97 protein-coding genes are annotated in these 88,299 nt (G+C 29.4%); 43 read left to right on the plus strand and 54 right to left on the minus strand.

Annotated elements, in window-relative coordinates; genetic code table 11:
- From BVC87_RS23805 to BVC87_RS15380, 12 genes are all read right to left on the minus strand, one after another.
- On the minus strand, window positions 1-208 hold a 208-nt coding region (locus BVC87_RS23805), incomplete at its 3' end, for a hypothetical protein (RefSeq protein ID WP_234974685.1).
- A gap of 101 nt (window positions 209-309) precedes the next feature.
- On the minus strand, window positions 310-900 hold the full coding sequence (locus BVC87_RS15350) for a hypothetical protein (RefSeq protein WP_143569796.1): 591 nt from the start codon (window positions 898-900) through the stop codon (window positions 310-312).
- Window positions 891-2,339: a hypothetical protein gene (locus tag BVC87_RS15355; protein ID WP_075343281.1), complete on the minus strand. Its 1,449-nt coding sequence runs from the start codon at window positions 2,337-2,339 to the stop codon at window positions 891-893. The genes BVC87_RS15350 and BVC87_RS15355 overlap by 10 nt, the downstream gene beginning before the upstream one ends.
- Window positions 2,340-2,942: 603 nt before the next feature.
- Window positions 2,943-3,116 carry a hypothetical protein gene (locus tag BVC87_RS23455; RefSeq protein WP_159439367.1) on the minus strand — a complete coding sequence of 58 codons (174 nt, stop codon included), beginning with the start codon at window positions 3,114-3,116 and terminating at the stop codon, window positions 2,943-2,945.
- A gap of 1 nt (window position 3,117) precedes the next feature.
- Window positions 3,118-3,630, minus strand: a complete 513-nt coding sequence (locus BVC87_RS15360; RefSeq protein ID WP_075343282.1) for a hypothetical protein — start codon at window positions 3,628-3,630, stop codon at window positions 3,118-3,120.
- A 4-nt stretch (window positions 3,631-3,634) separates the two neighbouring features.
- Window positions 3,635-5,212 carry an AAA family ATPase gene (locus BVC87_RS15365; protein ID WP_075343283.1) on the minus strand — a complete coding sequence of 526 codons (1,578 nt, stop codon included), beginning with the start codon at window positions 5,210-5,212 and terminating at the stop codon, window positions 3,635-3,637.
- A gap of 260 nt (window positions 5,213-5,472) precedes the next feature.
- A complete protein-coding gene (locus BVC87_RS15370) occupies window positions 5,473-6,984 on the minus strand; it encodes a hypothetical protein (protein ID WP_075343284.1) in 1,512 nt (503 codons plus the stop codon).
- 262 nt (window positions 6,985-7,246) lie between these two features.
- A complete protein-coding gene (locus tag BVC87_RS15375; protein ID WP_075343285.1) occupies window positions 7,247-7,726 on the minus strand; it encodes a hypothetical protein in 480 nt (159 codons plus the stop codon).
- A 166-nt stretch (window positions 7,727-7,892) separates the two neighbouring features.
- Entirely contained in the window at window positions 7,893-8,075 is a 183-nt protein-coding gene (locus BVC87_RS23240) for a hypothetical protein (protein ID WP_143569797.1), read from the minus strand.
- A gap of 35 nt (window positions 8,076-8,110) precedes the next feature.
- A complete protein-coding gene (locus BVC87_RS23460; RefSeq protein WP_159439368.1) occupies window positions 8,111-8,287 on the minus strand; it encodes a hypothetical protein in 177 nt (58 codons plus the stop codon).
- A 21-nt stretch (window positions 8,288-8,308) separates the two neighbouring features.
- Window positions 8,309-8,485: a hypothetical protein gene (locus BVC87_RS23465; protein ID WP_159439369.1), complete on the minus strand. Its 177-nt coding sequence runs from the start codon at window positions 8,483-8,485 to the stop codon at window positions 8,309-8,311.
- 140 nt (window positions 8,486-8,625) lie between these two features.
- Complete coding sequence (locus BVC87_RS15380; RefSeq protein WP_075343286.1) at window positions 8,626-8,826, minus strand: hypothetical protein; 201 nt, start codon at window positions 8,824-8,826, stop codon at window positions 8,626-8,628.
- Window positions 8,827-9,009: 183 nt separating this feature from the next.
- Here BVC87_RS15380 and BVC87_RS15385 point away from each other — a divergent pair, with 183 nt between their 5' ends.
- The 3 genes from BVC87_RS15385 (at window position 9,010) to BVC87_RS15395 (ending at window position 12,405) form a co-directional block, all read left to right on the plus strand.
- Window positions 9,010-10,836 carry a histidine kinase gene (locus BVC87_RS15385; protein ID WP_075343287.1) on the plus strand — a complete coding sequence of 609 codons (1,827 nt, stop codon included), beginning with the start codon at window positions 9,010-9,012 and terminating at the stop codon, window positions 10,834-10,836.
- A 2-nt stretch (window positions 10,837-10,838) separates the two neighbouring features.
- Window positions 10,839-11,579 carry a LytR/AlgR family response regulator transcription factor gene (locus BVC87_RS15390; protein ID WP_075343288.1) on the plus strand — a complete coding sequence of 247 codons (741 nt, stop codon included), beginning with the start codon at window positions 10,839-10,841 and terminating at the stop codon, window positions 11,577-11,579.
- Between the two features lie 94 nt (window positions 11,580-11,673).
- Entirely contained in the window at window positions 11,674-12,405 is a 732-nt protein-coding gene (locus BVC87_RS15395; RefSeq protein ID WP_143569798.1) for a hypothetical protein, read from the plus strand.
- Between the two features lie 267 nt (window positions 12,406-12,672).
- Here BVC87_RS15395 and BVC87_RS15400 read toward each other — a convergent pair whose 3' ends face one another.
- The 4 genes from BVC87_RS15400 to BVC87_RS15415 all read right to left on the minus strand — a co-directional run bounded on the left by BVC87_RS15400 (window position 12,673) and on the right by BVC87_RS15415 (window position 14,643).
- Complete coding sequence (locus BVC87_RS15400; RefSeq protein WP_075343290.1) at window positions 12,673-13,275, minus strand: methyltransferase domain-containing protein; 603 nt, start codon at window positions 13,273-13,275, stop codon at window positions 12,673-12,675.
- Window positions 13,276-13,297: 22 nt separating this feature from the next.
- Entirely contained in the window at window positions 13,298-13,618 is a 321-nt protein-coding gene (locus tag BVC87_RS15405) for an ankyrin repeat domain-containing protein (protein WP_075343291.1), read from the minus strand.
- Window positions 13,619-13,723: 105 nt separating this feature from the next.
- Window positions 13,724-13,924: a YgaP family membrane protein gene (locus BVC87_RS15410; protein WP_075343292.1), complete on the minus strand. Its 201-nt coding sequence runs from the start codon at window positions 13,922-13,924 to the stop codon at window positions 13,724-13,726.
- Between the two features lie 98 nt (window positions 13,925-14,022).
- A complete protein-coding gene (locus BVC87_RS15415; RefSeq protein ID WP_075343293.1) occupies window positions 14,023-14,643 on the minus strand; it encodes a Crp/Fnr family transcriptional regulator in 621 nt (206 codons plus the stop codon).
- Window positions 14,644-14,865: 222 nt separating this feature from the next.
- On the opposite strand from BVC87_RS15415, the gene BVC87_RS23470 reads away from it, so the two are divergent.
- Window positions 14,866-15,042 (plus strand): hypothetical protein, encoded by a 177-nt coding sequence (locus tag BVC87_RS23470; protein ID WP_159439370.1) that lies wholly within the window; start codon window positions 14,866-14,868, stop codon window positions 15,040-15,042.
- A gap of 3 nt (window positions 15,043-15,045) precedes the next feature.
- Here BVC87_RS23470 and BVC87_RS15420 read toward each other — a convergent pair whose 3' ends face one another.
- Window positions 15,046-16,038 (minus strand): alpha/beta hydrolase, encoded by a 993-nt coding sequence (locus BVC87_RS15420; RefSeq protein WP_083629523.1) that lies wholly within the window; start codon window positions 16,036-16,038, stop codon window positions 15,046-15,048.
- Window positions 16,039-16,207: 169 nt separating this feature from the next.
- Here BVC87_RS15420 and BVC87_RS15425 point away from each other — a divergent pair, with 169 nt between their 5' ends.
- Window positions 16,208-16,642: a tellurite resistance TerB family protein gene (locus BVC87_RS15425; RefSeq protein WP_075343294.1), complete on the plus strand. Its 435-nt coding sequence runs from the start codon at window positions 16,208-16,210 to the stop codon at window positions 16,640-16,642.
- A 64-nt stretch (window positions 16,643-16,706) separates the two neighbouring features.
- Window positions 16,707-17,330 carry a porin family protein gene (locus BVC87_RS15430; RefSeq protein WP_143569799.1) on the plus strand — a complete coding sequence of 208 codons (624 nt, stop codon included), beginning with the start codon at window positions 16,707-16,709 and terminating at the stop codon, window positions 17,328-17,330.
- 44 nt (window positions 17,331-17,374) lie between these two features.
- On the opposite strand, the gene BVC87_RS15435 is transcribed toward BVC87_RS15430, so the two are convergent.
- The 6 genes from BVC87_RS15435 to BVC87_RS15460 form a co-directional block, all read right to left on the minus strand.
- Window positions 17,375-18,124, minus strand: a complete 750-nt coding sequence (locus BVC87_RS15435; protein ID WP_159439371.1) for a DUF481 domain-containing protein — start codon at window positions 18,122-18,124, stop codon at window positions 17,375-17,377.
- Between the two features lie 19 nt (window positions 18,125-18,143).
- Window positions 18,144-18,671 carry a GNAT family N-acetyltransferase gene (locus BVC87_RS15440; RefSeq protein ID WP_075343297.1) on the minus strand — a complete coding sequence of 176 codons (528 nt, stop codon included), beginning with the start codon at window positions 18,669-18,671 and terminating at the stop codon, window positions 18,144-18,146.
- A 204-nt stretch (window positions 18,672-18,875) separates the two neighbouring features.
- Window positions 18,876-20,420, minus strand: a complete 1,545-nt coding sequence (gene gltX / locus BVC87_RS15445; RefSeq protein WP_075343298.1) for a glutamate--tRNA ligase — start codon at window positions 20,418-20,420, stop codon at window positions 18,876-18,878.
- Between the two features lie 117 nt (window positions 20,421-20,537).
- Entirely contained in the window at window positions 20,538-21,371 is an 834-nt protein-coding gene (locus BVC87_RS15450) for a hypothetical protein (protein WP_075343299.1), read from the minus strand.
- 110 nt (window positions 21,372-21,481) lie between these two features.
- Window positions 21,482-22,342: an alpha/beta hydrolase gene (locus BVC87_RS15455; protein ID WP_075343300.1), complete on the minus strand. Its 861-nt coding sequence runs from the start codon at window positions 22,340-22,342 to the stop codon at window positions 21,482-21,484.
- Between the two features lie 142 nt (window positions 22,343-22,484).
- The gene (locus BVC87_RS15460; RefSeq protein ID WP_075343301.1) at window positions 22,485-23,516 is read right to left on the minus strand and encodes a hypothetical protein; all 1,032 of its coding nucleotides are present in this window, start codon (window positions 23,514-23,516) and stop codon (window positions 22,485-22,487) included.
- Window positions 23,517-23,922: 406 nt separating this feature from the next.
- Here BVC87_RS15460 and BVC87_RS15465 point away from each other — a divergent pair, with 406 nt between their 5' ends.
- The 4 genes from BVC87_RS15465 to BVC87_RS15480 all read left to right on the plus strand — a co-directional run bounded on the left by BVC87_RS15465 (window position 23,923) and on the right by BVC87_RS15480 (window position 31,969).
- The gene (locus BVC87_RS15465; protein WP_075343302.1) at window positions 23,923-27,297 is read left to right on the plus strand and encodes a DUF4175 family protein; all 3,375 of its coding nucleotides are present in this window, start codon (window positions 23,923-23,925) and stop codon (window positions 27,295-27,297) included.
- 2 nt (window positions 27,298-27,299) lie between these two features.
- Entirely contained in the window at window positions 27,300-27,713 is a 414-nt protein-coding gene (gene ybeY / locus BVC87_RS15470; protein ID WP_075343303.1) for an rRNA maturation RNase YbeY, read from the plus strand.
- A 52-nt stretch (window positions 27,714-27,765) separates the two neighbouring features.
- Window positions 27,766-29,643 carry a tRNA uridine-5-carboxymethylaminomethyl(34) synthesis enzyme MnmG gene (mnmG, locus tag BVC87_RS15475; protein ID WP_075343304.1) on the plus strand — a complete coding sequence of 626 codons (1,878 nt, stop codon included), beginning with the start codon at window positions 27,766-27,768 and terminating at the stop codon, window positions 29,641-29,643.
- 1,474 nt (window positions 29,644-31,117) lie between these two features.
- Window positions 31,118-31,969: a class I SAM-dependent methyltransferase gene (locus BVC87_RS15480; protein WP_075343305.1), complete on the plus strand. Its 852-nt coding sequence runs from the start codon at window positions 31,118-31,120 to the stop codon at window positions 31,967-31,969.
- 141 nt (window positions 31,970-32,110) lie between these two features.
- Here the strand turns inward: BVC87_RS15480 and BVC87_RS15485 are convergent, their stop codons facing one another.
- Window positions 32,111-32,509 carry a DoxX family protein gene (locus tag BVC87_RS15485; RefSeq protein WP_075343306.1) on the minus strand — a complete coding sequence of 133 codons (399 nt, stop codon included), beginning with the start codon at window positions 32,507-32,509 and terminating at the stop codon, window positions 32,111-32,113.
- 115 nt (window positions 32,510-32,624) lie between these two features.
- On the opposite strand from BVC87_RS15485, the gene BVC87_RS15490 reads away from it, so the two are divergent.
- Window positions 32,625-33,554, plus strand: a complete 930-nt coding sequence (locus BVC87_RS15490; RefSeq protein WP_075343307.1) for an SPFH domain-containing protein — start codon at window positions 32,625-32,627, stop codon at window positions 33,552-33,554.
- Between the two features lie 72 nt (window positions 33,555-33,626).
- Here BVC87_RS15490 and tatA read toward each other — a convergent pair whose 3' ends face one another.
- The 3 genes from tatA to rnr all read right to left on the minus strand — a co-directional run bounded on the left by tatA (window position 33,627) and on the right by rnr (window position 36,788).
- Window positions 33,627-33,806, minus strand: a complete 180-nt coding sequence (tatA, locus tag BVC87_RS15495; protein ID WP_075343367.1) for a twin-arginine translocase TatA/TatE family subunit — start codon at window positions 33,804-33,806, stop codon at window positions 33,627-33,629.
- 36 nt (window positions 33,807-33,842) lie between these two features.
- A complete protein-coding gene (locus BVC87_RS15500; RefSeq protein WP_075343308.1) occupies window positions 33,843-34,520 on the minus strand; it encodes a head GIN domain-containing protein in 678 nt (225 codons plus the stop codon).
- A gap of 69 nt (window positions 34,521-34,589) precedes the next feature.
- Window positions 34,590-36,788, minus strand: a complete 2,199-nt coding sequence (gene rnr / locus BVC87_RS15505) for a ribonuclease R (protein ID WP_075343309.1) — start codon at window positions 36,786-36,788, stop codon at window positions 34,590-34,592.
- Between the two features lie 131 nt (window positions 36,789-36,919).
- On the opposite strand from rnr, the gene BVC87_RS23475 reads away from it, so the two are divergent.
- From BVC87_RS23475 to BVC87_RS15520, 4 genes are all read left to right on the plus strand, one after another.
- Window positions 36,920-37,084, plus strand: a complete 165-nt coding sequence (locus BVC87_RS23475; RefSeq protein ID WP_159439372.1) for a hypothetical protein — start codon at window positions 36,920-36,922, stop codon at window positions 37,082-37,084.
- An 862-nt stretch (window positions 37,085-37,946) separates the two neighbouring features.
- Window positions 37,947-38,378, plus strand: a complete 432-nt coding sequence (locus BVC87_RS15510) for an RpiB/LacA/LacB family sugar-phosphate isomerase (RefSeq protein ID WP_075343310.1) — start codon at window positions 37,947-37,949, stop codon at window positions 38,376-38,378.
- Window positions 38,379-38,392: 14 nt separating this feature from the next.
- Entirely contained in the window at window positions 38,393-38,833 is a 441-nt protein-coding gene (locus tag BVC87_RS15515; protein ID WP_075343311.1) for a GNAT family N-acetyltransferase, read from the plus strand.
- A 16-nt stretch (window positions 38,834-38,849) separates the two neighbouring features.
- Window positions 38,850-39,377: a hypothetical protein gene (locus BVC87_RS15520; protein WP_075343312.1), complete on the plus strand. Its 528-nt coding sequence runs from the start codon at window positions 38,850-38,852 to the stop codon at window positions 39,375-39,377.
- A 189-nt stretch (window positions 39,378-39,566) separates the two neighbouring features.
- Here BVC87_RS15520 and BVC87_RS15525 read toward each other — a convergent pair whose 3' ends face one another.
- The gene (locus BVC87_RS15525; protein WP_075343313.1) at window positions 39,567-40,148 is read right to left on the minus strand and encodes a pseudouridine synthase; all 582 of its coding nucleotides are present in this window, start codon (window positions 40,146-40,148) and stop codon (window positions 39,567-39,569) included.
- 68 nt (window positions 40,149-40,216) lie between these two features.
- Complete coding sequence (locus BVC87_RS15530; RefSeq protein ID WP_075343314.1) at window positions 40,217-41,107, minus strand: DUF2167 domain-containing protein; 891 nt, start codon at window positions 41,105-41,107, stop codon at window positions 40,217-40,219.
- A gap of 101 nt (window positions 41,108-41,208) precedes the next feature.
- Between BVC87_RS15530 and recA the strand changes: the two genes are divergently transcribed.
- From recA to BVC87_RS15545, 3 genes are all read left to right on the plus strand, one after another.
- The gene (recA, locus tag BVC87_RS15535; protein ID WP_075343315.1) at window positions 41,209-42,216 is read left to right on the plus strand and encodes a recombinase RecA; all 1,008 of its coding nucleotides are present in this window, start codon (window positions 41,209-41,211) and stop codon (window positions 42,214-42,216) included.
- Between the two features lie 169 nt (window positions 42,217-42,385).
- A complete protein-coding gene (locus BVC87_RS15540) occupies window positions 42,386-42,886 on the plus strand; it encodes a hypothetical protein (protein WP_075343316.1) in 501 nt (166 codons plus the stop codon).
- A gap of 134 nt (window positions 42,887-43,020) precedes the next feature.
- On the plus strand, window positions 43,021-43,563 hold the full coding sequence (locus tag BVC87_RS15545) for a GNAT family N-acetyltransferase (RefSeq protein WP_075343317.1): 543 nt from the start codon (window positions 43,021-43,023) through the stop codon (window positions 43,561-43,563).
- Window positions 43,564-43,570: 7 nt separating this feature from the next.
- Here the strand turns inward: BVC87_RS15545 and BVC87_RS15550 are convergent, their stop codons facing one another.
- Window positions 43,571-44,092 (minus strand): hypothetical protein, encoded by a 522-nt coding sequence (locus tag BVC87_RS15550; protein ID WP_075343318.1) that lies wholly within the window; start codon window positions 44,090-44,092, stop codon window positions 43,571-43,573.
- Window positions 44,092-45,273, minus strand: a complete 1,182-nt coding sequence (locus BVC87_RS15555) for a hypothetical protein (protein WP_075343319.1) — start codon at window positions 45,271-45,273, stop codon at window positions 44,092-44,094. Before BVC87_RS15555 ends, BVC87_RS15550 begins: the two co-directional genes overlap by 1 nt.
- 171 nt (window positions 45,274-45,444) lie before the next feature.
- Here BVC87_RS15555 and BVC87_RS15560 point away from each other — a divergent pair, with 171 nt between their 5' ends.
- Entirely contained in the window at window positions 45,445-45,858 is a 414-nt protein-coding gene (locus BVC87_RS15560) for a type IV pilin protein (RefSeq protein WP_075343320.1), read from the plus strand.
- Between the two features lie 369 nt (window positions 45,859-46,227).
- Here BVC87_RS15560 and BVC87_RS15565 read toward each other — a convergent pair whose 3' ends face one another.
- The 9 genes from BVC87_RS15565 to dut all read right to left on the minus strand — a co-directional run bounded on the left by BVC87_RS15565 (window position 46,228) and on the right by dut (window position 53,472).
- Window positions 46,228-47,355: a type II secretion system F family protein gene (locus tag BVC87_RS15565; protein ID WP_075343321.1), complete on the minus strand. Its 1,128-nt coding sequence runs from the start codon at window positions 47,353-47,355 to the stop codon at window positions 46,228-46,230.
- A 2-nt stretch (window positions 47,356-47,357) separates the two neighbouring features.
- Window positions 47,358-47,810, minus strand: a complete 453-nt coding sequence (locus BVC87_RS15570) for a PulJ/GspJ family protein (RefSeq protein WP_075343322.1) — start codon at window positions 47,808-47,810, stop codon at window positions 47,358-47,360.
- On the minus strand, window positions 47,797-48,138 hold the full coding sequence (locus tag BVC87_RS15575; protein WP_075343323.1) for a hypothetical protein: 342 nt from the start codon (window positions 48,136-48,138) through the stop codon (window positions 47,797-47,799). The genes BVC87_RS15570 and BVC87_RS15575 overlap by 14 nt, the downstream gene beginning before the upstream one ends.
- Window positions 48,126-49,367, minus strand: a complete 1,242-nt coding sequence (locus BVC87_RS15580; RefSeq protein ID WP_075343324.1) for a bactofilin family protein — start codon at window positions 49,365-49,367, stop codon at window positions 48,126-48,128. Before BVC87_RS15580 ends, BVC87_RS15575 begins: the two co-directional genes overlap by 13 nt.
- 5 nt (window positions 49,368-49,372) lie before the next feature.
- On the minus strand, window positions 49,373-49,822 hold the full coding sequence (locus BVC87_RS15585) for a hypothetical protein (RefSeq protein ID WP_075343325.1): 450 nt from the start codon (window positions 49,820-49,822) through the stop codon (window positions 49,373-49,375).
- A 4-nt stretch (window positions 49,823-49,826) separates the two neighbouring features.
- Entirely contained in the window at window positions 49,827-51,236 is a 1,410-nt protein-coding gene (locus BVC87_RS15590) for a GspE/PulE family protein (RefSeq protein WP_075343326.1), read from the minus strand.
- An 871-nt stretch (window positions 51,237-52,107) separates the two neighbouring features.
- A complete protein-coding gene (locus BVC87_RS15600) occupies window positions 52,108-52,422 on the minus strand; it encodes a type II toxin-antitoxin system RelE/ParE family toxin (protein WP_075343327.1) in 315 nt (104 codons plus the stop codon).
- Complete coding sequence (locus BVC87_RS15605) at window positions 52,422-52,715, minus strand: hypothetical protein (protein WP_143569801.1); 294 nt, start codon at window positions 52,713-52,715, stop codon at window positions 52,422-52,424. Before BVC87_RS15605 ends, BVC87_RS15600 begins: the two co-directional genes overlap by 1 nt.
- A gap of 325 nt (window positions 52,716-53,040) precedes the next feature.
- Window positions 53,041-53,472, minus strand: a complete 432-nt coding sequence (gene dut, locus BVC87_RS15610) for a dUTP diphosphatase (protein WP_075343329.1) — start codon at window positions 53,470-53,472, stop codon at window positions 53,041-53,043.
- 94 nt (window positions 53,473-53,566) lie between these two features.
- Between dut and BVC87_RS15615 the strand changes: the two genes are divergently transcribed.
- The 4 genes from BVC87_RS15615 (at window position 53,567) to BVC87_RS15630 (ending at window position 57,496) form a co-directional block, all read left to right on the plus strand.
- The gene (locus tag BVC87_RS15615) at window positions 53,567-54,562 is read left to right on the plus strand and encodes an NAD(P)H-dependent glycerol-3-phosphate dehydrogenase (protein ID WP_075343330.1); all 996 of its coding nucleotides are present in this window, start codon (window positions 53,567-53,569) and stop codon (window positions 54,560-54,562) included.
- Between the two features lie 185 nt (window positions 54,563-54,747).
- Complete coding sequence (locus BVC87_RS15620; RefSeq protein WP_075343331.1) at window positions 54,748-55,407, plus strand: hypothetical protein; 660 nt, start codon at window positions 54,748-54,750, stop codon at window positions 55,405-55,407.
- 6 nt (window positions 55,408-55,413) lie between these two features.
- A complete protein-coding gene (locus tag BVC87_RS15625) occupies window positions 55,414-56,688 on the plus strand; it encodes an MFS transporter (protein WP_075343332.1) in 1,275 nt (424 codons plus the stop codon).
- 163 nt (window positions 56,689-56,851) lie between these two features.
- The gene (locus BVC87_RS15630; RefSeq protein WP_075343333.1) at window positions 56,852-57,496 is read left to right on the plus strand and encodes a hypothetical protein; all 645 of its coding nucleotides are present in this window, start codon (window positions 56,852-56,854) and stop codon (window positions 57,494-57,496) included.
- A 31-nt stretch (window positions 57,497-57,527) separates the two neighbouring features.
- On the opposite strand, the gene BVC87_RS15635 is transcribed toward BVC87_RS15630, so the two are convergent.
- The 4 genes from BVC87_RS15635 to BVC87_RS15650 all read right to left on the minus strand — a co-directional run bounded on the left by BVC87_RS15635 (window position 57,528) and on the right by BVC87_RS15650 (window position 60,144).
- Window positions 57,528-57,980 carry a YHS domain-containing (seleno)protein gene (locus BVC87_RS15635; RefSeq protein WP_075343334.1) on the minus strand — a complete coding sequence of 151 codons (453 nt, stop codon included), beginning with the start codon at window positions 57,978-57,980 and terminating at the stop codon, window positions 57,528-57,530.
- Window positions 57,981-58,045: 65 nt separating this feature from the next.
- Window positions 58,046-58,492, minus strand: a complete 447-nt coding sequence (locus BVC87_RS15640; protein WP_075343335.1) for a YHS domain-containing (seleno)protein — start codon at window positions 58,490-58,492, stop codon at window positions 58,046-58,048.
- A gap of 158 nt (window positions 58,493-58,650) precedes the next feature.
- The gene (locus BVC87_RS15645) at window positions 58,651-59,049 is read right to left on the minus strand and encodes a hypothetical protein (protein ID WP_075343336.1); all 399 of its coding nucleotides are present in this window, start codon (window positions 59,047-59,049) and stop codon (window positions 58,651-58,653) included.
- 120 nt (window positions 59,050-59,169) lie between these two features.
- Window positions 59,170-60,144 carry a LuxE/PaaK family acyltransferase gene (locus tag BVC87_RS15650; RefSeq protein ID WP_075343337.1) on the minus strand — a complete coding sequence of 325 codons (975 nt, stop codon included), beginning with the start codon at window positions 60,142-60,144 and terminating at the stop codon, window positions 59,170-59,172.
- A gap of 84 nt (window positions 60,145-60,228) precedes the next feature.
- Between BVC87_RS15650 and BVC87_RS15655 the strand changes: the two genes are divergently transcribed.
- The 8 genes from BVC87_RS15655 to BVC87_RS15690 all read left to right on the plus strand — a co-directional run bounded on the left by BVC87_RS15655 (window position 60,229) and on the right by BVC87_RS15690 (window position 65,957).
- On the plus strand, window positions 60,229-61,461 hold the full coding sequence (locus BVC87_RS15655; RefSeq protein WP_075343338.1) for a serpin family protein: 1,233 nt from the start codon (window positions 60,229-60,231) through the stop codon (window positions 61,459-61,461).
- 11 nt (window positions 61,462-61,472) lie between these two features.
- On the plus strand, window positions 61,473-62,180 hold the full coding sequence (locus BVC87_RS15660; RefSeq protein ID WP_075343339.1) for a DUF6970 domain-containing protein: 708 nt from the start codon (window positions 61,473-61,475) through the stop codon (window positions 62,178-62,180).
- 9 nt (window positions 62,181-62,189) lie between these two features.
- Window positions 62,190-62,606 carry a hypothetical protein gene (locus BVC87_RS15665; RefSeq protein WP_075343340.1) on the plus strand — a complete coding sequence of 139 codons (417 nt, stop codon included), beginning with the start codon at window positions 62,190-62,192 and terminating at the stop codon, window positions 62,604-62,606.
- Between the two features lie 2 nt (window positions 62,607-62,608).
- Window positions 62,609-63,019 carry a hypothetical protein gene (locus tag BVC87_RS15670; protein ID WP_075343341.1) on the plus strand — a complete coding sequence of 137 codons (411 nt, stop codon included), beginning with the start codon at window positions 62,609-62,611 and terminating at the stop codon, window positions 63,017-63,019.
- Window positions 63,020-63,025: 6 nt separating this feature from the next.
- Window positions 63,026-63,406 carry a hypothetical protein gene (locus tag BVC87_RS15675; RefSeq protein ID WP_075343342.1) on the plus strand — a complete coding sequence of 127 codons (381 nt, stop codon included), beginning with the start codon at window positions 63,026-63,028 and terminating at the stop codon, window positions 63,404-63,406.
- A gap of 64 nt (window positions 63,407-63,470) precedes the next feature.
- The gene (locus tag BVC87_RS15680) at window positions 63,471-63,965 is read left to right on the plus strand and encodes an RNA polymerase sigma factor (protein WP_317041740.1); all 495 of its coding nucleotides are present in this window, start codon (window positions 63,471-63,473) and stop codon (window positions 63,963-63,965) included.
- A gap of 2 nt (window positions 63,966-63,967) precedes the next feature.
- Window positions 63,968-65,347, plus strand: coding sequence for a hypothetical protein (locus BVC87_RS15685; RefSeq protein WP_075343344.1), 1,380 nt, complete (start codon window positions 63,968-63,970; stop codon window positions 65,345-65,347).
- A 55-nt stretch (window positions 65,348-65,402) separates the two neighbouring features.
- Window positions 65,403-65,957 (plus strand): GNAT family N-acetyltransferase, encoded by a 555-nt coding sequence (locus tag BVC87_RS15690; protein ID WP_234974686.1) that lies wholly within the window; start codon window positions 65,403-65,405, stop codon window positions 65,955-65,957.
- A gap of 2 nt (window positions 65,958-65,959) precedes the next feature.
- Here the strand turns inward: BVC87_RS15690 and BVC87_RS15695 are convergent, their stop codons facing one another.
- Window positions 65,960-67,006 carry an isoaspartyl peptidase/L-asparaginase family protein gene (locus BVC87_RS15695; RefSeq protein ID WP_075343369.1) on the minus strand — a complete coding sequence of 349 codons (1,047 nt, stop codon included), beginning with the start codon at window positions 67,004-67,006 and terminating at the stop codon, window positions 65,960-65,962.
- A gap of 108 nt (window positions 67,007-67,114) precedes the next feature.
- On the opposite strand from BVC87_RS15695, the gene amaB reads away from it, so the two are divergent.
- The gene (gene amaB / locus BVC87_RS15700; RefSeq protein ID WP_075343346.1) at window positions 67,115-68,656 is read left to right on the plus strand and encodes an L-piperidine-6-carboxylate dehydrogenase; all 1,542 of its coding nucleotides are present in this window, start codon (window positions 67,115-67,117) and stop codon (window positions 68,654-68,656) included.
- 935 nt (window positions 68,657-69,591) lie between these two features.
- Window positions 69,592-70,158 carry an aminoacyl-tRNA hydrolase gene (gene pth / locus BVC87_RS15705; RefSeq protein ID WP_083629529.1) on the plus strand — a complete coding sequence of 189 codons (567 nt, stop codon included), beginning with the start codon at window positions 69,592-69,594 and terminating at the stop codon, window positions 70,156-70,158.
- A 121-nt stretch (window positions 70,159-70,279) separates the two neighbouring features.
- Here pth and BVC87_RS15710 read toward each other — a convergent pair whose 3' ends face one another.
- On the minus strand, window positions 70,280-71,125 hold the full coding sequence (locus tag BVC87_RS15710; protein ID WP_075343348.1) for a hypothetical protein: 846 nt from the start codon (window positions 71,123-71,125) through the stop codon (window positions 70,280-70,282).
- A gap of 65 nt (window positions 71,126-71,190) precedes the next feature.
- Complete coding sequence (locus BVC87_RS15715) at window positions 71,191-71,643, minus strand: 6-pyruvoyl trahydropterin synthase family protein (RefSeq protein ID WP_075343349.1); 453 nt, start codon at window positions 71,641-71,643, stop codon at window positions 71,191-71,193.
- Between the two features lie 293 nt (window positions 71,644-71,936).
- Between BVC87_RS15715 and BVC87_RS15720 the strand changes: the two genes are divergently transcribed.
- Both BVC87_RS15720 and BVC87_RS15725 read left to right on the plus strand, forming a co-directional pair.
- Window positions 71,937-72,809 carry an AraC family transcriptional regulator gene (locus tag BVC87_RS15720; RefSeq protein ID WP_075343350.1) on the plus strand — a complete coding sequence of 291 codons (873 nt, stop codon included), beginning with the start codon at window positions 71,937-71,939 and terminating at the stop codon, window positions 72,807-72,809.
- A gap of 68 nt (window positions 72,810-72,877) precedes the next feature.
- Window positions 72,878-73,750 carry a sterol desaturase family protein gene (locus BVC87_RS15725; protein ID WP_075343351.1) on the plus strand — a complete coding sequence of 291 codons (873 nt, stop codon included), beginning with the start codon at window positions 72,878-72,880 and terminating at the stop codon, window positions 73,748-73,750.
- Here the strand turns inward: BVC87_RS15725 and BVC87_RS15730 are convergent.
- Together BVC87_RS15730 and BVC87_RS15735 are read right to left on the minus strand one after the other, a co-directional pair.
- Window positions 73,747-74,199, minus strand: a complete 453-nt coding sequence (locus BVC87_RS15730; protein ID WP_075343352.1) for a GNAT family N-acetyltransferase — start codon at window positions 74,197-74,199, stop codon at window positions 73,747-73,749. The two genes, BVC87_RS15725 and BVC87_RS15730, sit on opposite strands and share 4 nt — an antisense overlap.
- Complete coding sequence (locus BVC87_RS15735) at window positions 74,196-74,966, minus strand: enoyl-CoA hydratase/isomerase family protein (RefSeq protein ID WP_075343353.1); 771 nt, start codon at window positions 74,964-74,966, stop codon at window positions 74,196-74,198. The genes BVC87_RS15730 and BVC87_RS15735 overlap by 4 nt, the downstream gene beginning before the upstream one ends.
- 45 nt (window positions 74,967-75,011) lie before the next feature.
- Here BVC87_RS15735 and BVC87_RS15740 point away from each other — a divergent pair, with 45 nt between their 5' ends.
- Together BVC87_RS15740 and BVC87_RS15745 are read left to right on the plus strand one after the other, a co-directional pair.
- Window positions 75,012-75,461, plus strand: coding sequence for a GNAT family N-acetyltransferase (locus tag BVC87_RS15740; RefSeq protein WP_075343354.1), 450 nt, complete (start codon window positions 75,012-75,014; stop codon window positions 75,459-75,461).
- Between the two features lie 193 nt (window positions 75,462-75,654).
- Window positions 75,655-77,331 carry an endonuclease/exonuclease/phosphatase family protein gene (locus BVC87_RS15745; protein ID WP_075343355.1) on the plus strand — a complete coding sequence of 559 codons (1,677 nt, stop codon included), beginning with the start codon at window positions 75,655-75,657 and terminating at the stop codon, window positions 77,329-77,331.
- Between the two features lie 54 nt (window positions 77,332-77,385).
- On the opposite strand, the gene BVC87_RS15750 is transcribed toward BVC87_RS15745, so the two are convergent.
- Window positions 77,386-78,720, minus strand: coding sequence for an MATE family efflux transporter (locus BVC87_RS15750; protein ID WP_075343356.1), 1,335 nt, complete (start codon window positions 78,718-78,720; stop codon window positions 77,386-77,388).
- A 58-nt stretch (window positions 78,721-78,778) separates the two neighbouring features.
- Here BVC87_RS15750 and BVC87_RS15755 point away from each other — a divergent pair, with 58 nt between their 5' ends.
- Window positions 78,779-79,255, plus strand: a complete 477-nt coding sequence (locus BVC87_RS15755) for a hypothetical protein (protein WP_075343357.1) — start codon at window positions 78,779-78,781, stop codon at window positions 79,253-79,255.
- On the opposite strand, the gene BVC87_RS15760 is transcribed toward BVC87_RS15755, so the two are convergent.
- A complete protein-coding gene (locus tag BVC87_RS15760; protein ID WP_075343358.1) occupies window positions 79,248-79,631 on the minus strand; it encodes a Fur family transcriptional regulator in 384 nt (127 codons plus the stop codon). The genes BVC87_RS15755 and BVC87_RS15760 overlap by 8 nt on opposite strands.
- 147 nt (window positions 79,632-79,778) lie before the next feature.
- Window positions 79,779-79,958, minus strand: a complete 180-nt coding sequence (locus BVC87_RS15765; RefSeq protein ID WP_075343359.1) for a hypothetical protein — start codon at window positions 79,956-79,958, stop codon at window positions 79,779-79,781.
- Window positions 79,959-80,144: 186 nt separating this feature from the next.
- On the opposite strand from BVC87_RS15765, the gene BVC87_RS15770 reads away from it, so the two are divergent.
- On the plus strand, window positions 80,145-80,549 hold the full coding sequence (locus BVC87_RS15770) for a MerC domain-containing protein (RefSeq protein WP_075343360.1): 405 nt from the start codon (window positions 80,145-80,147) through the stop codon (window positions 80,547-80,549).
- A gap of 135 nt (window positions 80,550-80,684) precedes the next feature.
- Here BVC87_RS15770 and BVC87_RS15775 read toward each other — a convergent pair whose 3' ends face one another.
- Window positions 80,685-83,036 carry a TonB-dependent receptor domain-containing protein gene (locus BVC87_RS15775; RefSeq protein ID WP_075343361.1) on the minus strand — a complete coding sequence of 784 codons (2,352 nt, stop codon included), beginning with the start codon at window positions 83,034-83,036 and terminating at the stop codon, window positions 80,685-80,687.
- Between the two features lie 216 nt (window positions 83,037-83,252).
- Here BVC87_RS15775 and BVC87_RS15780 point away from each other — a divergent pair, with 216 nt between their 5' ends.
- The gene (locus tag BVC87_RS15780; protein ID WP_083629527.1) at window positions 83,253-84,314 is read left to right on the plus strand and encodes a sensor histidine kinase; all 1,062 of its coding nucleotides are present in this window, start codon (window positions 83,253-83,255) and stop codon (window positions 84,312-84,314) included.
- Window positions 84,304-85,008 carry a LytR/AlgR family response regulator transcription factor gene (locus BVC87_RS15785; protein WP_075343362.1) on the plus strand — a complete coding sequence of 235 codons (705 nt, stop codon included), beginning with the start codon at window positions 84,304-84,306 and terminating at the stop codon, window positions 85,006-85,008. Before BVC87_RS15780 ends, BVC87_RS15785 begins: the two co-directional genes overlap by 11 nt.
- 77 nt (window positions 85,009-85,085) lie before the next feature.
- Here the strand turns inward: BVC87_RS15785 and BVC87_RS15790 are convergent, their stop codons facing one another.
- Window positions 85,086-86,378, minus strand: a complete 1,293-nt coding sequence (locus BVC87_RS15790; RefSeq protein ID WP_075343363.1) for an aminopeptidase P family protein — start codon at window positions 86,376-86,378, stop codon at window positions 85,086-85,088.
- A gap of 177 nt (window positions 86,379-86,555) precedes the next feature.
- On the opposite strand from BVC87_RS15790, the gene BVC87_RS15795 reads away from it, so the two are divergent.
- On the plus strand, window positions 86,556-87,647 hold the full coding sequence (locus tag BVC87_RS15795; protein WP_075343364.1) for a toxin-antitoxin system YwqK family antitoxin: 1,092 nt from the start codon (window positions 86,556-86,558) through the stop codon (window positions 87,645-87,647).
- A 37-nt stretch (window positions 87,648-87,684) separates the two neighbouring features.
- Window positions 87,685-88,029 (plus strand): hypothetical protein, encoded by a 345-nt coding sequence (locus BVC87_RS15800; protein ID WP_075343365.1) that lies wholly within the window; start codon window positions 87,685-87,687, stop codon window positions 88,027-88,029.
- Window positions 88,030-88,299: the final 270 nt, after the last annotated feature.

The following is an 88,299-nucleotide window of genomic DNA, read 5'->3' on the forward strand; positions in this document are numbered from 1 at the left end:
CATGATCTATTCTTTTTTTCGTCCTAAAAAACACCGATTTTACTACGTTTTTCAAATCAGTATTCACATGAAAATTTATAACCTCTTCTTTATAAAACAAGAAAATATTATCTTCTGATTTAGCTGAAAATGTTTTATTATGAGTACTTATCACTCCAATATTCTCCAAAAGAATTGGATTTTCAATTTCTCCAACTCTCTTGTCCAAATATTTTTCTGGGTTTATTAAATTTTTAATGACCATCAATATCAATAAAAAGTTACTATTTATAATTATATCTAAACAAGTTTAGCTTTGACAAGTATTTCTTATAAAGTAGGTGGAGGAGGTTTAGGAATTGGCACAGCTAAAACAATATATAATTCTAATTTAACCTCAACCTTTGAATTTAAATTATCAAAACTATCTACTATTCTCTGTAATCTATTTTCTAAGCCTTCTTTTTCTTTATATACAGAGGGTTCTATCATTAAAATAGCTTTTTCTGGTGAATCAGAAAAATTACCATCTTTTCCATTGTTGAGATAAAATTTTTCAAGTATTTCATCCAATTTTTCAAATCCAAAACTCTTGGTGTAGCCTGCAGAAATGGAATCTTTTGATATTCTTAGGATATTTTTACTTTTAATTAGTCCTAAACTTCTTGGAAACATAGCTACTTCTTTTCTATTAATCTTACTTTCCAAACTAAAGGAGTAGAGTGTATCATTTTCATTACTATAGTCAAACCTTTCATATCTTCTTATAATTTCTTCAGAAGACATATCATTCATTTGAATTGTCTGCTTATTCTTAAAAGTACCTTTAGAGGGATAAAATATTGTTTTTTTCTCATTTTTACATCCAAGTAGTAAAAATGCAATTAAGAAAGTTATTATTTGACTTTTCATTATTGACATAAATTATTATTAAAAGTACTATTTTTATTAACTTTAGTTCTCTTGTTTTCCAATGAATTAAGATCATTTTGAGATAACTTATGAAGCACTCCGCTTTTATCATAGTAACCTTCTTTAGCTTGGGCTTCTAAACCTTCCCAACCATACATTAAATAGTGATCCAAAGGATAAGAATACCCATCTAATTCTCTTAATGCTCTAGCTATTGGAATTACATATCTTTCTGCCATATATTGATGTTGTGCATTTGAAGTTGCTAAAGAATTGTCATTTTGAGCTTTATAATGAAAATATAATTGAAAAAGTCGACTTCTATCTTCTGGATCAATATTACCATTATGATTCTCATCGACATATTTATATATTTCTGCATGAATTCCTTCATGTAAAATTGTAGAGGCAAAATCTAAGTTTGTATTTCCTGTTCCTTGAAAATATATTGTAATATTGCCATTATTTAGATCGGAAGCGTTTGTACAAGCTTCATCTACAGAACTATTACATTTTCCATATTCAACTTTTAAGGTTAAGTTATAATCACCAGCATTCTCAAATTTTTTTATAGTAGTTTTAAAAAGCTTTAAAGATTTTAATTTATTATAAATACATAACGCTACACCAGTAAGGTTATTTGTAATCTTATCTTCTTTATCATCAGCATCAGTTTGCGCTTGAGTATGTTCATCAAAGTCTATAGATTCTAAACCTGAAGCATCACCAGGCCTACCTAAATCATCTAATGAAGATTCTCCATCTCTACTTTCCCATGTACATCTTGTCGTTACTGTGGTATGAGAATATTGACTACAATCTTCATAGGGATTGCTTACCGTACCTACACAAGTATACCAATCTGTGGTTACTGCTTCACATCCTGTATCATTATTTCTAGCAACTCTATTTTTATTTGAAGTGTTTTGCTCTGAACGTCCTTGGTTCATTTTGGTTTCAGAGATAAGAATACCTTCTGTTGAAAACACTCTAAACCAACCTGTATATTTCCCCCATCCTGTAGTTTGTGTGTTTTCATGTTCCCTTTTTTCAAACTCTAAAATATGGCTCAGAAACTTTCCTTCTGTATTTTTTCTTAGTACTAACTTTCTTAAAGTATGTTTTTCCTCTGTAGGAATATCAAATGTATAATAGGTTAGTTTTAAATTTTCATCATACTTGGTTAAAGCTCTAGAAAAATCTACACCATTCATTAAATTATAACCTTTAAATGAACGGTTTTTAGATGAGATTGTATACTTCTGTAATGTGACTTGTAAATCACTATTGTCTTTAAAAAAAACAACCGTAGGTTTATTTTTTGGTAATTGTACTTCTGAAACTAGGGTTTCATCTTCATTTGTATTACAATTCCAAAATGAGAATAGGAGTGTACAAACAAGGGCAATTTTTAAAAACTGAATACTTCTTTTCTTTTTGTTTTTCATTTTCTTGGTTTTATGTAGTTATTTCTAATTACTTTCTCGTGCAACAAATATATACGAACAACATGTAAAACTTATCGTTTATATTAATTTATGTTCCTAAAAATAAAGGCTTTTGGTGCAATTTTTTACCTTTTCATATTTCTAAATGTACTCAAATTTATCGTAACAGACACCATCTTTTGTATGTGGTATTTAAGAAGTTTGAAGATTACTAAAACATTTTCTTAGGTTATAAGAAAAATTATCTACGTAATTGTCAATTCATATTATTTAACTGATTTTCAAACACTTTTTTTAATACAATTTTCCAATTCTCTGGTATGTCATCATAACTATTCCATTCTTTAATTTGTAAAAATGCTTTATATGGTTTGTCTTTTGAAGGTGAGTTGTATCGCAGAACATCTTTGTGGGGCACGAAAAGCTTTTCCGCCCCAGCAGGGAAAGTCTAAAGTTTTGGGTGTCTTTCCGAAGCATTGGTTGAGTTTTAGTGAAAATAACAACAAAGGAATCTCTTTTTTGGACAAGTAAATTATTTTTTGCAATGCCTTGTTTTGTTGGGTATGGAAAGTATTTTACTCCATCGAGTTTTCATAAAATCTTTTATAAAAGACTAAAAATATAAGACGCTATTAAAGATGAGACAAACCCAACAATAAAACTGATAACAATGGTTTCTTGTCTAATTTTTTTAATACTTACATTACTAGAATTACTACTATTAGTTATGTTACTGTTATTATCAGCTATTTGAGAACCAGATATATTATTCTTCATTTTATTGATTTTTAGAGTTATTTACTGATGAGTTATTTTGAGCTATTATTGAATTTGAAATATTATTAATAACGGAATTACTGTTATTGATTTCTCTTAAAGCATTGTCCTTATCTAGAATGTTAATTTCTTCTTCTTCAAATATTATAATATCATTAATGCATTGATGTTCTTTAATATTTTGTTTTGAATAAACAATCATTTTTTTTTGACTAACTGTTTCTTTACATAATCTTAAATATTTTTCTTCATTACATGTAATTTCTTCTAATTCAATTTCTATATTTTCTAGCGAAGTAGGAGCATTATGAGCTAATAATTCTAACCAACAAGCTATAAAACTTGAATTATGATTATCTATTGAAGCATAATCTTCTAAAATTTTCCCATCATAATCAACAGCTATTTTGTTATCATTTTCCCTACTTGCAAATAGATTCAATAAATCTGAGAAATAAAACAATTCTTCTTTCTTAATCCTTTCTAATAATTCACAATAAACTGTATAGACCATAATTCTACCTTTGGTTTTTTAAAAATTCAGTTGTATCTTTCATTAATTCTCCACCGTAGAATTCATTAGGCCATTCGAAATAACCTTTTTCTTCAATTTTAAGAATTTCAACTTTCGCTCCATCACCTTTTAGTTGTGGATTAAATAAACATATAGCTACTTTTTCAGGATTAATCTTTCCTTCTGATATTCTTCTTCTTAATCTTTTTAATAAATATTCACTATGTGTTTCAATAATTAAACTTCTTTGTGCTGAAATACCGATTATATCAATAAATAAATCTGCCAAATCTGCTTGAATTTTAGGGTGAAGATGAATTTCAGGTTGTTCAACTATTGTTATAGAATCTCTCCTAGACAAAAAACCTTGTATTATTACTGGTAAAATTTGAGAAATACCAAATCCAACATCTGTTATATCCAAATCTAAATTATTTTGTTTAACTATAAGTTGATGAATTACCTCTCTAAATTCTTTTACATCTACTTCTATACCAAAAGCTGACAACCAAGAATTTACTTTTTTGGTCAATGCTTTGTTTTCTTTTAACACTTCTGCTATGGCATCTCCATCTAATGTATTGAGTGTTAGATTTAATTTTGCTTTGTCAAGCATATAATACCTTTTAGGATGAGCTCTTAATGGACTCACATAATTTATCTTTTTTTCCGAAAATTCATTTCTTAATTCTGCTTGAAACTTAGTTAAAATATGAGCTATTACATTTAGTTTTGCAGGTACATCTTCTTTATAAAAAAAGGATCTAAAACAATTGAAAATAGTACTATCTCCATCGAATATTCTTTTAATATCGTCGTTATTTGATTGAGAAAGTTGAAATATTTGAGAATCTAAACTGAACAAGTCTTCTTTTTTATAAAATCCGATTATTAATTTTTCTTTCTGCAAAATCTCGAAAGTATTTACAGTAAAATTATTATCATCCATTGATAATTTATAATTAATTTTAAAAGATTCTGTTTTAACAGACTTTCTTAGAGATTCTAAAAATTTATATATTTCAATAATTTCATTTTTATTGTTCCTAGATAGTTTATTAATTTTTATTGAATATCTGTTTTTTAAAAAGAACTCTATTTCATCAATTATTTTAGGTTTTGAAGATTCTTTTGAAAGTATGTTAATTATAGAATCTACTATACTAACAAAGTCTTTTTCATTATTTATTTCAAGATTATTCCTAATTTCTGAAAAGCCTCTTAAAGGAAGATAAAAAGGAATCTCCGAAAAAATCCTTTTAAATTCATCTAATATTTCCTCCCTGCAAAATTCTTTTAACGCTGAACTTCTAATTTCAAACGAAAAAGTAAGATCTTTTTCAGTATTCTTTTTTCTAAATAAATTTCGTGGATCTCCTAAATTTACATAGCCACCATAAAGTTTTAAAGCAGATTTATAAGACTTTAAATCTTCTTTACCCGTTTGCTGAAACATTAACAACGATTGTATTATAGAACTTTTTCCAACACTATTTGCTCCTAATAAAATTGTAATTGGTTTTATTGGGATTTCAACATTTTCAAATGCTTTATAATTAGATAATTCAATTTTTTTTAACATTTTAATTTTTATTTATAAATCTAATTACACCATAAGGCAAAACTTTATGGATATCCGGAAGATTGTTATACATTAGTTTATGAATAAGAAAAAGTGAAAGGAACAGGGAGACTGGTCTATTTCTTTATCTTTTTTCGAGATTTAAAGAAAGGAAAATCTTTCGTTTCATACAAAATATTGTTTGTTTTACAGGAAAAACACCCTTTTTTGGTCAATTTGCAGTGGGGAGTTTTTTAGTTTTCAGTAATCAATTTTTGCATTTACGGCAACTCAGGATCTTCACCATTCGTATTTTGCTCTTCTTGTTCTTGTTGGTTTTCTTCATTTGGTTGCTGTTCCTCTTCTCCTTGATCTTCACCTTCCTCTTGTTCTTCTTGTTTAGGTATTGCTGGTGCATTAGGATTAAATTCGCTTCCAAATTTACTTTTTGCCCAACTCCAAGCATCGTCGCTAAATACTGCGGCTACAAATGACACAAAGAACAATGCGTAGGCATTTAGATTTCCTGTATTTGTGGTTAAAACAGCTAAGCTTCCTTGAACCCCTAAAAACACTACGATGGCTGCTGTGAATCCTTTTATTAAAACTCCTGCTAAGTCATCTATCAAAACTCCTTTTTCTCCGTTGTTTTTCTCTCTAATAAAAGTCGAACCTCCTGCACCTAATAATCCAAAGCCTATTAAACCAATGATAATAACTAAAGGATATGATTCCACACTCAAAAGCCAACCTGTAAACAAGGTAAAAACGCCTAAATCAGAACCCAAAGTAGGTCTAGGAGGAATTTTAGTTTGTTTGTTTTTAGCATTTTTAGCTAGCTCAATGAGAGCACTTTGGAATGAAAAGAAATCACTGTTCATCCCTGAATTCATTACATCTGTAGTCAAAATATTGATAGCTGTTTCCTGCTTATTTAAATAACCTAATAGTATACTCCTATTTTCTAAATACCAACCCGAAAGTTCACTTTTATCTTTAAGCCTTAATTTTGCATTGATATTAGAATTATCGGTAATTTTCATTCTCGCAATGGCTCTGTCTTTCAGCTGTTCTAAGCCTCTAAAAGTGGAATTAATTTCTTTTTTAGAACTCAATAAATTATCATTAATTAATGATAGCTTTTCCTTTAGAACAGTATCTCTATCAAATAAATATTCCTTCTTTTCAATGAATTTTATGTATTCTGCCTTTAAAATGGAATCGTTTTTAGCGTATGTTTTTAATTCTTGTTCAAGATCGGTAGCTAGTTGAATATCATCTTCTGATTCGTAACTCACTACAGGAACGGCAATAATTGATGATATACTGAAATACAGGGCAAAAACTAGCACAAAAAACACAATCGCATTTTTTACAATCGCTTTATTTATTCCTGCTACTTGATTGTTTTCGTTTGCTCCAATTTCATTTAAATACTTAGCTATTTTAGAGGAAAGAATAGCCACAAATAGGAAAAAGCAAACAAAAGTTATGGAATTATACCATAGGTCGCCATTAAATATAGATCCGATGAGTTGGTCAGTTCTTGTTTGTCCATCAAAATTAATTGCAGCGTAAATTTCAAGGAAAAAATTACGGATGATGTTAATAACTCCTTTAAAACCTGACGGATAAAAGTATGAAGTGATTAAAAATCCAAAAATATAATACAACGGATTGACTGTGTTTTCCTTACTTACTTTTTTTACCAGTCTGAATATAATTACCAATAAAAAAATAAGTCCTAATAATCTAAGAATTAAACTACTTAGTATTAAAGTTTGATTTTCCATCTCGTTTTCTAGTATGTTTAGTTGATTCTTCTAAAAAGATTGATGTGCATCTTAGTATAAACAAGATGCTTGTAAGAAAAAGTGAAAGTAACAGGGGGACTGTTCTATTTCTTTGTCTTTTTTCTGCAACTAAAGAAAATGAATTCTTATGTTTTCTACAAAATAGATGCTGTTTTACAGGAAAAACACCCTTTTTTGTTCAGTATGCAGTGGGCTGTTATTTTTAGTTGGCGGTTAGAGGATTTCTTAAAATTCTGATATGCTAATTTTCAGTAGATCTTTCGTAGGAGAAACCACCATTTTTATTTTGATTCCATGTTTTAAATACAACACTTACACACACATTTTCTTCTTCTATATACATCACTAAATTTTTTCCTACTACATCTTTTGGTGATCCTACTGCTTTTCGGAATGTTGTAAATGAAAGATTTGGTATGTCAGAGATATTACCAACAGCCCATTTTGTTCCACGTGGACTTACTTCTTTTGAAGCTGCATCTTCTTGTTCAATATTAAAAATTTGACCTCCTGCTGTACTGCGTGTAATACTAACGCTTGGAGTAATATTATCCTGATTTTTAGGATCTGTTGGATTGGTACCCGACGCCTTTGTAAATGTAATGTTAGGACCACTCCATATTACAAAATTTTCTGAAATACTTGTGTTATTTGGCTCAACAACAGAACTAGTACAAGAGATTATACTTACAACAAAAAAAGAGAAGAGAAGATATTTCATGGCATATGATTTAGTGTATCTAAATTACTAAATTTTAGTCAATTCTATTTGATCAAATAGCTAAAAACAACTGCCTATGAATAGGTATGAAATTATAAAAAAGAATAGGTTTTAAAAGTAAAAAGCTGTCTTTCCAGACAGCTTTTTTTACTCATTTTATTAATCATTACACAATATGAGGTGTATCTGTAATACAACCTCTTCCGTTCCAAGCACATTGCGGGCTAGAAATACATTCATGTTCTGTTTTTCCTGGACAAGTATTGAAAAAGACACCAAATCCTCCTGATATAGATTGTTGTTGTTGTTTACTTAATGATTTTCCTAAGTTCATTATTGATTTTTTCATTATATCTAAATTTTAAATTTTGTTATTAATAGTTTTTAAGATGCACAAACTTGTGTACGACAAGCATCATAACAATCAAATAGCTTGAATTTATCTCCTGGTAATTCGTTGGCATTACAGTATTGAATACAAGGAAAAAGGCAATTTGGATCTACACCTGCGTAAATACTTTTTAGTTGTTCTTTATTTAAAAGAGTTCCTATTTTTTTCATCTTTTAATCGTTTAATGGTTATTATTTTTTGGGCGGCTCTTCTTCTCCACATGGAACACAAATCGGGTTTCCTGAAGCGGTATGTTGTCCTGAATAGCAATATCTTCTTCCATCACAAGTTCTTCCTCCGCTACCGTTAATTGACTTTTGTGCTTTTTTATCCAGCACTTTACCTAAGTTTTTTAAGTTTAAATTCATCTTTTAATATGTTTTTAGTAATAATTTATACTTCGAATGTAGTTTGTAAAGAGATCTCTTTTCTACAGAATTCATATTTGCGCAATAGCAATTCAAAAACGCAAAAAAAGGAGCTATTTTATAGCTCCTAAGTCTTCATATTATAATCCACAAGGATGTACATCTCCAAAAATTCCAGGAGCACAACTCCCATTATAACATAGATATCCATAAGAGCTATTGTGTTGATAATTACAACAGTCACTATTAGTTTTACATCGAAAGAATTTTCCTCCTCCATGTACTGCTTTTTGTGCTGCCTTATCCAAGGCTTTTCCTAAGTTTAAAATTGTTTTTTTCATATATAAATATTTTTAGTAGTGATGAATTTCACTACGATTTTGAAATCAATGTAAACCAAGAAAGTGCTCTCGAGTCAGTAAATTCAAATTCGTAAGGTATCGCTTCAGAAATGTTAGATATTTGGCTTATTTTTTGATACTTGACTTTTAAAAATTAGTAACTTTAGCATTATTTGTAACTTTATGAAAAAAGTTTTTGGGGGACTTTTATTACTTATCGCTATTATTTCTTGTAAAAAAGAACCACAAACTCTTGATATTCAACCTCCTGATTTTTTCTATAAAAAAACGAAACAAAACTTACCTAAAGACTCGACAGTTTTTTACCTCAACATTTTAAAAAAAATCCCTTACAAACAACTTTCTGATTCTCTACAGGCAGAATATGCTTTTACATCTTTTCGTTTTTATCTTGATTTACACGATTACGACTCGGCTATTGAGCGCTTAATCTTTGCTACTTCGTTTACTAAGGAAAAAATCAGAAATAGTAGAGAAGTTCTATATTTTAGAGCGTTAAAGGATATGTATCTTAGACGTAAAAATGACTATTTAAATGCTGCAGGGGTTAATGAAAAGATGAAGCAATTATTAGATAGTACCGATTATCGTAATAGAGCTTATGTACATAGTTTCAATCAACAAATACAAAGAGCTTTGGGTAAAACTGAAGAAGCCTTACTAGCTAATGAACAAAGTATTCGTTTATTTTTAAAAGCTAAGGATACTGCCAATTACCTCATATTTACTTTAGACCAAGCCGCCATTCTAACAGATATGTCTAAATATGCAGAAGCTCAAAAAGAACTGGATAAAGTTTTTCCTTATGAAAGTTTTCTAATTACTCGTACAAAATATCAATTATATGGTACTGAAGGTTTTATATATACCAATAAAAAACAATATCGAAAAGCTCTTAATTCTTATAAGAAAGCCTTGTTATATTCAAAACAACTAAACTCAACAATAGGTTTAGAACGATTGACAAATACGTATTTAAACATAGCAAATACGTATTTGAAGCTACATGACTACGAAAAATCAAAAACTTACATTGATTCGGTTTTTACTACAGGAATGCAATACATGAGTTTTACGGATCAACAAGAAGCACTAAGAGCCAAATTAGAAATTACATATAAACAACGTGAAGGTTTTGAAAAAGTAATTCCACAATTGGATTCTTTGTTTTCTTTTTTGCAAAAAAATAGTGATAAGAGAATTAACAACGAATTGCAAGTATTAAAAGAGGCTTTTGATAATGAGCGGAATTTACAAGAAGAAAAAAATAGGGCAGAAGTAAAGAGCTTAAAATTGCAACGCAACCAGTACTTTTTAATCGCTTTACTATTGATTTTGATTGTATTGGTAATTTTAGTCATCAACTTTTACAAGCAACGAAGGTTTAGTATGGAAAAACAAAACTTTCTACTACAGCAACGTCTATTACGATCACAAATGAATCCTCACTTTGTATTTAACAGTCTGAGTGTATTAAAACAAGGAGTAGAACAGAATAAAGAACAGTATACCAAATACATTGTAAAATTATCTAGATTATTGCGTACAGTTTTTGATAATTCTACCAAAGATAACGTACTGTTAGAAGATGAATTACAATCTTTAGAAGACTACATTGAACTCCAAAAATTTAGATTTCCTAATCGTTTCGATTATACAATAGAAAATACCATTACTACAGAAAACGAATTGTTTATTCCTCCTATGTTATTACAACCTTTTGTAGAAAATGCCATCATACATGGATTTGGTAAGTTACCTACGAAAGGAGTTTTACATATTTATCTTTCAAAACAAAAAAAGTGGATTACATACGTAGTGAAAGATAATGGTGTAGGGATGAAAAACACCCTACTAAAAAACAAATCATCAATGTATTTAATTGATCAATTTTTGTTTAAAATGACGGGAAAAAGAATAGCAATTACCAATACAGAAGATACAACAGGCACCCAAATAGAAATTAAAATTCCATATACAGAGCTATAACTATGTTACGAAGTTTACTTATTGAAGATGAACAACATGTAAGAGAAGAATTACAAAATTTAATAGCAAAAAACTTTACTAATAAACTATCTATTGTGGAAGAAGCTACTTCCGTAAAAGAAGGAATAAAAGCTATTTTAAAACACAACCCAGATTTAGTGTTTTTAGATGTGGATTTAGGAGATGGTTCTAGCTTTGAAATTTTAGATATGCTTCCTGAAATAAACTTCGATATTATTTTTGTTACCGGATACGATTCACATGCTATTAAGGCAATTAAACTAGGAGCTTTAGATTATTTATTAAAGCCTATTGATGAAGATGAATTGGTAGTAGCTATTAACAAAGCAATTCAACAACATAACAAAGAAAATATCAAAGAAAAGTTGGTAAATGTAGCCAGTAATTATTACAAAAATGGTTTACATAATAAAATAGTAGTGAAAACTTTAGAAGCGCAACATATCCTAAATTTTGAAGATATTATTTTTTGTAAATCTGAAGGTAATTACACTACTTTTCATTTAACTAATGAACAAGTTTTAGTTTCTAAACCTATGAAAAAGCTACAACCTTTACTGGATGAAAATATCTTTTTAAAGTGTCATCAATCTTTTTTGGTCAATACATCCTATGTAACTAAATATTTGAATGAAGGTTTTTTAGTGACTAAAAATGGAGATCAAATACCCGTTGCTACAAGAAGAAAGGAAGATGTTTTGAATTTATTGTTTAAATCCTAAGCAAATTTGAACTTATACCAAACGTATTTGAAGTCTTTTCATTTTTGATAAAATGTACAGTTACCTTTATTTTTAAACTAAAAATTATCATAGCATGAAGTATTTACGATTAGTAATTTTAAGCATGACTGTATTGATCATGTCATGTACAGAAGAAAAAGAAACTATACAAGTGTTAGAAACATTTGAAAAAGAAATAGTCAATAAAAAAGGCGTTAAAGGAGGTAATAAAATTCCGATAAATACTCCTTATTCGCGTGATCAGGAAGATAATATGATGTATATGACATCCTATTTAATTGGACTAACATTATTAGGTGATGAAAATGCTAGAGAATACTTTTACCAACAGGTATCTGGAAAAACATTTAAAATTAGTCTAAGAACTCTTTTAAGTGGAGGCAAAAACCCTTTTAAAACTGCTTTTAGAGGATATTATTATATCTATAATTGGAATACTGATTATGAATGGACTCCAACTCCTCCTGTATCTTCTGCAATACCAGATCCTTTAGAGAAAGATTATGGCGTATTACAAATAGGATATTCAACTTATTTGGATCTTATTTCAAATGATTATGATTGGCAAATAGACTTGCCTAATAAGGCGATTTTATTCAGTTATTTTAATTTTACTCAGTATCTTGATCATAAACAGTATATTATAAATTTATGGACAAAAGATAATAGCCTTTATGATGATGGATTAAAAATGTCTAATAACGATAAGTTCTTTATTCCAGATAATTTCGACTATGAACAAGAACTGGATACGATATTAATTTTAACATTACGTAATACTAGTACAAGTTTACAAGGGCAATGATTAGAATTGGTATAAGTATTGTAAATCTCGTTTAAGAATGAAAGTCTCACTTTGAGTAAAACTTATATTGTAAAAGAACGGAAATAAATATTAGATTTCAACTAGCGTTCTGTTGAGCTATAGAGAAGTAAAAATACTGTTCTCGATATAATTTTACCTCATTATCATTCCGTAAAATCACTCGAACTGACAGTAAAAATATATTCCGAATACGTACTACTTACTTATTATATCTTAATAACCGTCTTCTTTTTGAAGGCGGTTATTCTATTTTTTCACCTTAAAAATTCCGAAAAGTTCACTGCCTTGTCGTGGAGGAATGGAGTTATAACATTCTTCAAAAGTTTGAGTTTCAAAATAGGGAGAAAAGTAATCTAGGTATTCATTTTTATCACCTCCAAAAGGTCGTTTTTCTAGGTCTCCAGTCAACGGAATATCAAACCATAAACCCACTAATTTTCCATTAGGTTTTAATAACTCATGTATTTTTTTAGCATACGTTTTTCTGGTTTCAGGTAGTGGTGGAAACGAACAGAAAAATGTTTGTTCTATGATGAGATCGTATACTCCTTTAAACTCAAAAAAATCGGCTTCGTGTAATTGATTTTTCGGAAAATCAGGATTTCTTTCTGCAAAAGTAGTCAAAGGTTCATTTGCAATATCTAATACGTGAGTGTTGGTAAATCCGCTATTCAAAAGATATTCTGCTTCATAGGAATTTCCAGCTCCCGGAATCAATATCTTTATTGATTTGTTTGTCAATTGATCAATATAGTTTTGTAATGGAGGAGAAGGTGCTCCTAAATCCCATCCCGTTCTATTCTCTAAATAACGTTCACTCCAGTATTGTTTTGTATCCAAATTATTCAACTTTTGTAATTAAACTCTTTTTCTAATAAACACTTAATAAGTTTATTACTTCTTTATTTCCTTTTTGTATTGCTATTTGTACACATGTTTGTCCTGTTTCTAACTCCACCAAAAGAGGGTTTGCTCCTTTTGATAGCAAAAGTTTTATAATTTCTAAATGATTATACCGAATACTTTCTGCTAAAGGTAATGCCATAAACTCTGGATGTTGATAATTAGGATCTATATCTAATGTTAGATAATAATTCACCAATACTACATCATTATCTTGAATAGCTTTAAACATCGCCTTCCAATCACCTCCTGACATATTTATTGTTTGATTTAAATTTATTTCTGTCAATTTAAAAAATAAATCGCTAACAGAAAGTTGTTAACGATTCATAAATTGATTTAAAAAATGTAGTAGGTAAAAGGATAAATTGAGTTATATAACCCAATTATTATTTTATTTCGAATTGGTTTTGAATTTAAACGGTGCGTATAATGGACAAAAACTAACCAAACTTGTCAGTACAAATACACCTGCAAGCACTAATAATATAAGTCCTAAAGTTCCTGAAATTATATTCGTAAAGTATAAAACGGCTACAACAGCTGCTATTAATATTCTAACAATTCTGTCTGCACTTCCCATGTTTTTTTTCATGATGTAAAATTTTAAAATTGGTAGTTAGTACTACTTTCTGTTTTGTATACATCAAAAATAGTTGGAGAAAAAATGCTGTGCAGTGACTTTAGTCACCACTATAAAATTTCTATAGCATTACTGTGTTGTTTGAGTTTTCCTTCGTTTTCTAACTTTTTCATTACTCTACTAATGACTTCACGGGCAGTTCCCAATTCATTTGCAATTTGTCGGTGTGAAATTTTCAAAGGGTTTTTATTCGTTAACTCTACTTTTTCTTGTAGATAATCTAGCAATCGTTTGTCCATTTTATTAAACAATACATGATGAATGGTATCTAGTAATTCTACGTAACGTAAGTTGTATTGTTGAAAAAAGAGTGTATTTAAATCTGGATATTCTTTAATCCATTTACCAACTTTATCAATAGGAAGTAATAAAGCAGTGGTCTTTTCTTCAGTTTTTGCAAAAACTCTACTCGGTTCGTTTTTTAAACTTGCTGCAAAAGACATGATACAACTTTCGTTGGGTTTTATATAATAAATTAACAGTTCTCGTTCTTCATGTCGTGTACACACTTTTATTAATCCATCGAGTACTACAGGAATTACTTTTACAAATTGACCTTCTCTTAAAATTTCTACTTCTTTTGGAATTTCTTTCACAATAGCACTTTCCATAATTTTGGTTACTAAATCTGGATGTAAATGTGATAAGGAAGAAGCTATTTTAGATTCCATGGTGTTTTTTTGCGTCTTACGGCTAAAGGTATCGTTTTTATCTCATATAATAGTTTTAAAGCTGTTTTTTACTATGAAACTCCAAATGGTTTAGTCGTTAAAAAAACGCTCTTAAATAGGTATTTAAAAGCGTCAATTTTATTAGATATTTTTATTCATCTTTTTAGTCTTTATAAGAAAAACTAATACTTAAAATTTGGTCACATTTTCTATTTTTGATGAATGGATTTTATAAAATTATGTATTCTAATTTGTGTCGGACTCATTTTTTTACTCATAAAAATTATTGGAGGTTCAAATGGAGATGATCATGATCACTTCCAAGATGATTTTCATCATTTCGATTCAAACGACGATTCATTTAATCACGATTTTAGTGATTCCTTTGATGACGATTAAAATCTACTGTTTTTGTAATCCTTGTTCTTTAACCACAAAATCAAAACACAATTGTTCTAATCGAACTCCATTTACTTCAGCATTCCAAGCACCATGTCCTTTTCCTTCTAAGGGATAAAACTCATAACCTACATCCGTGCTTTTATAATTATCTCTTAATTTTTCTCCTTCAGAAAATAATACGGTAGGATCTTCAGTTCCATGCATTATTATAATTGGTGCATCTTTGGTATCAAAGCGTTGTTTATTGTAAACATTATTCAAAATTTCTACAGTTACTCCACTTCCCCAAAAATCAAGAATACTATGTACTTTGGTTGGCTGATCTAAATTAGTACTCGTTAATGTTGGATCTGTACTCACAGAAATTTCCTCAGTATAATCTTCAGGATCTGTAACTCCTAACATAGTTGCTGTTATTGCACCAGCAGAACCTCCTCCAACTGTAATATATTCTGTATTGATATTGTATTTGCTTGCATTAGCATACAACCAACGTACTGCAGCTTTAGCATCTCTACTTGCTGGATATAAAGCAAAAGCTTGCTGTTTTTGAGAAGGATCTAGATTGTTTTCAATATAAGTTGCCCAATCTTCAGGTACCGTTCCTAAATCTGCTTGCAGTCTATAATTGATTGAAAAAGCAACCCAACCTCTCGATGCAAAATAATTTGCCAAGTTTACGATTTGTGCCACTTCTTTAGAACCTGATATAAACCCTCCACCGTGAATTAATAAAATTGCTGGTCTATTTTTACTATCGTTATTGGGTACATAAGCATCTAATTTCAGTTGCTGCATAGTTGATGTAGTACTATTTATAGTTTGATGACTTAAACCTTCTGCATAAACAATATCTTGGGTTTTTAGAACTTGATAAGTAGCATTTGATGCTACTATAGGGATATCCTTATTTTCTTCTATGATTTCTTTGTCATTAGTGCTACATGACAAGAACAAAAATTGTATTACTATAAGTATTATTAAATTTTTCATGTTTGGGGTATTTTCTATTATGACTACAATTAGTAGTAAAGGTTTAATTTACAATATTTTATTAAGTCTCATAAAATAGATGATCTTTAGTAGTGACTTTTTCACTTTTTTTTAATCTAATACCATAGAAGAATCGTTACATTTATATTAAATACAAAAAATTAAAACTATGTCAATCTCAGATTTATACTCAAGCGGACAACACAAACAAGAAATAGGTCATTTTGCAAGTCTAGTAAAAATTGCAAAATCAGATGATATTATTACTGACGGTGAACAACAGTTGTTAGATAGAGCTGCAAGAAAACTACATATTAAAGAAACTGAATACAAAGAAATTTTAAAAAACCCTGATGCTTTTCCTCTTAATCCACCAATTGGTTACGATGAAAGTATTGAACGTTTATATCGTTTAACTAAAATGATTTTTGCTGATGGTAATGTGGATAAAAACCAAGTAATTTTATTACAAAAAGTGGCAATAGCATTAAGTATTCCTTTAGACAATGTTGAAAAGGTTTGTGATGAAGCTATTCATTTGGTAATGAATGATAATGATTTAGAGGACTTTACCGCTGCTGTTAAGAAAGTAAATTCTATATAAAACGCATACTAAAAGAAATTTTTAGTAGTTTTATACTCTATAACTTATCCCCAAAATTATGATTATGAAAAAAATTTTTTTCGTCATTACATTCCTATGTATTGCATACACTTTCGCACAAGGCGATTATGATCCTTCTAGAAAGTGGCAAATTGGAATTGGTGGCGGAATAACCAAATTTTCCGATGAAGATGCTGCTTTTATTGGTGATAGATGGTTGGTACAAATACCTCGTTTAAATTTAACTGTTCCTGTATATAAAAATATATCTATAGACGGAGCTTTATCATTTAATACTTTCGGTCTTGGTTTTATAGACAATTCCGCAAGTTATTTTTCTATGGATGGATCTGTTCGTTATAACTTCGATAATCTACATAAAGACATTTTACCATATGTTTTTGTAGGTGGAAGTTTAGTAGATTCTGATCGAAAAATGACACCAACGTTTAATTTAGGAGCTGGATTGACTTATTGGGTTTCTGATCAAATAGGTTTAAATGCACAATTGTATTACAAGCATTCTTTGGAGTCTTTTGAAAGTATGCGCTCTCATATGCAATATACTGCAAGTATCATTTATGCTTTTGATGCAGGATCTTTATTCTCCAAAAGAAAACGTTCTTTAGTTGGTGGTGCATGTTATCATAACCAATTTAAACGCTTCGTTAAAAAAAGCCGTAGATAAAAAATCAACTAGTGTTAACTCAAGTTTTCACTAGTTTTTTGTTTTTAGAAGGTATATACAATTCCATTAGTTAACCTGTACTGTTCTTTAGGAATATTCGCCGCAGGAAATTCATCAAATAAATACGTAAAAGTTGAAGAAAATCTAAGGTTCTTTACAATTTTAAAGGTAAACGTTGTTTGACTAGAAACTCTGAAATCTGCAAAAAAATCAAAACGTGGCTGGAAGTAGGTGGTGCTAACAACTGATATATTCTCTTTAGGAAATAAACTCATAGAAAAATACGAACTACTTCTCCAATCGTTATTGGTTCTAATAATATCTTCTACAATTTTTTCATTTTCATACATTACTAAACTTCCTAGGTATAATTTATACTCCTCAGATTTAGTCAATTTAAAACGTAAACCTGAACCTACTAGGCCTCTAAAACGAATTGCAGCTATTTCATCTTCTTGATGCTGAAAAAAGGCCTCTAAGGCTATTTTAGGATCAAACCTATAGTTGTACCTTAGGTGTTGTGAGTTTCTGCTTATAAGCTTCTGAGAATTAGCCTCACGGAAGTTTACGTTATTCATAAACAACCACAAATGCTTTCCTGTTTTGTATTGAACCCTAATTCGGTTTGATATTCCAAAAATTGTATTTCTATTTTTTATTAGGTGTAAATCCAATCGAGCAAAACCAGACCAACCTACAGTATCTGTTACTCTACGTATACTTTCAACATTTATAATTTGAGATTGTGAGAAAAAGGGGAATGAGAAAATAAAAAGTATAGTTAGTTTTTTCATTCCTATTGATTTTCTTTTACTAAGCTTCTTTTTTAATTTCAAAAATACGGTTGTATTCGTTTTCTTCATCTTTTAAATCTTCTACTAATTTAAAGTTATTTCTTTTCAATAGTTTCACCGAACTTTCATTATTATATTGAGTATAGGCTACTATTGCATCCAAAAGTAAAGTGTTAAATCCAAATTTGAGGATATTTTTCAAAGATTCATCCATAATTCCTTTTCTTTGAAATTCAGGACTTAAATCATATCCTACTTCAGCTTTCTTTTTATCTTCTGAAAAGTTCCATAAGCAAATACTTCCTATCATTTCATTTTTTCCTTTTTCAGTTATTACCCAATATAAAATGGAATTGTTATCTATAGCATTATTTGTTTTTGATATAAACTCTAGTGCTTTTTCTTTTGATGGTGCATTAGGTCTTTTTACAAACTTATTAACTTCCTTATCTGATCGTAAATAAGAAATCATTTCCCAATCTGTTTCTTTTAACTTTCTTAATACTAATCTTTCTGTTGTTATTTCAGTAAAATTATTCTGGTGCATTATATCTTTTTAGATAAAAATAAGAGATTAAAATAACTTGTTGTTTAATAAAACAAAAAGACTATCTAAAAATTAACATCATTACCGAAAACTTTAATTGTAAAGAATCTTTTACTTCTACTGCCTTAAACAATAGTGTGTAAATTCGGAATGACGACTTTTTAGATAGCCTCATTGATTATTTTATGCTAAATATCCTTGGTATTAACCTAGTTTAGTTATTGCATTTTGAATTCTTTTGATCGTACTTTCCTTACCAATCATAGTCATAATTTCAAATAAATCAGGACCAGCTAGTTTTCCTACTAAACTCAATCGTAACGGTTGCATTACTTTGCCAAAGCCAATTTCTTTAGAAGTAATCCAACCTTTTATTTCTGTTTGCGCATTTTCAATGGAAAAATCTTCAATTCCTTCAATTACAGTCACTAATTCTGTCATTAACTCACTTGTAGTTTCTTTCCATTGTTTTTTTGCTGCTTTAGGATCGTACTCCGTTGGCTCTTCAAAAAAGAAGTTAGATAAACCCCAAAAATCTTGAACAAATGAAGCACGTTCTTTAATTAAACCTACAATTTTTTGAACGTAATCTTTGTCTTCCACAGATTGCTTCGCTTCACTTGCAATGACATTCTCTTGTAAAATAGGTAAAAATAAATCCGTTAGTTCTTCATCTGATTTTTGCTGTACATACTGCTGATTAAACCATTTGGTTTTATCTGGACTAAACTTAGCGCCTGATTTACTTACTCTTGCTAAATCAAAAGCTTGAACCAATTCTTCTAAAGAGAATAATTCTTGCTCAGTTCCTGGATTCCAACCTAATAAAGCTAACATGTTTATAAAAGCATCAGCAAAATATCCATCTTCTCTGTATCCACGTGTAACATTACCTGTTTCTTCATTGGTATATTCTAATGGAAAAACCGGAAATCCTAATTTATCTCCATCACGCTTACCTAATTTTCCTTTACCTACTGGTTTTAAAATCAATGGTAAGTGTGCAAATTTTGGTGCTTGCCAATCAAAAGCTTTATATAACAAAGCATGTAGTGGGAGAGAAGGTAGCCATTCTTCTCCACGAATTACATGTGAAATTTCCATTAAATGGTCATCTACAATATTCGCTAAATGATATGTTGGCATTCCATCTGATTTGAATAATACCTTATCATCCAATGTATTGGTATCTATTTTAATAGTCCCTCTTATTTCATCTTCTAAAATCAATGTTTCATCTTGAGGTGTTTTAAAACGTACCACATATTTTTCTCCAGCTGCTATTTTTTGTTGCACTTCTTCCTCAGAAAGTACCAAAGAGTTTACTAGTCTTCCTTTTTCACGATTGTGCCAATTGTAAATAAAGGTCTTTCCATTAGCTTCGTGATCTTTTCTATGTGCATCTAATTGTTCTGCAGTATCAAAAGCATAATATGCCCAGCCTTTTGCTAACAATTCTTCAGCATATTGCTTGTATACATCTTTACGTTCTGATTGTCTGTATGGACCAAATTTTTCATTCTTTCCAGGGCCTTCATCAAAAGGAATATTACACCATTCTAAAGCATCTACTATATACTGTTCAGCATTAGCTACATAACGTGTTTGATCTGTATCTTCTATACGCAATACAAAGGTTCCATTATGTTTTTTAGCAAATAGGTAATTGAATAGTGCTGTTCTAACACCTCCCATGTGTAGTGGTCCTGTAGGACTTGGTGCAAAACGCACACGAACGTTTTCAGACATTTTTTACAGTTTAAAAAACGCAAAGATAGTTGTTAAACTAAAAGCATAAAAAATAAAATTGAGCATAAAAAAAGGGTTTCTTTCGAAACCCAATTCCCACTTGACTTAAAATTTAAATTATAATTTGTAATATAATCCTAATGTTAATGCTGGAGATTTTGCTACTCTACGTCCATCGAAAGCACCACCAAATCCAAAGTTAGCTCCAAAGTTATCATCAAACTCACCGATTAATTTTAAACCGAATGCCGCATAACTTTGATCGTTTACATACAGACCTGTTAAAGCGTTAGTTGGTGGAATTATTACATCTCCATTTGTAAATGAAGCTACACCATCTAAGAAACCTGCTAACCATAACCAGCTTATTGCTTTATATCCTACTTCACCTCCTAATTTAAAGTTAGAACTATAATCATTTGTTCTAATATCTACTCCTGTAAATGCTTGAATATACCAATCATTAAATCCTCTACCTACAGAAATTGTTGGTGTAAAAGTCCAAGCATCATATCCAGTTCTTAAACCAGATGGAGCATCAAATGTTCCTGAATTCGCTCCTATGGTTAACTGACCTGAAATCAGCCATTTTTTATTATAAAAGTTATGTCGTACTCCAAATTGTATATTACCTAGTGAAGTTAAAGATTCTTCCGCTGTTAAAGCTACTGGTGCACTTGCGTCTACTAAATCTTTTGAAGCTACAAACTTAAAAGGCAAATTAGCTATTAAAGTAGTTTTATCAGAAATTCCATATTCTGCATATAATTGTAGAGTATTATCATTCAATTCTCTTTCAGTTGTAAAATCTGGATTCCCAAATAATTCAGAATACGTAGGAATAGTTGTAAATGATAATTGTAAATACGTTTCTCCTTTTTTCTGTGTCCAAGGACTTTGAGAAAATGCAGTAACTGTAGTTAACAGTAATAAATAGGCTAATTTTTTCATTGTTTATCGATTAATTTTTGGATTTAGTATTATTCTGAATGTTTTCCTTACAAAAAATGCCCAGAAAATTATTTTCTGAGCAGATTTTAAATATTATAACATATAAAATTTTAGTGATGTTTTAGTAAAAACGTTCTCGTTTTCACCCATGTATCATAGATCAATAACGGCATGTTACTATAATCATGAGTGGCTTGAGAATATATAGTGTATTCATTTTCAACACCTAATTCATTTAATCTATCACGTAACTTTTCACCTTGATCTCTAGCTACAAGTTCATCCATACCTGCATGAAATTGAATAGTAGGAGGTGAGTCAGATTTTGCTTGGAACACAGGACTATTAGATTCAAAAAACTCTTTTGTTGGAGCAATTCCTGCTTGGCCAACAATTTGACCTAAAAAAGTAGTTGCATCATTTCCTGAAAGATCTGTAGGGCCAACTATACTTACTACTGCATTTACTTTTTTCTGCGTGTCTAAGGCATAACTCCATAACAATGATAATTGCCCTCCTGCACTTGATCCGATAAAGGCTAATTCATCAGAGATTTGATACTCACTTGCATTTGCTTTTAAATGCTCTACTACTGACGTAATATCGTCAGTTTGTGTTGGAAATGGAGATACAAATGGCGGTGCTAAGAATGTTGCTAAACGATAATTCATATTCACAACCGCATAATCATCTAGCTCACTGATAATTATATCTTTAATAAAATTCATATCTTCTTTACTTCCTTGTACCCAACTACCTCCATGGATTAAAATAATCACTTTTGTAGTTTCTGAACTTCTTCCTTTTGGTAAGTAAATATCATACACTTGTCTTTCTGCTGCACCATAAGATACTTCCAATCTAGATTCTGCTGCAATAGGTTCAACAACAACTTCCTTTTCATCAGAACAACTAATAAAAAGAACAGATATCATCATAAAAAATAAAAGGGATTTGTAATGCTTACTCATACGTATACTAATTTGTTACGCTAATATAAGCAATTTGAAAATAAGTTTTATTTAAGATAATTTTATGAGGTATCTGATTTACAAATAGTTAAACTATTTTTGAGGTAAATACATTTAAGTAATTAAAAATCAATTATTTATCTTATTTTTTAGACCAAATAGTATTCAAATAATCATCCGTTGGATAAGGAGGCATGTTAGAATTATTTTCGTTTAAATCTTGTTTTACTGTAAATTTTCCTTCTTTTGGAGTTAATAAATCAGAAGTATAATTTCTGTTTACCAATGTGTTTTCTACTTTATCCCAAATTTTCTTTGATATTTTATCATTCATAGCTATACCCCCTATAATTACTGAGTTTTTTGCAGTAAAATTTCCACCTGATCCATTCATTGCATTTGTGGTAGCTTCTGTGGAACCACCTGGTAAGTGTGGATATCTAGATAAAGATGTTGATCCTGCTACCAAGTACGAATTCTCTAAGGTTAATCCTGTAATTCCACCTGTTTGTAATGCTGTATTGTTAGATGCAAACATTGCTGTATCTCTTATTAAAATATCAAAAGGTTCTCCACCGCCTCCAACTTGAGCAAATTGCATGGTATCAGTGTGAGGTTTGTCTCCAGTAAAAGGATATTTGAAAAAATTAGGAGCAAAATAACAGCCATCTATCACTAGTTTTGTGATCACCCCACCAGCAGTGTATATATCTGATGTATCTCCGCTTTGCACTTTACTATCTGGCATAACAATTTCTACCAGTTCTGTATTTTCTGTAACTATGTCTGGTGAACCATAAAGAGCTGTCCATCCTGTTACTTTAGACCACGCCAATGCAGAATGACTGCAACCTTGTAAACTAACAGAATCAAAAATAAATCCAGTAATAGCAATCTTATAAAGATTTAAAAATCTAGCTCCGTTTTTAACTGTTACCGTTCCATAACCTTCTTGAGGCGCAATAGTTATTCTTTTCTTCCAATTTAAATTTCCTAAATTTTTTAATACCGATTTACTTCCTCCTCCAGCTCCATTTCCTTTTAATTCTCCTGGTTTTATCAAAATGATAATGCCTTCATTTACCATAGCATCAGTAACACTTTCTATTGTTTTTTTTATCTCATCCCAATTTGCATCAACATTAATTTTATTTGGAATTTTTTCATCATACATAAAAGGCGTTTGTACTCTATGTGGCCAATGTGTTCCATTAGCTCCAAATGAAGCTTCTCTTGTGATAATGTTAACTTGGTCATTAGAATCTTTTATAGTATTGTCATCTTCATTTCGGTCACTACAAGAGAAAAAAAGGAATACTAATGTGATAAAAAAAAAATTGTTTTTTCATGTTTAAATTGTTGGTTCTCAAATTTATTTTGGTAACTAATAAAATTTTAAATAGTAGCATTAGTCTTTCTAAATTTAATTCTTGTACCACTTCAAAATTCCACTGAATTCAGTGAAAATTAGAGCTTTTGACAACTTTATGTTACACTTAAAATTTGGCGAATTATTACAATTTTATCACTGTTATTCCAATTTTAAAATACTTAAATTTACAAGTTAACATTTTTAGATTATGAGTAATTTTAATCATATTGAAGAAAAACTTCAGCATTTTAGTAAAAAATATTACACTAATGAGCTAATTCGTGGTAGTATTTTATTCCTAACTCTTGGATTATTATACTTTTTATTTACTCTTTTTATTGAATATTTTCTTTGGTTAAAACCGAATGCTAGAACATTTTTATTCTGGTTATTTGTAGCAGTGGAATTATTTTTATTAGCTCGTTTTATTGTATTTCCGTTGTTTAAATTATTCGGATTACAAAAAGGAATTTCTAATGAAGATGCTTCTAAAATTATTGGTAATCATTTTCCAGAAGTAAAAGACAAATTACTCAACGTATTACAACTACAAAATGATGCTAATTCATCTGAGTTATTATTAGCTAGTATTACTCAAAAATCTAACGAATTACAGCCTGTTCCTTTTTCTAAGGCTATTAATTTTTCAGTAAATATTAAATACTTAAAATATTTATGTATTCCTCTTTTTATATGGTTGCTAACTTTTATAGTAGGTATTGGAGATAAGTTAAACCAAAGTTTTAATCGTGTGGTAAACCATAGTTTGGCATACAATCCACCTGCTCCTTTTTATTTTGAACTTACTGCAAAAAATTTAGAAGTCATTAAAGGAGATCCTATTACCGTTTATATACAAACTAAAGGAGAAGTTGTTCCAAATGAAGCTAAAATACATTTTAATAATGAATCGTATTATTTAGAAAATAATGGCACAGGACTTTTTTCATATACTTATGATGCTGTTAACGAACCTATTCAATTTTTCATTGAAGCAAACAGTATTAAGTCATCTGATTATCAAATTAATATTATTAACACACCAAGTATTAAAAATATTAGTATGAAAGTCATTTATCCTGGTTATGTAGGAAAGAAAAATGAGGAATTAAATAATGCTAGTAGCATCACTGTTCCACAAGGAACATCTGTAATTTGGAATGTATTAGCATCAGATACTGATAGTGTTACCTACAATCATGATAACTTAAAAACACCATTTACAAAAGTTTCACAAAAAGAATTTAGCTATAAAAAGAGAATTTTAAATGATACGGATTACATGATTAGTACTTCTAATGCTAAGCTTAAAAATTATGAACAATTAGGTTTTTCAATTAAGACCATAACTGATGAGTTTCCAAGTATAGAGGTAAAATCTAACATTGATAGTGTTTCTAGAGGTCCTGTTTTCTTTGCTGGGCAGATTTCTGATGATTATGGTTTTCAAAAATTAGAAATGGTCTACTATGATAGTAACAATCCTAATAATCAAAATTCAAAAATAATTCAAATTTCTAAAGAATCTGTACAAAGTTTCTTTTCTAAATTTCCTGATAACCTTGATTTAAAAGAGGGAATTGATTACGAACTATTTTTTCGTGTTTTTGATAATGATGTTATCAGTGGTTATAAAAAAGCGGTTAGTAAAAAGTTTTCTTATAGAAAGAAAACGGCTCAAGAATTAGATAAAGAGTTATTAAACGAACAACAAAACTATTTACAAAATCTTCAAAACTCACTCCAAAAACAACAGGATAGTAAACAAGAACTAGAGAAAGTTCAATTTGATCTTCAAAATAAGAAGAATATGAACTGGAACGATCAAAAAAAGATTGAAAGTTTAATTAAGCGTCAAGAACAGTATCAAAATATGATGAAAAGACAGACGCAAAAATTACAAGAGAATTTTTCTGAGAAAAAAGAGGAAAATGAAAGCCTTCAAAAGAAAAAGGAAAGCTTACAGAAAAGAATAGAAGAGTTAAAAAAGCTTGAAAAACAAAAGAAATTGTTAGACGAGCTGAAAAAAATGGCCGAAAAACTCAATAAAGAGGATCTTATTAAAAAATCAAAGCAACTTGCAGAACAAAATAAACAACAAGAAAAGAGTTTAGAGCGTGTTTTAGAATTAGCAAAACAGTATTATGTTGAGCAAAAAATGAATCAAATTGCTAAAAAATTAGACGAACTAGCAAAAAAACAAGAAGAATTAAGTAAAAAAGAGAATGAAAATGCAGATGCTAAGCAAAAAGAAGAAGCTTTAAAAGAACAAAAAGAAATTCAAAAAGAATTTGAAGAGCAGAAAAAAGAGCTAGATGCGCTAAAAAAAGAGAATCAGAAATTAAAAAGACCTATGGATTTACCTTCTATGGAAGAATTAAAGCAAAAAACAGATGAACAATTAAATAAGGCACAAGAGAATTTAGAAAATCAAAAAAGCCAACAGGCAAAAAAGAATCAGCAGAAAGCGGCTCAAAAAATGAAACAAATGAGCCAGAAAATGCAGAACTCAATGCAAATGATGAATAGCGAAATGGCTGAAGAAAACATGGAAGATTTACGAAGAATAGTTGAGAATTTAGTCACTTTTTCTTTTGATCAAGAAAGTTTGATGGATAAGTTTTCTGATATCAATTCATCACATCCAAATTTTGGAAAGAGTTTAAAAAAGCAATATCAACTAAAAACATATTTTGAACATATAGACGATAGTTTGTTTGTACTTTCTTTACGTGTACCTGATATTAGTTCAGATATCCAAAATCATTTAGCGAACGCGCATTATAATTTAGACGAATCATTAGAAAATTTTACTGAAAGTAGATTTAGAAATGGTATTTCTAACCAACGTTATGTAATGACATCTGCAAATGAATTAACACATATGTTAAGTAATACATTAGATGCAATGCAAAATCCTCAACCGGGAAGTGGAAGTGGACAAGGAAAAAGTGGACAATCTTTTAGTTTACCTGATATTATTCAAAAGCAAGAAAACCTTATGAATCAAATGAAAAAGGGAATGCAAAGCAAAGGGAATGATGGAAAACCTAAAAATGGAAAACAAGGTCAAAAACAAGATGGAAAAGATGGAAATAAAAGTGGTAAAGAAGGTGAACAAGGACAACAGGGAAAAGGAGGTAAAGGACAGAATGATGACTTGAATGGTGAACTCTATGAAATTTTCAAACAACAAAGTGAATTGAGACAACAATTAGAAGATGCCATTAAGGATGGAAAAGATGGAAATGGTCAAGGTAAAAAGGCTGTGAAAGAAATGGAGCAGCTGGAAAATGAAATTTTAGAAAAAGGTTTTAATCAAAGTACGATACAAAGAATGCAGCGATTAAATTATCAATTACTAAAATTAGATAAAGCAACTTTTGAACAAGGAAAAGAAAAAAAGAGAAAATCTAACACAAATCTGATTCAATACAATAAAAATAGAGCAAAAGAAATCGAATTTAAGAAACAGTTTTACAATCAAACTGAAATTTTAAATAGACAATCTTTACCTTTGCAGCAAGAGTATAAAAAGAAAGTTCAAGAATATTTTAATACTAAGACTAGCACAAAGAAATAATAATGATTGCATTTAATTATGAAACCCCATTTTCTTTATCAGACGAGCAAAAAACATCTGATTGGATTAAAGATTGTATTACTAAAGAAGAGTTTGAATTAGGAGAAATCAACTACATCTTTTGTGACGATGATTATCTTCATAAAATCAATGTAGAATTTTTACAACATGACACGTTAACGGATATCATTAGTTTTGATTACTCATTAGGTAAATTGGTAAATGGAGATATTTTTATATCTGTAGATAGAGTAAAAGAGAATGCACAAGAATTTAATGTTCCTATTGAAGAAGAACTACACAGAGTTATCATTCATGGTGTTTTGCATTATATGGGATACAAAGATAAAACCGATGATGAGAAACAAATGATGAGAGACAAAGAAAATACTTGTTTAAAAACCTTAAATTTGTAGTCCGTTCCACGTGGAACGGACTTTTTATTTATAGATAAAAATTACGTAAAACATGAGTTTATTTACAACAACATACGACGTTATTGTAGTAGGTGGAGGACATGCAGGAAGTGAAGCTGCAGCTGCTAGTGCTAATATGGGAGCAAAAACATTGTTGATTACAATGAACTTGCAAAATATTGCACAAATGAGTTGTAACCCTGCCATGGGTGGAATTGCTAAAGGACAAATAGTACGTGAGATTGATGCATTAGGTGGATATAGTGCTATTGTTACTGATAAAACTGCAATCCAATTTAAGATGTTGAATAAATCTAAGGGTCCAGCTATGTGGAGTCCTAGAGCACAATCAGACAGAATGCAGTTTGCAGAATGCTGGAGAAACATGCTAGAACAAACTGAAAATTTAGATTTTTATCAGGACTCTGTTAATGGTTTAATCTTCGATGGAAATATGATAGTAGGTGTAAAAACTAATTTAGGATTAGAAATAAAAGCAAAATCTGTTATTGTGACCGCTGGAACATTCTTAAATGGATTAATTCATATTGGTGAAAAAACATTTGGTGGTGGTAGAGCAGGAGAAGGAGCATCTACTGGAATCACTGAAGATTTAGTTGCTAAAGGATTTGAATCGGGGAGAATGAAAACTGGAACTCCTCCTAGAGTGGATGGAAGATCTTTAGATTATTCTAAAATGACGGAACAACCAGGTGATGATAATCCTGAAAAGTTCTCCTATTTACCAGTAACATCACCTTTACAAAAGCAGAGATCATGTTATTTAACCTATACAAATCAAACTACACATGATTTATTACGTGAAGGATTTGATAGGTCTCCAATGTTTAATGGTAGAATTAAATCAACTGGTCCACGTTATTGTCCTTCTGTTGAAGATAAAATAAACAGATTCGCAGATAAGGAAAGACACCAAATATTTGTTGAGCCAGAAGGATGGAATACAGTTGAAATATATGTAAATGGTTTCTCCACTTCATTACCAGAAGACATACAAGATAAAGCCATTCGATCAATTCCGGGATTTGAAAATGTAAAGTTTTTTAGATATGGATATGCTATAGAATACGATTACTTTCCACCTACTCAATTAAAGCATTCTTTAGAGACTAAACTTATAGAAAACCTATTCTTTGCTGGTCAGATTAATGGAACTACGGGTTATGAAGAAGCAGCTGCACAAGGATTAATGGCTGGTGTAAATGCGGCATTAAAAACACAAAACAAAGAACCTTTTATATTAAAAAGAAGTGAAGCTTATATAGGTGTTTTAATCGATGACTTGATTACAAAAGGGACAGAAGAACCATATAGAATGTTTACTTCTAGAGCAGAATATAGAACATTATTACGTCAAGATAATGCTGATTTACGATTAACTCCTAAGTCATTTAAACTTGGTTTGGCTTCTCAAGAACGAATGAATAGAGTAGAAGAAAAGCAACAAAAAACTGAAATCACTATTCAATTCTTAAAAGATTTAAGTGTTTCTAAAGAGGAAATAAACCCTATTTTAGAATTAAAAAATCTAGCTTCTATTAACCAATCAATGAAATTATATAAGATTGCAGCTAGGCCTCAATTAACGTTTAACGACTTATTGGTTATCGAAAAATTAAATGATTTCATATATCAGAACAACATCGATAAAGAAATCATTGAACAGGTAGAAATCCATTTAAAGTATTCAGGATATATAGAAAAAGAGAAGAACAATGCTGACAAGTTAAACAGATTAGAAAACGTTCCTATCCCTTCTAATTTCGATTATACTAAAGTAAAATCACTATCCTATGAAGCTCGTGAAAAACTCACTAAAATAAAACCCACAAGTATTTCTCAAGCAAGTAGAATAAGTGGTGTTTCTCCAAGTGATGTATCCGTCTTACTTGTATTTATGGGAAGATAAATTCTTCAAAAATCTAAAACGTTCCATGTGGAACGTTTTTTTTATTTTCTAATTTCAATAGATTTCTTTACAATAAAACAAGCTTGAATACATTAACTTCAAACTATAATATCTAAATAAATAGAGTTATTATAATCTTTAAAAACTCAATCTACTACATCACTCTTACTTAAAGATAAAGATATAACTTCAACCAATTTTATTAAGTTAAACATAAATAAATCCATATTCCAACTATTCCCGATGAGATTGATAACAATAACACATTAGCCTTGATATATTCTTCTTTCTAACTTTAATAAACTCAATCATCAGAAAATCATAAAAACAGAAAGAATTTATCATTTTATATATATTTAATATCTAAACTCATTAAATTAAATTTTTAAAAACAAATAAAATGGAGTAGAAGGAGTGCATCAAAAAACTAAAAATACTATTCAATTCTTAAAAGATTTTAGTCTTATTAAAGAGTAAATAAATCTTATTTCAGAATCAAAACTCAACTTTTTTTTTTCAAAAAATCTATAGAATTGTATCAATAAGAAACTAATCATTAAACAACAAGAAAACCATTTATAACATTCAGAAAATATAAAAGAACAACAAGAAACTAAACAGATTTAAAATATTAAAACACCTTCTAATTCTAATTGTATTAAGGCAAAATCCATATCTTATAAAACAAATAAAAAAATTCACTAAAATAAAAACTACAGGTGTTTTTTATTTACACCATAAATCAATCATACCTATAAAAAAAGTCATATTCTATATAATTACATTAAACTTGATTTAGCATATTTTTCTTTTAATTTGAATAAACTCAATCACCAGAGAAAACAATAGCAACTAACAAAATTTAATCATCAAATATCAAAAATTCACGATTAACAACCCATTACATAAAATCAATTCAACTTCTCAAAACAGGATAGAGTAGAAGGAAAAACAAACAGTACAATAAAATATTGATAGTTCAAAAACCTATAATTTTATAAACGTATAACACATATAAAAACAAACGTTCCATGTGGAACTTTTTCTTATTCAATAGGTCAATTATGCATTATAGAAAAGAAAATCTTATTTTCGATAGCTCCTCTAAATTTGATTCAGCACATCTTTTCTTTTGATTTAGATAAATTCAATCACCAGAAAAATCACTAATAACTAACAAAATTTCAGCATCAAACATTAAAGATTTACAATTAATAATTTATACATAGATTCACTTCAACTTATCAAAACAGGATAGAGTAAAAAAAGTGAAATAAAAATATTAGCAGTTTAAAAAACTCTAAATTTAAAAAACTCATAACACATAAAAATGCATAACGTTCCACATGGAACGTTATGCATTTTTTATTCAAATTACACTTTAAATAATATAAAATAATTAAATGTTCCTTGTGGAACATTTACTATTTTTACCGAAATCAAACAGAGAGTTCCACGTGAAACTTAAACGTAAATGAATTTAAAAAACAAAGAAAAAACTCTTCCTTACATATCAACAGAAGACTATTCTGTTAGCAGAGAAAATTTTGATCTAATACTTAATGAAGAACTAAATCTTCTATATACAAATCCGGTTCCTGAGCAATTAGAAAAATATTACGAGAGCGAAGAATACATATCACACACAGACAGAAGTGATGGCTTGATAAATAAATTATATCAAATTGCTAAGAAGTTTGCTCTAGGTAAAAAATTAAAACTCATCGATAATTTAAAAACAAAAACGAAAAAGATTTTAGATTTAGGTTGTGGTACAGGCGATTTTTTACAAGTATGCAAAAAAGATAATTGGGAAATAGTAGGAGTAGAGCCCAATGAAAAAGCTAGGCAAAAAGCAAAAGAAAAAGCTATAGTACCACATAGGTCATTACAAGAAATTAATAATAAAAAATTTAATGTAATAACACTATGGCATGTTTTAGAACATATACCTGATCTAAATCATACTCTTTCTAAAATAAATAGTTTATTAGAAAAAGATGGATATTTAATTATTGCTGTTCCAAACTACAGAAGTTATGATGCTAAGCATTACGGGAAATTTTGGGCAGCTTATGATGTACCTAGACACTTATGGCATTTTTCAAAAGAAAGTATAAATATCCTTAGCAAGGAACATAACATGGAATTAATTAAAACTAAACCGATGTTATTGGATTCTTTTTATGTATCACTACTTTCAGAAAAATATAAAAAGGGAAAAAGTAATCTTATTAAAGCTTTTTATATAGGTTTACTTTCAAATTTAAAAGGATTAACCTCAAAAGAGTATTCTTCCCATATTTATATCCTAAAAAAGAGATAATACTTATTTTAAAGCTATTTTAAATGTATTTCACAAAATATCTATATATTTATATTATTAAAAATAAAAAGAGTCTTAAAAACGTTTTTAAGACTCTTTTATTATAATTAAAATTTATTTTAATTATTTTTATAATAAGATTTATTTACTTAATAAATACACCCCAAAAATTGCAATACTAAAATAAACTGCCAAAGTCATTGCTCCTGCATAATCTTTTGCTAGTCTCTGGCCAACTAATAAAAAAATTAAACTTAGAGCTGAAAGTATAGTTCCTGTTAAAGCTATTTCTTTAACTCCAGTTGTACTTAAATGAAAAATACCAACGAACATTAAAGCTCCTGCTAAAATCTCTAGCACTAAAATTACAGCTAACAATAAAGGGACCATATTTTTTAATGGTGAATTTTTGAAGTGTTCGGTAATGAAAGACACATTTCCTTTCCAATCTGTTACCTTGTCTATTCCTGATTGTAGGAATGTAACAATTAAAAAAAGCAACAGTAGAATTTCTGTAATATTTGATTTGATAAGTTCCATATAGTTTGATTTGTTTTGGTAAAATTAAGCTATAATGTAACAATTCAAAAAAATTACGTCATATAAGCAAGTTAAATAACTATATTTATAAACAAATCAACAAAAAAATTAAACTATGGTCTTTATTCCTTTAGCTATTTTTATAACGGTAGTACTATTAATATCTGCCTTTTTTATAGTAAAACAACAAACAGCTGCTATTATTGAGCGTTTTGGTAAATTTCACAGTATTCGTCAATCTGGATTACATTTAAAAATTCCATTGGTAGATAGAATTGCTGGTAAACTAAGTTTAAAGATTCAACAATTAGATGTGATTGTTGAAACGAAAACTTTAGATGATGTATTTGTTCGTTTAAAAGTTTCTGTACAGTATAAAGTTATTAAGGATAAAGTTTATGATGCCTTTTATAAGCTAGATTATCCACATGATCAGATTACGAGTTATGTATTTGATGTTGTACGTGCAGAAGTACCTAAAATGAAGTTAGATGATGTATTTGTTAAGAAAGATGATATAGCAATTGCAGTAAAATCTGAATTGAACGATGCCATGATGGAATATGGATACGATATCATTAAAACATTAGTAACAGATATTGATCCTGATGCTCAAGTAAAAGCTGCAATGAACCGAATTAACGCTTCTGAGAGAGAAAAAATAGCTGCTCAATATGAAGGTGACGCACAGCGTATTTTAATCGTAGAAAAGGCAAAAGCTGAAGCTGAGAGTAAACGTTTACAAGGTCAAGGTATAGCAGATCAGAGACGTGAAATTGCTAGAGGATTGGAAGAATCTGTAGAAGTATTAAATAAAGTTGGTATCAATAGCCAAGAAGCTTCTGCTTTAATTGTTGTAACACAGCACTATGACACATTACAATCTATTGGTGAAGAAACAAATAGTAATTTAATATTATTACCTAATTCACCTCAAGCTGGTAGTGACATGTTAAATAACATGGTTGCATCTTTTACTGCAAGTAATCAAATAGGTGAAGCTATGAAACGTGCAAAAAACAAAAAGAAAGATGATACTGAATAGTATCTAAAACTTAAGAATATTAAAAAAGCTCACTAATTATAGTGAGCTTTACTTTTATATAAATAAGAAATATTATTCTGTTTCTTCTTTACCTTCTTCTTTGGTAGCATCTTTAAACTCTTTGATACCAGTTCCTAATCCTTTCATTAATTCAGGAATTTTTTTACCTCCGAAAAGTAAAACTACTAGTACAACAATGATGGCGATTTGCCATGGTCCTACAAAACCTAAAAATATTAATAGTGCATTCATCATCTATAATTTGATATAGCAAAGATAGCAAAAACTTTAGTTACTTCTTTCTATTGTTCCACCAATAACCTTTTTTTCATCTATAACTTCAGGCTTACCTTTATACAGGATTGTACCACCAAAACTAACTTTAGCTTCTAAAGTTTCTCCTGTATGAATTTCAGCCTTAGCACCTGATCCTGCATTGACTTTAGACACGTTTTCAACAATTAAATCATAACCATGATAATTTGCTCCTAAATCTAATTTTACAGTTTGGTTTTTAGCCTCTCCTTTTAATTTAATTACTCCTGCTGAAGAAGCTTTTACTGTTAAATGTTTTATTTTAACAGTCATGTTTATGTACGAACCTTCTTGAGCTTTAATATCAATATGTTGCTGTTCTATTCCTGCAGATACAATAGATGAACCTTCGTTAGCATCTATTACAGGGATAGGTTTATTAAAATAAATAATTACTTTAACCTTTCCATCTGCTGTTGTTTCTGGAAATTTTAAAGATATCTTTAGTTTTTCATTTTGCTGTTTAACTTTTACTTTGTTTGATTTTTCTCCAGAAATATGAATTTCTTGTTTATCAGATTTTATCAATTCTACATCTATTCCGTTATAAACTTTAAGGATTTCAAAATCTCCTAAACCTCTCGTAATTGTCTCTTGTGCAGAGGATAACAGTGTAAAAAAACAAAATGTAATGTAAAGTAGTTGTTTCATTTTAAAGGAATTATAGTATTATAAATTAAACTAAAAAAAGAAATCTATAGTATAATTTAAGCGTTAAAATTAATGAGAAATCAATTCGAAATCTAAATGTTTACGTTCTAAATCTGTATGTTTTACTTTAACTGTAACAGGATCACCTAATTGAATCATTGCTTGAGTAGATTGACCGATAACAGCATACTGTTTTTCATCAAAAATATAATAGTCATCTTTTATATCTCTAATCCTAACCATACCTTCACATTTATTAGATACTATTTCAACATAAATACCCCATTCAGTTACACCTGAAATAACACCTTGAAATTCCTGATCTTTATGATCTTGCATGTATTTTACTTGCATATATTTTATGGAATCTCGTTCTGCCTTAGCAGCTAATTCTTCCATTTTGGAAGTGTGTTTACAACGTTCTTCATATCCATCAACTTTTGGAGAAGATCCTCCATCTAAATAATGTTGTAATAAACGATGCGTCATTACATCAGGATATCTACGTATTGGCGAGGTAAAGTGACTGTAATAGTCAAATGCTAAACCGTAATGACCGATGTTTTGAGTAGTATATACAGCTTTACTCATAGAACGTATGGCTAGTGTTTCTACTAAATTTGCTTCACCTTTACCATGAACGTCTTTTAATAATTTATTTAAGCTTTCAGAAGTTGACTCTCTCGATTGAGTATCAATTTTATAACCAAATTTTGAGATAATATTTTGTAAAGAAGCTAGTTTATCAACATCAGGTTCATCATGAATTCTATATACAAAAGTCTTATTTGTAGGTCGACCTCCTTTACCTTTTCCTATAAATTCTGCTACTTTTTTGTTAGCTAATAACATAAACTCTTCTATAAGTTTATTAGCATCCTTACCTTCTTTAAAAAATACTCCAATTGGATTAGCTTCTTCATCTAAATGGAACTTTACTTCCACTTTATCAAAAGAAATAGCTCCAGCTTTCATACGCTTTGCACGCATCTTCTTGGCTAATTCATCTAATTTTAAAGTAGCTTCAACAATCTTATCATCTACTGTGTATTCAGAACCTGTAAGTGATACTTCTTGAGGAATTATATTATTTTTATTTTCTATAATTGCTTGCGCTTCCTCATACGCAAAGCGTTTATCAGAATACGTGACAGTTCTACCAAACCATTGGTTATGAATGTTAGCTTTCTCATCTAATTCAAAAACGGCAGAAAAGGTCAATTTTTCTTCATTTGGACGTAATGAACATACTCCATTAGACAGCATTTCTGGAAGCATAGGAACCACTCTATCTACTAAATATACTGAAGTAGCTCTATCATAAGCTTCATCATCTAAAATCGTTTTTGACTGTAGATAATGAGATACATCAGCAATATGAATACCAATCTCATAATTACCATTCTCTAATACGGTAAAAGAAAGAGCATCATCAAAATCTTTAGCATCTTTAGGATCAATAGTAAAGGTAAGATCTTCTCTCATATCTCTTCTTTTACTAATTTCTTCAGCTGTAATTTCAATAGGTAATTCTTCTGCTTCTTTTTCTACTTCTTTAGGAAATTCATAAGGTAATCCATATTCTAATAATATAGAATGAATTTCAGTGTCATGATCACCAGGTCTTCCTAAAATCTGAGTAATTTTTCCAAAAGGATTCTTAGAATTATCAGGCCAATCTGTAATTTTTGCTACAACTTTATCTCCATTATCTGCTCCATTTAATTTTCCTTTAGAAATAAAAATATCAGCATACATTTTTGGACTGTCAGGTAAAACAAAACCAAAATTCTTACTCATTTGAAGCGTACCAACAAACTCTTGTTTTGCTCTCTCAATAATTTCTACTACATCTGCTTCAAGTTTTGGCGTTTTTCTTTTATTGTATACATATACTCTAACAATGTCGTCTTGTAAGGCTTTATTTAAGTTTACTGAAGGCACAAAAATATCTTCTTCAAAGTCATCACAAATAAAATATCCATTACCATTTGCCGTAAGATCCATAGTTCCAATATGGTATTTACGATCAGCGTTAATTTTATATTTACCTTTTTCTACTTCTACTATCTTTTGAGAAGAAGCTAGTTCACTTAGTTTCTTAATAATCTGGTTTCTTCCTTCAGTATCACTAATTGCAATTTTACTAGCAATTTGTTTGTAATTAAAAGACTTAGTACTGTCTTCATTCAAAATTCTAAAAATCTTTCGAGTTAAGTCTTTGATTACCTTACCTTTCTTTTTATAAATTTTTTTCTTTCTAGGCATAAAATCATTTAAAATATTCAACAGACTAAATTACAAAGAATTATTCTGAAAAAATTTTCTTAAAAAAATCTTAAGAAAAATGTAACATATCTAAAATTCTCTCGTCTATATATAAAAACAACTACTTAAAAGTGAAAAACTTACGTAAAATAATATTATTATTTCTTTTGATTTTCTTAACAGGAATCATTATTGCTGCTGTAAGTATAAACACCACTTTAGATAAAAAAGAAACCTCTACTAGTCTTACTTCTAAACAAGACATCACATATCTGATCAAGTTATCTAATTTCTAAAAGTTAGCTATAATTTACAACAATTAAGAGTTACTTATTTTTAGCAAAAGGCATTAAAAAAGCATAGTATCACTTTTCGATACAATTTTACTTTTGATTTCGATAAACCCAATCACTAGTAAATTACTATCATTAATAGCCGTTTCACAAAATTTTATCAAAGGTTTCAAGCAAACAAGGATTTATTATTCAAGATTCACGTTATTGAACTAATCTTCAATTTAAATGCTTAGTAAATCTAAAATCGTATGTGTACTATTTCGACAACAATATTTTCAATTGAGTTAATCAGTTTTACTTACTCAAATAAAATATGAATGATCAATTTCTAAATTTCGTTATTAACACTTTATATTATTATAGAATTCTTTCTTTTTAAATTTAAAAAAACAATACTGCTTATAATAGTGTGTTAATTTGTGGAATTGATTTGTGAAAATAAATTTGGTTTTATGAGTTATTAAATGAAATGAACAATTTATGAGTATAAAATACAGCTGAAAATCAACTTAAAAGTAGAGTTATTAACAATCTGAATTTATTTAAATCCACTTCTTTTTATGAATAGTTAATTTCTTGTTCATTGTAAATAAATTGTAAATTTTATGTTGATAAAATTGAATTAAAAAACTAAAAAAAAAGTTGCATAATTCACCTAGCCCGCTGTATTGTAAAAAAAACTCAAAAAGCCAAAAAATCTTTTGATAAACTTCTTAGGAGTTCTTAACAATTTAGAAAAATTGGTAAGTGTTTTATTTTTAAAGCTTTAGTACCCTTTTCAAAAAAAGCATTGTTAATTACTGTTGATAACCGTTAATAACACTATTTTTGTGGCCAACAACACAATTAAAATCAAGAAATTATGACTATTGCTATTGGTAATGATCACGCAGGGACAGAATATAAGTTTGAAATCATCAAACTATTAGAAGAATTAGGTCATACTGTAGTTAATTTTGGAACGGATGATAATGGAAGTATGGATTATCCAGACACAATTCATCCGACAGCTAATGCAGTTGAAAGTAAGGAAGCCGATTTAGGTATTATTTTATGCGGAAGTGGTAACGGAGCGCAAATGACTGCGAACAAACATCAAGGTATTAGAGCTGCACTATGTTGGAATAATGAATTGGTAGCTTTAGCTAGACAACATAATAATGCTAACATATTAACAATTCCTGCACGTTTTGTTTCTTTACAACAAGCATTAGGCTTTGTAAAACTATTTTTATCTACTGATTTTGAAGGTGGTCGTCACCAAAATAGAGTATCTAAAATCGCTTGTAGTTAATAACTAGTTAACAAATGGAATTTTTAGTAAAATCTTTTAATGAGCTCTCTTTAAGAGAGCTTTATAGTATATTACAATTACGTTCAGAAGTATTTGTTGTTGAACAAGATTGTGTATATCAAGATATTGATGGTAAAGATGATAAAGCTTTGCATGTTTTAGGTATAAAGAATAACCAAATTGTAGCCTATACTCGCTTATTTAAACCATTAGATTATTTTGAAGAAGCAAGTATAGGAAGAGTTATTGTTAAGCAAGAAGAACGTAAATATGGTTATGGTCATGATTTGATGAAATTTTCTATAGATACGGTTATTAACAAGTTTTCTACACGTAGTATAAAAATAGGAGCACAAACCTATTTACAGAAATTCTACGAGTCACATGGTTTTCAACAAGTAGGTGAAGGTTATATTGAAGACGGAATTCCTCATATTCATATGATTAGAGAATAATTAATTTTCTAATGGGATGATCATAGATATCATTAAAGTTATATTATTGCCGACCGTTATAGGGGGAATTCTTTTGTATTCTGATTATAAATCAAATAAAAGAATACAACGAAATGTTCATAACCAATTTACACTGAAACTAAATAAGAGTTATTTATGGATAGGAATTATTTGTTGTTTGTTTGGTTCAGTACTTATGAGTGCGGCAATTAAACACTGGAATAAAGATATATATATAATGTCTTCACTTACAGTATTATTCTTTTTAGTAATGGGTAGTATAGTTCTGTTGTGGTACTATAATTATGAGTTGGTTTTTGATGAGAAAAGAATAATAGCTTCAGATTGGAAAAGAAAGAAAATAACTACTAAATGGAGTGAAATAGAAAATATTAAATTTAATACAATATCAGGATATTTAAAACTTTATTCTAAAAATGACAGAATAGCTGTACATCAGCATTCAATAGGTTTTGTAGAATTTTTAAGATTTATGGAAATGAAAACTAATTATACGAAAGAAGAATTAAAGATTCCTTTTTAAAAGATAGCAAATTAACGTGAACCTTGCTTAAAGAAACTCCTGTCACTTCGAGTAAAATTATTTGTAATACAATGGAAAATAATTTTGTATCGAGAAGTATTTCACTAGTTCTCGATAAAATTTTACACCGTTAGCACTTTGTAAAATCACTCGAACTGACAAAAAAGTTTATCCAAGATTCACGTTAAATTAATGTATTAACTGCATCAAATCCTCAACTTCAACCACTCCACCTGAAGGTAAATCATTCAACCAAATATTTCCTACACGTACTCTAACCAAACGTAATGTTGGAAAACCAACTGCAGATGTCATTTTACGAACTTGCCGGTATTTTCCTTCTTGTAAAGTAATAGAAATCCAGGAAGTTGGCCCGTGACGATCGTCTCTAATTTTCATGGAACGTTCTGGAAAGTTAGGAGTTTCTATACTCTTTACTTTACAAGGTTTTGTAAGATATTTTTCACCTTTAATTCCAATTTTAACACCAGTTTTTAATTGCTCAATTTCTGCGTTAGTAATAGCTCCATCAACTTGAACGTAATATTCTTTTTCTACTTTACCTCTTGTAGTAATATAATCACTTACTTTTCCATCGGTTGTTAATAACAATAATCCTTCAGATTTTACATCCAATCTACCTATAGCCATTGTTCCTTCAGGAAAATCATGTAATTCTCCTAACATTTTCTTTTTTCGTTTAGTTTGATTGTTGATAAACTGAGAAAGAAAACCAAAAGGTTTATGAATAATAAAGTGTTTATGTTTCATATTGTTATAGCAATAGTATAAAAAAAGCGGGTAAAATACCCGCTCTCATATAAAAAGAACTCTATTTTTTACGCTTCTTCACTCTTTGTTCCGAAAATTCTATTTTTAAGTGCTCCAAATATACCTACAACCGCAATAGCAATAAATTTCCAAAACTTTAATATCAAAGCAAAAAAACCAGCTTTAGCTAATAATTTTCCAGCGATTAATCCTCCAATACCATATGCAGCAACCTTGTCTATACTAGCATCAAAATCTGCATAAGTATTCCCTTCTGTAAATGCAACACTACTCAATATTTGATCTACATTATTTTTAACTAAAGGCAAAACATCCATAGTCCCAATAGCATTTAAGTTTAAATATCCAGATCTACCTAAAACCCTAATGTTATAGTTTAGTGTATTAATACTATCTGTTCCAAATTTTAACTCTTTAGCCCAGTGTAATTTTTTGGTATTTTCATCATAAAAAGGCTCAGAAGCCCAACCTACTAAATGTATAGAAGGGTAACCTAATTTTTCTCTTTGTTCGTTTGAGGCATCAGTATCATTTTGCATTTCAGATAAAAGATCATTGTAATCAATATCTTTAGCATCTTCATCATTAATATATCCATCATCAGAATAGGTTATCTCCACAGCATAGGTAAAATTATCACTAATAGGACCAACATTTTCAGGAAATAACATTCCTAAAACTTCAGAAGGAGGATTTCCCCATAAATCAGTTAAAACCATTGAACTCTGTTCTGCATCTAAAAATTTGTAACCCGTAGGAACATTTATTTCTGCCAAACCATTATCTAATACTACTTTTCCTGTTTTGTAACTAAAACTAGAATTGATACTATCAATTTTCTTTTGAAATTCGTTATTAGGAGTTTCAACAATCTCTTCCTGAGAAAAACATAGGAATGACAAATGAATAAAAACAACTGATAAAAGTAATTTTTTCATAGAATTTTTTTTTAATTGAATTAGGGTGCAATTATACAAAAAAATGCATTAGTTTTTCATAACTTAGCGCATCTTATTTTACAAAATTTTTTAGCAATTTTATGGCAGCAGATAAAGAAAAGGAAGCGAAATTAAAAGCGCTTCAACTTACTCTAGATAAATTAGATAAGTCTTACGGTAAAGGTACCGTAATGAAGTTAGGAGATAAAGTTATTGATGATGTAGATGCAATATCTTCTGGCTCTTTAGGATTAGATTTGGCGTTAGGAGTTGGTGGATATCCTAGAGGAAGAATTATAGAAATATATGGACCTGAATCTTCTGGTAAAACTACGTTAACCTTACACGCTATAGCAGAAGCACAAAAAGCAGGAGGAATAGCAGCATTTATAGATGCAGAACATGCTTTTGATCGTTTTTATGCAGAAAGTCTAGGAATTGATGTTGATAATTTAATTATATCTCAACCGGATCATGGTGAGCAAGCTTTAGAGATTGCTGACAATTTAATTCGTTCTGGAGCAATTGATATTGTAGTGGTAGATTCGGTAGCAGCATTAACGCCTAAATCAGAGATTGAAGGTGAAATGGGTGATTCTAAAATGGGATTACATGCACGTTTAATGTCGCAAGCTTTACGTAAATTAACCGCTACTATTAGCAAAACGAATTGTACTGTAATTTTCATTAACCAGTTACGTGAAAAAATTGGAGTTATGTTTGGTAATCCAGAAACAACTACTGGTGGTAATGCATTAAAATTCTATGCATCTGTTCGATTAGATATTCGTAGGAGAACACAGATTAAAGATGGTGATAGAGTAATTGGAAACAGTACTAAAGTGAAGGTGGTAAAAAATAAAGTTGCACCACCATTTCAAACGGCCGAATTCGATATTATGTATGGAGCAGGAGTTTCTAAAGTAGGAGAAATTCTTGATATTGGTGTAGAACTAGGTATTGTTAAAAAGAGTGGATCTTGGTTTAGTTATGGTGATACTAAATTAGGTCAGGGAAGAGATGCTGTAAAAGGCTTAATTAAAGATAACCCTGAGTTAATGGAAGAGTTAGAAACTAAGATTAAAGAAGCTATCGAAAATCAAGAGTAACTTTTACAAAAATAATCATACAAAAAAATCGGCTAATTTATTAGCCGATTTTTTTATGGATTTAAAATTTAGGTAAAATCCCCAATTTTATATACACTAACAAATATTGTTTTTATTTCATAGCAATATTCTGTAAATTAGGTTGATATAAACCATACCCCCCAATATTATGAAACCTTTTAATCTACTATTTTTTCTGTTTTTATTTCAGTTTTCTTTAGCACAAGAAAATGATTCAACAAAAATGATTAACGAAGCTTTATTAAAAGCAAAACAAGAGAACAAACACGTTTTTATTAATTACTATTCTACTAATTGTAGGTTTAGTAAAAAAATGAGGAGGAAAATGAATAAAGATTCTTTCAAAGAGTTATTCAGTACCAACTACATTATTGTAGATATTTTTATACCTAAAAAAGAAACCTCTGATTATGTAGACTGTACCAATCCAATGAAATTTTTTGGTGAGAGTAATTGTAAAGAGATAAAATTTCCATTTTGGTGTATATTAGATAGTGATGGAAATGATATTGTTGTTTCCTATAATGAAGGAAATAAAAATATAGGTTATCCTGATTGTAAAGAATCTATTCAGCGTTTTGTTGAGGTAGTACGAAGAACTTCTCACTTTTCTGATGTAAAGCTAAATTTGATTGCAGCTTCATTTTAAGGATAAAAACCTGAAGAATAGTTACTTTATAAAGCATCATATATGTTTTTAAACATAAAAGAATAAACATGTGTAATTTTCAGTTCTATTTTTAGTCTCTACATTTTATAACTAGTTTCGTTATTAAAAAAAGAATGATACTAGTTAACGAGAAAATTTCATTGCAAGAAATTTCAAATTCCGAAGCAGCAGATCTTTTTAACTTGATGAAAGAAGTATACCCACAAGCCTATGATTATTTTTGGCAAGATGGAGGAGATTGGTATGTGAATACACAATATTCTGAAGAGAATATTAGTAAAGAATTATTAGAAGAAAATGCTGAATACTTTTTTGTGCTTTATAATGGCGAAAAAGTAGGAAATTTTAGAATTATTTGGGATAAGACACTAGATAACTATAATGAGAAGAAAAAGTCTGTTAAACTCCATAGAATTTACTTACATAGTAAAATTCAGGGTAAAGGTGTTGGCAAAAAACTATTAGAATGGTTAGAATCTACAGCATTACAAAAACAATATGAGTTGATTTGGTTAGATGCTATGGATGAAAAGCCACAAGCATTTCAGTTTTATAAAAAAATAGGGTATCAATACCATTCTCACTGTTTTTTACCTTTTGATTTATTACATGATAGGTATAGAAAAATGAGCCAGGTATATAAGCTATTGGTTTAGTTTTATACTATTGATTTGAAATTACTTTTTTAAATAGTAATTCTAGTACTAAATATTCATTTCTTCTAGCGTAGTCTTTTTTCTTTTTAAAACTGTACGATTTTATTTCACCTAAACCTTCTTGTTCGAAATAATTTAAAAACTGAAGCAAGGCATTAAAATCTCCTTTTAATGTGATAGGGTAAACTTGAGATGCAATAGCGTTATCTAAAATTTCTACGCCATTATTAAATTCAATAATTTCAATTTTATCAGCATTTTTATACGTATTGATTTTTTTCAATAAAATTTGCTGAAATGAATTGTTTAGAAAAACATTTTCAGCAGCCAATATAGAGTCTATATATTTATCTTCTTGTTTTAAAAAGCGAATATTTGATGTTATATTTTCAGCAGTTTCTTTTTCTTTGATTAAGTTTTGATACGAATTTTTTAATTCAAAAGTACTTTTAAAACTTACAAAATAAAGTATTGGTAATAGCAATATAAAACCAATCAATACCATGATATTTTTTCTTTTATAACTCATTATTTGATCAGAATTAAAAGATGAAAATTCGTATTCTTTTTCCTTTTTTCTTTTTCAGTAGATAGCTCTAACAATTTCTCTACCCACTCCTTTTTTTCAATTTCATCTATCCAGTTTGTAAACTCAACATAATCATTTAAAACACCTTTAACTTCAATTTCTTTTCCTTTAAATTTAGCTTCTTTTCCCTCTTTTAAAACGCCTACTAAAGGTTGATAGTTAATTTCAGTAAGGACAATGGATTTAGGAATTGAAGTAACAATTTGATCTGTATATTTCGCTACAGAAAAAGAGGAAGAGTTTTGTAATTCTGCTACTAATTTTTTCTTTTTAGTAACATTATCATTTAACTTTTTTAGGGTAAGCTTAGCATCCTTTTTAATTTCTAATTCTTGTGAAAGTTGATTTACTTTGGTATTGTAGTTATTAAAAAAAAGAAAGTTAATTAACACCAATATGAAAATTACACCTAAAGCGACTTTATATCCAAGATTAAAGAGTTTTTGATCTTTAAAACTACTAACCAATTCTTTTTTATACTGAGTAGTGTTGTATAGATAAAAGTTAACAATAGCTCCTAAACTAAGTAAATACTCACTAGTGATGTGTAAACCATTAATATCATAGTCATTGACTTGAAAATGTTTAGAGATCGATTGAATAGCGTTTTGTTCGAGTGTTAACTTTGCATTTGAAGTGAAAACATCATTTGATGAAATCATTGGTATAATGGAACTTATAGATAAGTTTCCTAAAGCAATATCTAATACTTTTAGATCGTTAGAGTTAAACTCTTCTAATATTTGCTGAACATAATCTTGTCGTACGATAGAAATGAAACTTGTGTTTGGTGATTCTTCTATTTGTAGATAAAAATCTTGTAATGAAAGTGTTGGAAAAGCACTTTTAAAAATACGTGTTTCATTATCATCTAGAGTAGTAACAGACTTAGATAACACTTGCTTATTGTTGAGTAGTACAACCAAATGCTTTTGATCTATCTTTTTAAGATGCTCAAATAAACTTTCAGTAGTGAAAAATTTATCAGAATTAGCAAGTAGTAGCTCTCCTTTGCTTTTAGTGAGTTGTAAACAATATAAAACTTCATTGCCCTCTGAATCAAAAGAGTATTCAACAGCACAGTATGTATTTCCGAAAAATAAATGATCTTTCAGAGCCATTTAATATGTATTATTGATGAATTGCAATGGTTTGGTATGTAATCTTTCATTTTTATAGTATAGAAAGATTATAAAGCTCTTTTTCATTTTTATTATTTTAAACTGAGTGTAAAAGTATAAAATAATTTCTTTTTTATAATTTTGCAGGTAAATAAAATCAATGATATTGATATGAAATTGAAATCTTTAAATAAAAAAGTAGACGCCTTTAACTTACAAGAATTATTAGTAGTGATGGTAATTATTGGTATTCTTGTGTTAATAGCTATGCCTTCTTTAATGAAACAAGTTACTAAAGCCAAAAGTATTGAAGCTAAAATTCAATTGAATCATTTGTGTAGTTTACAAAAGGACTACTTCTATTTGAACTCTAAATATTCAAATAATTTTAATGATATAGATTTTGAACCACCAGCAAATTTAGAACAAGGTGGAACAGCATATTATAGCTATGAAATTATTGAAGCTTCTACCAATTCATTTAAAGCCAGAGCAACTGCTGTTAGTGATTTTGATGGTGATGGTATTAGAAATGTTTGGGAAATAGACCAAGACAAAAAATTGAAGGAAGTAGTTAAAGATTAGTTTGTAAAGATTTTTACAAAAGAAGAATTTAAGTTCAAGACAAAAAGAAAATATCTTTGTAAGTAGACCCTAAACGTTTCCTGAGGTTCTCGAAGGAAATGAGAAAGGGAGATGAAGCAATCTGTTATTTGAGAGACTAGATGCAAGAAAGAAGAAAAGAGACAATTTATACTGCTACTGAAGTACTGGAAACTGCCAACTAATAGTAATGAGATCACTTCATTATTTCAATTCCTCGTGATAACGGAAAAAATGAACGTCTTTGCGAGTGGAACGCAGTGGAGTGAAGCAATCTGTTTTTGAGAAACGAGAACCAAAAGCCAAGAAAATAGACATATTAATACTAGTACTGAAAACTATTGACTATTATTAATTAATAACCGTACTTAAGTTAAACATTGGTATGTACATAGCTACTAAAATAGTAGCAATAACAACACCTAAGACTAAAATAATTACGGGCTCTAATACAGAACTTAACATTTTAGATCGGTATTCAATATCTTTATTGTATTGTTCTGTTAGACGTTGAAAAATTACTTGATTTTGGTTAGTTTCTTCAGCTACTTTTATCAATGCAGCCATTTTAGAATCAAATACTTTGTGTTTACTGATACTTTCAGAAAATGATTTTCCCAATAAAATATCCGATTCTATAGTTTTTAAAGCGTTTTGTAATGGATAAAATGTAATCATTTTTTGTGTGAGCTGAATTCCATTTAACAAAGGTACTTTAGCTCCAATTAATAACGTTATCGCTTGTGTAAACTGCGCTATTTTTACTTTTCGTAAAAATTCCCCAATAAAAGGTAATCTTAGTACCATAGTAGCAGAAAATCGTTTATACCATTCTTTAGATTTAACAATACTTCTAAAGATCATCCATACAGCAATCATGACAAGAAATATCCAATAATATGCTCTGAAAAAATTAGAAACGTTAATTATTTTTTCAGTTATCCAAGGCAATTTAATACCATTTTGTTTGAAAATATCAGCAAACATAGGCACCACAAATTGCATCATAAAAATAACAGCAAAAAAGGCTGTAAAAAGAATAATTATAGGATAAGATAAGGCATTAATCACCGTTCTTTTTTGTTCGTTTTTTCTTTTATAAAAAACACTTAATTCTTCAATTACCTTATGTAAAGTTCCTGTTCTTTCTCCAATTTGAACAGAGTAAAATTCATAATCAGAAAATGCTTTGTGCAGTTGAAGTGCATCGGAAAAATTCTTTCCAGAAATTAAACCTTGTATAATGGTTTGAAACAAGTTAATATCTTGTTCTTTTTTCTGTTCTTTAGCAATAAGATCTAAAGCATCTTTTAATTCTAAACCAGCTTGTAATAATACATACAATTCGGTATAAAAAGCTTCCTTTTTTTTATTGGTAAAAGAATTACCAAATAAAGAAATTTCTTTTTTCAGGATTTGATCAATGTCAAAACTGTTTTCCGTAGTATTTTTTTGTACTTTTTTTATTTCAAATCCCATAATTAATCATTTACATAAAAAGCAGCATCTTTTTCAGCATATACAAATGAACTTCTGTTATTCACATGTTGAGCTTCAAAACGAAAAGCATCTATAAAACCCGAGTTTACTTTTTTACCATCTAATAAAAACGCACTATTATGTATGGCAATGGCAAATGTATCCTTATTTCTAAGAACGTAAGTGTCTTTAATTTGATACATCACTGAATCCAAAGCATTTTTAAATTGCACGTTATTATTTCCTTTCAAATTACCGATTCCGTAGTTGTTAAAATCTTTATGTATTATTTTTTCAAATCGTACCAATTCTTCTTTTTTCTGAAATCGATTTTGAATAGATCCTACTTGTCTTTTTACCATAGATAATGCCATAAATGCCATAGATACCACAATGGTAGATACAATCATTACTACAATTAATTCTGTAAGTGTAAAGGCGTCAATCTTCTTCATTTGCAATGAGTTTTTTAATTAACTTTTTATTGTTCTTTTTAGCAGTAATTTCAAAGTGTATCCATTCTATATTATTTTCTTTTTCTTTATGTATATCATAGCTAAATTTTCCATCGCTTGACACGTAAGGAAGTTGCAAAGCATTGGTATTGTATTGATATATTAATTCATGAAGCACAGTATTTTGTTCATAATTATCTCTTTTATGTATGCTACGGAGTAAATTACTTAAAATTGCCATAGCTATACCAAAAACCAAAACTATAATTACGGTAGCTACTAAAACTTCATTTAAAGAAGAGGCTTTAATTTTCTTTAATATAACCATTTTGCTACTGACTTTTTATTAGAACTAATTCCTAATCCAACATATTGTTGAGGTAAATTTATAGCATTTACACTACCATTATAAATGTGGTTTATATATACGCTTCCGAATTGTCTGGTGATAAAATTATCAGCATATACTTCACCTTTTACATTCCCTAATAGTTCTACATTTCCTTTACAGAAAACTTCACCTGTTACTTCAGCACTTTCTTCTATTTTAATTTGTGGAAAGTAGCTGATTTCTTTTGATTCTTTTTTAAGAAATACTATTCCTCCTTTGATATCACTTTTTTTACCAATAAAAATGCCGTGATCATCTTCTATTTTGTCTTTCTTATAATTAATGACAAGAGCTGAAGGATAGAATAAATTCACTTGATTATCAACAGTAATTTTTTTGGTTGCTATAGCTTGAAAATTTCCTTGTACCCCCGATTTAATTTCTATTTCAGGAGCTTTTAGTATAATATCTTCTAAAACAGTCTCTTTTTCAACAGTTATTTTGCTATTTGATGTGATAATAATATTTCCTTTTAAAGTAATATTTTGAAGTCTTATCGGTTGATAATCTGAATAGAATAAGGTTTCTTTATGAAAAGACTGTACCAATTTCATATCTTCTTTTAATTCGAAGTTATTGGTAGAAACGATAGTCGTATTTTCGAGTTGTTTGATTCTATTATTTTCAGGCAAATGAGAAGCACTTTTATAAGAGTTTCCATGAATTAGTCTATTTCCATAAAAAGAAGTTCCTGCAATATTTCCTCTTTTTACCCCTTGTTTTGGTAAAAAAGCATTTCCCTTAATGTGAGTAGTCCCTACGAGAACTAACGGAGTATTTTTTTCCGTTAAGTAAATAGCTGATTTATTTTGTATTTGATTTCCTATTAAACCAATTTTTTGAAAACGTTCTTTATTCACTTTAGCCGTTATGCTAACCACATCAAAAAGTCCCCATTTTTTTTGATATAAAAGTGTCTCTTCTTTTTCGTTTTCAGAGAATTTTAATTGATTTTCTGTATTGTAAGTTAGGTTTTGTGTAGATAGATACCTAAATCCGTTAGTCACATTAAAAACTGCCTGTTTATACAAGTTGTTTTTTTGAGCTATTTTATGCTGTACGTTAATTAATTGAATAAAAGCGGCTAAAATAATCAGTATAATAACAGAAACAACCAACACGTATTGCAATGCTCCTGCGTTCACTTTTTTGTTCCACTTCCACATCTTTTTTATTTTGTAACTGTTTTAGTTTGTCCTTGGTAGCGTAATCTAATGGTGTTACTGTTACCTGATACCAATTTTACGCCATTTATAACCGATCCGGTTTTCATAATATGCTGATTTCCATTTATAGTAACAATAAACGATTTACTGTTTTTATTCATTACAATACCTTGGTAACTAGTGTTTGGAAAAGGAATAGTTGATACTTTTTTTCGATTTGAAGTAGTTTTCTTTTTAGCAACGCTTTTGTACTTGTCTAAAAAAGGATCACGAGTATGCTCAGCAACTTTATATCTTTCTTTTTTTTGAGTTGCTTTAGGTGTAAACTTTTTATAGTTAATTTCAGGTATATCTTCAGTGTGTGCATTTAAATATCCAAAAAATTGAAATCCGACCACACTCCAAATTAAGATCACTACAACTAGTAAAATGTATGTTTTTTGTTGCTTTTTCATGAGTTTAAGAAATTAATAATGAATATACTTCGTCTATAGAAGTTATTCCTTCTTTAATTAAGGTTATGGCGTTATCTTTTAAGGTATGGATCTTTTTTTCTGCTAAATAGGCTTCAATTTCTAATTCTTCCTTTTTAATAGCCTTTTCAATGTCTTTGGTTACAGGAATAATTTCATAAATGGCTTTTCTACCTTTATAACCTGTTTGATAACAGTGTTCACAACCCACAGCGGTATAATGACTAGTAATGATTCCTTTTGAGTACAATTCTTCAGGGACATCATCTGCTTCTGTTGCTACTTCTACTTTACAATGATCACAAAGTTTTCTTACTAAACGTTGTGCTACACTTACGTTTAAAGTACTAGCAATTAAAAAAGAAGGTACGCCCATGTCTATCAATCTAGAAATGGTTCCCCAAGCAGAATTTGTATGAATAGTAGAGAGTACTAAATGTCCTGTTAATGCAGCTCTAATAGCCATATTAGCTGTAGCTACATCTCTAATCTCACCCACCATGATTACATCAGGATCTTGACGCAAAAATGTTCGTAAAGTACTGGCAAAGTCCAAACCGATATCTTCTTTTAATTGTACTTGGTTTACACCTTCTAAAGTATATTCTATAGGATCTTCTATAGTAAGAATATTGGTATCTTCCTTGTTGAGTTCTTTTAAGGTGGCATAAAGCGTGGTAGTTTTACCAGAACCGGTAGGCCCAGATATTAGAATAATACCATTGGGTTTTTTAACGGAATTTTTATAGGTTTTTAGTTCTTCAGTAGTAAAACCTAATTTTTCTAATTGAATAGCGACGCTATTTTTAGAAAGTATACGTAATACTAGCTTTTCACCATGCAAAGTAGGTAATGATGATACCCTGATATCAAAATCTTCATGTGAAGTACTAATATTAATACGGCCGTCTTGAGGTAATCTTTTTTCTGAAATATCCATACCCGACATAATCTTTAATCGGTTGATAATTTTAGGATATTCGCTTACAGAAATTAGATACTTTTCAATGAGTTTTCCATCTATTCTAAAACGAACTTTATTCATTTCTTCAAATGCTTCAAAATGAATATCACTACTGCCTATTTCTTTGGCTTCATGAATAATATTCAGTAAAAAATCATCAGAATAGGTTAATGTAGAGGTGTTTTTGTTTCTTTTTCTATAGTTGCTTAGTAAAAATTGATTGATAACCTCTTGTTGTTCTATTTGTAGTGCAACAGTGGTACCGAGTACAATTTCCAATTCATTTTTTAACTCATTTACATTATTGGTATCGGTTAAAAATGTAATACTTTCTTGATTGTTTTGAACAGGAATAATTCTGTATTGATAAGCCAATTCAGAAGGTATTAATTGTAAGAGCTCGGTAGTAATATCAAAGTTTCTCTCTTTCATTTAGATAGCATATAAGTTTACTATTTTGAATGCCAAATTTAGGAATAAAATTAGACATAAAAATAGGGCTTGTAAACCTGCTAGGGGAACTGTTGAATGTTTAAGATTATTTTTTAGTACTAAAAACACCAAAAGTGCAAAAATTAAAGAACAACTAAATAGTACTAAAAAAGTTGGAGTAGGAAAACCAACCGCAAAAACCACAAAAAATAGTATATCTCCTAAACCCATGGCTGAAAAAAAAGTTTGCTTGAGCTTGAATTTAGTATATAAAAATACTATTAAAAACAGCAATACTAACGTAGTTAAGTTGATACCTATATTATAGGCATAAAGTTGTAAAAAAGTTTGTTTATAGTATAAATACCCACTTAATAGTATGACTGACGGAAAAATCCATAGGGATACTTTTCTTTCTTTAAAATCTTGAAAAAATATGGTTATTAACAGTAAGAGAAGTAGGTAGATCAATTGTTATGTTTGTGTGTTTTTTTATTTTAAATGGGAAAAGAAAGAGGGTCTACTTCCTTCCCATATGAGTCTTTTCGTGTGGTATTCCTTTAGCCTAACATTTTAGATATATTTGTATTATCCAGTAATCTTTTTCTAGAATAATCTATAACTACTTTGTAGTTTTTACTCATAGCAATGTAATTTTAGCAGTATAAAAGTACTATTAGTTTATTTTTAAAGCAATAGTTAATAACTAAAAAAAACATACAATAGTAAAGTAATACATTTAGTATGATTTTAGGTATTTCATTATTATTTGAAGTTGTCATAGACAACACGAAAGGATTCGTTCGGAAAAGTGGTAATAATGAACTAATGTTTAAAATAAAAAAAGCAATGTTTTCACATTATTTTTTAACTATTTCTTGAGTTTATATTCTATTGGATCTCGTCGTGTATCAAAAACCATTAAAATATAAATCTTTTCTTTATTAACTACTCGATATACAATTTTGTAATGCCGAATTACAACTCTTCTATAAGGTTCACCTAATATGTCGTCTTTTTGCCATTGTTCTAAGAAAACGATGTCTCCTACTCGCTGATAAATTTCATCTCTAATCTTTTTAGCAAATTCTAATGAAAAGTATTTTTTGTTAAACTTATAAATACGTTTTAAATCCTCTTTAGCATAGTTGTCCCAAATAGGAACTATCTGTTTTGGTTTGCTCATTACCAGTCTTGCATTTCCTTTAAAAGGTCATCATGAGAAGTAAACTGTCCTGATTCAATACGTGCTTCAGCTTCTTTAATCTTTTTCACATATACTTCCTTTGTTAATGGTTCTCCACTAACGGAATAAACTATAATTTCACTTGAACTGTTTTCTTTAATAGCATTTACTTTATTGAGTAAGTCTTCTCCAACGTCGAGAATCCATTTTGCTAACTCTATTCTTTTTGCTTGTATATCCATCACAAATCCATTATAAACAAAGATAAATAATTTTTCATGCCTGTTTATCATAATTATAATATTTCCCAGTCATAGTCTAAATATGGCATCTTTTATACCTAAAAAAATAAATTCTTATTTTTTTAAAAATACTGATTTTTAATTATTTATAATTATATGTTTTAATACAACCTAATTTACTACACTACCAGAGTATAGATAATAAAAGTTAGAAAAAGTGTGTAAGAAAAATTGAAAGTAACAAAGAATCAAAAGAGCAAGGAATAGTGATAAAGATCTAGAGGTTCAAAAAGAGGAATAAATATTTAGTTTATGAATTAAAAAGAGAAGATTATTTTTTATAATCTTCTCTTTTTAATTTTTAGTGGTAATATTATTATACTCCAGTACTTCCAAATCCGCCGGATCCTCTTTCGGTTTCATCTAATATTTTAACTTCCTTCCAAGTTACACGTTCGTGTTTTGCAATTACTAGTTGTGCAATGCGTTCACCATCATTTATTACAAAATCTTCATTAGAAAGATTGACTAAAATCACACCAATTTCTCCTCTATAATCAGCATCTACAGTGCCTGGAGAGTTAAGTACAGTAATTCCTTTTTTAGCTGCTAGTCCACTTCTTGGACGTACTTGCGCCTCGTAACCTTGAGGTAAAGCAAAAAACAACCCTGTTTTTACAATAGCTCTTTCTAAAGGTTTTAATACAATAGGTTCGTTTAAATTTGCTCGTAAATCCATTCCAGCAGAACCTTCAGTTTCATATGCAGGAGTTTGGTGTTTAGATTTGTTAATTATTTGTACGTTCATTCGTTATTTTTTTCACAATCAAAGATAAATAACATTACTATTACACACTAGGTTATAGATTTATTAATTTAGCATTACGAAACAAAGGACAATTATGATTGAATTTGAAAAAATAGCTGTTATTGGGGGAGGTAGCTGGGCTACTGCAATAGTGAAAATGCTTTCTGAAAATAAAGAAACTATAGGATGGTATATGAGAAGTGTTTATGCTATAGAGCATATAAAACGAAATAAACATAACCCAAATTACTTAAGTTCTGCAGAATTACACCCAGAACAGCTAGATTTAACCGACAATATTAATGAAGTTGTTAAAAATTATGATGTCCTGATTTTTGCAGTTCCTTCAGCATTCTTAAATGCTGAGTTAGAGAAATTAACGTTACCTTTAGACAATAAAATAATTTTTTCTGCGATTAAAGGTATTGTTCCCGAAACGGGTTTAATAGTCGGTGAACATTTTCATAAACATTATAATGTTTCTTATGAAAACATCGGTGTAATAGCAGGTCCTTGTCATGCTGAAGAGGTAGCCATGGAGCGTTTATCGTATTTAACTGTGGCTTGCCAAGATCAAAAGAAAGCAAAAGAATTAAGCAAATACATTAAAAGTAGATACATTAAAACAAAGGTATCAGACGATATTTTTGGAACGGAGTATTCTGCGATGTTAAAAAATATATATGCTATTGCTGCGGGAATAGCACATGGTTTAGGATATGGGGATAATTTTCAATCGGTTTTAATGAGTAATGCAATTCGTGAAATGAAACGATACATTAAAAAAGTCCACCGAATGAAACGAAATATCAACAACTCAGCATATTTGGGAGACCTTTTAGTTACAGGTTATTCTGTATTTAGTAGAAATAGAATGTTTGGTAATATGATCGGTAAAGGATATACCGTAAAATCTGCAATGTTAGAAATGAATATGGTTGCTGAGGGATATTACGCTACCAAAAGTGCTTATAAAATAAACCAAGAAAATGGAGCCAAAACGCCTATAATAAATGCAGTATATAGTATTCTGTATGGAAAAAAAGAGGCGAAAGAAGTGTTTGAAAAACTAACAAGTTTGTTAGATTAAATTTTTCAAATTAAAAGTATAAAAACCCTTCAAAATAATACCTTAAATGAAATCAAACTACATCTAACGCCAGCGCAAAATTAAAGTAAAAATTTTTCTTACGCACAGAAAAAAGTTACCAAATATTTAAATAAAAATTAACAAAATCAATATTTTTACAACATTCAGTGTATTTTTAAACAACAATGAAAACAATTCAAGAAGCTGTTGAAATCACCATAAGAAAAACCCCTTTTATAGAAGAAGCGCTAAACGAAAAATTAATTAATGTATCATCATTAGCGCGGTTAATCTTACCTGAGGTAGCTCAACAATTAAAAAAAGAAGTAAAAGTAGGCGCTGTTATGATGGCTATTAATAGGCTTTCACCTGCAAACGAACTACGTATTAGAAAGAATATAAAAAAATTAGCATTAGATTTAGGTGATGTAATTGTACGATCAGATTTATGTGATTATACATTTAAAAACACACCAACTCTATTTAAAAGAATTGCTACTATACTTGGAAAAGTGTCTGAAAGCAATGATTTATTCTTAACCATTTCTCAAGGTATATTTGAGACAAATATTGTAGCCAGTGAGGCTTTACAAACTTTAATTAATGAAACATTTAATGATGAAGTATTAATTAATAATGTAAATGACTTAGCATCAATAACTATAAAATTACCTAAAGAAAACTTAGAACAATCAGGTATTTACTATTTTATATTGAAACAATTCGCTTGGGCAAATATAGCGGTACAAGAAGTAATTTCTACCACTCATGAAATGACAATTGTAGTAAAAGAGAGTGATGTAAATGAAACATTTTCAATATTAATGGATCTGAAGTTAAATTAATAACTGATGCAAAAAAATGATCCTTACGCCTCACTCAGGTATAAAGAATTTAATATTTTTTTATTAGTTCGTTTTTTACTTGTTTTTGCTTGGTCTATGCAATTTATTATAATAGAATGGCAAGTATACTCCATTACAAAAGATCCTTGGAATTTAGGTTTAATAGGTGCTTTTGAGTTTATTCCAGCATTTACTATGGCGTTATTTGCGGGCCATATTGTAGATCAGAAAGAAAAAAGAAACTTATTAGCCTTATGTATTGCTCTTTTTTCTCTGATTAGTTTTGGTTTATTCTTTTTAACCAATCCTAACTTAACTGAAGGATGGGATTCCAAAGTAATACTGTATTTGATTTATGCATTAGTATTTTTCGGCGGTTTTCTGCGTTCATTTTTTGGACCAACTATATTCTCGTTAATAGCATTAATTGTTCCTAAAAAACTATATCCAAATGCAGCTACTTGGAGTAGCTCTACATGGCAAATAGCTAGTGTTTTAGGTCCAGCTTTTGCAGGATATACTATCTATTTAATGGGAGTAAACCTTTCTTTATGTATTGTATTTGGTTTGGTGCTATTATCACTTCTAATGGTATTTTTTATCAAAAGAAAACCGATTATGAACCCAAAGCAAGGTGAGCCGATTAAAAAAAGTTTACAAGAAGGAATTTCATTTGTATTTAAAACGAAAGCAATTCTAGGAGCAATTACTCTAGATATGATTTCTGTGCTTTTTGGAGGAGCAATTGCTTTACTTCCTGTTTTTGCTCAAGATATATTAGAAGTGGGTGCTAAAGGTTTTGGTATATTAAGAGCAGCTCCAGCTATTGGGGCTTTTATAACCATGTTAATTACGGCGTATATTCCTATTAGTAAAAATGCAGGGATGAAATTGTTAGCCGCAATTTTTGGTTTTGGTGTATGTATTATAGTGTTTGGAATGTCAGAAATTTTTTGGATTTCATTATTAGCATTATTTTTTAGTGGGGTTACAGATGGAGTATCTATGGTAATTAGACAAACTATTTTACAACTAAAAACACCTGATCATATGAGGGGTAGAGTAGCTTCAGTAAACTCAATGTTTGTAGGTTCTTCAAATGAATTGGGTGCTTTAGAAAGTGGTTTAACAGCTAAATTAATGGGTACGGTTACTGCGGTAATTTTTGGTGGAACTATGACGTTAATTACAGTAGTAACTACAGGAATTTTAAATCCAACACTTAGAAAATTAGATTTAGAAGATGATTTAAAGAAGCATGAAAATTCTTCTAATGATTAATCATTATTAAGCGGAATTATTGTTTATAAAGAAATAGATAAACACTGAAAACAGTGACTTTTTAAGGTATAAGATTGATTAGTTTTATCAAATGAAAAACGTATTTGTAATTCTAACATTACATTGTATCAGCTTTTTTTCATGTAATGCACAATCTGAAACAATGAAAAGTAAACTCATGGAGTCTTTACATTATATTAAAGATGAAATAAAAAGAGATAAAAATCAAAGCATTTCTATTTATAAACAAGACTATAGTGTACTTAATTTTCGTAATGATACTGTTCCTGAAAATATATATTGGACAACTATTCGTAAAGAAATAAAGAGTAGAAAATCAATAGTTGAAACCTATAAAGTTAGCTACAGTAATAACAATGTTTTCTTTGAAAAAGATGGGGTCTTAATTAAAAATTCTAATTCGGAATATAAAATCTTAGTAAAAAATTTTCTTTCAGATGTTTTAATTTTTAAAGAAAGTCAAGAAAAGATTCTTGAAGAATTTAAAACAGGAACGGTAATTACATTAAAGTTAGGAGATACAATTCGTTTAAAAGAAGGGCTTTCTTTGTCTTTAACAAACTTTATAAGTAAACATGTATTTTATGGTCAGCCATCTTACGCTAGAGCAGAATTAAATTTAATAAAAGAAAATAAGAATATAGAATTTAGTCTATCTAATCAATTCTTAGATGGGATCAATTATCCGGGGGATACATGGACTTCTGATGAATCAAACAACTATTTTTTTAGAGTATTAAATTTCAAATATGATGACAGCTTAGAAATTTTAATTACTAAGAAATAATTTGTTAAAACAGTTTAGAAAAAGAAAGTTTCTAGTGTTTACCTACTTTTTTCCAATTTTCATCTGCTTTTTTACGTAACTCTTCAGGATTATTTTTTAACCAAGATTTTAATGTATTAGTACCCCAAGAATTGTAGAATAAGTATAATTTTCCATCCCTAATTTCATAAGTTTTAGGATCAACACCTACTTTTTTACCATCCATTGCTCCAATAGCATAAGCACAATACCCTCCGTATTGAGGAATATATTTTGTAGGATTTTCCTTAAATTTATTTAGATTCTGTTCACTGTAAAAACGAAATGACACACCATCATATTTTGTGGAGAATTCCTTAGTGCCTTTAACAGCCATGTTAGAAAAGTAAGCAACTACATCGTAACCATTAGCTACAGCACCTTTTTTAACATTATAAACATTGTCTTGCGAATAAACAGAAATGTATAAGAATATAGATAATAAACTAATTAATTGAGGCTTCATACAACATAAATTTATTGCATAGTCGAAAAAGCCTCATTAGCATTACAAGTGCTATTAAAAATAAATTAATCCTTGTTATTCTTTATTTCTTCCCAGTTTATATCGCCTTGTTTTTGGAGTGCTTTAGTATCTTCATTTTTCCAGTCATTTAATTTATTTGCAAAGAAAGAGTTGTAGAATAGATATAATTTACCATCTCTAATTTCGTAAATTTCTGGATCAACACCCATTTTAATTTTCTTTTTAGCAATAGCATAAGCACAATATCCACCGTATTGAGGTACATATTGCTCAGGATTTTCTGAAAACTTTTTTAAGCTTTCTTTACTAGCAAAAAAGAAAGTTTTTCCATTATATTCTGTACTAAACGATTCACTTCCTTTTACTGGTCCTTCGTTGAAATAAGAAACTACGTCGTATCCACCTACCGCTTTTTTATCATCTGTTTTAGAACATTGAGAAAAAATAATAATGGTAGCAATTGCAAATAATGATAAGATGCTATTTTTCATTGGAAAATGGTTTAAATTATTTGATTATAAACATACTTAATTGATAGGTTATACACAAAAATAGAAGTAAATGATTTATAATGTATTGGAATAACAGCCTTATGTATGATTAGTGTATACTTTTCCAACGGAAAATATTTGCAATTTATTACATATTGTTAGTTACTGGTTTGATTAGCCTTAATTTTTAATGCGGCAAATGCAAAACATAAAACAGGAATAGAAAGCATCAACCCTGGAAATAGTCCACCAACTGTAAAAGCTAAAATTGAATCAATTAATAGAAGAGCTGTTAATAAATAAAGAATTTTCTTTGCATCCTGATTTAGATATAATGTAACTATTCCAAATACTGAGAGTCCAATAAGATGAATTGAAGGATGAGCAAATAATACAGGAAAAATTTCTTTAAGAAATTCATCTGTGTTCGATTTATTGATTAAATCAGTGATATAAAATAAACCACTTCCATGAAATAGTGCCATTCCAGCCAGAAGAATGCTTCCAACTAATATTAAAATCTTATGCGTTTTTGATTTTGAATTTTGTTCCTCCATAATTGAGAATAATGTAATTGCGATAAATTCTACTCTATGTAAGACGTAATTGATTCAAAAATGGTTGTCTAAGTTTAATTTCAAATCTTGTAGTCAAATTAAAATATAAATTTGTAGATATTATAAAACCATTAAATTACATCCTCTAATATCTGAATGGTCAAACCTACCAATAATTTCGAAGCTATTAGTAGCTAAAACTTTACCTAAATCTTGTGTAGCAATAAAAGAGCAAGAATTATAATTTGCCAAATCAATTACGTTAATTCCTCCTGTTTTTCCTTGAGGAATTATTGTTAGTGGATCTTCAGTATCTCTTGTTAAAATCTTCATCCACGGCGGACAATCAAAAACGCCATCACCTTTAGAATATCCTTGACTCAATAATTCTGTCATACCATATTCTGAATGAATTTTTTCGACACCAAAGCCATCGGATAATATAGTATGTAATTCACTTCTGATAAGTTCTTTTCTCCTACCTTTCATTCCTCCTGTTTCCATTATTATGGTATTTTTCAAATTGAATTGATACTGTTCTACCAAATCTAACAGTGCAAAGGAAACACCGATTAATAGTACTTTTTTACCTACTTGATCAAGTTGTACCAACTTTTCAGCTAGTTCATCAGTATTATGAAGATAAAATCCACTCTCAGGGTTTTTAGATTTTTTTATAAGATCATCTACCATAAAAATTAATGAAGAACCCTTTCGTTCCAAATAACTAGGTAATAAAGCAAGAACGACATAATCTTCTATATTGCCATAAAAGTGTTGAAACCCTTTAGTATAACTTTCTATATAAAGAGAAATATCCGTAACTAAGTGTTTGCTGGTCACACTGCCTGTTGTACCAGAACTTGTAAAGGTTTCGGTAATAGATGAGGAGCTACTTACAATTTGATGTGATTTAAAAAATTGAATTGGTAAAAAAGGAATTTGATCAATTTCAGTTATATCGCTAGGGTGTACATAGAGTAAATCGCAAAAAGAACGATATACCGAATTATTTTCAAACTGATGTTTAAAAACTTGCAATGCTTTTTCCTTGAATTGCTGAGGAGTAGTTATATCAAAAATTACATCTTTCATATGGAAAAGCAAAAATAATAGGAATAGACGCAACCTTTTACTAAAAATGCATCTTAATAGTAAAAACAAATAAATTTTATAAAAATGAAAAGAACAACTACGGTATTAATATTAATGGCAATTTATATTTTTATCTCTTGCTCTGAAAATACAGATAGTAATGAGGATCCAAAAAATCCTTTTAGTGATGTTACTAAAGGAAAGGAAATGGTTGAAGCTAATAATAAGTTTGCATTACAATTTATTGAAGAAGCTTTTAAAACAGAAGAGAGTAATAAAAACATAATGCTATCTCCTGTAAGTTTATCTCTTGCTTTAGGAATGACATATAATGGAGCTGAAACGAGTACTAAAGAAGCTTTTGAAAAGACATTATGTTATGAAGGATTAGAACGATCGCAGATTAATGATGTAAATAAGAATATCATCGATTATATTTCTAGTAGTACTCAAGGATCAATTTTTGAAGTAGGCAATTCTATTTGGGCCAATACTAAATATACAATTAAAGAAGAGTTTATAGCACTTAATAAAGATTTTTACAGTGCAGAAGTTGATAATTTAGATTTTACCAACCCTGCCTCTGTAGATGTAATTAATAATTGGGTTTCACAGAAAACATATGGAAAAATTCCAACAATTTTAGATAAAGTAAACGGAAACGCACTACTTTATTTAATTAACGCATTGTATTTTAAGGCAGATTGGAAAACAAGCTTTAATAAGGATCATACAAAAGATGCGGTTTTTTATAGCCCTGAAGGAGAAAAACAAGTAAAAATGATGAAGAAAACTGATGAGGTTCTCTACACTAAAAACTCAATATTTTCTTCTATCCAACTGCCTTACAAGGAAGAAAAGTATATGATGACTATTTTTTTACCTGAAGAAAATAAAACGGTTGATGATGTTTTAAATTATTTTAAAACAAAAAAGTTGACGGAATATCTTACAAATTATAAAGAAGAGGAAGTAGATATTTCAATACCTAAATTTAAGTTTGCTTTTGAAAAAAAATTAAATCAAACGTTACAAAATTTAGGGTTAGGTATTGCTTTTACTGCTGAGGCTGATTTTTCTGGAATGACAGATAAAAAGGTAAAGATTACATTAATAAAACAAAAAACATTTATAGATGTAAATGAAGAAGGAACTGAAGCTGCTGCTGTAACTGTAATAGGAATCGAAACTACAGCTATAAAGGATAATATATCATTTACAGCGAATAAACCATTTGTATTCTTTATTACAGAAAAAGAAACAAATTCTATTTGTTTTGCAGGTAGAATAAGTACACCAGAATACGAAGAACAATAAAAGATATAATTATGAGAAGAATACTTTACAGTCTAATCATTAGTTTTTCATTTGTAGGATGTGGTAATGAAGGTGATCCTACAACTATTAATTCGCAATGTTTTGTTAATAGTCCCATTGAGAATTTTGAATGGTTAAAAGAGAAAAAGGAAAATTTTGAAAAACTAATGAATTCTGTAAGGGTAGATATTTATCAATACACATACAATGATGAACCTGTTTTTTTAATTAACGATTGTGTAAATTGTGCAGATGCTATTTCTTTAGTTTACAACTGTTCAGGTGATGTTATTTGTGAATTTGGAGGAATTGAAGGAAAAAATACCTGTCCTGATTTTAATGATAAAACAACCGATAAAAAGTTAATTTGGAGAAATTACAATGAGGTAATTGTTGATAAAGATATTTATGATAATACTACAACAGACAATTATGAAATTATTGGAGCTACTATTAAAGATCATATTTTATCGATTACTATCTCATCAAATGGTTGTAGCGGTACTACATGGGGAGTAAATTTGATTGACGCTGGTGAAATCTTAGAATCAACACCGCCACAAAGAGTATTAAAAATTCAATTAACAAATAAAGAAGCTTGTAATGCTATAGTAGAAAAAGAAATTCAATATGACATAAGTGAGTTAAAAGAAAGTAAATTCAACACATTAGTACTCAATTTGTCAGGATGGAATAAAACCATAACTTATAATTATTAAATCTAAACCATGAAATCACAAAACCATATCAAAATCATTTTACTTTTTTTATTAGGATTCATTTCCTGTTCAGATAGTAATGAGTGTGATGATTCGGTTTTCAGTACATCACCTGTCCCTGTATTATTTGAATTCAATTTTAAAAATGGTGGAATCACTACTGATGAACTAGAAATATTCTGTAAATACAATAACGAAACACATGAGTGTAAAAGTAGTTTAGAAACTAAAGAAAATAGCTTTTTACTATATGTAGACTTTCCAGAGTATATTATTAAAACTCCAGATAAAGAATATATAGTAACATTTAAAACAAGAGTTATTAATGCAACATGTTTCAGTACAGTAGAGGTTGAAACTATAAAAGTAAATGATAAAATTTTATGTGAAAATTGTAACCCAACAACTATTTATACTCTAGAGTAATTATGATAAAACTGAAAATAATATTCGTACTTTTTGCTACTTTTTTATTGAGTTGTAGCGGTAAAGGTGAAACTGAAATACAAAGTGAATCTTTAGATGGAACATGGATTATGACCGTTATACAAGGAGGTTTGTTTCCGGATATAACCTATAACAACGAAGAAATAACTTGGCATATTAATACAAATAAAAAAATAATTACAATAAGCAACACTATTGATCAATTTGATGGAATCGATAAAAACTTTGTAAATAATTATCCAGGAGAATATAGTTATACAATTATGACCGAAGAAGGTTTTGATCAATTGATTGTAGGTCAAAGAAAAGGAACAATAACGATAACCGAAGGAAAATTAATAATCGATTACGGAATTGCATTTGATGATGTCCGCTATACATTTAAAAGATAAACAACTATGAAACTACTACCACTTATTTTAACCACAGTATTTGTTTTCATTTCTTGTACAGATGAAACAACTGTTACACAAGACACTAAAGAATTAGATAAATTATTTAATGAAATTACTGAATTGGCAAATAGTAAATCTTGCGAAAATTTAGAGGAATGGTCATTTACAGCATATGGAGATAAACCGTGTGGTGGACCTTGGGGATATATTGCCTATCCAAAATCTATTGAAACGGAATTTTTAAAGAAAATAGAGACGTATAACGCCTTGAATAAAGAACTTAATGAAAAAACAGGCGCAGTTTCAGATTGTAGCCTACCAGCACAGCCTGTTAAGGTTAACTGTGTAGATGGAAAGCCTGTTCTTTCTTATGTAACCGATTAAGAATCTTTAAAATAGTTTTCGTATTAATTTAGATGTACTCATACAAAAATGTAAAAAAAATGACTTGCAAAGTCAGTCACAAGTTTACCAGCTATTTGCAGGTAAACTTTTTGCACTGAGCTTAAAGTATTGTAGAAATTATCAAGATGCAGAAGATGTATTACAAGATAGTTTTATCAATGCATTTCATAAAATACATCAATTTAAAAATAAAGGATCTTTTGAAGGTTGGTTAAGACGAATTGTAATTACTACTGCTTTACAGAAATACAAAGAACATTCACCTTTACATGTGTTGAAAGATGAAAACTATATGGAGGAAGAGGTGACTTTGGATGAAAGTAGTGTGAGTTTAGATGTTTTATTAACGTTTATTCAATCGTTACCAGATAGATACCGGTTAGTTTTTAATTTATATGTATTGGATAATTATTCTCATAAAGAGATTTCTGAAATGCTAAGTATTTCAGAAGGCACGTCAAAATCGAATTTATTTAGAGCAAAGAAGATACTGAAAAGTAAGTTAGAAGAATATCAAATTAAACTACAAAAAGCTTAATGATGGAAGATAAAAATATAGACAGGCTATTTCAGGAAGGGTTGAAAGATTTTGAAGTTCAACCTAATGAAAGAGTGTGGCAAAACATTGAGGAAAGGCTTACAAAGAAAAAGAAAAGACGTATAATTCCTTTTTGGTGGCTTTCAGGAGGAATAGCTGCAGGTATACTTATTACTTTGTTATTAGTAAATCCTGAAGAGAACAGTACCATAAGCATACCATCAGAAATAGAGAATTATACAACTCCTGTAGTTATAGATAATAAGACTATTGAAATAGACACTTCATCAGTAAACCCATCAAATTCGAGAAATAAAATAGAAAAGGTAGTTCAGGAAAATCATATTGTAAAAACGATTAAAAAGAAAGAAGCAACTACAGAAAAACTAGCCAATCAGGTTGAAAATACTGAACATATATCTAACAAAAACAATAGATTGGTTGCACATACTCCTCAAAATCTAGAAAAAGAGAAGAAGGATAGAAATAAAGCAATTGAAAAAAATAGTAATCCAGAACAAAGCAAAAAAAATACTCTAGCTGAAAATACACTTAATGATACAAAAAAGAATAGTAAAGAAACGGATAAAAAAGTAGATAATACATTGGCCTTATTGGTAGAAGAAGAACCTATAGAGAAAGAGGAAAAGAAATCACAGAAGTGGAGCATTACTCCTGTAGTAGGTGTTATCAAATCGGGATCCTTTACAGGAGGCTCTTCTTTAGATGCTACATTAAATGAAAACACGATTTCTAGTAATGAAACATTTACTTACGGAATGAGAGTTTCGTATAAATTAGATGAAAAATGGTCATTAAGAACTGGAGTTCAACTTCAAAAAACTGTTTTTAATACAGAAAATGTAGCTGTAGTATCAAACACAGTTAGGCCTAATAATTTATCCAATGTAAGTTTTAATTCTACTGAGAATTTATCCTTTTTCAGTCTAGAATCTACTAATAATTCATCAGATGCTCTAGGATCACCATCATCGTTCCCAAACAATTTCGCAAATACTAGAGGAAGTATTCAACAAACGTACAGTTATTTTGAAGTTCCTGTAGAAGTTCAATATCAAGTTTTCACCTCTAAAACGGTAAAAACACAACTAATTTCAGGTATAAGTACATTGTTTTTAAATGAAAATTCTATTGCGGTAAATTCACCTATATTTAATCAAGAATTAGGAGAAGCAAACAATATAAATTCCTTTAATTTTAGTGGAAATTTGGGTGTTAATTTCGATATTCAACTTACTAAAAGTATGTTGTTTAATTTAAATCCAATGATGAAAGCCCAGCTCAATACATTTTCTGAAAACAATAATGGTTTCAGCCCTTTTACTTTTGGTATTTATTCTGGAGTGTCTTTTACTTTTTAAATAGTAAATTAGTTCTCAAATCGTTTTACATTAGACATCGTTTAGAAGTTGTTTCATGTGGAACACGTTTTTTAAGATAATGGATTTAAGCGTTAGAGAAATAACAGTAAAAGATATAGATCTTCTTTTAGAGTATTGGTTTACTTCTAGTGATGACCACTTTTTAAAAATGGGTGCAGATGCTAGCAAACTTCCTAAGAGAGAAGAATTCTATAATATACTTGTAGATCAGATAAACTCACCAATAGAAAACAAAAAATCCTATGCCTTAATTTGGGAAGAAAATGGGAAGCAAATAGGGCATACCAACGTCAATAATATTGAATTTGGTAAAGAAGCATTTATGCATTTACATGTATGGAATACAGCTAATCGAAAAAAAGGATCAGGAGCGATTTTGGTTAAAAAATCATTACCCTTTTATTTTCAAAAACTAGAATTACAAACATTGTACTGTCAACCTTATGCTTTAAATCCTGCACCAAATAAAACACTACAAAAAGTAGGATTTGAATTTGTGAAAAAATACAGAACAATACCAGGATCTTTAAACTTTGAACAAGAAGTCAATTTATGGAAAATGACTCGTCATCAATTTTTAGAATTATAATACTACTCTTTATAAATTTTTACTTGTAGTTCATCTTTATCATTCATAGAAGCTCTGTACATACCCGCAGTATTAAATTCAAACACCATATTCCCATTCTTATCTAATGCTATAATTCCACCTGTTCCGCCTAGTTGAGTAAGCTTATTTTGAATAACTTCTTGAGAGGCTTCTTTTAAAGAAAGATTTTTATATTCCATTAATGCAGAAATATCGTGAGCCACTTGAGCTCTAATGAAATATTCTCCCCAACCTGTTGAAGATACACCACAAGTTGTATTATTAGCATAAGTTCCAGAACCAATAATAGGAGAATCTCCAATTCTATTCCAACGTTTATTTGTCATTCCTCCTGTAGAAGTACCGGCTGTTATATTTCCATTTTTATCTAATGCTACACAACCTACAGTACCAAACTTAGCATCTTTAATTTCAGGATCATAAAAAGCAGATTTAGCATCATGATCTAATTCAGCTTTCATTTTTTCTTTTACACGTTGTAATGACTTGAATCTACTTTCAGTAAAAAAGTAATTTGAATCAACCAATTCTAAGCCTTGTTCTTTGGCAAAAACAGAAGCACCTATACCCGATAATAGAACATGAGGAGAGTTTTCCATCACCTTTCTAGCCAATGAAATAGGATTCTTTACATTTTTCACTCCAGCTACAGCACCAGCGTTTAAATTGTTACCCGTCATAATTGAAGCATCTAATTCGTTAGATTCATCATGAGTAAACACAGCACCTTTACCAGCATTAAACAAAGGTGAATTTTCTAAAACATGAATTGTCTTTTCCACAGCATCAATACTTTTACCGCCATTTTTAAGAATGGTATGACCAATTTTTATGGCTTCTTCTAGTTTATCTTTATAGGCTTTCTCCTTTTCAGGTGTCATGTTTTTTTTCAAAATAGTACCAGCACCACCATGAATTATAATAGCAAATTCATTTGTTTTTACGTTGTCAGTTACTGTTACCTTATTTTCTGTTTTACAGCTGTAGATAAATATGGATAGAAAAGAAATAGTTAAAAAAGCTCTCATAAAAAAGTTTGATTTTAAACAAAAAACATCTTTTTTGTTTAATTTATTTAAATGGTGATTAATTTGTAAATTTGACATCAATTTAAACAACTAAAACGTAAATACAAAATGGCAGATTTTGGTATTCAAGAAGCACTAAGTACATTAGGCTTAAAAGATATAAATGAAGGGACTTCTACAGGTTCTAAATGGTTTTCTAATGGTGAATTAATTGAAAGTTATTCTCCAGTAGATGGTAAACTGATTGGAAAAGTTAAAGCTTCATCTAAGAATGATTATGAAAGTGTAATGAAAGCTGCAACCGAAGCTTTTAAAGAGTGGAGAGTTATGCCAGCTCCTCAAAGAGGAGAAATTGTACGTCAGTTTGGGGAAAAGCTTCGTGAGAAAAAAGAAGCTTTAGGGAAGTTAGTTTCTTATGAAATGGGAAAAAGCTACCAAGAAGGTTTAGGAGAAGTTCAAGAGATGATTGACATCTGTGATTTTGCGGTAGGATTATCTCGTCAATTACATGGGTTAACTATGCACTCTGAAAGACCAGGACATAGAATGTATGAGCAATACCATCCATTAGGTGTTGTAGGTATTATTTCTGCATTCAATTTTCCAGTAGCAGTTTGGTCTTGGAATACAGCTTTAGCTTGGATTTGTGGTGATGTTTGTGTGTGGAAACCTTCTGAAAAAACACCGTTATGTGGTGTAGCTTGTCAGAATATAATTGCAGAAGTATTAAAAGAAAATAATTTACCTGAAGGAATTTCTTGTTTAGTAAATGGAGATTACGTAGTTGGTGAATACATTTCTAAAGATTCTAGAGTACCATTGGTTTCTGCTACAGGATCTACACGTATGGGTAAAATTGTAGCTAAAGAAGTAGCAGGTCGTTTAGGAAAGAGCTTATTAGAATTAGGAGGAAATAATGCTATTATTGTTACTCCAGATGCTGATATTAAAATGACAGTTATAGGTGCAGTGTTTGGAGCAGTGGGTACAGCAGGTCAACGTTGTACATCTACGCGTAGATTAATTGTTCATGAGTCTATGTACGATAAAGTGAAAAACGCTTTAGTTGATGCGTATAAACAATTACGTATTGGAAATCCTTTAGATGAAAATAATCACGTTGGTCCTTTAATTGATACACAAGCAGTTGAAATGTATAAAAATGCATTAGAAAAAGTTGTTGAAGAAGGTGGAAATATTATTGTTGAAGGCGGTGTATTAGAAGGTGAAGGATATGAAAGTGGATGTTACGTAAAACCAGCAATTGCTGAGGCTGGAAATTATTATGACATTGTACAACACGAAACTTTTGCTCCTGTTTTATACTTATTAAAATATACTGGTGAAGTAGAAAATGCAATCGCTTTACAAAATGGTGTTGCTCAAGGTTTATCATCAGCAATTATGACCAATAATCTTCGTGAAGCAGAACGATTCTTATCTCATGCAGGTTCGGATTGTGGTATAGCTAACGTAAATATTGGTACTTCAGGAGCCGAAATTGGTGGTGCTTTTGGAGGAGAAAAGGAAACTGGAGGAGGTAGAGAATCTGGTTCTGATGCTTGGAAAATATACATGCGTCGCCAAACTAATACTATTAACTATACCACTGAGTTACCTTTAGCGCAAGGAATCAAGTTTGATTTGTAATTGTTTACGAATTATATATTCATAAAAAGACCGCCAATGGCGGTCTTCTTTTTGTGTCTAAATTACAGATAGATAGTCCCCCCGAACTTAAACCTTGTTATTTAGATACATAACTACTCTCTACATACCTAAAATTAATCAATACTTTCTAATTTTCAGAGAAAAGTCGGTGAATGGTCGCTTTTGTGAGCTTACAATGAATTGAATTTAGATGGATACTCATAATAAAAGAGGTAAAAATCTGATTCTGATGCATGAAAATGTATACGAATCTTCAAACGAATTCTATTGATTATATGCCCAGAACTACCTTTAGGGCAAGGAGTCAATTTGATTTATAATTTTTTTCTAGAATTATATATTTATAAAAAGACCGCCATCGGCGGTCTCCTTTTGTGTCTAAATTACCAGATAGTCCCCCCGAACTATAAACCTTGTTATTTAGATACATAACTACTCTCTACATACCTAAAGTTAATCAATACCCTCTAATTTTCTGTGTAAAGTCGTTGAATGGTAGCTTTTCCGAGCTTATAATGAATAGAATGTAGATGAATATTTATAAGGAAAGTGAATTAAATAACTAATAAACAATAAAAAGCCGTCTGATTAGACGGCTTTTTATGTCCCAATAAGTAATAGCCCCCTAGGCTATATTTTCTGTATTTGTTTACCAATTATACTATAAATATACTACGATCTTTCGCTGTTTTATTTTTTTATCGACGAATGAAGAATTTTCATCGATGATTTAATTATTAACATATGTTAAGAAGAATTATATTTATTAACAAACTCTCTTTTACTTCTTTAGAATTAATGAATTGAATGTTACTTTTTAGCTTAGATTTGCAGCTAATAGTAAACAGCATATGAGTCTTAATTCTTTTTTAGAAAGATTTTTTAGCAAAAAACAAGAAACACAAGAGGAAAGAATGAAAAAGTTTTTAATCGTTGGTTTAGGTAATATTGGTGAAAAATATTACAATACTCGACATAATATTGGTTTTAAAGTAGTAGATGCATTGGTTAAAGATTATGAAGAAACATTTTCAACAGAAAAACTAGGAGATGTGGCTACTTTAAAAATTAAAGGAAAAACGGTATTCGTTTTAAAGCCTAATACCTATATGAATTTAAGCGGTAAAGCAGTATTGTATTGGATGAAGAAAGAAAATATTTTAATAGAAAATGTGCTAGTTATTACTGATGATTTAAATATAGATTTTGGTAAGATTAGAATTAAAGGTAGAGGTAGTGCAGGAGGACATAATGGATTAAAAGATATTCAAGATAAATTAAATACGGGTTCTTATCCTAGATTTAGATTTGGTGTAGGATCAGATTATAGAAAAGGAGGACAAGTAGATTTTGTGTTAGGCCAGTGGAATGCTGAAGAAGAAAGTGAATTAATCGAACGAATTCCAACAAGTGTAAAAGCTATTCAGTCTTTTGTAACGGCAGGTTTAGCGAATACTATGAATGAATTTAATGGTAAATAATTCCATAACTATTATAAAATAAGGCTATCTAAAAAGTGTCATTCCGAAAGAAATAAAGGAAAAATTAAAATTTTCCATAATGACACTTTTTTCGATAGCCCTTTTTACTTAAATATTAGTTCTATTTGGTAAACGCGTATTTGGGCGTATACGTTCCATCATCGTTTTTAGTAAAACGTAATGAAACCTGATTAATTGGATTTGTTGCAAAATCTTTTTTTAACTGTGCTAAAACCTCATCAGAAAAAACAATTTTTCTAGTGATGTTTGATCCAGTACAATTTTTAGTTTTATCACTTAAACCACTCCAAGAAATATCTAAACTTACTTCAACTATCCCTTTAGGTAATGTAGTTGTATAATTATGTACAACATCACTTTTAGTAGAAGTTCCATCTTCTGCAGTTATTTTCCATTCAGTTTTTATTAATCCTAAAACTCCTTTAGGATTTAAAATAATATTTTTAAAATCTTTAGTAAGATCCATGTGGAAATCGCCAGCATCACAAGCGTTAAAAGCAGGAGTTTTAATGTAACTTTTTGTTTTTGTAATACCATCAGTACATTCGGGAGTTTTAACTTTAAGTATAACTTCTGCATCTGTAAATCTATCAAAAGTTATTTGAACACTATTTTTAAATTTTTCAGGAATTAATTTAATAATGTCTTCCGGCAATTCTTTAATAAGATCTGCAGTAAATTTATTTTCCACAGGTTTTCCATTCACAGTCCATTCGTATGAAGTAGCATCTTTAACCAAAGGAAAATAAGCGATAGCACTATCAACAAAGTCTAAAGAAGTGATCTTTTCTCCATTGAAATTAAAAAAAATCTCAGTGGTAATATCTGTACAAGAAATACTGGTATTATCTAGATTGTCTTCAGCATTATCATTGCAAGAAATGAGTAAAAACAATCCACATAAATAATAGAGATAAGATTTAAATTTTTGAGTTATGGTAGTCATTGAAAAGTATTTTGTTTGTGAACATATAACAACTCAAAATATTTTTTTCCTACCTAAAATTTGTTTTAAATATTATCACTAGCAAACCATTCAGCATAACAGCTTTCAGTTTCTTGTAGCTTAAGAGAATGTAATTGTATATTTTCCGGTAATTTAGCTTTAATCTTTTCTGCAAAGTCAAGGATCATCATTTCACTAGAAGGTTGGTAATCTACTAATATTATATGGTGCCCATGCTTTTTTAAAATTTCAGCTAACTCTAAGTGCGGTGTATTTTTATTGAAAATAGTAGCATGATCAAAAACATCAACAATTTCTTTGTTTACTATTTTTTTCAAATCACCAAAGTCAATGACCATTCCGTACTTTACATGATTAGTATCATCAATAGGTGAACCTATTACAGTAACAGAAAGTTTATAACTATGTCCATGCACATTTTTACATTTTCCATCATAACCATACAAAGCATGCGCGGTTTCAAAAGTAAACCGTTTTGTTATTCTTATTGTATTCACTTTCTTCTGTATTTTTTATTATTTCTGTACTTATTAACAAAGTATACAATACCAACAGCTAATGCTAATCCAAGAAATATAATATTATCACCCATCATTTTCAGTTAAAATATTTTGCAAAAATACAATTTTAATTTACTAGCGCTGCATACGTTAATTTAAAAGTTTATAGCTATCACTAGTTATTTGTAGGTTGTAAGGTGATATTTTATAAAAAAGTCTCATTAAGAGATAAAGTCAAGAAAACACAAACGTATTTTTATTAAAAATGTATAGCTTTATGAAGAGAAAAAATGAATACAAATAACACACAAGTCGAAAGATATCATAAACTGGTTGAGTATTTAGAAACTGAGTTTAAAACAAATATTACTTCAGAAAAAATTGAAGATGTTTCCTTTTATTCTTATCGAAATATTAATAGAATATTTACTGCGCTACAACACGAAACCATTGGCCAATTTATTAAAAGAAAAAGATTAGAGAAAGCGGCTGAATTTTTAAAATATTCAGATGAAGAAATTTCCGATATAGCTCTAGATATTGGTTACAAAGATTTGGCATCTTTTAGCAAGGCATTTAAAAAACACTTCAAATACTCTCCATCGACATACAGAAATTCAAAGCGTATTCAACAAGAAATTACAGAAAAATTAATACAAAATAAGGAAGATAACAATGCTGAAACTATAATCTTCAATATTGAAATTTTACCAAAGTTAAAAATACTATACCTACAGTATAAAGGTTCTTACCAAGATAGTAAAGGGATAGAAAAAACTTGGAATACATTGATAAATTATGCTTTTAAAAAGAAAGTTTTATCAGGTAAAACTGTAATTCTAGGGGAAATTTTAGATGATGACGAAATAACGGATACTATACAATGCAGATATAATGCAGGAATTGTATTAGAAAACTATCAAGATATTAGAATAGAAGGATTTTTTAGAATAAAAGAAATATCTACTCAAAAATATGCGAAATTCATTCATGTAGGAAGCCACGAAAGCTGTTTTGAAACCTACAAAGCTATTTATGGGCGTTGGATGAAAGACGTTAAATTAGAGTTTGAAGATAAACCTACACTTGAGTTTTATGTAAATGATGAGGAAACAACTCCAAAAGAGAAACTGATTACCGAGATTTATATTCCAGTGAAATAATTGTCCTAAATGGACAAACGACAATTTTCGATTTAAAATACTTTTACCCAAAAGTAAATGAGTAAAAAATGAAATTGAAAGAAATAATTTATTTGTTTGAAAATGCTTCAATCGTACAATATATCGGATTGTTTTTTGTGTTCAATATGAGTATTATTTTTATAGAAACCGTTATAGATTTCTTTAGCACAAAAAAACGAAGATGGAAAGATACAGGAGCAAATATTGCAATTTTTACAATCAATCAATTACTAGAAAAAACAATCATTGGAAGTATAGGAATTGTAGCATTAGTTCCATTTCAATGGTTATCACCGCTTGAAATCCCAATGAATATTTGGACTTGGATTTTAACAATATTCGTTGCAGACTTTACCTATTATTGGATGCATCGTCTAGAACATGAACACCGAATCTTATGGGCGCATCATAGTGTACATCATTCTTCAGAAGATTATAATCTTACTATTTCTATGCGATTAAGTTTTGTAGAAGGTTTATTTGAATGGATTTTTCTTATACCCATGATTTTAATTGGTTTTAGTCCATTTCAGGCTATTGTTGGTTTAGTTTTAGTAGCACAATACCAAACGTGGATACATACTGAACATATTAAAAGTCTAGGGTGGTTGGATGAGGTTTTTAATACGCCTTCTACACACAGAATTCATCATGGTTCTAATAAAAAGTATTTAGATAAAAACTATGGCGGTATTTTAATTATCTGGGATAGATTATTTGGAACTTTTGAGCGAGAGAAAGAAAAAGTAACTTATGGACTAACAAAAAATATAAACACCAATAATCCTATTCTAATTAATTGTATTGAATACATAAATATTTGGAAAGAGGTTAAAAAATGTAGAAACCCTAAAGATAAACTCAGAATTATTTTTGGCAACTTAATTTGGAAACCAGAATATTTTGAAAAGAATAACTAAATCAGTTTCTTTTCAAAACAAAGACTTTCTTTTATTCCAGCATATTGCCCGTAATTTTCCATTAAAGAATACTTATTCTTTTTATATAAATGAACAGCTTCTACTTGTCGAATTCCAGTTTCTAAAATACATCGTTCAAAAGATAACTCTATAGCCCATTTTTCGAGTTCAGCTAAAATTTTTGATGCCATACCTTTACCTCTAGATTTTTCTGAAGTAAACATCCTTTTTATTTCCATGGTTTTGGCATCAAACTGTTTTATAGCACCACAAGCCACAGGAACTTCATCAATGTAACCAATAATAACATATTTAATATGGTCTAATTTGTTGTATTGATTATAAAAATCATGATCGTCTCCATCGGTAATAGCTAAAAAAGCATCAAGCTCTTTTACTAACTGTATAAAATGGGCGTTTTTAGCATCCGTTCTAACTATCGTGATCACTTTTTAAATTTTGATAATGCATTTTTAGTAAATTCAGAGAGGACTAACTTCCCCGTAACTCCAGCTCTTTCTAATAACAATTGATCCCAATGTTCGGTGCCTATCCATAAAGCTTTCTTCATTTCATCTAAAGCTTCAGGATTATAAGAAGCTAATTTTTCAGAAAAAAGTAGCACTTCTTTATCTAACTCTGATATCGATTCAAAAACTCTAGCATACAATCCTTTTTCTTTAGCCCAATATGCATTTTTCCAACTTGAAGCATCAAGAGTTAATTCAGCTAAACCACTTACACCAACTTTTCGCTCAACAGCAGGTGCAATTACAAATGGACCGATACCAATAGTAAGTTCTGAAAGTTTAATAGAAGCTGCTTCAGTAGCCAAAACATAATCACAGGCAGAAGCTAAACCAACACCACCACCCACAACTTTTCCTTGAACACGACCAATAATAAGTTTAGAACATGTACGCATAGCATTAATTACATTTGCAAAACCAGAAAAGAATGCTTTACCATCGTCTAAATTGGTAATAGCTACTAATTCATCAAAAGAAGCTCCAGCACAGAATGCTCTTTCTCCTTCTGATTGTAATACAATTACAGAAACATCATTATTTTCAGACAATTGATCAAATTCTTTGGCTAAACGAGCTAATAATTCACTAGGAAAAGAATTACTTGCAGGATGTCCAAATTCGATAGTTGCTACTTTATTTTCTATTTTAGTGTATAAACTTCCGTTAGGTCTCGTTGTAGTTGTCATTTATTGAGTTGTTTATTCAAAAATAGTTTTATTTTTTAAGAAATTATGAATCATAAAAGCATAAAAATTATTGAAGGAATTCCTAGCCCAAAAATCATGGAAACACTATTGTTTTTGTATGCGGCTATTTTTGAAGATGCACTACATGATTTTTTTATAGATAGAATTCAATCCAAAAAAGATGTGATTATTATCATAGCTTATGAAACTAAAAAACCTGTTGGATTTAAAATTGGATATCAATATAATGAAACTACTTTTTATAGTTGGGTAGGTGGTGTTTTACCTGATTATAGAAGAAAAGGAATAGCTCAAAAATTAGCAATTACTCAAGAAACATTAATAAAGAAAAGAGGGTACACAAAATTAAGAACCAAATCAATGAATCGATTCAAACCGATGTTGCTATTGAATATTAAAAATGGGTTTGATATTGTTCAGGTGTACACTAATGAAAGTGGACAACAAAAGATTGTTTTTGAGAAGAATATCTAATTGGAATGAGATGGTTTTACAATACATAATATTAAAATTTATATTGAAGATTATAAAAAGGTTAGTTTTTTATTATCATTAATAGTAAGTCTCTTTTTTAATTAATGCTAGCTTAATTTTTACTTAGTAATTTCGAAAATTTCTAAAAATATATTTGGAAACTTATTCATATAACCACCCAAATATATTTAAAATGAAAAAAAACTTCCTATGTATAGTCTTTGCACTATCTTTTCTTAATTTCTTACATGCTCAGAATACTTTAAAAGTAATGAGTTTTAATAAATTGTATTCAACTAGTACTAATTCCGTGTTAAATGTTGTCAGATCTTCCGAAGCAGATATTGTTGGGTTACAAGAATCTTTTGGTGCTTCTAGAAGTGTTGCTTCTTCTCTAGGATTTTATCACTATGCAATGAGTAATAGCGCAGCTATTATTTCTAGATATCCAATTACTGATACGAATTCTTCAGGAGTAGAGATTACTTTACCAGATGGAGTAAAGGTATATGTATTTAATGTACATCTAACATCATATCCTTATGAACCTTATGAAATAAGAGATAGAAATATTAGAAGTGAAACAGCAGCTATTAATTCTGCAAATAGAACAAGAGGAGCTGAGGTGACAAGGTTAATTACTACTATTGAAAACGAAGCCCCAACCAACGCACCAGTGTTTTTACTAGGAGATTTTAACGAACCAAGTCATTTAGATTGGACAGTTCGTGCTGCTAATGCTGGATTACATGCTATAAAAGTAGCATGGCCTGCAAGTACAAAAGTTACAAATATTGGAATGAAAGATTCTTGGAGGTCAGTATATCCAAACGAAATATCAAATCCTGGAGACACATGGACACCGATTAGATCTTCAAATGAAGTGTATGATAGAATCGATTTTGTATATCATAGAGGAAATAACGTAATTGCTAAACAAGCAGTTAGATTTGGTCCTAGAAATGATGAAGCAGAATTAACACTTAACGGATATACTAGCGATCATAGAGCAGTTATGGTAACGTATGATTTACCAGATGGAAATTCAGGCGATGATGGTAGTGACGATAATGATAACTCAATGTACGGAAACAATTTACTAAATCAACCAAGTGCTGAAGAAAGTAATCTAAATAATTGGATTCAAGTTTCAGGAAATAGCAAACGAGTTAGAGGAGGCCAAGGAGGATATCCTTCAGCTAAAGATGGAAATTATATCTTTTATTTAGGCAATACGAGTTCAGGAGAAATGTATCAAGATGTAGACGTCAGAAGTTATGCAAATGCAATTGATGCAGGAGTTCAATCATTTTTACTTCGTGGATTTATTCGATCATATTCAGGAAGAGATGCTGGTAGAATTAAAGTAGAATATAGAAATGATACTAATGTTGTATTGGCAACTTTTGATTCAGGTTGGAGAAGCAATCGTAGTAGTTGGGAGGTAGTACAAAATGAGAGAATAGCTCCCAAAGGAACAAGAAAAATTAGAGTATCATTATTGAGTCAAAGAAATAGTGGTAGATCTAATGATGGCTATATTGACGAGGTTAGCTTGGTTACTAAATCTAATAGGACTTTTAATAGGATTGCTGATTTCACCAAAGAATTCCAAAAAGAATTTAACGAAGTATTCATCACTAAAGTTTGGCCTAACCCAGCTAAAGATCATATAAATTGTAGTTTTAAAGAAAAGGTTACAGGAAACGTTTCTATACTGAATGTGTTAGGAGCTGTTGTTAAAAATATAGAGATCAAAGAAAAAGCTAGTGCAACAATATCATTAACAGGACTCTCTAAAGGAATTCATATGTTTCAATTTATTTCTGAAGAAGGAACAGTCCATAGAAAAAAGATAGTGATTGAATAAACATTAAAGTTTTATATAGATAAATTAAAAAGCGGGTTTAACTTTTTTAGAGTTTTACCCGTTTTTAGCTAAGGTTAAAAACTTACTTCTAAACTTAATGATTAAAGGCAATCCACGAGCAATAATCCAACCAAAAAAAGCAATCCAAATAGCATATAATTTGTAATCTAAATTATCAAAAAATAAGAGAATAGGTACAAAAACTAAAGCCGTGGTAGCTAAAAGAAGGTTTCTTAAAAATTTCATTTCTCCTAAGCCTTTAAAAATACCATCGTAAATAAAAGCGATAGCGCAAAAAGGTTGCATCAATAAGATTACCCATAACACTTCATAAAAAACAGATAATACCTCAGCTTCTTTAGTAAACAATTTTCCAAGAGGTTGATAGATTATAAAACCAATAATTGCCATAGCAATTCCTAATAAAACGCCATATATAATAAGTTGCTTTCCTAATTTAAGTAGCGTAGTATATGCTTTTGCTCCTAATAATTTTCCAGATAAAATATTTCCTGCGGATGAATATCCATCCATAATAAAAGCGCCCATTAACCACAAATTTAAACCAATGGTATAGGCGGCTATATATTCATTTCCATAAGCAGTCGCGTAAGACGTTCCAAAATATAAAGCTGTGTTTAATGCTATTGTTCTAATAAATAGATTTAATACCATGGTAATAAATCTGGGAATTTCATTATGGAAAGGTAGTTTAAACCGTAAAGAAATGGTTGTCTTTTTATATAGAAGTATTGCAGCAATTAAAGCCATTAGTATTTGAGCTATTACACTGGCATATGCTGCTCCTTGAATATGCATAGCTGGAATATAACCGTCTATTCCATAGACAAAAATTAAATCTAAAATAATATTGACTATTGTACCTACAATGGCAATAATCATAGGATAAAAAGTGTTTTGTAAGCCTCTAAAAGTTCCATAAACAGCAATTGTAAATAAGGTAAATGGAAATCCAAAAGCTCGTATTTTATAATAATCAACAGCATAATCTAAAACTTGTCCTGAAGCATTATAAAATTGAAAAATTTCCCTTGCAAATGGATAGCTTAGTCCTAAAATTAATATACTAGCTAATACAATAATTACAGTAGCTTGAGCAGGAAGACTTTTAATTTCATCTAGTTTTTTTGCACCTACATATTGAGAAACAATGGAAGAAATTCCACTACGAGTTTGTCCAAATACCCAAATTAACATTGATAAAAAAGCGCCTACAATACCTATAGCTGCAATACTTTCAGTAGCATTTTCTTTTATGTTTCCCACTATAGCTAAATCTGTGGTAGAAAGCAATGGTTCTGCAATACCAGTGATTAATGCAGGAATTGCTAATTTGTTGATATGTTTAAAACTAATATTATGTTCCATAATAAGTCAACAAAAATAGCTATTATTGAATTGGAAAGTAAAATTAAAAATTGTTATTATGTTAGAATTTATAGCTGAAATTTTAAGTCTTTTTAGCACTATAGCTTTAGATATTCAAGAGTTTTTCTTTAGAAGTAAAAGAGAAAAACGGAGAAAATTAGAAGAGGAAAAAGGTTTACCTAGAAAAAAAATGATATCTCCTTATAACAGAGTTGCCATTTTAGGAGGTTATGCTTTGTTACTATGGATAGTAGTATCCATAAGTCTTAGATTTTTTCATTTTGGAAATGAGAAAAATGACACTGAAAAAAAAGTGGTTAAAATCAAACAATTACTAGAGAAAGAAAAAAAGTTTTCAGGTAGCTATCCTGATCAATTAGAAATCATAAAAAGAGGAAATCCTATGCGAAAAGATTTATGTAACGATGGTTGGGGAACTATTTTTAAATATGAAACTCTTGAGAATTCTTATATATTAATTTCCGCAGGAGAGGATAAAGAATTTAATACTAATGATGATTTAGAGTTTAATTAGCTATACAATCTTTACATTTGCCAGTTAAAAAAACAGCCGTTTTTTCTATTGTGTAGTTTTCTATAGAAGGGATGTTAATATCTAAAGGTATACAAGTAACTTTTTTACAAATATTACATTGAAAATGTGGATGTACATCGTGATGATGATCTGAAGTGCAGCTAGTACATTTAGCATACCATTTTAATCCATCACTACCTAAAAAAGAATGCACAATTCCATCTTCTTCTAATCGATCTAATGCTCGGTATACCGTAGTTTTATTCATCTCATCCTTTAGTTGTGTAACTAAATTAGTAGCGAGTACGGCAGCGTGATTATTTTCAAAAATATTTAATAAAGTCTTTATTGCTTTCGTTTTTCTAATAACTCCCATACTACAAAATTAATAAAAACAAGAGAGTTTAAATTTTTAGTTATGTAAATAATGCAAAAATAAAGACCAATGACTTATATAGAGTGGTTAAAATGGGAAACTTCAAAATCGTTTAATAGGAGAAATTAAACGATTTTGAAGTTTAGATTAGGCAGGTATGCATTTACCTGAAGTACAAGCATTGTCGTCACATTTACATATTTGATTGTAAGGACACCAGTTTCCTGCAGAGCAAGATTCTAAATCTAATTTTCCAAAAGCACCATTAATAGATTGTAATCCTTTTTTGTCTAATACTTTTCCAAGATTTGAAATGTTTTTAATCATAATTAAAATTTTATAGGTTAATTACTTAATAGTTCAGAAAACAAATCAATTGTTACTATGAAGGAAAATCGTTTTGAGTATAAGAAGAGGTAAGGGTTTGATTTATAGTAAAAGTAAGACAACCTTGTTGCAATAAAATAATTGACGTAAATTTGTTGCCCAAAATTATATAAAAATAAAAAATCAATGCTATTAAAGCGAAAATCGGATGTTGTAGGGGCTTTTTCAAGTAGTTTATGTTTAATCCATTGTATTTTTACACCATTTTTATTTATTGTACAGTCACATTCATTAGCTTGTTGTGAAGCTGAGGGCGTGCCTAGTTGGTGGAGAAGTATTGACATTTTATTTTTAGCCATTTCTTTTTTTGCTATAAAAGCATCAGTAAAAACAACAACTAAAAATTGGATGAAGTATGTACTATGGTTTTTTTGGGGTCTACTGTTTTTTGTAATTGTTAATGAGCACTTTAATTGGGTGCATATACCAGAAGAAAGTATATACATACCTTCATTAAGCTTAGTTGCTTTACACCTGTATAATCAAAAGTATTGTCAGTGTGCTGATAATTCATGCTGTGTAGAAAGTTAATTTAAAATCAGAAAGTAATTCTTAAATAAAAAAACTCTTGAAGCTATTAAACTTCAAGAGCATTGATTAACTCAAACTTTAGGGATTGAATAGTAAAGTTTACTTTAAATTCTTCATTGAAGAATATTCTATTTTTTAAAGAAGACCACCTCTCTTTTCGTTTTTATCTCTTTTTTTACGTTTTAATGCTTTGTTTTTTCCTACACCAAATTTGTAAGAAAGTCCTAAATAAATGGCTTGAGAATCTCTTCGTAAGTCCCCTCTTTGAATAACTGTTCTAAAACTTTCAAAAGCAAATCGTTGTGTTCTAAAAATATCATTAAAGTTGATGCTTAAAGTACCTTTTTTATTGGCAAAACTTTGGCGTAAACCTAAATTGACAAAGTAATTACTCTTTAATTCATATTGTAATACTTTTTGTGGTCCGGAGAGAAAACTAAATACTTGAAATGTAGTGTTGTCGAAAACCTTAAAATTATGATTTACTTTAAAATTAGTAGCTGTGTTTTGAACGGCAACCTTTTCGCCTAGTATAGTTCCTTTTTGAGCTCTAGAGTAGATATCAAAACTAGTAGTAACACTCCACCATTTTAAAGGTTTATAATTTGCAGACAATTCAAAACCAAAAGCTTGGTTTCGATCAAAATTGTCATAATCAAGGACTAGTTTTGAAATATCATTAGGATCAAAATAAACTATCCTATTAATTTCATCTTCTATTTCTCTATAAAATGTACCTAAAGTAAGACTTCCTTTGTTTAATTTTCTAGTGTAATTGAATTCTATTGAATTGGTAAACTGAGGATTTAATCGCATGTTTCCTATGGCAATTAATATGGGTGTATTAAAAGCTCTTATTGGATTTATTTGACCAAAAGAAGGTCTATCTACACGTCTAGATATACTAAGCTGATAGGAATTTTTTTGTGATTCATCAGGTGTATATTTTAAAAAAGCAGAAGGATAAATGCTAAAGATTTCATCGTTAAATGTTTCTAAACTTTCATTTACTGCATCAAAAGAAGCATTAACGGTATAATTTTCTAAACGTGCACCAATTTGATAGGACCATTTTTTTAAATTCTGACGAAAAGTAGCATAAAAAGATTGGATATCAGTATCGTAAATAAAAGTAGAATTATTAAAACTTGCACTAGTAGTTTTATATATATTATCAGTTTTTCGTGTTCTAGATTCTAGACCTAGTTCTAACGTAGTACGATCAGAAATAGGGTATACATAATCTAAGTTAAAAGTAAGATTAGTTCTATCATCAAAAATGTCATCTAAAAAATCTTGATTTACGGTATTACCAGAAAACAAAAAGAAAGTATTGTTTTCACTATCAAAACTATTGTAGTCAGCCTCAAATTCAATATAATGACCATTAGTATTAAAATCTAATTTGTAATCAAGATTGTAAGTTTCAGTATAGTTATTTTTTTCAAAAGCATAGAACTGACCATAGTTGTTGTTACTATTATTAAAAAAACGAACATCAAAATCAGCAGAAAGGTTTTGTATAAATTTATTTTGATTGGTATAGAAAGATAAAGTATTATAGTCGTTAATGTAAAAATCGATTCCTAATTTTACTAAATGTGAATTATTGTCAACTATATTACTTTGAGATTGTTCAAAATCTTCAGTAAAGCGCTCTATAGTCCCTTGTAATGTGTTTTCTCCAGAAGCAGTTCCATAGTTAGCGTAAATATTAAATTTTCCTGTTCTATAATTAAGTCCTAGAGCACCATTTAATCGAGTTTTTCTGCCTTGCGTTATCCCTAAATTTACATTTCCATTAAAACCAGTTTTTACATTTTTATGTAAAATAATATTAATAATTCCACTCATACCTTCAGGATTATATTTTGCAGAAGGAGAAGTAATCAACTCAACTTTTTTGATAGAGGATGATGGAATTTGTTGTAATAATTGAGAAGCCTCAATATTGGTAGGCTTTCCATCTATTAATACTCTCACATTCTCATTTCCTCTTAAGGCAATTTCTCCATCTTGGTTTACGCTAACGGATGGTAAATTTCCCATGATATCAGAGGCAGTAGCGCCAGCAGTACTTAAATCTTTTCCAATAGTAATTATTTTTCTATCAATTTTTTGTTCAATTGTAGAGCGTTCAGCAACAACTACTACTTCTTCTAAACTTTCGGCAACCTCTTCTAAAAGTATAGTGTTCAAGTCCGTCTTTTTTGTTGTGAATTGTATTTCTTTAGAGTGGTTTTTATATCCTACAAACTGTACTTCAAAAATTATAGTTTGCTTTTTTATCTTAGAAATGGTAAATATTCCATCATCATTGGTAATACCACCAGTAAGTATAGTATTATCTAAATCTTTGATAACTACAGATGCATAAGGAATCGACTCTTGTGTAATTTTATCTACTATTTTACCAGTTACTGTATAGTTCTGTGCTATGGATAAAGAAGTATATAATAAAAATAGAATATGTAATATTTGTCTCATATGTAATAAACTTTTTCAGCAAAAGTGTAGGAATTACATATGTGTTTTTGGAAGTGTAGATAGAAAGAGGAAACAAGATGTTATAAATTGATTTTGCGATGCTTTATCAATTTGTCTACGAAATTGAAGATTATGTCTACTATAATTAAAGTTACGGCTACAAATCGTTTTTTAGGAGTATAAGAATTGTATTTTTAAGGACTTAAAAATGGTTTTTTGAAGAAAATAGCAAAACATATACAACATCCAGTTATCAGTTATTTTTTATTTTGGGTTGTATTCTTTGTATTTACAGCCACTACTTCGAGTTGGTATTATTCAAGCACACAAGAAGTATTAATTACTTATAGTATTCGTATTGTTTTTCAATTTATAGTAGCTACAAGCATCATTTTTGTTTTCATTCCTAAATTTTTAAATACAGATAAAAAGGGACTCTTTTTTTTAAGTGCAACACTACTATTACTTATCACTTATGTTAGTTGTACAGTAGTAAAAATAAATTACCTAGAGCCTAATTACCCAGTAACCTATAAAAATTATTTATCAAAGTTATCTGACCATTCTTTTTATGGGAGAATATTTCAGCTCAAACAATTTTTATGGGTATCTAATTATGTAGTACAGCCTACGTTTATATTACTAGCAATTCGTTTTTATAGAAAACAACAAGCACTCACAAAGTTAAACGAGCAGAAAAAAATTGCAGAGTTAACAGTATTAAAAAATCAATTAAACCCACATTTTTTATTCAATACACTAAATAATTTATATGCACTAGCGTATAAAAAGTCAGAAAAGACCATGTTGGTTATTCAAAAGCTATCTGAAATTTTAGATTATACGTTATACGGTTGCAATGATCGATTTGTACCTATTGCTAAAGAAATTGAACTGATAGAAAACTATTTAACTTTAGAAAAAGTTAGATATGACGATCGAGTACAAATTTCATTTACACATCAAATAGAAACGACAGTTACAATAGCACCACTGTTACTACTTACTTTTATTGAAAATGCGTTTAAACATGGGGTAAGCCAAGAATTAACAAAAGCAACGATTTCTATAGACCTAAAAACAGAAAAAAATCAAATTCATTTTCATATTAAAAACACGAAACCAACAACTTGTATTAAAAATACTAAAGATGCTATAGGTATTAAAAATGTAAAAAAACAGCTAGATTTAATTTACAAATCAAATTATGAACTTGTTATAGAAGATAAGGATGATTGGTTTTCAGTAGCACTTAAAATAATGACAGATGAAGTATAAATGTGTAATTATTGATGATGAAAAATTAGCTAGGGAGCTATTAGAAGCTTATGTGGAGCAATTACCTAATTTCGAGATAGTAGCTGTATGTGAAAGTGCTATAAAAGCCATAGAAGTATTGAATGAAAATGAAGTTGACCTTTTGTTTTTAGATATTGAAATGCCAGTATTAAAAGGCACAGATTTTTTTAAAAATTTACATCATAAACCCGCTGTAATTTTTACTACAGCGTACAGAGATTATGCCATTGAAGGCTTTGAATTAAACGCCATAGATTATTTACTAAAGCCTATTGTGTTTGAACGTTTTTTTAAAGCGGTTCAAAAATTTGTAGAAACTCAAAAAATAATTCCAAGCACATTACCCAGAACGAAGGAAGTAGTAACTAACGATTTCATTTTTATATCTAAAGGAAAAAAGCAGATTAAAATCTTGTTTAGTGAAGTGTTATATATAGAAAGTTTAAAAGATTATATCAGGATACATTTGTCCAATGAATCACATACTATAAAACATAGAATCTCTGTATTTGAAAATAGTTTAGACAGTCGGTTTATAAGAACACATCGTTCCTACATTGTAAACACTCAAAAAATTACTGCATATACAAAACATGATGTGGAGATAAACAAGATAGAAGTTCCTATTGGAGGAAACTACAGAACTCAAGTTTTAGCACATTTTAATGCGTAGAAACATTTTATTAGAGAAGCTAGACCCAAGAATAAAAATGTAAAACACATGTATACTTGGGTCAATTTCTCTTCATTTTATTGATTCATTAATTCTTCAATTTCTTCTGCTTCAATAGGAATATTCTTCATTAAGTTTAGAGGTTCTCCTTGCTCTTGGATAACAACATCATCTTCTAAACGAATACCAAAACCTTCATCAGGAATATAAATTCCAGGTTCTACCGTAAATATCATATTAGCTTGCATTGGTTCGTGTAACAAACCATAATCGTGAGTATCTAAACCAATATGGTGCGATGTACCATGCATAAAGTATTTTTTATACGCTGGCCAACTTGGATCTTCATTTTGAACATCAGCTTTATCTAATAAACCTAAACCTAATAACTCAGAAGTCATTAATTTTCCAACTTCAACATGATAATCTGACCAAATAGCACCTGGCACTAACATTTTTGTAGCCTCATTTTTCACACGATTTACTGCGTTATATACCGCTTTTTGCCTGTCAGTAAAACGACCAGAAACAGGAATTGTTCTACTCATATCACTAGAGTAATTAGCATATTCTGCAGCAACATCGAAAAGAATTAAGTCGCCATCTTTACATTGTTGATTATTTTCAATATAGTGTAATACGTTTGCATTTTTACCACTGGCAATAATCGGTGTGTAAGCAAATCCTTTTGATCTATTTCTTAAAAATTCGTGTGCAAATTCAGCTTCAATTTCATATTCCCAAACATCAGGCTTCACAAAATCTAACACTCTTCTAAACCCTTTTTCAGTAATGTCACAAGCTTTTTGCATTAGGTCAATTTCTATTTGATTTTTTACTGATCGTAAACGTTGTAAAATAGGATTACTTTTAGCTACAGAATGTGCTGGATATTTAGCTAATAACCATTTTGTGAATCTAGCTTCACGAGTTTCTGTTTCTATTTTTGCTCTATAATGTTCATTAGTGTTGATGTAAACCGTTTCAGCATAAGCCATTAATTCCGCTAAAACCTTTTCCAAATCTTGTAACCAAAAAACAGTTTTTACTCCGCTTGTATCAAAAGCTTTTTCTTTGGTTAATTTTTCTCCTTCCCAAACCGCTATATGTTCATTGGTTTCTCTTAGAAATAAGATTTCTCGTAAATTTTCTTTAGGACAATCTGGGTAAACTATTAAAATACTTTCCTCTTGATCTACACCACTTAAAAAGAAAATATCTCTATGTTGCTCAAAAGGTAAAGTAGAATCCGCACTTACAGGATAAATATCATTAGAATTGAAAACGGCTAAACTATTAGGCTTCATTTGAGCCATAAAGTTTTTACGATTCTTAATGAACAAGTCTTTATTAATAGGTAAGTATTTCATCGTTGTTTGCTTTTTTAAATGTTTTGCAATCAAAAATAAAAAAACTAAAGAGCAATACTATAGTAAACCGTTGTGTTTTAACAAAAATAGATTTATAAAAAGCAAATATAGATTGTGAATATTGAAACAGAAAGAAGCGGTGTAGTTTTAACCGTAATAATTTAAAAAGAGAATTTTATGAATAGTAGGGGTATATTTTTCTTTTCAATTTTTTATTTCATTTATATTAATTGCAATGGACAACAATGGGTAAATGTTTTAACAACCAAATTCGGTAAACAAACATTGTATAGAGATGCTGATGATAAAGCGCTAAATGGACATTATAAAATAGCAACAAGTTATGACGGAAGGTATTCTGAAATCAATGTAAAAGAAGGAAAATTAGAAGGTGAACGTAAAGATTTTAATAAAGACGGAGCGTTAGTAAAAGTTGAATATTATAAAGAAGGTTTTTTATATGGAGTAGTAAAAGATTATTATGTAAATGGAAAAGTGAAGAAGGAAACTACTTATGAGAAAGGAACTTTGAATGGAGTGGTTAAAGGTTATGATTTTAATGGAAATGAAGTAAGCACGGAACATTATGAAAATGGTTTAAAGGTTGGAAAATGGGTAGCGAGAATAAGAAAAGTATCTACTTCAGAATATTATACAGTTACTAAGTTTTTTACAAAAGGAAAACCTTCAGGAACATGGAAAGAAGTGAATGAAGAGAATACTCCTGTTTGGATCAAAAAATACTTTAGTTCGAATCATTATCGAAAAAGAGAATATTATGATAATGGGCAATTAAAAAAGGAAATAACTCAAAAAGAGGGAAAGACTGTAGGTGATAAAATAGAGTATTACAATACAGGAACTTTAAAGTCTAAGTGGACTTATAAAGAAGGGAAATTAAAATATAGATTGGACAATAACGAGGATGGTAACCCTAAATTTATTGGACATTACAAAAAAGGAAAATTGCACGGAGAGCATATTCATTATGATGATAATGGTCAAATAACAATGAAGGGAAATTTTTTGGATGGCAGACGTAATGGCGTATGGGAATTTAACGTGACTAGCAAAAGAATAACAACCTATAAAAATGGTAAAAAGCATGGTTTAGAAAAAATATACTCAAGTGATGGAAAACTATTTTCTGAGGGAAGCTATGCCAATAATATAAAAAACGGAGTTTGGAAATACTATAATAAAAATCAAGATGTTACCAGAGAAACTAATTATAAAAGAGGAAAGCAAGAGTATGAAAAGAAGTATTAGTATAATGAATTAAATAAACTCCTTACCTAGGTTTTCCATGAAGAAATTGATACTATACGTTATTAGAAAGCTATTAGTTATAGTAATTCCTTTATTATGCTTGTATGTATATGCACAATTGGTGTTTGCAGAAAATCACAAAAAAGAACATCCAACTGACGTTGGGTTAGGGATTGCTATTGTATTGTTTTTTATATTATCAATTTTAGTTGTTATCTTTTTAGCAGATGTGCTAAAGCATTTTAAACAAAGGGAATTTGTATTACTTGCAATCGATGTTTTCTTCCTTATTCTTTTATGTATTCCTGTATTAAATATAGATTGTTTAATGGGAGGAGATTTCTTTTTTTGTGAAGAATTATTATCTATTTCCTTATTTTAACATGAATCTTGGATAAACTTTTTTGTCAGTTCAAGAAGACCCTCGACAAAAATTTTGTGAAACAGCTATAATGACATGTTATTGAAAAAGGACCTATTGATAAGAATTTTTAAAAATCAAGGCAGCAGGGTTGGCTGAAAGATGAAAAGCTGTTTGAGCATTAGCGAGTTCTTTTCATCTGTGGCTGGAGATGTCGTAGTATTTTAAAATTCTTATCATTTCAGTCTTGATTTTTGCTCCTTTGCATCAAGGCAAAGGAGAGAAAATATA

Origin of the sequence: Tenacibaculum agarivorans, from assembly GCF_001936575.1 — a bacterium.
GTDB lineage: Bacteria > Bacteroidota > Bacteroidia > Flavobacteriales > Flavobacteriaceae > Polaribacter > Polaribacter agarivorans.

Coding starts and splice junctions, on each gene's coding strand:
- BVC87_RS15775 (WP_075343361.1), bottom strand. CDS start 83,036: ATGAGACAAATATTACATATTCTATTTTTATTATATACTTCTTTATCC.
- amaB (WP_075343346.1), top strand. CDS start 67,115: ATGGCAGATTTTGGTATTCAAGAAGCACTAAGTACATTAGGCTTAAAA.
- BVC87_RS15370 (WP_075343284.1), bottom strand. CDS start 6,984: ATGGAAAATCAAACTTTAATACTAAGTAGTTTAATTCTTAGATTATTA.
- dut (WP_075343329.1), bottom strand. CDS start 53,472: ATGAACGTACAAATAATTAACAAATCTAAACACCAAACTCCTGCATAT.
- BVC87_RS15710 (WP_075343348.1), bottom strand. CDS start 71,125: ATGACTACCATAACTCAAAAATTTAAATCTTATCTCTATTATTTATGT.
- BVC87_RS15605 (WP_143569801.1), bottom strand. CDS start 52,715: ATGATAAACAGGCATGAAAAATTATTTATCTTTGTTTATAATGGATTT.
- BVC87_RS15740 (WP_075343354.1), top strand. CDS start 75,012: ATGAATCATAAAAGCATAAAAATTATTGAAGGAATTCCTAGCCCAAAA.
- BVC87_RS15425 (WP_075343294.1), top strand. CDS start 16,208: ATGTCAATCTCAGATTTATACTCAAGCGGACAACACAAACAAGAAATA.
- BVC87_RS15510 (WP_075343310.1), top strand. CDS start 37,947: ATGACTATTGCTATTGGTAATGATCACGCAGGGACAGAATATAAGTTT.
- BVC87_RS15450 (WP_075343299.1), bottom strand. CDS start 21,371: ATGAAAAAATTAGCCTATTTATTACTGTTAACTACAGTTACTGCATTT.
- BVC87_RS15540 (WP_075343316.1), top strand. CDS start 42,386: ATGAAACCTTTTAATCTACTATTTTTTCTGTTTTTATTTCAGTTTTCT.
- BVC87_RS15625 (WP_075343332.1), top strand. CDS start 55,414: ATGCAAAAAAATGATCCTTACGCCTCACTCAGGTATAAAGAATTTAAT.
- BVC87_RS15685 (WP_075343344.1), top strand. CDS start 63,968: ATGGAAGATAAAAATATAGACAGGCTATTTCAGGAAGGGTTGAAAGAT.
- BVC87_RS15355 (WP_075343281.1), bottom strand. CDS start 2,339: ATGAAAAACAAAAAGAAAAGAAGTATTCAGTTTTTAAAAATTGCCCTT.
- BVC87_RS15590 (WP_075343326.1), bottom strand. CDS start 51,236: ATGAAAGAGAGAAACTTTGATATTACTACCGAGCTCTTACAATTAATA.
- BVC87_RS15530 (WP_075343314.1), bottom strand. CDS start 41,107: ATGAAAAAATTACTTTTATCAGTTGTTTTTATTCATTTGTCATTCCTA.
- BVC87_RS15765 (WP_075343359.1), bottom strand. CDS start 79,958: ATGATTAAAAACATTTCAAATCTTGGAAAAGTATTAGACAAAAAAGGA.
- BVC87_RS15735 (WP_075343353.1), bottom strand. CDS start 74,966: ATGACAACTACAACGAGACCTAACGGAAGTTTATACACTAAAATAGAA.
- BVC87_RS15410 (WP_075343292.1), bottom strand. CDS start 13,924: ATGAAAAAAAACATGGGAAGTGCAGACAGAATTGTTAGAATATTAATA.
- BVC87_RS15565 (WP_075343321.1), bottom strand. CDS start 47,355: ATGGGATTTGAAATAAAAAAAGTACAAAAAAATACTACGGAAAACAGT.
- ybeY (WP_075343303.1), top strand. CDS start 27,300: ATGATTGCATTTAATTATGAAACCCCATTTTCTTTATCAGACGAGCAA.
- BVC87_RS15455 (WP_075343300.1), bottom strand. CDS start 22,342: ATGAGTAAGCATTACAAATCCCTTTTATTTTTTATGATGATATCTGTT.
- BVC87_RS15620 (WP_075343331.1), top strand. CDS start 54,748: ATGAAAACAATTCAAGAAGCTGTTGAAATCACCATAAGAAAAACCCCT.
- BVC87_RS15415 (WP_075343293.1), bottom strand. CDS start 14,643: ATGGAATCTAAAATAGCTTCTTCCTTATCACATTTACATCCAGATTTA.
- BVC87_RS15665 (WP_075343340.1), top strand. CDS start 62,190: ATGAAATCACAAAACCATATCAAAATCATTTTACTTTTTTTATTAGGA.
- BVC87_RS15760 (WP_075343358.1), bottom strand. CDS start 79,631: ATGGGAGTTATTAGAAAAACGAAAGCAATAAAGACTTTATTAAATATT.
- BVC87_RS15690 (WP_234974686.1), top strand. CDS start 65,403: ATGTGGAACACGTTTTTTAAGATAATGGATTTAAGCGTTAGAGAAATA.
- BVC87_RS15440 (WP_075343297.1), bottom strand. CDS start 18,671: ATGCACCAGAATAATTTTACTGAAATAACAACAGAAAGATTAGTATTA.
- pth (WP_083629529.1), top strand. CDS start 69,592: ATGAAAAAGTTTTTAATCGTTGGTTTAGGTAATATTGGTGAAAAATAT.
- BVC87_RS15650 (WP_075343337.1), bottom strand. CDS start 60,144: ATGAAAGATGTAATTTTTGATATAACTACTCCTCAGCAATTCAAGGAA.
- BVC87_RS15645 (WP_075343336.1), bottom strand. CDS start 59,049: ATGGAGGAACAAAATTCAAAATCAAAAACGCATAAGATTTTAATATTA.
- BVC87_RS15435 (WP_159439371.1), bottom strand. CDS start 18,124: ATGAAAAAACTAACTATACTTTTTATTTTCTCATTCCCCTTTTTCTCA.
- BVC87_RS15770 (WP_075343360.1), top strand. CDS start 80,145: ATGCTATTAAAGCGAAAATCGGATGTTGTAGGGGCTTTTTCAAGTAGT.
- BVC87_RS15720 (WP_075343350.1), top strand. CDS start 71,937: ATGAATACAAATAACACACAAGTCGAAAGATATCATAAACTGGTTGAG.
- BVC87_RS15395 (WP_143569798.1), top strand. CDS start 11,674: ATGAAGTATTTACGATTAGTAATTTTAAGCATGACTGTATTGATCATG.
- BVC87_RS23460 (WP_159439368.1), bottom strand. CDS start 8,287: ATGAAAAAAATAGGAACTCTTTTAAATAAAGAACAACTAAAAAGTATT.
- BVC87_RS15580 (WP_075343324.1), bottom strand. CDS start 49,367: ATGTGGAAGTGGAACAAAAAAGTGAACGCAGGAGCATTGCAATACGTG.
- BVC87_RS15550 (WP_075343318.1), bottom strand. CDS start 44,092: ATGAGTTATAAAAGAAAAAATATCATGGTATTGATTGGTTTTATATTG.
- BVC87_RS15385 (WP_075343287.1), top strand. CDS start 9,010: ATGAAAAAAGTTTTTGGGGGACTTTTATTACTTATCGCTATTATTTCT.
- BVC87_RS23470 (WP_159439370.1), top strand. CDS start 14,866: ATGGATTTTATAAAATTATGTATTCTAATTTGTGTCGGACTCATTTTT.
- BVC87_RS15800 (WP_075343365.1), top strand. CDS start 87,685: ATGAAGAAATTGATACTATACGTTATTAGAAAGCTATTAGTTATAGTA.
- BVC87_RS15660 (WP_075343339.1), top strand. CDS start 61,473: ATGAGAAGAATACTTTACAGTCTAATCATTAGTTTTTCATTTGTAGGA.
- BVC87_RS15380 (WP_075343286.1), bottom strand. CDS start 8,826: ATGAAAAAAACAATTTTAAACTTAGGAAAAGCCTTGGATAAGGCAGCA.
- BVC87_RS15615 (WP_075343330.1), top strand. CDS start 53,567: ATGATTGAATTTGAAAAAATAGCTGTTATTGGGGGAGGTAGCTGGGCT.
- BVC87_RS23465 (WP_159439369.1), bottom strand. CDS start 8,485: ATGAATTTAAACTTAAAAAACTTAGGTAAAGTGCTGGATAAAAAAGCA.
- BVC87_RS15485 (WP_075343306.1), bottom strand. CDS start 32,509: ATGGAACTTATCAAATCAAATATTACAGAAATTCTACTGTTGCTTTTT.
- BVC87_RS15420 (WP_083629523.1), bottom strand. CDS start 16,038: ATGAAAAATTTAATAATACTTATAGTAATACAATTTTTGTTCTTGTCA.
- BVC87_RS15555 (WP_075343319.1), bottom strand. CDS start 45,273: ATGGCTCTGAAAGATCATTTATTTTTCGGAAATACATACTGTGCTGTT.
- BVC87_RS15365 (WP_075343283.1), bottom strand. CDS start 5,212: ATGTTAAAAAAAATTGAATTATCTAATTATAAAGCATTTGAAAATGTT.
- BVC87_RS15640 (WP_075343335.1), bottom strand. CDS start 58,492: ATGAAAAATAGCATCTTATCATTATTTGCAATTGCTACCATTATTATT.
- BVC87_RS15790 (WP_075343363.1), bottom strand. CDS start 86,378: ATGAAATACTTACCTATTAATAAAGACTTGTTCATTAAGAATCGTAAA.
- BVC87_RS15575 (WP_075343323.1), bottom strand. CDS start 48,138: ATGGTTATATTAAAGAAAATTAAAGCCTCTTCTTTAAATGAAGTTTTA.
- BVC87_RS15725 (WP_075343351.1), top strand. CDS start 72,878: ATGAAATTGAAAGAAATAATTTATTTGTTTGAAAATGCTTCAATCGTA.
- BVC87_RS15755 (WP_075343357.1), top strand. CDS start 78,779: ATGTTAGAATTTATAGCTGAAATTTTAAGTCTTTTTAGCACTATAGCT.
- BVC87_RS15655 (WP_075343338.1), top strand. CDS start 60,229: ATGAAAAGAACAACTACGGTATTAATATTAATGGCAATTTATATTTTT.
- rnr (WP_075343309.1), bottom strand. CDS start 36,788: ATGCCTAGAAAGAAAAAAATTTATAAAAAGAAAGGTAAGGTAATCAAA.
- BVC87_RS15465 (WP_075343302.1), top strand. CDS start 23,923: ATGAGTAATTTTAATCATATTGAAGAAAAACTTCAGCATTTTAGTAAA.
- gltX (WP_075343298.1), bottom strand. CDS start 20,420: ATGTCTGAAAACGTTCGTGTGCGTTTTGCACCAAGTCCTACAGGACCA.
- BVC87_RS15570 (WP_075343322.1), bottom strand. CDS start 47,810: ATGAAGAAGATTGACGCCTTTACACTTACAGAATTAATTGTAGTAATG.
- BVC87_RS15500 (WP_075343308.1), bottom strand. CDS start 34,520: ATGAAACAACTACTTTACATTACATTTTGTTTTTTTACACTGTTATCC.
- BVC87_RS15560 (WP_075343320.1), top strand. CDS start 45,445: ATGAAATTGAAATCTTTAAATAAAAAAGTAGACGCCTTTAACTTACAA.
- BVC87_RS15635 (WP_075343334.1), bottom strand. CDS start 57,980: ATGAAGCCTCAATTAATTAGTTTATTATCTATATTCTTATACATTTCT.
- BVC87_RS15545 (WP_075343317.1), top strand. CDS start 43,021: ATGATACTAGTTAACGAGAAAATTTCATTGCAAGAAATTTCAAATTCC.
- BVC87_RS15600 (WP_075343327.1), bottom strand. CDS start 52,422: ATGAGCAAACCAAAACAGATAGTTCCTATTTGGGACAACTATGCTAAA.
- tatA (WP_075343367.1), bottom strand. CDS start 33,806: ATGAATGCACTATTAATATTTTTAGGTTTTGTAGGACCATGGCAAATC.
- BVC87_RS15430 (WP_143569799.1), top strand. CDS start 16,707: ATGAAAAAAATTTTTTTCGTCATTACATTCCTATGTATTGCATACACT.
- BVC87_RS15520 (WP_075343312.1), top strand. CDS start 38,850: ATGATCATAGATATCATTAAAGTTATATTATTGCCGACCGTTATAGGG.
- BVC87_RS15390 (WP_075343288.1), top strand. CDS start 10,839: ATGTTACGAAGTTTACTTATTGAAGATGAACAACATGTAAGAGAAGAA.
- BVC87_RS15675 (WP_075343342.1), top strand. CDS start 63,026: ATGAAACTACTACCACTTATTTTAACCACAGTATTTGTTTTCATTTCT.
- BVC87_RS15515 (WP_075343311.1), top strand. CDS start 38,393: ATGGAATTTTTAGTAAAATCTTTTAATGAGCTCTCTTTAAGAGAGCTT.
- BVC87_RS15670 (WP_075343341.1), top strand. CDS start 62,609: ATGATAAAACTGAAAATAATATTCGTACTTTTTGCTACTTTTTTATTG.
- BVC87_RS15490 (WP_075343307.1), top strand. CDS start 32,625: ATGGTCTTTATTCCTTTAGCTATTTTTATAACGGTAGTACTATTAATA.
- BVC87_RS15795 (WP_075343364.1), top strand. CDS start 86,556: ATGAATAGTAGGGGTATATTTTTCTTTTCAATTTTTTATTTCATTTAT.
- BVC87_RS15350 (WP_143569796.1), bottom strand. CDS start 900: ATGTCAATAATGAAAAGTCAAATAATAACTTTCTTAATTGCATTTTTA.
- BVC87_RS15360 (WP_075343282.1), bottom strand. CDS start 3,630: ATGGTCTATACAGTTTATTGTGAATTATTAGAAAGGATTAAGAAAGAA.
- BVC87_RS23240 (WP_143569797.1), bottom strand. CDS start 8,075: ATGAAAAAATCAATAATGAACTTAGGAAAATCATTAAGTAAACAACAA.
- recA (WP_075343315.1), top strand. CDS start 41,209: ATGGCAGCAGATAAAGAAAAGGAAGCGAAATTAAAAGCGCTTCAACTT.
- BVC87_RS15460 (WP_075343301.1), bottom strand. CDS start 23,516: ATGTATGATGAAAAAATTCCAAATAAAATTAATGTTGATGCAAATTGG.
- BVC87_RS15525 (WP_075343313.1), bottom strand. CDS start 40,148: ATGAAACATAAACACTTTATTATTCATAAACCTTTTGGTTTTCTTTCT.
- mnmG (WP_075343304.1), top strand. CDS start 27,766: ATGAGTTTATTTACAACAACATACGACGTTATTGTAGTAGGTGGAGGA.
- BVC87_RS15585 (WP_075343325.1), bottom strand. CDS start 49,822: ATGAAAAAGCAACAAAAAACATACATTTTACTAGTTGTAGTGATCTTA.
- BVC87_RS15750 (WP_075343356.1), bottom strand. CDS start 78,720: ATGGAACATAATATTAGTTTTAAACATATCAACAAATTAGCAATTCCT.
- BVC87_RS15695 (WP_075343369.1), bottom strand. CDS start 67,006: ATGAGAGCTTTTTTAACTATTTCTTTTCTATCCATATTTATCTACAGC.
- BVC87_RS15480 (WP_075343305.1), top strand. CDS start 31,118: ATGAATTTAAAAAACAAAGAAAAAACTCTTCCTTACATATCAACAGAA.
- BVC87_RS23455 (WP_159439367.1), bottom strand. CDS start 3,116: ATGAAGAATAATATATCTGGTTCTCAAATAGCTGATAATAACAGTAAC.
- BVC87_RS15375 (WP_075343285.1), bottom strand. CDS start 7,726: ATGAAATATCTTCTCTTCTCTTTTTTTGTTGTAAGTATAATCTCTTGT.
- BVC87_RS15785 (WP_075343362.1), top strand. CDS start 84,304: ATGAAGTATAAATGTGTAATTATTGATGATGAAAAATTAGCTAGGGAG.
- BVC87_RS15630 (WP_075343333.1), top strand. CDS start 56,852: ATGAAAAGTAAACTCATGGAGTCTTTACATTATATTAAAGATGAAATA.
- BVC87_RS15745 (WP_075343355.1), top strand. CDS start 75,655: ATGAAAAAAAACTTCCTATGTATAGTCTTTGCACTATCTTTTCTTAAT.